93 protein-coding genes (1 of these 93 running past the window's edge) are annotated in these 115343 nt (G+C 59.7%); 54 read left to right on the top strand and 39 right to left on the bottom strand.

The window, feature by feature from the left end; translation table 11 throughout:
- The 3 genes from IB245_RS21445 to IB245_RS21435 all read left to right on the top strand — a co-directional run.
- Positions 1-220 carry the 3' portion of an Rnf-Nqr domain containing protein gene (locus tag IB245_RS21445; RefSeq protein ID WP_192228582.1) on the top strand. It extends 290 nt beyond the left edge of the window, so 220 of the gene's 510 nt are visible here — the last part of the coding sequence; its start codon lies beyond the left edge, outside the window; its stop codon occupies positions 218-220.
- Positions 221-245: 25 nt separating this feature from the next.
- Complete coding sequence (gene nth, locus IB245_RS21440; RefSeq protein WP_008032146.1) at positions 246-884, top strand: endonuclease III; 639 nt, start codon at positions 246-248, stop codon at positions 882-884.
- Positions 885-991: 107 nt separating this feature from the next.
- Entirely contained in the window at positions 992-1171 is a 180-nt protein-coding gene (locus tag IB245_RS21435) for a PA3496 family putative envelope integrity protein (RefSeq protein WP_007898493.1), read from the top strand.
- Between the two features lie 90 nt (positions 1172-1261).
- Here IB245_RS21435 and IB245_RS21430 read toward each other — a convergent pair whose 3' ends face one another.
- Positions 1262-1888, bottom strand: coding sequence for a response regulator transcription factor (locus tag IB245_RS21430; RefSeq protein WP_008032148.1), 627 nt, complete (start codon positions 1886-1888; stop codon positions 1262-1264).
- 487 nt (positions 1889-2375) lie between these two features.
- Here IB245_RS21430 and IB245_RS21425 point away from each other — a divergent pair, with 487 nt between their 5' ends.
- A complete protein-coding gene (locus tag IB245_RS21425; protein ID WP_192228581.1) occupies positions 2376-3011 on the top strand; it encodes a hypothetical protein in 636 nt (211 codons plus the stop codon).
- Between the two features lie 137 nt (positions 3012-3148).
- Here IB245_RS21425 and IB245_RS21420 read toward each other — a convergent pair whose 3' ends face one another.
- Positions 3149-4366: an argininosuccinate synthase gene (locus tag IB245_RS21420; protein ID WP_008032151.1), complete on the bottom strand. Its 1218-nt coding sequence runs from the start codon at positions 4364-4366 to the stop codon at positions 3149-3151.
- A 129-nt stretch (positions 4367-4495) separates the two neighbouring features.
- Positions 4496-5404, bottom strand: coding sequence for a flagellar protein MotY (locus IB245_RS21415; RefSeq protein ID WP_192228580.1), 909 nt, complete (start codon positions 5402-5404; stop codon positions 4496-4498).
- A 159-nt stretch (positions 5405-5563) separates the two neighbouring features.
- Between IB245_RS21415 and pyrC the strand changes: the two genes are divergently transcribed.
- Together pyrC and rnt are read left to right on the top strand one after the other, a co-directional pair.
- Positions 5564-6610, top strand: a complete 1047-nt coding sequence (gene pyrC, locus IB245_RS21410; protein ID WP_008036439.1) for a dihydroorotase — start codon at positions 5564-5566, stop codon at positions 6608-6610.
- A complete protein-coding gene (gene rnt, locus IB245_RS21405; RefSeq protein ID WP_008036438.1) occupies positions 6607-7284 on the top strand; it encodes a ribonuclease T in 678 nt (225 codons plus the stop codon). The genes pyrC and rnt overlap by 4 nt, the downstream gene beginning before the upstream one ends.
- Positions 7285-7449: 165 nt before the next feature.
- Here rnt and IB245_RS21400 read toward each other — a convergent pair whose 3' ends face one another.
- Complete coding sequence (locus tag IB245_RS21400) at positions 7450-8052, bottom strand: peroxiredoxin (protein ID WP_008032158.1); 603 nt, start codon at positions 8050-8052, stop codon at positions 7450-7452.
- A 312-nt stretch (positions 8053-8364) separates the two neighbouring features.
- Between IB245_RS21400 and IB245_RS21395 the strand changes: the two genes are divergently transcribed.
- From IB245_RS21395 to bfr, 5 genes are all read left to right on the top strand, one after another.
- Entirely contained in the window at positions 8365-8583 is a 219-nt protein-coding gene (locus IB245_RS21395; protein WP_008032160.1) for a bacterioferritin-associated ferredoxin, read from the top strand.
- A 527-nt stretch (positions 8584-9110) separates the two neighbouring features.
- Complete coding sequence (locus IB245_RS21390; RefSeq protein WP_223480958.1) at positions 9111-9506, top strand: EamA family transporter; 396 nt, start codon at positions 9111-9113, stop codon at positions 9504-9506.
- Positions 9507-9510: 4 nt separating this feature from the next.
- Entirely contained in the window at positions 9511-10968 is a 1458-nt protein-coding gene (locus tag IB245_RS21385; RefSeq protein WP_192228579.1) for a UbiA family prenyltransferase, read from the top strand.
- A complete protein-coding gene (locus IB245_RS21380) occupies positions 10962-12203 on the top strand; it encodes an ArnT family glycosyltransferase (RefSeq protein ID WP_192228578.1) in 1242 nt (413 codons plus the stop codon). Before IB245_RS21385 ends, IB245_RS21380 begins: the two co-directional genes overlap by 7 nt.
- 107 nt (positions 12204-12310) lie before the next feature.
- Positions 12311-12787, top strand: coding sequence for a bacterioferritin (bfr, locus tag IB245_RS21375; protein ID WP_008032161.1), 477 nt, complete (start codon positions 12311-12313; stop codon positions 12785-12787).
- A gap of 160 nt (positions 12788-12947) precedes the next feature.
- On the opposite strand, the gene grxD is transcribed toward bfr, so the two are convergent.
- From grxD to IB245_RS21360, 3 genes are all read right to left on the bottom strand, one after another.
- Positions 12948-13289, bottom strand: a complete 342-nt coding sequence (gene grxD, locus IB245_RS21370) for a Grx4 family monothiol glutaredoxin (RefSeq protein WP_008032163.1) — start codon at positions 13287-13289, stop codon at positions 12948-12950.
- Between the two features lie 97 nt (positions 13290-13386).
- Positions 13387-15492, bottom strand: coding sequence for a molybdopterin oxidoreductase family protein (locus IB245_RS21365; protein ID WP_192228577.1), 2106 nt, complete (start codon positions 15490-15492; stop codon positions 13387-13389).
- A 134-nt stretch (positions 15493-15626) separates the two neighbouring features.
- Entirely contained in the window at positions 15627-15917 is a 291-nt protein-coding gene (locus IB245_RS21360) for a hypothetical protein (protein WP_192228576.1), read from the bottom strand.
- A gap of 407 nt (positions 15918-16324) precedes the next feature.
- Here IB245_RS21360 and argF point away from each other — a divergent pair, with 407 nt between their 5' ends.
- Entirely contained in the window at positions 16325-17245 is a 921-nt protein-coding gene (gene argF, locus IB245_RS21355) for an ornithine carbamoyltransferase (RefSeq protein ID WP_192228575.1), read from the top strand.
- Positions 17242-18351, top strand: a complete 1110-nt coding sequence (locus IB245_RS21350) for an ABC transporter ATP-binding protein (protein WP_008040856.1) — start codon at positions 17242-17244, stop codon at positions 18349-18351. Before argF ends, IB245_RS21350 begins: the two co-directional genes overlap by 4 nt.
- 111 nt (positions 18352-18462) lie before the next feature.
- On the opposite strand, the gene IB245_RS21345 is transcribed toward IB245_RS21350, so the two are convergent.
- Positions 18463-19245, bottom strand: a complete 783-nt coding sequence (locus IB245_RS21345) for a PhzF family phenazine biosynthesis protein (protein WP_192228574.1) — start codon at positions 19243-19245, stop codon at positions 18463-18465.
- 15 nt (positions 19246-19260) lie between these two features.
- The gene (ybaK, locus tag IB245_RS21340; protein ID WP_007971306.1) at positions 19261-19731 is read right to left on the bottom strand and encodes a Cys-tRNA(Pro) deacylase; all 471 of its coding nucleotides are present in this window, start codon (positions 19729-19731) and stop codon (positions 19261-19263) included.
- A 368-nt stretch (positions 19732-20099) separates the two neighbouring features.
- Between ybaK and IB245_RS21335 the strand changes: the two genes are divergently transcribed.
- The 14 genes from IB245_RS21335 (at position 20100) to IB245_RS21270 (ending at position 34576) form a co-directional block, all read left to right on the top strand.
- The gene (locus IB245_RS21335; protein ID WP_008032171.1) at positions 20100-20951 is read left to right on the top strand and encodes an MIP/aquaporin family protein; all 852 of its coding nucleotides are present in this window, start codon (positions 20100-20102) and stop codon (positions 20949-20951) included.
- A 75-nt stretch (positions 20952-21026) separates the two neighbouring features.
- On the top strand, positions 21027-22532 hold the full coding sequence (glpK, locus tag IB245_RS21330; protein ID WP_008032172.1) for a glycerol kinase GlpK: 1506 nt from the start codon (positions 21027-21029) through the stop codon (positions 22530-22532).
- Between the two features lie 95 nt (positions 22533-22627).
- Positions 22628-23383, top strand: a complete 756-nt coding sequence (locus IB245_RS21325; RefSeq protein WP_008032173.1) for a DeoR/GlpR family transcriptional regulator — start codon at positions 22628-22630, stop codon at positions 23381-23383.
- Between the two features lie 277 nt (positions 23384-23660).
- Positions 23661-25199 (top strand): glycerol-3-phosphate dehydrogenase, encoded by a 1539-nt coding sequence (gene glpD / locus IB245_RS21320; protein WP_008032174.1) that lies wholly within the window; start codon positions 23661-23663, stop codon positions 25197-25199.
- Between the two features lie 474 nt (positions 25200-25673).
- Positions 25674-26588, top strand: coding sequence for a glutamate/aspartate ABC transporter substrate-binding protein (locus IB245_RS21315; protein ID WP_008032176.1), 915 nt, complete (start codon positions 25674-25676; stop codon positions 26586-26588).
- Positions 26589-26782: 194 nt separating this feature from the next.
- Entirely contained in the window at positions 26783-27529 is a 747-nt protein-coding gene (locus IB245_RS21310; protein ID WP_008032179.1) for an amino acid ABC transporter permease, read from the top strand.
- The gene (locus IB245_RS21305) at positions 27529-28200 is read left to right on the top strand and encodes an amino acid ABC transporter permease (RefSeq protein WP_192228573.1); all 672 of its coding nucleotides are present in this window, start codon (positions 27529-27531) and stop codon (positions 28198-28200) included. Before IB245_RS21310 ends, IB245_RS21305 begins: the two co-directional genes overlap by 1 nt.
- Positions 28197-28931 (top strand): amino acid ABC transporter ATP-binding protein, encoded by a 735-nt coding sequence (locus IB245_RS21300; protein WP_008032183.1) that lies wholly within the window; start codon positions 28197-28199, stop codon positions 28929-28931. The genes IB245_RS21305 and IB245_RS21300 overlap by 4 nt, the downstream gene beginning before the upstream one ends.
- A gap of 151 nt (positions 28932-29082) precedes the next feature.
- Entirely contained in the window at positions 29083-30984 is a 1902-nt protein-coding gene (locus tag IB245_RS21295) for a sensor histidine kinase (RefSeq protein ID WP_008040854.1), read from the top strand.
- Complete coding sequence (locus tag IB245_RS21290) at positions 30981-32309, top strand: sigma-54-dependent transcriptional regulator (protein ID WP_008040853.1); 1329 nt, start codon at positions 30981-30983, stop codon at positions 32307-32309. Before IB245_RS21295 ends, IB245_RS21290 begins: the two co-directional genes overlap by 4 nt.
- Before the next feature lie 8 nt (positions 32310-32317).
- Positions 32318-32647, top strand: coding sequence for a GlpM family protein (locus IB245_RS21285; protein WP_192228627.1), 330 nt, complete (start codon positions 32318-32320; stop codon positions 32645-32647).
- A gap of 228 nt (positions 32648-32875) precedes the next feature.
- Positions 32876-33796, top strand: a complete 921-nt coding sequence (locus IB245_RS21280; RefSeq protein WP_192228572.1) for an arginase — start codon at positions 32876-32878, stop codon at positions 33794-33796.
- Positions 33793-34167: an EamA family transporter gene (locus IB245_RS21275; protein ID WP_008032192.1), complete on the top strand. Its 375-nt coding sequence runs from the start codon at positions 33793-33795 to the stop codon at positions 34165-34167. The genes IB245_RS21280 and IB245_RS21275 overlap by 4 nt, the downstream gene beginning before the upstream one ends.
- A gap of 10 nt (positions 34168-34177) precedes the next feature.
- Positions 34178-34576: a transporter gene (locus tag IB245_RS21270; RefSeq protein WP_008040850.1), complete on the top strand. Its 399-nt coding sequence runs from the start codon at positions 34178-34180 to the stop codon at positions 34574-34576.
- A 115-nt stretch (positions 34577-34691) separates the two neighbouring features.
- On the opposite strand, the gene IB245_RS21265 is transcribed toward IB245_RS21270, so the two are convergent.
- Positions 34692-35453, bottom strand: a complete 762-nt coding sequence (locus tag IB245_RS21265) for a MipA/OmpV family protein (protein WP_192228571.1) — start codon at positions 35451-35453, stop codon at positions 34692-34694.
- Positions 35454-35684: 231 nt separating this feature from the next.
- Here IB245_RS21265 and IB245_RS21260 point away from each other — a divergent pair, with 231 nt between their 5' ends.
- The 6 genes from IB245_RS21260 to IB245_RS21235 are packed head-to-tail and all read left to right on the top strand — an operon-like array spanning position 35685 to position 42948.
- Positions 35685-36383, top strand: coding sequence for an MtnX-like HAD-IB family phosphatase (locus IB245_RS21260; protein ID WP_192228570.1), 699 nt, complete (start codon positions 35685-35687; stop codon positions 36381-36383).
- Positions 36376-37770 carry an aspartate aminotransferase family protein gene (locus IB245_RS21255; RefSeq protein WP_008032198.1) on the top strand — a complete coding sequence of 465 codons (1395 nt, stop codon included), beginning with the start codon at positions 36376-36378 and terminating at the stop codon, positions 37768-37770. Before IB245_RS21260 ends, IB245_RS21255 begins: the two co-directional genes overlap by 8 nt.
- Positions 37767-38645, top strand: coding sequence for an alpha/beta hydrolase (locus IB245_RS21250; RefSeq protein ID WP_192228569.1), 879 nt, complete (start codon positions 37767-37769; stop codon positions 38643-38645). Before IB245_RS21255 ends, IB245_RS21250 begins: the two co-directional genes overlap by 4 nt.
- Positions 38646-38659: 14 nt before the next feature.
- Positions 38660-39787: a GNAT family N-acetyltransferase gene (locus tag IB245_RS21245; RefSeq protein ID WP_192228568.1), complete on the top strand. Its 1128-nt coding sequence runs from the start codon at positions 38660-38662 to the stop codon at positions 39785-39787.
- A gap of 10 nt (positions 39788-39797) precedes the next feature.
- Positions 39798-41570, top strand: coding sequence for a sensor histidine kinase (locus IB245_RS21240; RefSeq protein ID WP_192228567.1), 1773 nt, complete (start codon positions 39798-39800; stop codon positions 41568-41570).
- Positions 41560-42948, top strand: coding sequence for a sigma-54-dependent transcriptional regulator (locus IB245_RS21235; protein WP_192228566.1), 1389 nt, complete (start codon positions 41560-41562; stop codon positions 42946-42948). The genes IB245_RS21240 and IB245_RS21235 overlap by 11 nt, the downstream gene beginning before the upstream one ends.
- Before the next feature lie 1021 nt (positions 42949-43969).
- Here IB245_RS21235 and IB245_RS21230 read toward each other — a convergent pair.
- The 3 genes from IB245_RS21230 to metE form a co-directional block, all read right to left on the bottom strand.
- The gene (locus IB245_RS21230) at positions 43970-44635 is read right to left on the bottom strand and encodes a DsbA family oxidoreductase (RefSeq protein ID WP_192228565.1); all 666 of its coding nucleotides are present in this window, start codon (positions 44633-44635) and stop codon (positions 43970-43972) included.
- Between the two features lie 208 nt (positions 44636-44843).
- The gene (locus IB245_RS21225) at positions 44844-45878 is read right to left on the bottom strand and encodes an alpha/beta fold hydrolase (RefSeq protein WP_008032212.1); all 1035 of its coding nucleotides are present in this window, start codon (positions 45876-45878) and stop codon (positions 44844-44846) included.
- A 252-nt stretch (positions 45879-46130) separates the two neighbouring features.
- Complete coding sequence (metE, locus tag IB245_RS21220; protein WP_192228564.1) at positions 46131-48443, bottom strand: 5-methyltetrahydropteroyltriglutamate--homocysteine S-methyltransferase; 2313 nt, start codon at positions 48441-48443, stop codon at positions 46131-46133.
- A gap of 108 nt (positions 48444-48551) precedes the next feature.
- Here metE and metR point away from each other — a divergent pair, with 108 nt between their 5' ends.
- Entirely contained in the window at positions 48552-49469 is a 918-nt protein-coding gene (gene metR / locus IB245_RS21215) for a transcriptional regulator MetR (protein WP_008032216.1), read from the top strand.
- A gap of 120 nt (positions 49470-49589) precedes the next feature.
- Here the strand turns inward: metR and IB245_RS21210 are convergent, their stop codons facing one another.
- The 4 genes from IB245_RS21210 to IB245_RS21195 all read right to left on the bottom strand — a co-directional run bounded on the left by IB245_RS21210 (position 49590) and on the right by IB245_RS21195 (position 52751).
- The gene (locus tag IB245_RS21210) at positions 49590-50087 is read right to left on the bottom strand and encodes a GNAT family N-acetyltransferase (RefSeq protein ID WP_192228626.1); all 498 of its coding nucleotides are present in this window, start codon (positions 50085-50087) and stop codon (positions 49590-49592) included.
- 2 nt (positions 50088-50089) lie between these two features.
- Entirely contained in the window at positions 50090-50728 is a 639-nt protein-coding gene (locus IB245_RS21205; RefSeq protein ID WP_008032220.1) for a LysE family translocator, read from the bottom strand.
- Positions 50729-50750: 22 nt separating this feature from the next.
- Positions 50751-51185 (bottom strand): NUDIX hydrolase, encoded by a 435-nt coding sequence (locus IB245_RS21200; RefSeq protein WP_192228563.1) that lies wholly within the window; start codon positions 51183-51185, stop codon positions 50751-50753.
- Positions 51186-51371: 186 nt separating this feature from the next.
- A complete protein-coding gene (locus IB245_RS21195) occupies positions 51372-52751 on the bottom strand; it encodes an HD domain-containing phosphohydrolase (RefSeq protein ID WP_192228562.1) in 1380 nt (459 codons plus the stop codon).
- A 258-nt stretch (positions 52752-53009) separates the two neighbouring features.
- Between IB245_RS21195 and IB245_RS21190 the strand changes: the two genes are divergently transcribed.
- Genes IB245_RS21190 through IB245_RS21170 form a run of 5 tightly spaced genes read left to right on the top strand, consistent with a single transcriptional unit; the run spans position 53010 to position 61381 of the window.
- Entirely contained in the window at positions 53010-55295 is a 2286-nt protein-coding gene (locus IB245_RS21190; RefSeq protein WP_192228561.1) for a putative bifunctional diguanylate cyclase/phosphodiesterase, read from the top strand.
- Positions 55292-57166, top strand: coding sequence for a putative bifunctional diguanylate cyclase/phosphodiesterase (locus IB245_RS21185; RefSeq protein WP_008032227.1), 1875 nt, complete (start codon positions 55292-55294; stop codon positions 57164-57166). Before IB245_RS21190 ends, IB245_RS21185 begins: the two co-directional genes overlap by 4 nt.
- Before the next feature lie 44 nt (positions 57167-57210).
- Positions 57211-58170 (top strand): cytochrome-c peroxidase, encoded by a 960-nt coding sequence (locus tag IB245_RS21180; RefSeq protein WP_192228560.1) that lies wholly within the window; start codon positions 57211-57213, stop codon positions 58168-58170.
- Entirely contained in the window at positions 58167-59978 is a 1812-nt protein-coding gene (locus IB245_RS21175) for a DAHL domain-containing protein (protein WP_192228559.1), read from the top strand. The genes IB245_RS21180 and IB245_RS21175 overlap by 4 nt, the downstream gene beginning before the upstream one ends.
- Positions 59975-61381, top strand: coding sequence for an ATP-binding protein (locus IB245_RS21170; protein WP_192228558.1), 1407 nt, complete (start codon positions 59975-59977; stop codon positions 61379-61381). The genes IB245_RS21175 and IB245_RS21170 overlap by 4 nt, the downstream gene beginning before the upstream one ends.
- 127 nt (positions 61382-61508) lie before the next feature.
- Here the strand turns inward: IB245_RS21170 and IB245_RS21165 are convergent, their stop codons facing one another.
- Positions 61509-62834, bottom strand: coding sequence for an APC family permease (locus tag IB245_RS21165; RefSeq protein WP_192228557.1), 1326 nt, complete (start codon positions 62832-62834; stop codon positions 61509-61511).
- A gap of 213 nt (positions 62835-63047) precedes the next feature.
- Positions 63048-63869: a carbon-nitrogen hydrolase family protein gene (locus tag IB245_RS21160; RefSeq protein WP_192228556.1), complete on the bottom strand. Its 822-nt coding sequence runs from the start codon at positions 63867-63869 to the stop codon at positions 63048-63050.
- 126 nt (positions 63870-63995) lie between these two features.
- On the opposite strand from IB245_RS21160, the gene IB245_RS21155 reads away from it, so the two are divergent.
- From IB245_RS21155 to IB245_RS21145, 3 genes are all read left to right on the top strand, one after another.
- Positions 63996-64796, top strand: a complete 801-nt coding sequence (locus IB245_RS21155; RefSeq protein ID WP_008032237.1) for a helix-turn-helix transcriptional regulator — start codon at positions 63996-63998, stop codon at positions 64794-64796.
- A gap of 152 nt (positions 64797-64948) precedes the next feature.
- Positions 64949-66568 (top strand): FMN-binding glutamate synthase family protein, encoded by a 1620-nt coding sequence (locus tag IB245_RS21150; RefSeq protein WP_192228555.1) that lies wholly within the window; start codon positions 64949-64951, stop codon positions 66566-66568.
- Positions 66569-66625: 57 nt separating this feature from the next.
- Positions 66626-66910: a putative quinol monooxygenase gene (locus tag IB245_RS21145; protein WP_192228554.1), complete on the top strand. Its 285-nt coding sequence runs from the start codon at positions 66626-66628 to the stop codon at positions 66908-66910.
- Between the two features lie 9 nt (positions 66911-66919).
- On the opposite strand, the gene IB245_RS21140 is transcribed toward IB245_RS21145, so the two are convergent.
- Both IB245_RS21140 and IB245_RS21135 read right to left on the bottom strand, forming a co-directional pair.
- Positions 66920-68428, bottom strand: a complete 1509-nt coding sequence (locus IB245_RS21140) for a glucosyltransferase domain-containing protein (protein WP_192228553.1) — start codon at positions 68426-68428, stop codon at positions 66920-66922.
- Position 68429: 1 nt separating this feature from the next.
- Positions 68430-69371 (bottom strand): glycosyltransferase family 2 protein, encoded by a 942-nt coding sequence (locus tag IB245_RS21135; RefSeq protein ID WP_008043559.1) that lies wholly within the window; start codon positions 69369-69371, stop codon positions 68430-68432.
- 248 nt (positions 69372-69619) lie between these two features.
- Between IB245_RS21135 and IB245_RS21130 the strand changes: the two genes are divergently transcribed.
- Positions 69620-70768: an OpgC family protein gene (locus tag IB245_RS21130; RefSeq protein ID WP_192228552.1), complete on the top strand. Its 1149-nt coding sequence runs from the start codon at positions 69620-69622 to the stop codon at positions 70766-70768.
- A 355-nt stretch (positions 70769-71123) separates the two neighbouring features.
- On the opposite strand, the gene IB245_RS21125 is transcribed toward IB245_RS21130, so the two are convergent.
- Complete coding sequence (locus IB245_RS21125) at positions 71124-72536, bottom strand: amino acid permease (protein ID WP_192228551.1); 1413 nt, start codon at positions 72534-72536, stop codon at positions 71124-71126.
- Between the two features lie 664 nt (positions 72537-73200).
- Between IB245_RS21125 and IB245_RS21120 the strand changes: the two genes are divergently transcribed.
- Positions 73201-76317 (top strand): transglycosylase domain-containing protein, encoded by a 3117-nt coding sequence (locus IB245_RS21120; protein WP_008043448.1) that lies wholly within the window; start codon positions 73201-73203, stop codon positions 76315-76317.
- 153 nt (positions 76318-76470) lie between these two features.
- Positions 76471-81552 carry an NEL-type E3 ubiquitin ligase domain-containing protein gene (locus IB245_RS21115; protein WP_192228550.1) on the top strand — a complete coding sequence of 1694 codons (5082 nt, stop codon included), beginning with the start codon at positions 76471-76473 and terminating at the stop codon, positions 81550-81552.
- 44 nt (positions 81553-81596) lie between these two features.
- On the opposite strand, the gene IB245_RS21110 is transcribed toward IB245_RS21115, so the two are convergent.
- From IB245_RS21110 to IB245_RS21090, 5 genes are all read right to left on the bottom strand, one after another.
- Positions 81597-82859, bottom strand: a complete 1263-nt coding sequence (locus tag IB245_RS21110; RefSeq protein WP_192228549.1) for a hypothetical protein — start codon at positions 82857-82859, stop codon at positions 81597-81599.
- A 52-nt stretch (positions 82860-82911) separates the two neighbouring features.
- Positions 82912-83403 carry a CS1 type fimbrial major subunit gene (locus IB245_RS21105; protein ID WP_192228548.1) on the bottom strand — a complete coding sequence of 164 codons (492 nt, stop codon included), beginning with the start codon at positions 83401-83403 and terminating at the stop codon, positions 82912-82914.
- Positions 83404-83408: 5 nt separating this feature from the next.
- Positions 83409-84149 carry a molecular chaperone gene (locus IB245_RS21100; protein WP_192228547.1) on the bottom strand — a complete coding sequence of 247 codons (741 nt, stop codon included), beginning with the start codon at positions 84147-84149 and terminating at the stop codon, positions 83409-83411.
- Positions 84150-84188: 39 nt separating this feature from the next.
- Positions 84189-86711: a CS1-pili formation C-terminal domain-containing protein gene (locus IB245_RS21095; protein ID WP_192228546.1), complete on the bottom strand. Its 2523-nt coding sequence runs from the start codon at positions 86709-86711 to the stop codon at positions 84189-84191.
- Between the two features lie 109 nt (positions 86712-86820).
- Positions 86821-87312 carry a CS1 type fimbrial major subunit gene (locus IB245_RS21090; protein WP_192228545.1) on the bottom strand — a complete coding sequence of 164 codons (492 nt, stop codon included), beginning with the start codon at positions 87310-87312 and terminating at the stop codon, positions 86821-86823.
- 506 nt (positions 87313-87818) lie between these two features.
- On the opposite strand from IB245_RS21090, the gene IB245_RS21085 reads away from it, so the two are divergent.
- Complete coding sequence (locus IB245_RS21085) at positions 87819-88394, top strand: PadR family transcriptional regulator (protein ID WP_008026701.1); 576 nt, start codon at positions 87819-87821, stop codon at positions 88392-88394.
- Positions 88391-89176, top strand: coding sequence for a siderophore-interacting protein (locus tag IB245_RS21080; RefSeq protein WP_192228544.1), 786 nt, complete (start codon positions 88391-88393; stop codon positions 89174-89176). The genes IB245_RS21085 and IB245_RS21080 overlap by 4 nt, the downstream gene beginning before the upstream one ends.
- Positions 89177-89267: 91 nt before the next feature.
- Here IB245_RS21080 and IB245_RS21075 read toward each other — a convergent pair whose 3' ends face one another.
- Both IB245_RS21075 and IB245_RS21070 read right to left on the bottom strand, forming a co-directional pair.
- Entirely contained in the window at positions 89268-89918 is a 651-nt protein-coding gene (locus tag IB245_RS21075; protein WP_192228543.1) for a Pr6Pr family membrane protein, read from the bottom strand.
- A gap of 2 nt (positions 89919-89920) precedes the next feature.
- Positions 89921-90151, bottom strand: coding sequence for a VF530 family DNA-binding protein (locus IB245_RS21070; RefSeq protein ID WP_007903672.1), 231 nt, complete (start codon positions 90149-90151; stop codon positions 89921-89923).
- A gap of 421 nt (positions 90152-90572) precedes the next feature.
- Here IB245_RS21070 and IB245_RS21065 point away from each other — a divergent pair, with 421 nt between their 5' ends.
- Complete coding sequence (locus IB245_RS21065) at positions 90573-91955, top strand: carbohydrate porin (protein ID WP_192228542.1); 1383 nt, start codon at positions 90573-90575, stop codon at positions 91953-91955.
- Between the two features lie 214 nt (positions 91956-92169).
- The gene (locus IB245_RS21060; protein WP_192228541.1) at positions 92170-94578 is read left to right on the top strand and encodes a glucose/quinate/shikimate family membrane-bound PQQ-dependent dehydrogenase; all 2409 of its coding nucleotides are present in this window, start codon (positions 92170-92172) and stop codon (positions 94576-94578) included.
- 239 nt (positions 94579-94817) lie between these two features.
- Here the strand turns inward: IB245_RS21060 and IB245_RS21055 are convergent, their stop codons facing one another.
- Together IB245_RS21055 and purL are read right to left on the bottom strand one after the other, a co-directional pair.
- Positions 94818-95129 carry a YqfO family protein gene (locus IB245_RS21055; protein ID WP_032828634.1) on the bottom strand — a complete coding sequence of 104 codons (312 nt, stop codon included), beginning with the start codon at positions 95127-95129 and terminating at the stop codon, positions 94818-94820.
- 5 nt (positions 95130-95134) lie between these two features.
- On the bottom strand, positions 95135-99031 hold the full coding sequence (purL, locus tag IB245_RS21050) for a phosphoribosylformylglycinamidine synthase (RefSeq protein WP_008042487.1): 3897 nt from the start codon (positions 99029-99031) through the stop codon (positions 95135-95137).
- Positions 99032-99305: 274 nt separating this feature from the next.
- Between purL and mltF the strand changes: the two genes are divergently transcribed.
- A complete protein-coding gene (mltF, locus tag IB245_RS21045) occupies positions 99306-100766 on the top strand; it encodes a membrane-bound lytic murein transglycosylase MltF (protein WP_192228540.1) in 1461 nt (486 codons plus the stop codon).
- A gap of 144 nt (positions 100767-100910) precedes the next feature.
- Here mltF and pdxJ read toward each other — a convergent pair whose 3' ends face one another.
- The 8 genes from pdxJ to lptF form a co-directional block, all read right to left on the bottom strand.
- Positions 100911-101657, bottom strand: coding sequence for a pyridoxine 5'-phosphate synthase (gene pdxJ / locus IB245_RS21040; protein ID WP_192228539.1), 747 nt, complete (start codon positions 101655-101657; stop codon positions 100911-100913).
- Between the two features lie 107 nt (positions 101658-101764).
- Positions 101765-102448: a DNA repair protein RecO gene (gene recO, locus IB245_RS21035; RefSeq protein ID WP_008026692.1), complete on the bottom strand. Its 684-nt coding sequence runs from the start codon at positions 102446-102448 to the stop codon at positions 101765-101767.
- Between the two features lie 159 nt (positions 102449-102607).
- The gene (gene era, locus IB245_RS21030; protein ID WP_008026691.1) at positions 102608-103510 is read right to left on the bottom strand and encodes a GTPase Era; all 903 of its coding nucleotides are present in this window, start codon (positions 103508-103510) and stop codon (positions 102608-102610) included.
- Positions 103503-104192, bottom strand: a complete 690-nt coding sequence (gene rnc, locus IB245_RS21025; protein WP_032828632.1) for a ribonuclease III — start codon at positions 104190-104192, stop codon at positions 103503-103505. Before rnc ends, era begins: the two co-directional genes overlap by 8 nt.
- A gap of 184 nt (positions 104193-104376) precedes the next feature.
- Positions 104377-105231: a signal peptidase I gene (gene lepB / locus IB245_RS21020; RefSeq protein WP_008026689.1), complete on the bottom strand. Its 855-nt coding sequence runs from the start codon at positions 105229-105231 to the stop codon at positions 104377-104379.
- 5 nt (positions 105232-105236) lie between these two features.
- A complete protein-coding gene (gene lepA / locus IB245_RS21015) occupies positions 105237-107036 on the bottom strand; it encodes a translation elongation factor 4 (RefSeq protein ID WP_008026688.1) in 1800 nt (599 codons plus the stop codon).
- 265 nt (positions 107037-107301) lie between these two features.
- Positions 107302-108363: an LPS export ABC transporter permease LptG gene (lptG, locus tag IB245_RS21010; protein ID WP_008042483.1), complete on the bottom strand. Its 1062-nt coding sequence runs from the start codon at positions 108361-108363 to the stop codon at positions 107302-107304.
- Entirely contained in the window at positions 108356-109474 is a 1119-nt protein-coding gene (lptF, locus tag IB245_RS21005; protein WP_008042482.1) for an LPS export ABC transporter permease LptF, read from the bottom strand. Before lptF ends, lptG begins: the two co-directional genes overlap by 8 nt.
- 311 nt (positions 109475-109785) lie before the next feature.
- Between lptF and IB245_RS21000 the strand changes: the two genes are divergently transcribed.
- The 4 genes from IB245_RS21000 (at position 109786) to IB245_RS20985 (ending at position 115230) form a co-directional block, all read left to right on the top strand.
- Positions 109786-111276 (top strand): leucyl aminopeptidase, encoded by a 1491-nt coding sequence (locus IB245_RS21000; protein WP_192228538.1) that lies wholly within the window; start codon positions 109786-109788, stop codon positions 111274-111276.
- 60 nt (positions 111277-111336) lie between these two features.
- Positions 111337-111765: a DNA polymerase III subunit chi gene (locus tag IB245_RS20995; protein ID WP_008026678.1), complete on the top strand. Its 429-nt coding sequence runs from the start codon at positions 111337-111339 to the stop codon at positions 111763-111765.
- An 8-nt stretch (positions 111766-111773) separates the two neighbouring features.
- Entirely contained in the window at positions 111774-112160 is a 387-nt protein-coding gene (locus tag IB245_RS20990; protein WP_008026675.1) for a hypothetical protein, read from the top strand.
- A 223-nt stretch (positions 112161-112383) separates the two neighbouring features.
- Positions 112384-115230: a valine--tRNA ligase gene (locus tag IB245_RS20985; RefSeq protein WP_008042478.1), complete on the top strand. Its 2847-nt coding sequence runs from the start codon at positions 112384-112386 to the stop codon at positions 115228-115230.
- Positions 115231-115343 lie beyond the last annotated feature (113 nt).

Raw genomic sequence — 115343 nt, 5'->3', positions numbered from 1 at the left:
CGTCGTGTTGGAACACACCGGTTTTTTCCAGAGTGCATGGCGTGAGCGCCTGCGCCTGTGTGTCCTGTTCGGCGCGCTGATGGTCGGCCTGGGCCTGCTGCGCGAACTCCTCGGCGACGCAGGCTTGCGCCTGGCCACGTTGGCACCTGGCGGATTCATTCTGCTGGGCCTGCTGATCGCCGCCTGGCAAGCCTGGCCCCGCCCGAATCCCTCACATTGATCGCTTTCGAGGAAACGCACTGCCCATGAATGCCGCAAAACGTCTGGAAATTTTCCGCAGGCTGCATGAAGACAACCCGGAGCCGAAGACCGAACTGGCCTACTCCTCGCCATTCGAATTGCTGATCTCGGTGATTCTCTCGGCACAATCGACCGATGTCGGCGTCAATAAAGCCACCGCCAAGCTCTACCCGGTGGCCAATACGCCGCAGGCGATTTACGCCCTGGGCGTGGAAGGTCTGTCCGAGTACATCAAGACCATCGGCCTGTTCAACAGCAAGGCAAAAAATGTAATCGAAACCTGCCGCTTGCTGGTGGAACGCCATGGCGGGGAAGTGCCGCAGACCCGTGAAGAGCTCGAAGCGTTGCCTGGTGTCGGCCGCAAGACTGCCAACGTGGTGCTCAATACTGCTTTCCGCCAACTGACCATGGCCGTGGACACGCATATTTTCCGGGTCAGCAATCGTACTGGCATCGCTCCCGGCAAGAATGTGGTCGAGGTCGAGAAAAAACTGATGAAGTTCGTGCCGAAGGAATATCTGCTCGATTCCCATCACTGGCTGATTCTTCATGGGCGTTACGTTTGCCTGGCTCGCAAGCCTCGCTGCGGCAGTTGCCGGATAGAAGACCTGTGCGAATACAAGCACAAGACTTCGGACGATTGAGGCGCTATTAGGTTTTTTGATTTATCGATTGAAAAAATCTTTTTTACCCGCGAGGCGATTATCGATATAAGGAGCGCCAAAGGCAGTCTTAGCCTGGAGTTAACCTTATGAGCACTGGCAAAGAGCAATTGGACGTAGAAGACGACTTCACACCCGTTGAGGCCGATGACGCGGAACCGGTGGTTGAAGTGGCAAAGACCAACCTGAGCAAACGCCGCACCATCGACAATCTGCTGGAGGAGCGCCGACTGCAAAAGCAATTGGCCGATTACGATTTTGACCTATGACACCTGAAAGCCTCCCGAAACGGAGGCTTTTTACTAGGTGCGAAACCTTGAAAACGCCCACTCTTTACGCCCCGTCAAGCACTGGCCCAGTCATACCAACCCATTGCGTTGAGCCAGTTCGATCAGGTCAACCAGGGACCGCGCATTGAGTTTCAACAACAGCCGCGTCTTGTAAGTACTGACGGTTTTATTGCTGAGGAACATTCCATCGGCAATTTCCTTGTTGGTCTTGCCACGGGCCAACTGTTGCAAGACCATCATCTCCCGCCCCGAAAGACGATCCACCATATCGGCTTCACTGGCATTCCCCAGACTGGAGCGCACGGTATGCAAGGCTTGATTGGGAAAGTAACTGTAGCCCGACAATACCGCCTTTATTGCACTGAGCAACTCAGTGAGGTCCTGTTGTTTGCAAACATATCCTGCAGCACCGGATTGCATGCAACGCATCGAAAAATGTCCAGGAGCCTGTGAAGTCAATATCAGTACTTTCATTGGCATCGCTGCCGATGCCAGACGTGCAATGACTTCCAGCCCATCCAGTTTGGGTATTCCAATATCCAGGATGACAATATCCGGCATATGTTCACGAGCTAGTTGCAATGCATCCACGCCATTATCTGTTTCTGCAATGACTTCGTAGCCATGACGCTCCATCAGCATACGTACCGCAAGACGAATGACGGGGTGATCATCCACGATCAGCACTTTATTCATGGGCAAGTCCAATTTTCGCTGTTCGAATTTTTAGAGCCCGCACAATAGCCTAGTCGTTTCACCCATGGCATGCCGCTCCCCCCGGCCACCCACACCGAGAGACATTCCCTACAAACATCGCGGAATAATCTTACAAAAAATCTTGAAACACAGCGCGCCAGAAACTTTATCTGTCTCATGATATTTCAGTATTCAACAGTTTTTTGTTTCGACTTACAACCAGCGCGCCACACAACAACAGTTGACCAAGATGATCCGACACACGCCAACGATTAGTCTACCCTTGTAGGGTAATTGATATTTCCCGGCCTGCCCACCACACCAGAAACATCAAACACAAAACCTTACATCAAAAGTCAATTAACAATAAATGAATAGCAAAACTGATATATCCGAACTATAAATCCACCGCTACCATATAAACTCGACACCCTAACAACCACCAACTAACACAATGAGAAAAGATGAACTAATATGAGTAAAAAATATGATAAAACTCAAACAACGAATCACCAACCCCATGACAGTCATCGCGATATTCGCAACACTGTCTGAAACATCGGCCGCCATCTCTCTACCCTTCCTCGATGACGAAGATAAAGAGATCTACATCTGGTTTTTGATCAGCTTTCCCTTTTATTTGCTTTTTCTTTTCTTCGCCACCCTTAACTTCAATTATCGATCGCTTTACGCGCCTTCCGACTTTGAAAAGGGAAAGCATTTCATAAAGGTGATGGACAACGCAGAGCGTTCAGGTAACGCGCAAGATCCGCCCGACGAGATCGGCTTACAGCCAAGTCTCTCGGTTCAGTACCCTATTCGGCTGCCTGAGTCACTCAAGGATCTGCACATCATTGATGCGCGGTGGATGAACAAAAAAAATGAGTTCCGCGCCCTTCTGGAAAAGCTTCGCCAGCCCAAGGGGAATCCGGCACACGTTGTCGTGTTTCTCGTTGTTGGCGAATCGGAGACGTTACTGAAAGAAAGCGCACTCAAGTTTTGCCGAAACGCAAAAAAACGCAGCAGCGCAACGTTCTGTATTGCTTACAATTTGAGTTCACGTGACGTGACGGTCATTGATCAATATTGCCGGGCTGACACACAGCAGGCAGTTGCTCTTTAGGATCAATGGGGGGCGGGCAGGAAGGAATTTAAAACAACAAGAATGTTGAATCGCAATGTCAGACAGAAAATCCCTGTTTTCAAATGTGTGGCCTTGTCCTGGACAAGGCCACACATTCCATCAGCGTGTCAAAGATCTCAGAACAGCTTGCGACCTTTGTTTGCCGCGATACGCATGCGCAGCGCGTTGAGCTTGATGAAGCCCGCCGCGTCGGCCTGGTTGTAGGCGCCGCCATCTTCCTCGAAGGTCGCGATGTTGGCATCGAACAACGATTCGTCGGACTTGCGGCCAGTGACGATCACGTTGCCCTTGTACAGCTTCAGGCGCACGACGCCGTTCACGTGAGCCTGGGACGCATCGATCATCTGTTGCAGCATCAGACGCTCAGGGCTCCACCAGTAACCGGTGTAGATCAGGCTGGCGTATTTAGGCATCAGCTCGTCTTTGAGGTGAGCCACTTCGCGGTCCAGCGTGATCGATTCGATCGCACGGTGGGCACGCAGCATGATGGTGCCGCCAGGGGTCTCGTAGCAGCCACGGGACTTCATGCCCACGTAACGGTTCTCGACGATGTCGAGACGGCCGATACCGTGTTCGCCACCGATACGGTTCAGAGTCGCCAGCACGGTGGCCGGAGTCATTTCGACGCCGTCCAGTGCAACGATGTCGCCGTTACGGTAAGTCAGTTCGAGGTACTGCGCCTTGTCTGGAGCCTTCTCCGGGGAGACGGTCCATTTCCACATGTCCTCTTCGTGCTCGGTCCAGGTGTCTTCCAGCACGCCGCCTTCATAGGAGATGTGCAGCAGGTTGGCATCCATCGAGTACGGGGATTTCTTCTTGCCATGACGCTCGATCGGGATCGCGTGCTTTTCAGCGTAATCCATCAGCTTTTCACGGGAGAGCAGGTCCCATTCGCGCCACGGAGCGATCACTTTCACACCTGGCTTCAAGGCATAAGCGCCCAGTTCGAAACGAACCTGGTCGTTACCCTTGCCGGTGGCACCGTGGGAAATGGCGTCAGCGCCGGTTTCGTTGGCGATTTCGATCAGGCGTTTGGCGATCAACGGACGAGCGATGGAAGTACCCAGCAGGTACTCGCCTTCGTAAACGGTGTTGGCGCGGAACATCGGGAATACGAAGTCACGCACGAATTCTTCGCGCAGATCGTCGATGTAGATTTCTTTTACGCCCATGGCCTGAGCCTTGGCGCGAGCCGGCTCGACCTCTTCGCCCTGACCCAGGTCAGCGGTAAAGGTCACCACTTCACAGTTATAAGTATCCTGCAGCCACTTGAGGATCACCGAAGTGTCCAGGCCGCCGGAATACGCCAGAACGACCTTGTTTACGTCCGCCATGCCATCACTCCACGGGGTTCTACGGAAAGCCGTCAAGTCTACCGGTCATGCAGGATAATTTACAGAGGCGCGACAGCTTATGACGACGAAGCGACAGATTATGTCGAGCGGGCGACGATGACAGCCGGTTCAGTATGTCTTCGCGGGGCTCGCCGATGCGGTTGTCTGAGGCGCCGGTTGCTCGGTGGGTGCGACCCGCGCCAAGTGCACATTGACCCGACGGTTCTTCGCCCGATTGGCGGCATTGGTGTTGGGTGCCAACGGATAACGCTCGCCGTGGAAGCGCACGGTGATCTGCGATTCCTGAAAACCGTTGGCCTTGAAGAACTCCATGACCGCCAGGGCCCGACGCCGCGACAGGTCACGATTGGCCAGGCGATTGCCGCTGTTGTCGGAGTGGCCGTCGAGTTCGATGTGATTGACCGTCGGATCGGCCTTCATGAACTCCAGCATGACCTGCAACTGAGCCTTGGCCTGTGCGTCGAGATCCAGGCCGTCGCCGGGAAATCCGATCTGCGTTTGTTTGACTTGCTCGAAATTCTTCGGCAGCAGCTTCGCCACACAGCTTTGATAATCGTTGAACGCCTTGCTGAACTTGACCGGCAACAACCGCACTTCCGACACCCGGCCATCGCCCGAAGAATGTCGAACGACCGGGCTGCGCCCGTCCATCAGGCCACTGATCAGGCGCCCGGCCTGAACTTGCGAACTGTTGAACAGCACATTGCCGCTGCCAATCTGCACGGAGCCCAGATTGATGTCGCCCCGCCCCGGCTGCCAGGGCGCTGCGGCTGCCAGCAGGGTCGCCGAGCCGCCGCCGACCATCGAGTTATAGGCTTTCAGACGAAACGTCGCCTGCTCGCCGGCGCGGCGCACGAACTCACCCGAACCGAAATCGGTGATCGGTTGAGTCAGGCGGCACTCGAACTTGTCCCCTTCGACCGTCCACTCGATGCTCTCCAGACGGGTCTGGAAAGTGAGCGCCATCGCGGGAAGGCTGGCAAACACGCTGAGCAAGGCTAAATAACGCTGGCGCACGGGAGGCTCCACTGGCTTCTACAACAAAAAGACCGACACACACATGTTTACGGCATACCTGTTGGATATCGGAAGCTTCCCGCAAAACTTGATAGCGAGTGCCTGAGAGAGTCTTTTCCGGTAGCATTCCCTTCAGTTTGACCCGCCTGGAATCCCCTCATGTCCGACCGCCTGACCCTGCTGCGTCCCGACGACTGGCATATTCATCTTCGCGATGGTGCCGTGTTGACCAATACCGTTGCGGATGTCGCGCGCACCTTTGGTCGCGCCATCATCATGCCCAACCTGGTACCTCCGGTGCGCAACGCCGCTGAAGCCGACGGCTATCGCCAGCGGATTCTCGCTGCACGTCCGGCTGGCAGCCGTTTCGAACCGTTGATGGTCCTTTACCTGACCGACCGCACCCAGCCCGAAGAAATTCGTGAGGCCAAGGCCAGCGGTTTCATTCATGCCGCCAAGTTGTATCCGGCCGGCGCGACCACCAACTCGGACTCTGGCGTCACCAGCATCGACAAGATCTTCCCTGCGCTTGAGGCCATGGCCGAAGTCGGGATGCCTTTGTTGGTTCACGGTGAAGTCACCCGTGGCGATGTCGACGTGTTCGACCGCGAAAAAATCTTCATCGATGAGCACATGCGTCGAGTGGTCGAGCGTTTCCCGACGCTCAAAGTGGTGTTCGAACACATCACCACCGCGGACGCCGTGCAGTTCGTCAACGAGGCTTCGGCCAACGTTGGCGCGACCATCACCGCGCATCACCTCTTGTACAACCGCAACCACATGCTGGTGGGCGGAATTCGGCCGCACTTCTATTGCCTGCCGATCCTCAAGCGCAATACGCACCAGGAAGCCCTGCTCGACGCCGCCACCAGCGGCAGCGAAAAGTTCTTCCTCGGCACCGACTCGGCGCCTCACGCCCAGCATGCCAAAGAAGCCGCGTGCGGCTGTGCCGGTTGCTACACCGCTTATGCGGCGATCGAGATGTACGCCGAAGCGTTCGAACAACGTAACGCACTGGACAAGCTCGAAGCCTTCGCCAGCCTCAACGGCCCGCGCTTCTATGGCCTGCCGGTGAACACCGATCGCATTACTCTGGTCCGCGACGAGTGGACCGCCCCAACCAGCCTGCCATTTGGCGAGCTGACCGTTATCCCGCTGCGCGCCGGTGAAAAACTGCGCTGGCGCCTGCTGGAGGAACACGCGTGAGTGAAGACCATTACGACGACGAACAGGACGGTCAAGGCGGCGGAGGTGGTCCACGCCACCCGATGGCAGCTCGATTCCGTGGATACCTGCCAGTCGTTGTCGACGTTGAAACCGGTGGTTTCAACTCTGCCACTGACGCTTTGCTGGAAATAGCCGCTACCACGATCGCCATGGACGAGAAGGGTTTTGTCTACCCTGACCACACCTACTTCTTCCGCGTCGAGCCTTTTGAAGGCGCCAACATCGAAGCGGCCGCGCTGGAGTTCACCGGGATCAAACTCGATCACCCGCTGCGCATGGCGGTGAGTGAAGAAGCGGCGCTGACCGATATCTTCCGCGGCATCCGCAAGGCGCTGAAAGCCAACGGCTGCAAGCGGGCGATTCTGGTCGGGCACAACAGCAGCTTCGATCTGGGCTTCCTGAACGCGGCGGTTGCGCGCCTGGACATGAAGCGCAATCCGTTTCATCCGTTCTCCAGCTTCGACACGGCCACCCTGGCCGGTTTGGCGTACGGTCAGACGGTGCTGGCGAAAGCCTGTCAGGCCGCCGATATCGACTTCGACGGTCGCGAGGCTCACTCGGCTCGCTACGACACCGAGAAGACGGCCGAGCTGTTCTGCGGCATCGTCAATCGCTGGAAACAGATGGGCGGCTGGGAAGACTACAACGACTGATCGGCTTTTCGTAGGAGCCGGCTTGCTGGCGATTCAGCCACTGCGGTTTGTCTGATTACCGAGGTGCCTGGATCGCCAGCAAACCGGCTCCTACAGGAATCACCGCTTCTCCGCCCATAAAAAAACCGGCCTCAACGGCCGGTTTTTTTGTGCCTCGAATGCGCCTTACAGGGCAGCAGCATTCTCGGTCAGGTAAGCCGCGACGCCTTCGGTCGAAGCGGTCATGCCTTTGTCGCCTTTTTTCCAGTTGGCTGGGCAAACTTCGCCGTGCTCTTCGTGGAATTGCAGAGCGTCGACCAGACGGACCAGCTCTTCGATGTTACGGCCCAGTGGCAGGTCGTTGATGATCTGCGAACGGACAACGCCTTTGTCGTCGATCAGGAACGCACCACGGAAAGCCACGCCGCCTTCGGATTCAACGTCGTAGGCCTTGGCGATTTCGTGCTTCAGGTCGGCTGCCATGGTGTAGCGAACTTCGCCGATGCCACCATTGTTGACCGGGGTGTTGCGCCACGCGTTGTGGGTGAAGTGCGAGTCGATCGAAACAGCGATCACTTCAACGTTGCGGGCCTTGAAGTCGGACATGCGGTTGTCCAGAGCGATCAGCTCGGATGGGCAAACGAAGGTGAAGTCCAACGGGTAGAAGAACACCAGGCCGTATTTGCCTTTGATGGCCGACGACAGGGTGAAGCTGTCGACGATTTCGCCATTGCCGAGTACGGCTGGTACGGTGAAGTCAGGGGCTTGCTTGCCTACGAGTACGCTCATTGAATATCTCCTGGTGTAAAAACGTGAAGTTCCGGGTTTGCGCCAGCCTGCCACCCTCAGGCGACAGCCCTGTGACACCCACCCGCTTCATAAGGACCGGCCATCATACACTGCGTTTTTGAGCTGTCCTCAACGGATTTTCACCGACAGGCCAAATTCCCGGCGACACGCTTACTGGCAGATTGCCCGAGGAAAACCGTTCGTCAGTCACCCTCGCTTATAACGCAAAGCTTTCAGAAACCACTTTGACAATCATTCTCGTTAACATTAAGATCCATCGCAATTGAGTCATAACCAGCGACGGTTTCAGTTATGTATGTCTGCCTCTGCACTGGCGTCACCGACGGACAAATCCGCGAAGCAATCTATGAAGGTTGCTGCAGCTACAAGGAAGTCCGCCAAGCTACCGGCGTAGCCAGCCAATGCGGCAAATGCGCCTGCCTTGCCAAGGAAGTGGTGCGTGAAACCCTGACCAAATTGCAAACAGCCCAGGCTGCGATTCCTTTCCCTGTAGAATTTACTGCCGCGTAAATACCCTATTCCAAAGAAACGGACTTCATGTCCGCCTATATTTAGCTTTATATTTTAAAGAATTCTATACAAAACAAGGGCTTGCAGCGATGCAGGCCCTTGTCGTTTCTGGTCGTGGTTACTCATGGCTTACGCTGGCACTTCATGCAAACGTACGATATTCGGTTGCCCCCGGTGTTCGGCCTGCCACAAGTCATAGGCTGCCTTCATGGCCAGCCACTGGCGGCCGGTGCTTATACCGGCGAGTTCCAAGCGCAGCGCTAGGTCAGCAGAAATCGCTGCATGACCGTTGAGCACGGTCGATAGGTGGCCACGCGAATAGCGTCCCCGCTTTCGACTTTGCTGACATTTCTCGTTCTCCTTCTCCTTGCTCAAGGGCCGACCAAAGTTGTTTGGCTACTGGGAGCTAAAATTTCCTGTTCCCTCCTGCTTTGATTTTCCGGCCGAGAGAGTTTCCTGCCGAATTGACGCAATCCAATGTCACTGCTACACAAATAGCATGCGACACAAACTCGGGGGAGGGCGCTTTGTTAAATCTCAGCCTGGTAAAAAACGTTTATGCGCTCATCCTGATTAGCGTCACGATATCCGCCTTTGCGCAGATCGCCCTCAAGGCCGGCATGGACTCCCCTTCCGTCCAGAGGGGGATCGCAGAAGGAGGGGCACGAGTATCAGCATTGCTCGATATTGCCCTCAACCCCCTAATATTGCTCGGCCTTTTCCTGTATTTCAGCAGTGCGGCGGTCTGGCTGATGGTGCTATCCAAGGTGCAGGTCAGTTTCGCCTATCCGTTCGTGGCACTGGGCTTTGTGCTAACGGCCGTGCTCGGCCGCCTCGTCTTCAATGACACCTTCTCCGCGGCCAAGGTCATCGGCACATTGCTGATCATGAGCGGGGTTGTCGTGATGGCGAGGGGGGCGTGACGTCATGACGAACATGAACGAAATCGATGACGCGCCGATTCCGCTTTGCGTGGATCTGGATGGCACACTGGTGCGCACCGACATGCTGCTCGAAACATTTCTGTTGCTTGCAAAGACCTCGCCTCTCTCGCTCGCCTCCCTGCCGGGCTGGCTCATGAAGGGCAAGGCGAGCCTCAAGCACCGCATCGCCGAGCGAGTAACGATCGATGCAGCTAGCCTCCCCTATCGCACCGATGTGCTAGTCCTGATCGAAACCGCCCGCGCAGCGCAGCGCCCTATCATTCTTGCCACGGCATCTTGCGCCGGCGTCGCCAATGGTATTACGGACCATCTGGGCCTCTTCGACGAGGTACTGTGCAGCGACGAAGGCACCAATCTTTCCTCCCACGCCAAGGCTAGTATGCTCGTCGAACGCTTTGGCGAACGAGGCTTCGACTATATCGGCAACGACAAAGCGGACTTGCCCGTATTCGCACGGGCGCGCCGGGCGTTTCTGGTTTCCTCACAGGACGGTCTGAGGCAAGCGGCGCGGGATAGCAATCACGACATTGATTTTATAGAGGATCCAAGCGGTGGTTTTCGTGTCTGGTGGAGAGCCCTGCGCATTCAGCAGTGGCTGAAGAATCTCCTTGTCTTCGTCCCCCTGCTAGCGGCGCATCAGGTGACGAATCCGCAACTATTGTTCTGGGCGATCCTTGCCTTCATCTCGTTCAGCCTGTGCGCCTCGTCCGTCTATCTGCTGAATGATCTGCTCGACCTGCCCGCAGATCGCAAGCATCACCGCAAGAAGAACCGGCCTTTTGCCGCTGGGACCTTGTCCGTGAAATCGGGCATCGCCGCCATCCCCTTGCTGCTTGGTTCATCCCTGATACTTGCGCTGCAATTGCCGCCACGCTTTCTCGTTGTGCTCGGTGTCTACTATTTTCTGACCGCTGCCTATTCCTTCCTGCTGAAGAAGCAGGTGATCGTCGATGTGATGATACTGGCCAGCCTTTATTCGATTCGTGTCATAGCGGGCGCCGCCGCGACGGATATCAAACCGTCCTTTTGGTTACTCGCTTTTTCCATGTTCATCTTCCTCAGTCTTGCCCTGGTGAAGCGTTACTCGGAGCTGCGGGATACTGCCTTTTCGGTCAAGTCGTTGCCTGGTCGCGGTTATCGTCCTGAAGATCTGCCGGTGGTGCTGGCGCTTGGCTCATCCAGCGGCATGATCAGCGTTCTGATCCTCGCCATGTACACGCAGGCCGAGATTGTGCCCGTCATGTATCCTTCGCACGAATGGTTGTGGTTTGCGCCTTCGCTCATGCTCTATTGGACTGCACGCCTGTGGATGAAGACTGTGCGAGGCGAGGTGGATGAAGACCCCGTGCTCTTCGCGGCGCGGGACTGGCAGAGCATCGTCGTGGTAGCACTGATGGGCTGCACCTTCTTCATGGCAATAAGTGGTCCTTCCTTATGGTGAACACAACATGGCTACTCGCACAGGCCAGCTTCAAGTCAGGTGTCTTGCCCATTCTGATGCTGACTTTTGCGATCCGGTTGATATGGGGACTATTGGTTCCAGTAAGCCCTGTATCGGACGCGAACATGTATCACAGCTTCGCGCAGGAAATCGCCGCAGGCCGAGGCTATGTCTATCCTGGTGGTGAAGCCACGGCTTACTGGCCTGTTGGCCCGTCCGCCCTTTACGGCGCCTTTTATGCGATGTTGGGCGTGCATGGCTGGGTAGTCATTCTTGTCAACCTGATTCTCAGCTCTATATCGGTAGCTGGAATCTATCAACTCGGCCTTTTGTATTTTGACAGGACGATCGCACGCATCGCGGCGCTGCTATTCGCCTTCTGGCCCGCATGGATCGCCTTCACCACCGTTCCAAACAGCGAATTGCCTCTCATGACGCTGGTGATCTGGGCTTTTGTGGCTCGTGGTACGGGGAAGTTGCCGCACTGGGCTCGCACCGTTCTGTCGACTGCTCTTCTGGTCGCCGCCGCATTCATGCGGCCGACGGCTCTACCGCTAATTGTTTTGCTACCGCTTCTGGATCAGCCCTTCCGTAAACCGGCGCAAACTGTTCTGCACGTCATTCTGGCGCTGGTCGTCGCAGCAATATTGCTGACTCCTTGGGCAGAGCGTAATCGCGCTTTATTTGGCGAGCCGGTACTTATTTCTGCGAATTTCGGTATCAATCTGTGGATGGGCAATAACCCCCAGGCAAATGGGGCCTATATGTCGGTGCCCGAAATAAATCTCAATACAAAAAACGAAGTAGTCCGCGATAACCATTACAAAGGTCTCGCGCTCGACTTCATTCGCGAAAATCCAGGTCTCTATCTTCGGTTATGCCTGAACCGGGTGGCCCACAGCTTTGATCGCGAAAGCATCGGCATAGCATGGAACCAGAACTCGCTAGCTCCTGCATTGCAACCGATACTCAAGGCTGGCTCTGCCGCCTATTGGTTAGCAATATTCTCCCTCTCTCTCATTGGCGTCGGAGTATTTCTCCGGGAAAATCCTTTGCGTTTTTTCGATCCGCTGGTGGTAACGCCCGCCTTGTTTGCAGCCGTGGCTCTGCTGATCGTCGGCCAGGATCGCTATCATATGCCGATGACGCCGTTCATCGCCTTGTTTGCTGCCTTTTTCATCAATCACATCCTGCACCGTCGATCATCTCGATCAGTGCCGGATACTGCTGCTTAGTTATGATTCGTATGTTCATTTAAGTTTCAATAAGTTAGGTTTGACACTCTTAGTTGTGCGGCTCAAACTCTGGTTTATAGACAGCTATTACAGGGCAGGACCCCATCATGAAAGGCGACATTACAGTCATCCAGCATCTCAACAAGATCCTTGCCAATGAGCTGGTCGCGATCAATCAGTATTTTCTGCATGCGCGCATGTATGAAGATTGGGGTCTGAACAAGCTCGGAAAGCACGAATACCACGAGTCCATCGACGAGATGAAACACGCGGACAAGCTGATCAAGCGCATCCTGTTCCTGGAAGGCCTGCCTAACGTGCAGGACCTGGGCAAGCTGCAGATCGGCGAGCACACCCAGGAAATGCTTGAGTGCGACCTGCGTATCGAACGTACCGGCCACGCCGACCTGAAAGTCGCGATCGCTCATTGCGAAACCGTTGGCGACTACGGTAGCCGTGAACTGCTCGAAGATATTCTTGAATCCGAAGAAGAACATATCGACTGGCTGGAAACCCAACTGGGCCTGATCGATAAAATCGGTCTTGAGAACTATCTGCAATCGCAGATGGGCGACGACGAGTAATTTAGCGTCCGTTAGATTCAAGACAATAAAAAGCCCCGCTCTCTTTTAAGAGGCGGGGCTTTTTTGTGCCTGTGCTGTTGTAGGAGCGAGGCTTGCCCGCGAAAGCGGTGTGTCAGGTACAACGCCTTCGCGGGCGAGCCTCGCTCCTACAGAAAGCAGGTCAGGCTTCGGTCTTGGCAGCAGCGGCGGCTTCAACAGCCGCTTTGATGGTGCTTTGCAGCGAACCGTCTGCAGCCATCTCGGTCATGATGTCGCTACCGCCGACCAGCTCACCACCGACCCACAGTTGCGGGAAAGTTGGCCAGTTGGCGTACTTTGGCAGGTTGGCGCGGATTTCCGGGTTCTGCAGGATGTCCACGTACGCAAACTTTTCGCCACATGCCATCACGGCCTGCGCAGCTTTCGCGGAAAAGCCACACTGCGGGGCATTCGGCGAACCTTTCATGTAAAGCAGAATGGTGTTGTTGGCAATCTGCTCTTTAATCGTTTCGATGATATCCATGAAGCACCTCGGCTGAACTTTCCGACTCGGGGGTCGGCACGGTGGCGCATTGTAACGGAAAGCCGAGCGCCATGCTCGGTCTCCCCGACAGACTCAATCAAGCCGCCGCTACGGTCACCGGCACACCGTTCAATGCCGCATTCCCCGACAACTCATCGAGCTGACACTCGTCGGTCAGGTCATTGGCACTGGAACCTGGCTGGCCGCTGGCAATCGTCATCTGCACGCCAGGCCGCGCATGGCCCCAACCGTGCGGCAGGCTGACCACACCTTTCATCATATCCTGACTGCCCAGCACTTCCACTTCGATCATGCCGACCCGGGAACTGACCCGCACCCGCTGCCCATCGCTGAGCCCGCGACTGGCCAGGTCGTCCGGATGCATCAGCAACTGATGACGCGGCTTGCCCTTCACCAGTCGGTGATAGTTGTGCATCCACGAGTTATTGCTGCGCACGTGACGACGGCCAATCATCAGCAGTTCATCAGCCGCCGGTGCTTGCAGCGCCGCAAATCGCGAGAGGTCGGCAAGGATCGCCGCCGGTGCTGCCTGAACGCGCTGGTTGGCGGTTTTCAGGCGTGGCGCCAGGTTGGATTTCAGCGCGCCAAGATCAACGCCATGCGGTTGATCAAACAGCGTCGCCAAAGACAGCTTGTGCGGCGAAGCGTCGCCATACAGCCCCATTCGCAAGCCACGATCGATCATCTGCGCAGGGGGAATCGTCGGTTTCAGTTCCTTGCCGGTCTTCGCGGCAAAGGCCTTGGCCAGCCCGACGAAAATCTCCCAGTCGTGCAACGCGCCTTCCGGCTTGGCCAGGATCGCGCGATTGAACCGGCTGACGTTACGCACCGCAAACATGTTGAACGTGGTGTCGTAGTGATCGTTTTCCAGGGCTGAAGTGGATGGCAGGATCAGGTCGGCATAGCGCGTGGTTTCGTTGATGTACAAATCAACACTGACCATGAACTCCAACCCGTCCAGCGCCTGCTCCAGTTGCCGGCCATTGGGCGTCGACAACACCGGATTGCCGGCCACGGTAATCAACGCGCGAACCTGCCCTTCCCCTTCGGTGAGCATCTCTTCGGCCAGCGCCGACACTGGCAGCTCGCCGCTGTATTCCGGACGCCCAGACACGCGGCTCTGCCACAGATTGAAATGCCCGCCCGAGGTAGACGCCACCAGGTCCACCGCCGGCTCGGTGCACACCGCACCACCGACGCGATCAAGGTTGCCGGTGACCAGGTTGATCAACTGCACCAGCCAATGACACAACGTGCCGAACGCCTGTGTTGAAACGCCCATGCGGCCATAACAAACCGCTGTCGGCGCCGCCGCGAAGTCCCGCGCCAATTGGCGGATCTGCTCGGCCGGCACGGCACACAACGGGCTCATGGCTTCGGCGGTGAAAGCCGCGACGGCCTCGCGCACGTCATCCAGGCCGTCGACCGGCAAATGGCTGTCGCGGGTCAGGCCTTCAGCAAACAACGTGCTGAGCAGCCCGAACAGCAATGCCGCGTCGCCACCCGGACGGACGAACAGATGCTGATCGGCAATCGCAGCCGTTTCGCTGCGACGCGGATCGACCACCACCACTTTGCCGCCCCGGGCCTGTATCGCTTTCAGGCGCTTTTCGACATCCGGCACAGTCATGATGCTGCCGTTGGAGGCCAGCGGATTACCACCAAGAATCAGCATGAAATCGGTGTGATCGATGTCCGGGATTGGCAACAGCAGACCGTGGCCGTACATCAAATGGCTGGTCAGGTGATGAGGCAACTGATCGACCGAGGTCGCGGAAAACCGGTTGCGGGTTTTCAGCAGGCCAAGAAAGTAATTACTGTGGGTCATCAGCCCGTAGTTGTGCACGCTGGGGTTGCCTTGATAAACCGCCACCGAGTTCTGCCCGTGGCGCTCCTGTATCCCCGCCAGGCGTTCGGCGACCAGATTGAAGGCATCTTCCCACTCGATGGGCTGCCATTCGCTGCCAACGCGCAGCATCGGCTGACGCAGGCGGTCAGGATCGTTCTGGATGTCTTGCAGGGCAACGGCCTTGGGGCAGATGTGCCCGCGGCTGAACGTATCGAGGGCATCGCCCTTGATCGAGGTGATCTGCACATCGCCATCGAGCTCGGTGGTCTCGATGGTCAGGCCGCAGATGGCTTCACACAGGTGGCACGCACGGTGATGGAGAGTCTTGGTCATGGCCAGTCTCTGTCTTGTTCTGGGCGGGCAATAACGGCCGCGGGAACAAAACTATGGCGCGTGCCCCGCCACTGCGCCAGCGACGTTCGTCTTGTGAATCGGCGGCCATCAGGCCAGCCGATGACCGCTCGGGATCAGTTCGACGGCAGCCTCGGTGGCGCCTGCAACTGAATCTCCTGGATGGTTTCAATCTGTTCGTGGGCGACATGCACGCCGGTGAGCTCGCCGATCAGCCGCCAGTGCTCGTCGAGCCCTGTGCTGATGGTGGCCATGCGGTCGATCATCCGCCGGCCAGCGGCCCTGGTCACCTCGTCGTTACTTCGCAAAAGCTCAAAGGACATTGAGGTCATGGAAGCAGTGAGATGCGTCAGTGAGCGGGCCGTGAGACCTAGTAATTCCATCAATTGCTGTTCTTTCGATTCCATTCCGAAGGCTTCCTGCGTCGCTCGTGACTTAGTTATAACCCAGCACATTGCATTAGCAAGTGTTACAAACGAGGCACATTGCCATCAGCTGACTGGAATGCCAGGTCAGAAACCGACCATCAGCGCACCATGCCCGCCCTGTTTGATTGCAAAGCCCCGCAGCCGCAGTGTACAAATGAGCAGCTGCTGTCAGGAAACAGGCTTCAAAAGCGCTACTGCGGTCACCCCATAGCCCCTCTGAAATCCCCTAAAAACCGTAGCCCTATTGGTAAGACGCGACATTTAATTATAAGATCGCGCCTTCCCCTATTTCGTCGCCCTGTGCGGCTTACGCCGCAGGTCTCGCCCGTTTTCCAGTTAAACAAGGCTTTGAGCATCTGCGGTTTGTAGCAAAAAGGTAGTCAATGATGAGCGCAAGGCACTTTCTCTCCCTGATGGATTGCACGCCCGAAGAGCTGGTCAGCGTGATCCGTCGAGGCGTTGAGCTCAAAGACCTGCGTAACCGCGGCGTACTGTTCGAGCCCCTGAAAAACCGCGTGCTCGGGATGATTTTCGAGAAGTCCTCGACCCGTACCCGGATCTCGTTCGAGGCCGGCATGATCCAGCTCGGTGGCCAGGCAATCTTCCTGTCGCCGCGCGACACGCAACTGGGCCGTGGCGAACCGATCGGCGACGCCGCCATTGTCATGTCGAGCATGCTCGATGCGGTGATGATCCGTACGTTTTCCCACAGCACCCTGACCGAATTCGCCGCCAATTCGCGCGTCCCGCTGATCAACGGCCTGTCCGATGACCTGCACCCGTGCCAGTTGCTGGCCGACATGCAAACCTTCCTCGAACATCGCGGCTCGATCCAGGGCAAGACCGTTGCCTGGATCGGCGACGGCAACAACATGTGCAACAGCTATATAGAAGCGGCGATCCAGTTCGACTTCCAGTTGCGCATTGCGTGCCCTGAAGGCTATGAACCCAATCCTGAGTTCGTGGCCAGCGCCGGTGACCGGGTGACCATCGTCCGGGATCCGAAGGACGCCGTGCGCGGCGCGCATCTGGTGAGCACCGACGTCTGGACCTCCATGGGCCAGGAAGAGGAAACCGCCAAGCGCCTGAAGCTGTTCGCACCGTTCCAGGTCAACCGCGCCCTGCTGGACCTGGCCGCCGAAGACGTGCTGTTCATGCATTGCCTGCCCGCCCACCGTGGCGAGGAAATCAGCCTCGACCTGCTCGATGACCCGCGCTCAGTCGCCTGGGATCAAGCGGAAAACCGTCTTCACGCACAAAAGGCCCTGCTCGAGTTTCTCGTTCCGCCTTCGTACCACCACGCATGAGCCAGCCATTACTGCTTAACCTGCGCAACCTCGCTTGCGGCTATCAAGACCAGCGCGTCGTGCAGAACCTCAACCTGCATTTGAATGCCGGTGATATCGGTTGCCTGCTCGGTTCTTCGGGTTGCGGCAAAACCACGACGCTGCGGGCGATTGCCGGTTTTGAACCAGTGCACGAAGGTGAAATCACCCTGGCGGGCGAGACGATCTCAAGCGCCGGCTTCACCCTCGCACCGGAGAAACGCCGGATCGGCATGGTGTTCCAGGATTACGCGCTGTTTCCGCATTTGAGCGTGGCGGAAAACATCGCGTTCGGGATTCGCAAGCATCCGCAAAAGGATCGCGTGACCGAAGAGCTGCTGGAACTGGTCAACCTGAAAAACCTCGGCAAACGCTTTCCGCACGAGCTTTCCGGCGGTCAGCAACAGCGTGTCGCCCTGGCTCGCGCCCTGGCACCGGAACCGCAACTGCTACTGCTCGACGAACCGTTTTCCAATCTCGACGGCGAACTGCGGCGCAAGCTCAGCCACGAAGTGCGCGACATCCTCAAGGCCCGTGGCACCAGCGCGATTCTGGTGACCCACGACCAGGAAGAAGCCTTCGCGGTAAGCGATCATGTCGGGGTTTTCAAGGAAGGTCGCCTGGAACAGTGGGACACGCCCTACAACCTGTATCACGAACCGCTGACGCCCTATGTGGCCAGTTTCATCGGTCAGGGATACTTCATTCGTGGTCAGCTGAGCAGCCCGGAATCGGTGCAGACCGAGCTGGGTGAGTTGCGCGGCAATCGGGCCTACACCTGGCCGATTGGTGGTGCCGTGGACGTATTGTTGCGCCCGGACGATATCGTTTATGCACCGGACAGTGGCTTGAAGGCGCGGATTGTCGGCAAGTCGTTCCAGGGTGCGTCGACGTTGTATCGGTTGCAGATGCCCACCGGCGCGCAGCTGGAATCGATTTTCCCGAGCCATGCCGATCATCTGGTCGGTGCAGAAGTTGGCATCCGGGTTGCCGCTGAACACCTGGTGTTGTTCCAGGCGTCCGGCAGCATCGCCGCGCAGATTCCGACGGTCGAATCCGGCGTTCGGCGTTACAGCACCGCCAGCTGATACCTGAATCTGTAGGAGCGAGGCTTGCCCGCGAAGGCGTAGTGTCAGTCGATATTTGCATTGCCTGACACTACGCCTTCGCGGGCAAGCCTCGCTCCTACGGGATTGGGGTTAACCCAGCATCAGCATTCCGCTCGCAACCAGCGTCGCATTCCCGCCGATCTTCACCCGATCGCCTTCCAGCCGACAGAACAACTCCCCGCCTCGCTTCGAACACTGATACGCCGTCAGGCTCGACTTGCCCAAACGCTTCGACCAATACGGGATCAAACTGCAATGGGTCGAACCGGTCACCGGATCCTCATTGATACCGATCGCCGGCGCGAAGTACCGCGACACAAAATCATGCTTGCTGCCCTTGGCGGTGACGATGGCTCCCGGCCACGGCAGTTTGGCCAACGCGACCATGTCGGGCTGACAGTCGAGCACGGCCTGCTCCGACTCCAGCACCACGAATAACTCATTCGAACCCAACACATCGACCACGTCGACGCCCAAAGCACGTTCGACATCCAGGGTCACGCCGACTGCAGACGGCACGATTGCAGGGAAATCCAGCCACAAGCGGCCACCCTCACGACTCACGCTCAGCGGGCCGGACTTACAAATGAAGTCCAGGCGTTCGACCGGCTCCTTATAGATCTCGAACAAGACATAAGCGCTGGCCAGGGTGGCATGCCCACACAAAGGCACCTCGGTGGTCGGAGTGAACCAGCGGATGTGCCAACCCTGCCCTTCACGCACCACAAAGGCCGTTTCGGCGAGGTTATGTTCAGCGGCGATTTTCTGCATCAACTCATCGGCGAGCCACGCATCGAGGCGATAGACCATCGCCGGGTTGCCACTGAACGGTCGATCACTGAACGCATCGACCTGATGGAACTCAAGCTGCATAACCTTCTCCCTGATTCAGGCGCGGCCGATATCGGCGAACTTGGCCTGGGTATGTTCGGCCAGTACCGCGGGGGCCAGTTCCACTTCCAGGCCACGTCGACCGGCACTGACAAAAATGCTGGCAAAGGGCTGGGCCGAATTATCGATAAACGTGCGCAGGCGCTTTTTCTGTCCCAGCGGGCTGATACCGCCCAACAGATAACCCGTCGAGCGCTGTGCAGCGGCAGGGTCGGCCATTTCGACTTTTTTCACCCCGGCCGCATGCGCCAGGCCCTTCAAGTCCAGACTTCCGACGACCGGCACCACCGCCACCAGCAATTCCCCTTTTTCACTGGCCGCCAGTAACGTCTTGAACACTTGCGCCGGGTCCAGCCCCAGTTTCTCCGCGGCCTCCAAGCCATAGGACGCCGCCTTCGGATCATGTTCGTAACTGTGCACGCGATGTTCGGCACGAACTTTTTTCAACAAATCCAATGCGGGGGTCATGACAGCTCCAGACTGGGCGGCAGAGAAAAATACTGCGCTGGATTCTAGGACATTGCTCCACAAAAGGCTCTATCACGGCAGCGTTTCCAGCGCTTGGCGCGATTCTTTACCGCTCGTCAGAGTTCGTCCGGTTCGCCAAACAAAACGATCATTCATGTGACTAATAGTTGCATTGTGACCGACAGTTCACTTTCGACCTTTGACAGCAGTGTTTCTTGTCTATATTTTTTCGAATCTGAATACAGTACAACGTGACAACGCAGTACCCAGCAGTAAGCCAGGAACAGGATGGGGATCCTGCCCTGGTGAAAATCGCGCTTTGGCCATGACGAAAAAAGCGCCAGACAACAAAAACAAAGAGGTTTTCAATGACAACTGCTTTACAACAACCGTCGCTTTCGAGCCAATGCATGGCCGAGTTTCTGGGCACTGCACTGCTGATCTTTTTTGGTACCGGTTGCGTTGCCGCGCTCAAGGTCGCGGGTGCCAGCTTTGGCTTGTGGGAAATCAGCATCATCTGGGGCGTCGGCGTCAGCATGGCGATCTACCTGACCGCCGGGGTTTCGGGTGCTCATCTCAATCCTGCCGTAAGCATCGCGCTGAGCATTTTCGCTGACTTCGAAAAACGCAAACTGCCGTTCTATATTCTTGCCCAGGTGGCCGGCGCCTTCTGCGGCGCGTTGTTGGTTTACACGCTGTACAGCAATCTATTCTTCGATTACGAACAAACTCACCATATGGTTCGTGGCACTCAAGCCAGCCTTGAACTGGCGTCGGTGTTCTCCACGTTCCCCAACCCGGTCTTGTCCACGGCCCAGGCCTTCCTGGTTGAAGTGATCATCACCGCCGTTCTGATGGGCGTGATCATGTCCCTGACCGATGACAACAACGGTCTGCCAAACGGGCCGATGGCGCCGCTGCTGATCGGCCTGCTGATCGCGGTGATCGGTAGTTCGATGGGCCCGCTGACCGGTTTTGCGATGAACCCGGCGCGTGACTTCGGTCCCAAACTGATGACTTTCTTCGCTGGCTGGGGTGAAATTTCCTTCACTGGTGGCCGCGATATCCCGTATTTCCTGATCCCGATTTTTGCACCGATTGTCGGTGCCTGCCTCGGTGCTGCAGCGTATCGCGGGCTGATTGCCCGTCATCTGCCCAGCGCCGAACCTGCTACAAAGGACGCAACACCGGCCATTGACGGCAAACCAAGAACTTCTTGATACCGTAGGCGCGTGATCCTGCCCATTTGGTCCCGCGCCTGACCTCACTCCCTTTTTTCGTCCAAGGCAATCGACATGACCGACATTCAGAATAAGAACTACATCATTGCCCTCGATCAGGGTACGACCAGCTCCCGCGCGATCATTTTCGACCGCGACGCGAACGTGGTTTGCACCGCCCAGCGCGAATTCGCCCAGCATTACCCGCAAGCCGGTTGGGTCGAACACGACCCGATGGAAATCTTCGCCACCCAAAGCGCCGTGATGGTCGAGGCCCTGGCGCAAGCCGGCCTGCATCACGACCAGGTCGCGGCCATCGGCATCACCAACCAGCGCGAAACCACTGTGGTCTGGGACAAGACCACCGGCCGCCCGATCTACAACGCGATCGTCTGGCAGTGCCGCCGCAGCACCGAGATCTGCCAACAGCTCAAACGTGACGGCCACGAGCAATACATCAGCGACACCACCGGCCTGGTCACCGACCCGTACTTCTCCGGCACCAAACTCAAGTGGATCCTCGACAACGTCGAAGGCAGCCGCGAGCGTGCGCGCAAAGGCGAACTGCTGTTCGGCACCGTGGACAGCTGGCTGATCTGGAAATTTACCGGCGGCAAAGTCCACGTCACCGACTACACCAACGCCTCGCGCACCATGCTCTTCAACATCCACACCCTGGAGTGGGATGCGAAGATGCTGGAGGTGCTGGATATTCCGCGCGAGATGCTGCCGGAAGTTAAATCCTCGTCAGAAATCTACGGCCACACCAAAAGCGGCATCGCCATCGGCGGTATCGCCGGTGATCAGCAGGCTGCCCTGTTCGGCCAGATGTGCGTCGAGCCAGGTCAGGCAAAAAACACCTATGGCACCGGTTGCTTCCTGCTGATGAACACCGGCGACAAAGCGGTGAAGTCCAAGCACGGCATGCTGACCACCATCGCCTGCGGTCCGCGTGGCGAAGTGGCCTACGCGCTGGAAGGCGCGGTGTTCAACGGCGGCTCCACTGTTCAGTGGCTGCGTGACGAACTGAAAATCATCAACGACGCGCACGACACCGAATACTTCGCCAACAAGGTCAAGGACAGCAACGGCGTGTACCTGGTGCCAGCCTTCACCGGCCTGGGCGCTCCGTACTGGGACCCGTATGCCCGTGGCGCACTGTTCGGCCTGACTCGCGGCGTACGCGTGGATCACATCATTCGTGCAGCGCTGGAGTCGATTGCCTACCAGACCCGCGACGTGCTCGACGCCATGCAACAGGATTCCGGCGAACGCCTGAAAGCATTGCGTGTGGATGGCGGCGCGGTGGCAAACAACTTCCTGATGCAATTCCAGGCCGACATCCTCGGCACTCAGGTCGAGCGCCCGCAAATGCGCGAAACCACCGCACTCGGTGCGGCGTACCTGGCCGGTCTGGCGTGTGGCTTCTGGGGCAGCCTGGAAGAACTGCGCGGCAAGGCAGTGATCGAGCGCGAATTCGAGCCGACACTGGACGAAACCGCCAAGGAAAAACTCTACGCCGGCTGGAAAAAAGCGGTCAGCCGCACGCGTGACTGGGAACCGCACGAAGGCGCTGAATAAGCCACGGACCGGACTCGTATCCGGTTGTAACTGGTCGGGAGCGGATTCCTGCGGCATCATGGGCAAATTTTGCACGGCAGCCCAAAGGAAGCCCCATGAATCTGCCTCCCCGTCAGCAGCAAATCCTCGAACTGGTCCGCGAACGCGGCTATGTCAGCATCGAGGAAATGGCCACACTGTTCGTCGTTACACCGCAGACCATCCGCCGCGACATCAATCAGCTCGCGGAATCCAATTTATTGCGTCGCTACCACGGTGGCGCAGCCTACGATTCCAGTGTCGAAAACACCGCCTACGCGATGCGCGCCGATCAGATGCGCGATGAAAAGCAGCGTATCGGCGAAGCCATTGCCGCACAGATCCCCGATCACGCCTCGCTGTTCATCAACATCGGCACCACGACCGAATCGATCGCACGGGCGCTGCTCAACCACAACCATCTGAAGATCATCACCAACAACCTGCATGTGGCTTCGATGCTCAGCGCCAAGGACGACTTCGACGTTCTGCTGACCGGTGGCAATGTGCGGCGCGACGGTGGCGTGGTCGGCCAGGCGAGTGTCGACTTCATCAACCAGTTCAAGGTCGACTTCGCGCTGGTCGGCATCAGCGGTATTGATGAAGACGGCAGCCTGCTGGACTTCGATTATCAGGAAGTGCGGGTGTCGCAGGCGATCATCGCCAATGCACGGCAGGTGATTCTGGCAGCGGACTCCAGCAAATTCGGGCGCAATGCCATGATTCGCCTGGGGCCGATCAGCTTGATCGATTGCCTGGTGACGGATCAGCAGCCAGTGCCGGCGCTGGCGCAGTTGTTGAGTCAGCACAAGATTCGGTTGGAGGTTGTTTAACCCCTCTGACTGCTAAACAACCTCCTTGTAGGAGCCGGCTTGCTGGCGATGGCGTCTTCAAGGCCGCCATCGCCAGCAAGCCGGCTCCTACAAAATGCGTGCCCCCGCAATCCCCCCTCGGCTACTAATGTTCGTAAATTTTCCTTTAACGGCCCTTCGATCAGTATTTTCAATCGAAGTTAACTGGCTGTGGGCGGCTTTATGGGCTACCATTTTCGCAAATGAACATTAATGTTCGAAATCCAATATCGACAATCAAAAAAACCGAGGCCAGCCGATGCCCACTTCTACCTTGCCTACGCCCCCACTCGCCGAGGTCTACGATATCGCCGTCATCGGTGGCGGGATCAATGGCGTGGGGATCGCAGCGGATGCCGCCGGTCGCGGTCTTTCGGTGTTCCTTTGCGAAAAGGATGATCTGGCCAGCCACACCTCGTCGGCCAGCAGCAAACTGATCCACGGTGGCCTGCGCTACCTCGAACATTACGAATTCCGCCTGGTCCGCGAAGCCCTCGCCGAGCGCGAAGTGTTGCTGGCCAAGGCGCCGCACATCGTCAAGCAAATGCGCTTCGTCCTGCCGCACCGTCCGCACCTGCGTCCGGCCTGGATGATCCGTGCCGGCCTGTTCCTGTATGACAACCTGGGCAAACGGGAAAAACTGGAAGGTTCGAAAAGCCTGAAGTTCGGCCCGGACAGCCCGTTGAAAAGCGAAATCACCAAAGGCTTCGAATACTCCGATTGCTGGGTCGACGACGCGCGCCTGGTGGTCCTGAACGCCATGGCGGCCCGCGAGAACGGCGCCCATGTGCACACCCAGACCCGCTGCGTCAGCGCCCGTCGAACCAAAGGCCTATGGCATCTGCACCTGGAACGCGCCGACGGCAGCCTGCTTTCGATCCGCGCCAAGGCGCTGGTGAATGCGGCCGGCCCATGGGTTGCCAAGTTCATTCGTGATGATTTGAAGATGGAATCGCCGTACGGCATCCGCCTGATCCAGGGCAGTCACCTGATCGTGCCGAAACTGTACGAAGGTGATCACGCGCACATTCTGCAAAACGAAGATCAGCGCATCGTCTTCACCATTCCGTACCTGAACCATTTCACCCTGATCGGCACCACCGACCGTGAGTACACCGGCGATCCGGCAAAAGTGGCGATCACCGAAGGCGAAACCGATTACCTGTTGAAAGTGGTCAACGCCCACTTCAAGAAGCAGATCAGCCGCGACGACATCCTGCACAGCTATTCCGGTGTTCGTCCGCTGTGCAACGACGAATCCGACAATCCGTCGGCCGTCACCCGCGACTACACCCTCGCGCTTTCGGGCACGGGCGAAGAAGCGCCGTTGCTGTCGGTGTTCGGCGGCAAGCTGACCACCTACCGCAAACTGGCCGAGTCGGCGCTGGCACAACTGGCGCCTTACTTCACGCACATCAAGCCGAGCTGGACCGCCAGCGCCACCCTGCCGGGCGGCGAAGACATGACCACTCCGCAGGCGCTGAGCTCGCGCATCCGTGACCAGTTCGACTGGGTGCCGACCGAAATCGCTCGTCGCTGGGCCACCACTTACGGCAGCCGCACCTGGCGCATGCTTGAAGGCGTGCAAAGCCTCAGCGACCTGGGCGAGCACATCGGCGGCGGTCTCTACACCCGCGAAGTCGATTACCTGTGCAGCGAAGAGTGGGCAACCACGGCGCACGACATTCTGTGGCGTCGCAGCAAGCTGGGCTTGTTCACCACCCCGGCCGAGCAGCAAGCGCTGGCGGAGTATCTGAGCAAGGTCGAGCAGAACCGCAGCAAGATTGAAGCGGCCTGATCGGTAATCCGCTTGAACGAAAGCCCCTGAGTCTCACGATTCAGGGGCTTTTTGCTATTCGGGAAACACCATCAATCCCCTGTAGGAGCTGACTTGCTGCGGGCGGCGTTCCGACGATAGCGGTGTGCCAGTCAATAAAGAAGTTAACTGGCACACCGCTATCGTCGGAACGCCGCCCGCAGCAAGCCGGCTCCTACAGGGGAAAGTGTTTACAACATGGAGCATTCGGTTTTCCGAACGCGACCCGTCGGTCTATTCGGTTAACCGGACTATCTCATTCCAAAAAACGCGCAATAAATATTTAATATCCTTATAAATCAATGTTTTAACCTGTATCGACTGGTCTGGCACGAGTCATGCTCTACACTCTTGGACGAATGCTTGTTGCGCGGACCTTGAGAAGCCGACAGACATTCGAAGCACAAAAGGGCCGATGAACTGGCTCCATATAAAAACAATGTCGAGGAAAATTTGATGCGCATCGTTCCCCATATCCTGGGCGCAGCCATTGCTGCAGCTCTGATTACCACTCCAGTTTTCGCTGCCGAACTCACCGGCACACTGAAGAAGATCAAAGAGTCCGGCACCATCACCCTCGGGCATCGTGACGCTTCCATTCCGTTTTCCTATATCGCGGACGCTTCCGGCAAGCCGGTTGGCTACTCCCACGATATTCAGCTGAAAGTCGTTGAAGCCCTGAAAAAAGACCTCGACATGCCGAATCTCCAGGTCAAATACAACCTGGTGACCTCGCAAACCCGCATCCCGCTGGTGCAGAACGGCACCGTGGACCTCGAGTGCGGTTCCACCACCAACAACGTCGAGCGTCAGCAGCAAGTTGACTTCTCCGTCGGCATTTTCGAAATCGGTACTCGCCTGCTGTCCAAGGCAGACTCCAAGTACAAGGATTTCGCTGACCTGGCCGGCAAGAACGTCGTGACCACCGCCGGCACCACGTCCGAACGCATCCTCAAGGCGATGAACGCCGACAAGCAGATGGGTATGAACGTCATCTCCGCCAAAGACCACGGCGAATCCTTCCAGATGCTGGAAACCGGCCGTGCCGTGGCTTTCATGATGGACGACGCCCTGCTGGCAGGTGAAGCAGCCAAAGCCAAGAAGGCAACTGACTGGGCCGTGACCGGCACTCCACAGTCCTACGAAATCTACGGCTGCATGGTCCGCAAGGGCGACGAGCCGTTCAAGAAGGCTGTAGACGACGCCATCGTGGCAACCTACAAGTCGGGCGAGATCAACAAGATCTACGACAAATGGTTCATGCAGCCAATCCCGCCAAAAGGTCTGAACCTGAACTTCCCGATGAGCGACGAGCTCAAGGCCCTGATCGCCAATCCGACCGATAAAGCGGCTGACGACAAGAAATCCTGATTTCTGACTAACCTTACCTCCTGAGAGGGCCAACGCCCTTTCAGGAGGTGGTCACTTCCTGCTGGTATTTTTTGGAAACACTCGAACCGGTGGCTGTCGAGCCGGGAGCGTGTGCCTGATCGAAAAGGTCAGGCGGGAACGGAGCTTCCCCCAAGCGGGCACTTGCACATCGATTGAACTGAGGGGAGACCCTAATGAATTACAACTGGGACTGGGGCGTGTTCTTCAAGTCCACCGGCGTGGGCAGCGAGACCTATTTCGACTGGTACGTGTCCGGTCTGGGCTGGACCATCGGCATCGCCATCGCGGCCTGGATCATCGCCCTGACACTGGGCTCGATCCTGGGCGTCATGCGCACCGTGCCGAACCGCATCGTATCGGGCATCGCCACCTGCTACGTCGAACTTTTCCGTAACGTACCGCTGCTGGTGCAGTTGTTCATCTGGTACTTCCTGGTGCCCGACCTGCTGCCGCAAGACCTGCAGGAATGGTACAAACAGGACCTGAACCCGACCACCTCCGCGTTCCTCAGCGTGGTTGTCTGCCTGGGCCTGTTCACCACGGCTCGCGTTTGCGAACAGGTGCGCACCGGTATTCAGGCGTTGCCAAAAGGCCAGGAATCCGCTGCTCGCGCCATGGGCTTCAAGCTGCCGCAGATCTACTGGAACGTGCTGCTGCCCCAGGCCTACCGGATCATCATTCCGCCGCTTACCTCGGAATTCCTGAACGTATTCAAGAACACCTCCGTCGCCTCGCTGATCGGCCTGATGGAGCTGCTTGCACAAACCAAACAGACCGCCGAGTTCTCCGCGAACCTGTTCGAAGCGTTCACCCTGGCGACCCTGATCTACTTCACCTTGAACATGAGCCTGATGCTGCTGATGCGCCTGGTCGAGAAGAAAGTGGCCGTACCGGGCCTGATCTCCGTAGGGGGTAAATGATGGAATTCGACTTCTCGGGCATCATCCCGTCCCTGCCGGGCCTGTGGAACGGCATGATCATGACCCTGCAACTGATGGCGCTGGGCGTCGTCGGCGGGATCATCCTTGGCACGATCCTCGCGCTGATGCGCCTGTCCCACAGCAAAGTGCTGTCGAACATCGCCGGCGCCTACGTTAACTACTTCCGTTCGATTCCACTGCTGCTGGTCATCACCTGGTTCTACCTGGCGGTGCCGTTCGTGCTGCGCTGGATCACCGGCGAAGACACACCAATCGGCGCATTCGCCTCGTGCATCGTGGCGTTCATGATGTTCGAAGCGGCGTACTTCTGCGAAATCGTCCGCGCTGGCGTGCAGTCGATTCCCAAAGGCCAGATGGGCGCTGCCCAGGCCCTGGGCATGTCGTATGGCCAGATGATGCGCCTGATCATCCTGCCGCAAGCGTTCCGCAAGATGACCCCGCTGCTGCTGCAACAGAGCATCATCCTGTTTCAGGACACCTCGCTGGTCTATGCCGTCGGCCTGGTGGACTTCCTCAATGCCTCGCGTGCCAGTGGCGACATCATCGGCCGCTCGAATGAGTTCCTGATCTTCGCAGGTCTCGTGTACTTCACAATCAGCTTTGCCGCCTCGCTGCTGGTCAAGCGTCTGCAAAAAAGGTTTGCCGTATGATCTCTATCAAGAATGTCAACAAGTGGTATGGCGACTTCCAGGTACTGACTGACTGCAGCACCGAGGTCAAAAAAGGCGAAGTGATCGTGGTGTGCGGGCCGTCCGGCTCCGGCAAATCCACCCTGATCAAATGCGTCAACGCCCTGGAACCGTTCCAGAAAGGCGACATCGTGGTCGACGGCACGTCCATTGCGGACCCGAAGACCAACCTGCCGAAGCTGCGTTCACGCGTGGGCATGGTGTTCCAGCATTTCGAGCTGTTCCCGCACCTGACCATCACCGAAAACCTGACCATCGCGCAGATCAAGGTGTTGGGCCGCAGCAAGGAAGAAGCCACCAAGAAAGGCCTGCAACTGCTGGAGCGCGTCGGTCTCTCGGCGCACGCTCACAAGCACCCGGGCCAGCTCTCCGGTGGTCAGCAACAGCGTGTGGCGATTGCCCGTGCGCTGGCGATGGACCCGATCGTCATGCTGTTCGACGAACCGACCTCCGCGCTCGACCCTGAAATGGTCAACGAAGTGCTCGACGTGATGGTGCAACTGGCCCACGAAGGCATGACCATGATGTGCGTGACCCACGAAATGGGCTTCGCCCGTAAAGTGGCGGACCGGGTGATTTTCATGGACGCCGGCAAAATCATCGAAGACTGCAAGAAAGAGGAGTTCTTCGGCGACATCAGCCACCGCGCCGAGCGTACCCAGCACTTCCTCAACAAGATTCTGCAGCACTAAAAAACACCGCTCCCCTGTAGGAGCCGGCTTGCTGGCGATGGAGTGTCAGTCGACATCAATGTGGCTGACCCACCATCGCCAGCAAGCCGGCTCCTACAGGGGTCGGTGATGGTTTTGAGATTTGTGTTGTGGTTGACCCAAGGCATCTGTGATGAAATGCGACCCCACTCTCTATCGCGCAGCGCCGCCATCACTCGTCGTGAAACCCCGTCTGATCCGCCACTTGTTCCTGCCGCCACTGGTCATCGCCCTGATGATCGGATTGGGTTACCTCGGCTTCTGGGTCAGCGAGCACTACGGGATCCGCAGCCTCAGCGAGAACGGCCAGCGTCAGCTCGAACTGCACGCCCGCGCCGTCGAGAGCGAGATCAGCAAGTACACCTACCTGCCCAGCCTGCTGGAACTCGAAACCAGCGTTTCGAAGCTGCTGGCCGACCCGTCGCCGGAACACCGGCAAACGGTCAATGAATACCTCGAAGGCCTGAACCGGCGCAGCCGCAGTCGGGCCATCTACGTGATGGACACCACCGGTCGTGTCATGGCCACCAGCAACTGGCGCGATGTCGACAGTTACCTCGGTGAAGACCTGTCCTTTCGCGCTTACTTCCAGAACGCCGTGCGCGGTCAGCCGGGCCGCTTCTATGGCATCGGCAGCACCAACGGTGAACCCGGTTATTACCTGGCCCATGGCCTGGAAGAACACGGCAAGATCATCGGTGTCGCGGTGGTCAAAGTCCGCCTCGAAGCAATGGAAGAACGCTGGCAGCGGGCGCGCCTGGAAGCCTTCGTCAGCGACGAAAACGGCATCATCATTCTCTCCAGCGATCCGGCGCGACGGCTGAAATCAGTCGTTCCATTGAGCGACGAGACCAAGGAAAAACTCGCCCGCAGCCTTCAGTACTACTGGTTTCCACTGAACGAGTTGCAACCGCTGGCCCGTGAAAGACTGGCCGAAGGCGAGGAAAAACTGACCTTCCCGGCCAACAGTGAAGTGGAGTCCGACGAAGAGGACATCAGTTACCTCTCGCAAACCCGTCCCTTGAGCGACACTCCATGGAATTTCACGCTGCTCACGCCGCTGCAGGATTTGCGTCGCGAAGCGATCAATCAGGGGATTCTGGTGGCCGTGGCGTTTGCCCTGGTGGCGTTCCTGCTGATCGCCTGGAACGAGCGCCGCAAAGTGATCGCCACCCGTCTCGCCGCCCGGGAAGCCTTGCAGGAAGCCAACAATCAACTGGAGCGTCGGATTACCGAACGCACCACCGACCTGCGCGCCAGCAACGAACGGCTCAAGGGCCAGATTCGCGAACGCCGTCAGGCCGAAGAGACCTTGCGCCGCGCCCAGGATGAACTGGTTCAGGCCGGAAAACTCGCAGCCATCGGCCAGATGTCCACCAGCATCGCCCACGAATTGAACCAGCCGCTGGCGGCGCTGCGCACCTTGTCCGGCAACACCGTGCGCTTTCTCGAGCGCGGGCAACTGGATGTGGCCAGCACCAACCTCAAGACCATCAACGAACTGATCGACCGCATGGGCCGGATCACCGCAAGCCTGCGCTCCTTCGCCCGTCGCGGCGACGACAAGGGCCAGGCCTGCCTCGGCAAAGCGGTGGACGCCGCGCTGCAACTGCTCGGCGGACGTGTGGAAAGTGTCCCTCTGCACTTGCATCGCGAGTTCGCCGACGTGCAGGTGCAGATTGACCAGACCCGCCTGGAGCAGATTCTGGTCAACCTGATCGGCAACGCCCTCGACGCCATGCAGTCGCAGCCCCAACCGGAATTGTGGCTCGAAGGCGAAGCGTTCGACGGCAAGTATCGCCTGCGAGTACGCGACAACGGCCACGGCATCGATGCCGAAGCGCGCAAGCATCTGTTCGAACCGTTCTTCACCACCAAACCCGGCGAGCAAGGCCTGGGCCTCGGCCTGACCCTGTCCGCCAGCCTGGCCGCCGCCACCGGCGGACACCTGGGTGTCGAGCACCCGGCCAGCGGTGGTACCACCTTCGTCCTCAGTTTACCGTTGGTAAGCCCCCTTCAAGCCGAGCCAATATGAACAACGACCTTAGTGTGCTGATCGTCGAAGACGACCCTCATGTGCTGCTCGGCTGCCAACAGGCGCTGACCCTGGAAGACATTCCCTGCGTCGGCGTGGGCAGCGCCGAAGAAGCGCTGGAGCGGGTCGGCGACAACTTTGCCGGCATCGTCATCAGCGACATTCGCCTGCCGGGCATCGATGGCCTGGAATTGCTGACCCGGCTCAAGGCCCGTGATCGCAGCCTGCCGGTGGTGCTGATCACCGGCCATGGCGACATTTCCATGGCCGTCGGCGCGATGCAGAAAGGCGCTTACGACTTCATGGAGAAACCTTTCTCCCCTGAACGCCTGGTGGATGTCGCCCGTCGTGCGCTGGAGCAACGCAGCCTCGCCCGGGAAGTCTCTTCGCTGCGCCGGCAATTGGCAGAACGGGATTCCCTGGAAGGCCGGATCATCGGTCGTTCGCCAGCCATGCAGAACCTGCGGGAATTGATTGCCAACGTCGCCGATACCTCGGCCAACGTGCTGATCGAAGGCGAAACCGGCACCGGTAAGGAACTGGTTGCGCGCTGCCTGCACGACTTCAGTCGGCGTCACACCAAACAGTTCGTCGCCCTGAACTGCGGTGGCCTGCCGGAGAACCTGTTCGAAAGTGAAATCTTCGGCCACGAAGCCAACGCCTTCACCGGCGCCGGCAAGCGGCGGATCGGCAAGATCGAACACGCCGACGGCGGCACGCTGTTCCTCGACGAGGTGGAAAGCATGCCGCTGCCGTTGCAGATCAAACTGCTGCGGGTGTTGCAGGAACGCACCCTCGAACGCCTCGGCTCGAACCAGAGCGTGGCGGTGGATTGCCGGGTGATCGCGGCGACCAAGTCCGATCTCGACGAGTCGAGCAAGGCCGGCGAATTCCGCAGCGACTTGTATTACCGGTTGAACGTGGTGACCCTGGAACTGCCGCCGCTGCGCGAGCGCCGCGAAGACATCCTGCAACTGTTCGAGCACTTCCTGCAGCAATCGTCCTTGCGTTTTGACCGTGCCGTGCCGGAGCTGGACAACCAGACCGTGTCGAACCTGATGAGCCACGACTGGCCGGGCAACGTCCGTGAGCTGCGCAACGTTGCCGAGCGGTATGCCCTCGGTCTGCCGGCCTTCAAGAAGTCCGGCGCCAGCGGCAGCAATCAGGGCCTGGCCTTCGCCGAAGCGGTGGAAGCCTTCGAGCGCAACCTGCTCGGCGACGCCTTGCAACGCAGCGGCGGCAACCTGACCCAAGCCAGCCTGGAACTGGGCATGGCCAAAACCACGCTGTTCGACAAAGTGAAGAAGTACGGGTTGAGCCACTGATGGACCTGATGCTCAAGGCAACCCTGGGCGCAGCGGTGGTGCTGATCCTCGCTGCGCTGGCCAAGACCAAAAACTATTACATCGCCGGCCTGGTGCCGCTGTTTCCGACCTTTGCGCTGATTGCGCACTACATCGTCGGCAAGGGCCGCTCGCTGGACGACTTGAAGACCACGATTGTGTTTGGCATGTGGTCGATCATTCCGTACTTCATCTATCTGGCGACGTTGTACGTGATGGTCGACCGTATGCGGCTGGAGGCTTCGCTCGCCGTGGCTGCGGTGGCGTGGTTGATCGCGGCTACGATCCTCGTCAGCGTCTGGGTACGCTTCCAGACCTGACCACACCCCCTGTAGGAGCGAGGCTTGCCCGCGAATGGTCCGCAACGGAACAACTGATGCACCGCGTTATCGTTCTTCGCGGGCAAGCCTCGCTCCTACAGGATCTGCGTTGTTTCGAGACTGAAGGCTGGCCCGCCCCTTGCATTTACCCCCCAAAGCCCCCTCGGCCGGCCTTCATGATGGATGGAGCCGGTGTCTGGGAGGGTCTGCCAAGGGTGAATTGCGACCTTGAACATTTTAGATCTCGACCACAGCCTGACTGCCCAGGCCCCCATCGCACGGTTGCTCGACAGCGGCCGCGCGAAACGCCTGGACCTGCTCGACCTCGGTCCGAAATTGCGGCTCTGGTCCAGCGAACGCACCTGGCGCCGCTTCGCCGAACGCCTGCAACAACGTCCGCGCCACAGCGGCCCGCAACCGGAAATCTTCTTCGTCGGCTCCGGCGATTACCACCACTTGACCCCGGCCTTTCTCACTGACTTGCCGGCACCGGTGAGCCTGATCCACTTCGACAATCACCCCGACTGGGTCCACTTCGCCCCGCGTCGGCATTGCGGTTCGTGGGTCAACCAGGCGCTGAAACTGCCGAACGTCCAGCGCATCGTCACCCTCGGCCCGTGCAGCGATGACCTGCAAAATCCACAGCTCAAGGGCGGCAACCTCAGCGCCCTGAAACGCGGGGTCTTGCAGCTGTTTCCGTGGCAGCATCCGCCCTCGAAAGTCTGGGGCCGGGTCGGCGATGGCGCCGGGCATCAGCAACTGGAAAACCAGCTGCACTGGCGCAACCTCGCCGAACTGGATTGGCCGGTGTTTCTCGATCAGTTGATCACCAGCCTGCCCACCGAGGCGGTGTGGATCACCATCGACAAAGACGTCCTGGCCAGCGAAGACGCGGCGACCAACTGGGATCAGGGCGGCATGCGCCTGAGCCATCTGCTGCAAGCGATACGCGTGCTGGCCGCGAACAAGCGGATCCTCGGCATCGACATCTGCGGCGAATACGCCCGCCCCGCCTTCAGCAACGCCTTCAAACGCTGGGAAGCCAAGGCCGACCAGCCGCCGGCGGAACGCTGGAGCGCAGACGATCTGCTGCGAAACTCGGCCACCAATCAGGCACTGATCGAGCTGTTCGAGGAGCTGTTCCCATGACCATTACCGTGATTGTGCTGGTGGCGTTTTCCATCGTGCTGGACGTCATTGGCCAGCTCTGTTTCAAGCTCGGACTCGACCGTTTGCCGGAACTTGAAGGCGGTTTTCGCCTGAATGCGTTCTGGGGCCAGGTGTTCAACGCGCCGCTGCTGTGGTGCGGGATCGGCGCCTACGTGATCGAGTTTTTTGTCTGGCTCGAAGCCCTCTCCCGCGCGCCGCTGAGCCTGCTGTTTCCGGCTGCGGCGCTGGCGTATTGCGGGGTGGTGCTGGCCGGCAAACTGATCCTCGGCGAAACCGTGAGTCGTCGGCGCTGGCTCGGCACCTTAGTGATTACGGCGGGCGTGATGCTCGTGTGTGTCGCCCATGCATGAGGCTCAATCGATGATCAGAGGCAAGACCGACTGGCTGCATGAGCGCTTGGGCACCATCGTGCTGTGGGCGCTGTTGATCGCTTTTGAAAGTGCCGGGCAGATCGCCACGAAGGTGGGCGGTGATCAACTGGGGCAGATGGATTTCAACCTGAAGTGGCTGATGGCGGTGGCGGTCAATCCGGGGGTGTGGCTGGCGATTGCCTGTTACATCGGGGCGTTTTTCGTGTGGATGCTGATTCTGCGGCGCAGCAGTCTGTCGCTGGCGTTTCCGTTGAGTTCGCTGGTGTTCGTCGGGGTTTTGCTTGGGTCTTGGCTGGGGTTGGGCGAGCAGATCAGCGTGCTGCATTGGGTAGGGGTGGCGGTGATCATGGGGGGGATTGCGTTGCTCGCCGAGGGTGAAGAGACCTAGTTTTCTGTGATCTCAAGGGCCCCATCGCGAGCAGGCTCGCTCCCACATTGGACTGCATTCCACCCTGTGGGAGCGAGCCTGCTCGCGATGGCGTCAGCCCAGCCAACAAACATCTCTAGTCAAACTTGTAGGCCACCGCCGCCTGCACCTCCCCTTGGTTGGTATCCCCGACCGCTTTGACAATGCTGCTATCCGCCGCCGCCCCTGTCAGGTGAATCCAGCTCGCGCTCGTCAGCAGTGACCATTGCGGCGCAAGGGGAAATTCGAAGCTCTGGGTCAGCGCCACGTTCTGTAAGCCACCACCGGCGTTGTACGGGCGGATCCCCGAGGCTTGAGACTCGTCGGCACTGACGCCGAAGAACGTCTGGTTCTGCCGCGCATCGGCAAAATGCGCGGTCAGGTTTGAGCTGCCGATCACCCCGCCACCCAGTGGATAACCCACCTCCCCACCCAGCCGCCCCAACACCCCGCCCTGCCCGCCTCGCCCGCCCACCGCCTGGCCAACCGAGGCAAATACCCGCCAGAAGTCGGCCGGCGCGTACTGCACAAACCCGCCCACTTCGCCCATGTCCGGCACATCGCGCAAGCCTTGCAGCTCACCGTTGGAGGTCCGTCCCGGCAGGTAATTCAGAAACGGCCCGGCGCTGAAGCCACTTGCGTTGAACGCGTCCCAGGTCAGCCCGTCATCGGTGCTCAGGCTGACATCGCCCCAGTCCAGATCGAGGTACGGCACGGGCCGGGTTTCGTAACGGCTGCCGGTTGGGTCGTGCGGCTGATAGCTGAGGCCAACCCCTGCTTCGCCGGTGATGCCGTCTGCTGAAACGTTGGCCGAAAGGCACGTCAGCGCGGCGAATAGAGCAACAGTAATCCTCGACATGAGGCAATTCCTTGAACGGGACATGCGCGCATCAATCCCCGGATCGCGCTCCCGGCGCAAGCACTCATGTTGTTTGTAGCGACCTACAAAAATTGTAGCTTCGAAGACACGAACACACGCCAGAACCCCGCCCCCGCTGGGCCAAACCCGGTTGGCACAGTCCCTGCTCTATCCCTTGTGCAGCGCAGACAGCACACCCGGCGCACACTTTTTACAAGATAGGTAACGCAGATGATTGACTGGCATATCGTGTGTGATTTCGACGGGACCATCACCCGCACCGACGTGATCGACAGCATCCTCCAACGGTTCGCCGACCCGAGCTGGGAAGCGATCGAAAACGAGTGGCTGGCGGGCGACATCGGTTCCCGTGAATGCCTCAGCCGCCAGCTCTCGCTGGTCAAGGCCACACCCTCCGAGCTGCTCGGGTTCTTCGACACGGTCGAGATCGACCCGGACTTCCCCGACTTCGTCGACCATGTGATCGGCCTCGGCGCTTCCCTCGAAGTGGTCAGCGACGGCATCGAGCAAGGCATCGCACGGATCCTGGCGCGCAACTACGTCAGCCTCTTGCCGATCCTCGCCAATCGCCTGCGCCAACTCGATCACGACAGTTGGCGCATCGACTTCCCCCATGCCAGCGACGCCTGCCGCGCCGCCTCCGGCAACTGCAAATGCAAATCCACCCCCAGCACCAAACGGGTACTGGTAATCGGCGACGGCCAGTCCGACATGTGCGTGGCCGCCACCGCCGATTTCGTGTTCGCCAAGGATCGCCTGGCCGAGCACTGCGAGCGCAACGGCATCGCCTATGCGCGCTTCGACAGCTTCGCCGAACTGCCTGCGTTGCTGGCCTTGCTGCCAAGCGCCAACGCCGCCAACGCCACCTCTTTCAACGTTGAAACACAGGAACTCCTCCACCATGTCTGATATTCGAATCGCTACCGCAGAAGACCAGATCCTCCTGGATAAAGAAGCCAAATACTGCTCCTACGGCGACACCGTTCACTACATCGACCCGCCGCGTATCTTCAGCCGATGCGAAGGCTCCTACGTCTGGGACACCGAAGACCAGGCCTACCTCGATTTGCAAATGTGGTACTCGGCGGTCAATTTCGGCTACGCCAACCCGCGCCTGAACAATGCGCTGAAACAGCAGATCGATACGCTGCCGCAGATCGCCAGCCAGTACCTGCACAAAGGCAAGATCGAGCTCTCGGAAATGATCGCGGTCGACGCGAAGAAAAAATTCGGCCTCGACGGTCGCGTGCACTTCAACGTCGGCGGGTCGCAGTCCATCGAGGACTCGCTGAAAGTCGTGCGTAACGCCACCAACGGCAAGAGCCTGATGTTCGCGTTCGAGGGCGGTTACCACGGACGTACACTCGGCGCCTCGTCGATCACCTCCAGCTACCGCTATCGCCGCCGCTACGGCCACTTCGGCGAGCGCGCCAATTTCATCCCGTTCCCGTACCACTTCCGTGGCCCGAAAGGCATGACCAAGGAAGAATACGGCAGCCATTGCGTGCAGCAATTCGCCCGCCTGTTCGAGACCGAATACAACGGCGTCTGGGACCCGAAAGTCGGCCAGAGCGAATACGCCGCGTTCTACGTCGAGCCGATCCAGGGCACCGGCGGCTACGTGATTCCGCCGATGAACTTCTACAGCGAACTCAAGCATGTGCTCGACCAGCACGGCATTCTGATGGTGGTCGACGAAATCCAGATGGGCTTCTATCGCACCGGCAAGCTGTGGTCGATCGAGCACTTCGACGTCAAACCCGACGTCATCGTCTTCGGCAAAGCGCTGACCAACGGCCTCAATCCGCTGGGCGGCATCTGGGCGAAAGAAGAGCTGATCAACCCGAAAATCTTCCCGCCAGGCTCGACCCACTCGACGTTCGCCTCCAACCCGTTGGGCACGGCGGTGGGCCTGGAAATGTTCAAGATGACCAGCGAAGTCGACTACGGCGCGATGGTCATGAACAAGGGCAAGTACTTCCTCGAAGGCTTGAAGGACTTGCAGAAACGTTACCCGATCATCGGCGACGTCGACGGCCTGGGCCTGGCGCTGCGCTGCGAAATCTGCGGCCCGGACGGTTTCACGCCGGACAAGGCCACGCTCGATTTCATGGTCGAAGAAGGCATGAAGGGCGATATCGAAATCGACGGCAAACGCCTGGGCCTGATTCTCGATGTGGGCGGTTACTACAAGAACGTCATCACCCTCGCGCCGTCGCTGGAAATCAGCTATCCGGAAATCGATTTGGGCATCGCCCTGCTCGACCGCTTGCTGCATCGGGCGATGACACGATGAACGAGCAAGAGATCGACATGGGCGAAGGCAGCGCCGGTTTCGTTCTCGGCAGCGGGGAGGTCGCGGTGTTGTTGATCCACGGCCTCACCGGCACCCCGACCGAGTTGCGTCGGGTCGCCATGGGCCTGGCCAAGGCGGGCTGCACGGTGTACGTGCCGACGCTGGCCGGGCACTGCGGAGACAACGCCGACCTGCAAGCCACCGGTTGGCGTGACTGGTACGAGAGCGCACGCAATACCTTCATCGGTGTGCGGCGCAAACACGAGCACGTGTTCGTCGGCGGTTTGTCGATGGGCGCGGTGCTGTCGATGTACCTCGCCGCCGAGCATCCGGGGCAGATCGAAGGCTTGTTGCTGTATTCGACGACCCTGCGCTACGACGGCTGGAACATGCCCAAGGTCGCCGTGCTCACGCCGTTGCTGATGGCGATTCCGTTTGGCGTGCACCTGTGCCGCTTCAACGAAAAATCACCCTTTGGCATCAAGGACGAACGCTTGCGAGCGATCGTCGAGCGGCAGATGAAGGCCGGTGAAAGCAGCAACGCCGGGCTGCTGACCATGTCCGGGGTGAGTGTCCGGGAACTGCATCGACTGGTGGCGGCGGTGAAAAAACGCATGCCGCAGATCACCACGCAAACGCTGGTGCTGCACTCGCGCGAAGACGACATCACCAGCCGCTGGAACGCCGATTATGTGGAACGCAAACTCGGCGGTCCGGTGGTGAAGGTTCTGCTCGACGACTGCTACCACATGATCACCGTCGACCTGCAATACCGCCGCGTGGTGGAACTGAGCGCGGACTTCATCCGGCAACGTTTCATTCAACAGCGCTGCGCCCCCAAACCCATGCGCCAGGACTATCGGCAACTGGCCTGACTCAAGGAAACGATGTGATCACAGCCCTTGCCTTTTCGACGATCGAGGCCATCGACCGCGATGCCTGGAATGTCTGTTTCCCTGCCGAGCTGGAGGATTGGAATTACTACCGGGCGGTTGAACGGGCCGGCATCGCAGACTTTCAATGGCGCTATCTGGCGTTGTACGAAGACGAGGTATTGATCGCGGCGGCCGTGGCGTTCACCACCGCTTACTCGCTGGACACCACGGTTCAGGGGCTGGGCAAACGCATCAGTGAACGGCTGCGTCGCGTGTGGCCGGGGCTGTTCGACGTGCACCTGTATGCCCTCGGTTCGCCGGTGGCCGAGCAGTGCCACGTCGGGACCGCGCCGCACATCGACGCGGCCCGGCGCGAGGATCTACTCCAGCAATTGTTACGGCTGGCGCGCCACGATGCGGCTCAGGCCGGGATCGGTTTGCTGGCCGTCAAGGATGCCTCTCACCGCGACCCGCAATGGTTGCAGGTATGTCAGGACGCGGATCTGCAAAGCATGCCCGGGCTGCCCAGCGCCGAGCTGCCGATCCGTTTTGGCTCGGTGGACGCCTACCTTGGCACGCTCGGCAAATCCACCCGCAAAGACCTGCGCCGCACCCTGCGTGGCCAAGGTCCGCGCATCGAATGGCGGCGCTCGGTCGATGACCTTCTACCGAGGATGATGGCGCTTTACGAGGCCACGCTGAGCCGCAGCGACCTGACCTTCGAACGCCTGCCGCCCGGCTACTTCCGCCAGGTCCTGGAACACCTCGATGAACGTGCCGCGTGCGTGTTGTATTGGGTCGGCGAAGAGCTGGTGGCGTTCAACCTTGTGCTGTTGGACGAACAGCGACTGGTCGACAAGTTCTTCGCCCACGACCTGGCCCGGACCCGCGAACACAATCTCTACGTGCGCAGCTGGCTGGCCAATGTCGACTACTGTATTGAGCACGGCATCCCGATCTACGCGTGCGGCCAGGCCGGTTATGCCAGTAAGCTGCGCCTGGGTTGCTCGTTTACCGGCAACACCGTGTTTTTCCGCCATCGCAACCGCTTGCTCGACAGCCTGTTGCGTGTGGTGAAACTGTTTATCCGACCGGACCGTTCCGACCCTGCCATGGCAGCCGCGATCAGCGAGCAGCAATAAGCGAAGCACAATGACCAAAGACTCACGCACCAACGCTCGACCTTTCGCCCTCTCCGGCTGGAGCCTGCAGCGCAAACTGGTGCTGGCGTTCTGGCTGGTCAGCGTCATTCCGACGATGATCGCCGCCGAACTGGCGGCCACCACGCTGTCGCAGATTTTCGACAGCAACGTACGCATCTGGCTGCAGGAATCGACCAAGATCGTCGAGGACGAGATCAGCGAAATCCTGCGCGACAACGCCCGGGTCGCGCAGCTGTTCCTGCGTTACACGCGCCCGCCCACCGATCGGCAGGCGAACAAACACGACAAGCTGACCACCGACATCGCCGACTCCATGGGCATCGACGTCGTGGCGCTGGTGCGCACCAGCGATCACAAAGTGGTGTTCAGCACCGCCGCCGACGACATCGTCCGCCAGATCAGCACTGCGCCCAAGGCGGTGCTGCAAACCCTGCAAGTCGGTGGCGTGGCGACCGGCACGGTGGTCTCGACCTTCGAAACGGATCAGGACGGCGTCGAGTACAAACTGGTGATTGCCACCTACCTCGACAACAGTTTCCTCACCAGCGTGGCCGACGTGCACTCGCTGGACCTGCGCCTGTATCTGGCCAAGGCCAATGACTTCTCGGAGATTTTTTCCACCCAGCGCTTCGAGGATCATCCGGCGGCCGTGCCGGAAAAAATCGAGCAGATCCTGCGCAGCACCAAACAGCCGATCGAACAGTTCACCAACCGCTACAGCGGCATCTACCGGCCGATCCTCAACGAAAACGGCGAGCTGCAAGGGGTGATTTTCAGCGGCCTGCTGCGCCACACCAGCCTGGTCGGGCTGGTCAATCAGAGCAACCTGTTCATCCTGATTTTCCTGCTCAGCTCGGCGGCGTCCCTGGCGGTCGGCTGGCTGGTGTCGCAGCGCCTGACCAAGCCGTTGCGCGGGTTGTCCAAAGGCGTACAAGCGGTGATCGCCGGGGATTATCGCCAACGCCTGCCGGTCACCGGCGGCGACGAACTGGCGGAACTGAGCAGCACCTTCAACCACATGAGCGAACGCCTCGGCGAGTTGCAGCATCTGGAATCGCAACTGCGTCGGCGTGACCGTCTGCACGCTCTGGGCGAAGTGGCGATGGGCCTGGCCCATGAAATCCGCAACCCGCTGGGCATCATCAAAACCGCCACGCAACTGCTGCACCGACGCGCCGATTTGCCCGAGACCGACAAGCGTCATCTGGAATACGTGGTCAGCGAAGTCAGCCGGATCAACGATTTGATCACCGACTTCCTCGACTTCGCCAAACCCAGCGCTCCGATGCGCTCGACCCAACTGGCGCGCCCGCTGGTGGATGAACTGGTCGGCTTCTGCGCGCCGGAGCTGGCCAGCCACAACATCGATGTGCAAATCGATGATCAATCGCCCACCGCGACGCTTTACGCCGACGCGCGGCAAATCAAGCAGGCCGGCCTGAACCTGATCGTCAACGCCATCGACGCCATGCCCGACGGCGGGCGGCTGACCCTGGGCATCAGCAGCGACCGGCACTACACGGTGATCAGCATCAGCGACACCGGCCAAGGCATCGAACCGGACATGCTCGAACGGATCTTCACACCGTTCGTCACTACCAAGGCCTCGGGCACCGGGCTGGGTCTGGCCAAGGTGTTCTCGATCATGGAGAGTCATGACGGACGCATTGAATGCGTCAGCGAAAAAGATGCCGGGGCCACATTCACCCTGTACATTCCGGCCAACGGTGAAGACTTCGACGAGGGCAGCGATGACACATAACGTACTGGTGGTCGACGACGAGCCCAAGCTCTGCGACCTGCTGGCCTCGGCGCTCAGTCAGAACGACATTGTGGTGTTCACCGCCGGCAACGGCCTGCACGCGCTCAAGGTGCTGGAGTGCGAAGACATCGACCTGGTGATCAGCGACTGGCGCATGCCCGGCATGGACGGCCCGCAACTGCTGGCAGAAATCAAAAGCCGTTTTCCGCAGTTACCGGTGATCGTCATGACCGCCTACAGCACCGTGAAAAACGCCGTGCAGTCGATGCGCAACGGCGCCTTCGACTACATCGCCAAACCGTTCGACATTGATGAGCTGGACATCACCGTCAACAAGGCCCTGCAATTTCGCGACATTCTCAAAGACAACCAGCGCATGCGCGCCGAGCTCGACGAGCACCGGCAGATCGACAGCCTGATCGGCGACAGCCCAAGCTTTCGGCGGGTGCTGCACGCCATCGACTCGGTGCGCGAAAGCAACGCGACCATTCTGCTGACCGGCGAAAGCGGCACCGGCAAGGAAATGGTCGCCCGGGCGATCCACACCCACGGCAATCGCGCCGACAAACCTTTTGTCGCGGTGAACTGCGCGGCAATCCCCGAAGGGCTGCTGGAAAGCGAAATGTTCGGCCACCGCAAAGGCGCGTTTACCGGCGCGGTGGCGGATCGCGTCGGACGTTTCCAGCAGGCCGACAAGGGCACGCTGTTTCTCGATGAAATCGGCGAAATGCCGCTGGCGTTGCAGGCAAAAATCCTCCGGGCCTTACAGGAGCGAGTGATCGAACCGGTGGGCGATCCGCGCGAGCGCAAGGTCGATGTACGGGTGATCGCGGCGACCAACAAAAACCTGCTGGACGCGGTGGCCAACAAGGAGTTTCGCGAAGACCTCTACTACCGCCTCAACGTCTTCCCGATTCCGCTGCCGGCCCTGCGCGAACGGGTTGAAGACATTGCGCCGCTGGCCCGGCATTTCGCCCACACGCTAGGGGCTGCGGCCGGCAAACGTTTCAGCGGTTTCAGCGCGCAAGCGTTGCAGGCCATGGCCCGGTATTCATGGCCAGGGAATATTCGCGAACTGCAGAACTGCGTGGAACGGGCGACCATTGTCGCCTCGGGCGCGGTGATTGAAGAGGAAGACCTGCCGGCGTATCTGTTTGCTTCAAGCTCCGCCGACGGCGGCACGTTGATCGCTGAGGGCAGCGTACCGGCAGACCTGGAAGCGGCGCTGGCCGAGGTGGAAAAAACCTACATTCTGGCGGCGCTGGCACAGAGCAACGGCGTGCAGGCAGCGGCGGCGCAGTTGATCGGGATTTCCGAGCGCAGCTTCTGGTATCGGTTGAAGAAGCTGGGGATTCATGTGGACAAAATTGTCCGCTGATCCCTGCCTGTGGGGGCGCAATGCTGTTCACTTGGGCGCTAACCGTGGGCTTTGAATGGGGCATATCCGTTGCTGCGGTAACGGCGGGTATTGGTTTCGCCCTTACGGCGAGTCACTTTGGAAAAGCCCCAAAGTAACCAAAGGGCTCTTGCCCCTTTCGTTCGGTGGCTCGCTAAGGCTCGCCATGCCCTCGCTCCGGTCCTGCTCCGTGGGCCCGCCGCCATCGGCCATCCATGGCCGGGGGCGGCTAACCCGGCATCCATGCCGGGTTGCCCACTGCGCAGAACCTCCACTCGGCCTCTCGAGGGGGCGACTACCGCCACAGCCGCCGAGGCGGCCTGAAAGCCGACCTGGCTCTTTGGGGGTACGCGTTGTCCTTCTCTGCTGCGTTCACTCATTCCCGACATGTACACCAACCCCTGTAGGAGCCGGCTTGCTGGCGATAGCGTCCTTTCAAGCGATAGATGTGTCGACTGACCCACCGCTATCGCCAGCAAGCCGGCTCCTACAGGGGGTCGTATTTATCCAAATGCATATGCGTTTCCCTTGTAGGAGCCAGCTTGCTGGCGATGGCGTCCTTTCAGGCGACAAATGCGTCGACTGACCCACCGCCATCGCCGGCAAGCCGGCTCCTACAGGGAATCGCGTTTGCTTTTGATTTTCACCACTCATCAGGCCGAGCGTTAGCTCGCCTTCCGCTTTTGATCTGAGCGCCCCCTCGCGAGGCCGAGCGCAGGTTCTGCGCAGTGGGCAACCCGGCAAGGATGCCGGGTTAGCCGCCCCCGGCCATGGATGGCCGATGGCGGCGGGCCCACGGAGCAGGACCGGAGCGAGGGCATGCCGAGCCTTAGCGAGGCACCGAACGAAAGGGGCAAGAGCCCTTGGTTACTTGGGGCTCTTCCAAGTGACTCGCCGTAAGGGCGAAACCAATAGCCGCCATTACCTCAGCAACGGATATGCCCCCCATCCAAACCGTGGGAGCAAGCCCGCCCCCCAGTAATCAATCCAGTCAACCAAGCGATCAGCTTACAGTCCCGCCTTTTGATTCACTCATGATCTGCCGAATCGCCCCCACAAACGTCTCCACCGGTTGCCCGCCACTGACGGCATATTGCCCGTTGAACACCACCGTCGGCACCGAACTCACCCCCCGCGACAACCACAACTGCTCTTCCTCTCGCACCTCTTTAGCGAACGCGTCCGAGGCCAGAATCGCCTCAGCCCGCTCCCGGTCCAGACCAACACTTTGCGCAATCTGAGCCAACTGCGCGTGGTCGGACGGATTGCCGCCCTCCGTGAAATACGCCTTGAACAACGCCTCTTTCAGATTGAACTGCAACCCTTCCAGCCCCGCCCAGTACAGCAAGCGATGCGCATCGAACGTGTTGTAGATGCGGCTGTTGCCGTCGGTGCGAAAGGCGAACCCGACTTCGGCGCCACGCGCACGGATCATTTCGCGGTTCTTCTGCGACTGCTCCGGGGTCGAGCCGTATTTCTCGGTGATGTGTTCGGTGATGTTCTGCCCTTCCGGGCCCATCTTCGGGTTCAGCTCGAACGGCTGGAAACGGATCTCGGCCTGGACCTCGTCCCCCAGCAGATCCAGGGCACGGGTCAGGCCGTACAGCCCGACAACGCACCAGGGGCAGGACACGTCGCTGACGAAATCGATTTTCAGGGGGGTACTCATCACTCACCTCGCGGGCTGGATACGGGCCGGAAAAGTTGAACGATACACCTGTGGGTCTGAGTACATCTGCTAGAAATTGGTTGGCTGTCAGGCCGTCATCGCTGGCAAGCCAGCTCCTACAAGGTAAGGTGTGTCAACCCGGTCTGTAGGAGCCGGCTTGCTGGCGATGGGGCCTTCAAACCTTGCATCGTTGTCGAGGCCGCCATCGTTACAGGAGGTTGTGTTCGGCCACCGGATCAATCTGCGCCCAGTGCGAAGTGTCCTCACGATGAGCCTGCAAATAGGGCAGCACGGCCGCAAGCAATGGCGCTTTGAAGGCTTCCTGAAAACGATGGGCCAGCCCCGGAATCAGCTTCAACTGGCTGCCACGAATATGCGCCGCCAGGTGCACGCCATGCATTACCGGCAACAGCGGATCGGCAGTGCCATGAACCACCAGCGTCGGCACCCGCAGTTGATTGAGCAGTGCCACCCGGCTCGGCTCCGCGAGGATCGCCATGATCTGGCGCTTCACGCCCTCGGGGTTGAACGCACGGTCATAGGACAGCGCCGCCTGATGCAACAGCGCCTGCCGATCATCACTCACCGACGGGCTACCCAGCGCCGCCAACAAATCAGCCTGCTGCTCCAGCGCCACCTCACGATTCGGCGCGCCACGCCGCGAAAGCAGTTGTACCAGCGCCGCGTTCGGCGCCGGCAAGCCTTCGGCACCGGAACTGGTCATGATCAGCGTCAGGCTCTCGACCCGCTGCGGCGCCATGGCCGCCATGTGCTGGGCGATCATCCCGCCCATGCTCGCGCCCAGTACGTGGAATTGCTCGACGTGCAAGGCATCCATCAAACCCAGCGCATCGTCGGCCATGTCGGTCAGGGAATACGGCGCCGATACCGGCAAGCCGAGTTTGTAGCGCAGCACTTCGAAGGTCAGGTTGGCGTCGGCAGGCGATTGCCGCCAGGTGGACAGGCCGACATCGCGATTGTCATATCGAATCACCCGAAAACCCTGCTGACACAGCGCAACCACTACCTCGTCCGGCCAGTGAATCAACTGCCCGCCCAGGCCCATCACCAGCAGCAACGCCGGATCGGAGGCACGGCCGATGCTCTGGTACGCCAGGCTCACCTGCGCCAGATCGACCCGTTCGGTCGGAACATTGACATCGCATCGAGACGCCGCAAAGGACGGAAGGCCAAAGAACAACGCGGCCAGGAAGGCCGCCGTTGATAAAAATCGTGCACGCATGAAAAACACCGAAACGCAGAACCCCAGTAGAGCGCGAGTCTGATGAAGTTTGTTGAAGCGCGCTGCCACAGTTACGTGACAGTTTGATGAAGAGTGCTGAACGGTCGTTTCCGAGACCGCGTCGCCTGCTTCGCGAGCAAGCCCGCTCCCACATTCGATCGCATTCCAATTGTAAGAACGCGGTCAACTGTGGGAGCGGGCTTGCTCCGGGCGGCGTTCCGACGAAGGCGCCAGAACAGGCGCCTCAGGACTTTAGGCCAGCTGACTGCGCAGTTGCCGCGCCGCCGCCACCATGTTCACCAATGCCGCTTCTGTTTCCGGCCATGCCCGGGTCTTCAAACCGCAATCCGGGTTCACCCACAACCGCTCTGCCGGAATGCGCTTCACGGCCTTGCTCATCAACTTGACCATCTCGGCCGTGTCCGGCACCCGTGGCGAGTGAATGTCGTAGACGCCCGGACCGATGTCATTCGGGTAGTCGAACGCTTCGAAGGCTTCCAGCAATTCCATGTCCGAACGCGAGGTTTCGATGGTGATCACGTCGGCATCCATGTCGGCAATCGCCTTGATCACATCATTGAATTCGCTGTAGCACATGTGCGTATGGATCTGGGTTTCATCGCGCACGCCGGAGGCGCTCAAGCGGAACGCTTCCACCGCCCAGTCGAGGTATTCCTGCCATTGCGCCCGACGCAGTGGCAAGCCTTCGCGGAACGCGGCTTCGTCGATCTGCACGATCTTGATGCCGGCGTTTTCCAGGTCGACCACTTCGTCACGCAGGGCCAACGCCAACTGCTGCGCCTGGACTTTGCGCGAAACGTCTTCACGCGGGAACGACCACATCAGCATGGTCACGGGACCGGTGAGCATGCCTTTCATGACCTTGTCGGTCTGGCTCTGCGCGTAGCTGATCCAGTCGACCGTCATGGCTTTCGGACGGCTCAGGTCGCCATAGATGACTGCCGGTTTGACGCAGCGCGAGCCATAGCTCTGCACCCAGCCAAAGCGGGTGAACAGGTAGCCGTCCAACTGCTCGGCGAAGTACTCGACCATGTCGTTGCGTTCGGCTTCACCGTGTACCAGCACATCCAGCCCCAGACGTTCCTGGACCTGCACGGCATGGCGGATTTCATGGTGCATGGCGTCGGTGTAGTCGTTGGCTGACAACTTGCCTTGCTTGTAGGCCTGTCGCGCCAGACGGATCGAACCGGTCTGCGGGAACGAGCCGATGGTGGTGGTCGGGAACGCCGGCAGTTTCAAGCGCGCACGTTGTTGCTCGATGCGTTTGGCGAACGGCGATTGGCGTTGGCTGTCCGCTGCACTGATGGCATTGATGCGGGCTTGCACTTCGGTTTTGTGAATACGCGGCGACTCGGCACGGCTGGCCTGAATCGCCCGGCTTTGTGCCAGCGCGGTTTGCACTTTGGGCGATTGCGGATCGTTGAGCGCGTCGCGCAGCACGGCGATTTCGCCACACTTCTGCACCGCAAACGCCAGCCAGCTTTTCAGTTCCGGATCGAGTTTGTCTTCGCGTTCCAGGTCTACCGGGCTGTGCAGCAGCGAGCAGGAACTGCTGACCCACAGGTTGTCGCCGAAACGTTCCTGGGCCAATTGCAGTTGTGCGAGCACCGGTTCCAGTTCGCAGCGCCAGACGTTGCGGCCGTTGACCAGGCCTACCGAGAGAATCTTGTAGGTCGGCAGACGATCGAGCACGTGCAGCAGTTGGTCGGGCGCGCGCACCGCATCGATGTGCAAGCCTTGTACAGGCAAGCCGACGGCCAGGCCGAGGTTGTCTTGCAGGCCGCTGAAGTAGGTCGCCACCAGCTTTTTCAGCGGCGAATACTGGAGGATGTGGTAGGCGCGTTCGAAGGCGTTTTTCCATTCTTGCGGCAGGTCGAGGGTCAGGATCGGTTCGTCGATCTGCACCCACTCCACACCTTGTGCGGCGAGGCGGCCGAGGATTTCACCGTAGATCGGCAGCAGGCGCTCCAGCAGGTCGAGCTTGTCGAAGTCATTGCCTTTGGCCTTGCCCAGCCACAGGTAAGTCAGCGGGCCGATGATCACCGGTTTGACGTTGTGGCCGAGGGCCTTGGCTTCGTCGACTTCGTCGAACAGCTGTTCCCAGCTCAGCTTGAACTGCTGGTCAGCGCTGAATTCCGGGACAAGGTAGTGGTAGTTGGTGTCGAACCACTTGGTCAGTTCCTGGGCGTATTGCGCTTTGCTGTGTTCGCCACCGCAGCAAGTGGTGGTGGCACCACGCGCCATGGCGAACAGCGTGTCGAGCGTCGGCAGGCCCCTGGCATTCTTGGCGCTGTCGAAACGCTCCGGGATCACACCGAAGGTCAGGGAATGCGTCAGGACCTGGTCGTACCAGGCGAAGTCGCCGACCGGCAGCAGGTCGATGCCGGCATCTTTCTGTAATTGCCAGTGGGTGGCGCGCAGTTGGCGACCGACGCTCTTCAGCGCGTCCTGATCGAGATCGCCCTTCCAGTAGGATTCGAGGGCTTTTTTCAGTTCGCGGTCAGCGCCGATGCGTGGAAAACCAAGTGTGTGGGCCAGAGCCATGGTGAGTTCCTCCTTGTAAAAGATGGCGCTATTGTCGACAGCCAACCCAACATGAGACAAACTCAACCTTTTCGTGTTGATCACAAGTTTTCCTCATGGAGCCCTCCGGTGCTTGAAATCCGTCACTTGAAGACCCTGCACGCCTTGCGCGAAGCCGATAGCCTGGTCGATGCCGCCGACCGCCTGCACCTGACGCAGTCGGCGCTGTCCCACCAGTTCAAGGAACTGGAAGAGCGCATGGGCATGCCGCTGTTCGTGCGCAAGACCAAACCGGTGCGCTTCACCAGTGCCGGTTTGCGCCTGCTGCAACTGGCCGACGCCACCCTGCCACTGCTGCGCGGCGCCGAGCGCGATATCGCGCGGCTGGCCGGTGGCACCGCCGGGCGCTTGCACATGGCGATCGAGTGCCACAGTTGCTTTCAGTGGCTGATGCCGACCATCGACCAGTTCCGCGATGCCTGGCCGGAAGTCGAGCTGGACCTGGCCTCGGGCTTCTCTTTCGCACCGCTGCCGGCGTTGGCCCGTGGTGATCTGGATCTGGTAGTGACCTCCGATCCGCTGGAACTGGCCGGGATCACGTATGTGCCGTTGTTCACTTATGAAGCCATGCTCGCGGTTGCCAATCAGCACCGCTTGGCGAACAAGGCGTACATCGTTCCGGAGGATTTGCTCACGGAAACCCTGATCACTTACCCGGTGGAACGTGACCGGCTGGACATCTTCACCCGCTTCCTGGAGCCGGCCGACATCGAACCGGCCCAGGTCCGCACCTCGGAACTGACGGTGATGATGATGCAGTTGGTCGCCAGCGGTCGTGGCGTCTGTGGCATGCCGCACTGGGCGCTGCATGAATACAGTTCACGGGGCTACGTGAAGGCCAAGCGACTGGGCGAGAAGGGATTGTTTGCGACGTTGTACGCGGCGGTTCGTGCGGACATGCTGGATGCGCCGTATATGCGCGACTTCCTGCTGACGGCAAAAGATACGTCGTTCTCGACACTCGATGGTGTCAGCGCCGTCCGATAACACAACACGGACTTGTAGGAGCGAGGCTTGCCCGCGAAGAACGATAACGCGGTCTGTCCAAATAACCGCGTCGTTCCTTTCGCGGGCAAGCCTCGCTCCTACAGGGGATTGCGGTGATCTTTAGATCTCGCGCCACATATGAATCTTGTCGAAGTAGTCCTCGCCCACCCGCACCGCCAGCGGTTCAAGGCCGAACTGGATGAAGCCGCAACGCTGGTACAGATTGAACGCCGCGTCATTGCCGGCGGTAACGGTCAGTTGAATCAGCCTCAACCCCGGGTGGGTTTGCGCTTCGGCCAACGCCGCCTGCACCAGTTGATAACCGAGCCCGCGCTGGCGGACCTGACTGGACACGTACATGCCAAACAGCGTCGCCTTGTGCCGGGCCTTTTCCCGAGGATCGAAGGCGAGGCCGACGATGCCTGCCAACTTCCCTTCCTCAAACGCCCCGAACACCACATCGAGCTTGCTGGTCAGGCGCGATTCCCACCAGCTCAGCGGCATCGTGGCGCGCTCGCGCACGGTGGAGGTAAACGCCTGGGGATGCAGGTCGTAGGCTTCGAGCATCAACGCCCGATAGTCCAGGGCATGGCTGGCATCAAGCCGTTCAATCCACATGTTCACGCTGTCCGTCGTTGCTCAAGCATCAGCCGCACGGCCAGCGCCGCCAACACAAACCCCATGAAGTAACGCTGCACCGCCAGCCAGGTCGGGTTGTTGACGAACCACGACGCGATGCCGGCGGCGAACACCGCGATCAGCAGGTTGACGCTGAAACTGACGCTGATCTGCGTCAGGCCGAGGATGATGCTTTGGTTGAACACCGAACCGTGCTCAGGGGTGATGAATTGCGGAAACACCGAGAGGTAAAACACCGCGATTTTCGGGTTCAGGGCGCTGGTCAAAAAGCCCATGGTGATCAGTTTGCGCGAGGAATCCGGCGGCAACTGCTGTGCCTCGAACGGCGAACGCGCGCCCGGTTTGACCGCCTGCCAGGCCAGCCACACCAGGTACAGCGCGCCGGCCCACTTCAACACTTCATAAGCCATCGGCACCGCGAGGAACACCGCAGTCAATCCCGCTGCCGCAGCGAACAGGTGCACAAAAAAGCCCGCCACCACACCGAGCAACGAAGTGACTCCGGCCTTGCGCCCCTGGCAGATCGAACGAGAGATCAGGTAGATCATGTTCGGTCCCGGCGTCAGTACCATCAGCAACGCGGCAGCGGCGAAGATCAGCAAGTCTTGAAGCGGGATCATGGCGGTTCCTTGGCGTGAATGATCAGGCGATTGCGCTCAGCGAGGCTCGATAAAACGGCAGGATCAGGTCTCGTGTCAATGGCGCCAGCGTCACATCGCCGTCGGTGGCGGGGTCGATCCAGCGCACCTCTTCGATTTCCGCCGCAGGCGATACGTCTGAATCGATGGTCAGCAGAAAGAGTTCGGCCTGTACGACAAAACCTGGCTCGTTGGCGGCCGGTGCCGAGAACTGCCCCAGATAAGTGGCGTGCGCCGGATCGATGGCCAATCCCAACTCTTCTTCCAGCTCACGCACCAGGGCGTGAACCGGTTGTTCATGGGCCTCGATCTTGCCGCCCGGCTGCATGAAAGCTTCAGTGCCACGTTTGCGCACCAGCAGCGTGCGACCGTCGGGACCGATCAACAGGGCGGCGGCGATGTGGATGATGCGGGGGGTAGTGGCGGATGCAAGCGTCATGGGTGAGGCGTGGCCTTGGCTGAAAGGTGCAAGCATCACATGAGTGGCGGGACATCGTCACGCCGAAAAAACCTCCGCGAAACACCGCCCCCTGTGGGAGCGGGCTTGCTCGCGAAGCTGTGTGTCAGTCGCCTCTATGTCGGATGTGACGCCGCCTTCGCGAGCAAGCCCGCTCCCACAGGGGGATCAGTGCTGAGCCTGGGGAACCTGTTCCATCTCGAGAATCGCGCTGTTCACTTCTTCCGGCACCTTCACGAAAATGCTGTATTTCGCGCCCTCCATGGCCTCGAAGGCGATCAGCTTTTCCACCAGCGGTCCGTTCAGCACCTTGCCGGCGTTGAGCAACAACATGCCGTTGTCGGCGTTGAGGTTGCGCGCCAGGACCATCCCTGCCGCCAATTCCCGGGTGGTCATGACCTTGACCATCGGATCGGCCAGGGACACATCGCTCAGGTACGCGGCACACACCTTGATGAAATCCTCCACCATCTCGGGGTCGTAGAGTTTTCCGGCGTAGCTGCGGATATACACCAGCGCCTCATCGCTGTTCATCTGCCGCTCCAGGATCAACCCGCGTTGCAACTCGATGAAATCCACTGCCAGTTTCAACAGCCGGGAACCGACCGGTATCGCTTCGCCCTTGAGCCGGTCGGGAAAACCGCTGCCGTCCCAACGCTCCTGATGGTGAAGAATCAGACGGGCAGCGTCCTTCATCGGATCGAGCGTCATCAACAGGGATTCGCTCTGCTTCGGATAATTGCGATAACGCTCGCGATCATTGTGATGCAACAGGTCCGCGGGGGCGGTCATCATGTTGTCGGTCCAGCTCAGCTTGCCGATGTTGTAGAGCGCCGCCGCCATGGTCAGGTCGCGGCTGGTGCCTTCGTCCAGGTCATGAAGTTTGCAGTACACCCGCACCAGCTCGATGATCTGCCGGTTGGTCTGTTTGGCCGGCGGCATGCGCAGGTTGGCCAGCAGCGAGAACATTTCGGTGCCGGTAACGTAGCTGTGCTTGAGCTCTTCGTAGGCCAGGTCGAGCATGTCGGCGGTCTGCTGCAGCTCAGCGGTGCGGGAGGCGACGCGTTTGTCCAGGGTGATGTTGAGCAGCTTCAATTCCTGGTTCTGATCCCACGTTTCCTGGACCAGACGCAACCGTTCACGCTCGGAATGCTGATACGCGAGTGATTGTCGCAGTACCAGCAGCATTTCCTCATCGTGCCAGGGCTTGCTGATGTAACGGTGAATCTGCCCGTCATTGATGGCTTTGATAATGGCTGACGGATCGGCATAACCGGTCAACATGATACGCACGGTATCGGGGTAATGCTGGTGGATGAGGGCCAGCAGCGTGGCGCCGTCCATGTTGGGCATGCGCGCGTCACTCATCACCAGGTCGATGGGCTGCTGCGCCATGATTTCCAGGGCCTGGGCGCCGCTGGTGGCCAACAACACGTCGTAGGGCTGGCCGCGCAACAGTCGACGCAAGCTGTTGAGGATGGACTCCTCATCGTCGACCAGCAGCACTTTGGGTTTATAGGTGGACCTCGTGGGGAGTTGCTCTTCCATGGCATTACCTCGGGCGAAAACGGTTACAGCGATATGTCGGGAACCGGGCAAACATCCCCTATTGCCGGATCCTGACCTACAGGCTAGATGATTTTCGACCCACCACCGCAATGATTCGTTTCAGTCGGTTGCGCGAACTCTGATCCGGGCGACTATGCTCACGTCACTCGGATCCATTATCTGTACGTTCGGCCAAGCGGTCAGGGAAAGGATGCCCCTTATGAACACGGTGTATCAAAACGCTGTCGGTCCCGGCATATGGCGATGAATACGCTGTTGTCGCGGACCAATCGTCGGATTCTTATCGTCGACGACACCGCTTCAATCCACGAGGACTTCATCAAGATCCTCAGCCCGCCTTCGTTTGACGACGACAGCCTGATCAGCGCTGAAAATGCCCTGTTCGGCACCACGGCGGCCGTCACGTTGCAGAGCTTCATCCTAGATTCGGCGTTTCAGGGCCTTGAAGCACTGGACAAGGTCGAGACGGCCCTGGCCAACGACCTGCCTTATGCAATGGCCTTCATCGACATGCGCATGCCGCCGGGCTGGGACGGCCTGGAAACCATCGAACGGCTGTGGCAGGTCGATCCGAAGCTGCAAGTGGCGCTTTGCACGGCCTACTCCGACTATTCCTGGGAAGACATCGACGAGCGCCTGGAACTCGGCGACCGCCTGCTGATTCTCAAGAAACCGTTCGATGCCATCGAAATCCGCCAGATGGCCAGCGCGCTGACCGCCAAGTGGCAAATGACCGAAGACGCGGCGCTGAAGATGTCGCTGCTCGAACAAGCGGTCGAGGAGCGTACCCGGGAACTGTCCGATGCCAACATCATCGTGCAGAACAGCCCGACCATTCTCTATCGGCTGCGGGGCGAACCGTCGTTTCCACTGATGTACATCTCGCACAACATCACCAAATACGGGCATGTCGCGGCGAAACTGGTGGCCTCGGCCAACTGGGCCCGAGAGCTGATTCATCCTGACGATCAAGCGAAGGTCGACACGGCGATGGCGCGGGTGCTGGACCGCCATGCCGCCGGAGCGTCCATCGAGTTTCGGATGCGCACTGGCGAAGGGGCCTGGCGCTGGGTGGAAAACCGCTACATCCCGGTGCGCGACGATGAAGGCCGGCTGCTGGAAGTCGAAGGCATCATCATCGACATCACCGAGCGCAAGCTGGCCGAGGAGAAAATCTTCCTGCTGGCGCGCACCGACGGGCTGACCGGGCTGGTCAACCGCGCGACGCTGATCGAACGGCTGCACCAGGCCTTCGCCGCTGCGCGTCGTGGCGCGACCCCGTTTGCCATCTTTTATCTGGACCTGGATCACTTCAAACGCATCAACGATACCCTCGGGCACCCGGTGGGCGATCTGTTGCTGCAAGAAGTCGCCCGTCGGATCAAGGCGTGCGTACGTGAGAACGATATCGTCGCCCGCCTTGGCGGCGACGAGTTCGCGATCCTGCAACTGGACGTCAGCGACCCGACCCACTCCGCGTCCCTGGCCACCAAGGTCCGCGACGCGCTGGTGCTCCCCTACTCCCTGGCCGGCAACGATGTCCGGGTGTCGGTCAGCATCGGCATCAGCAGCTACAGCCCGGCCTGCACCAGCGCCGACGGCCTGCTGACCCAGGCCGACATGGCGCTCTATCGCTCCAAGGAAAAGGGCCGAAACCAGTACCACTTCCACTCCGAAGAGATCAATCAGGAGATGGTCGAGCGCATGACCATCGCCAGCGAATTGAGAGAGGCCATCGAGCACGATGAACTCGAACTGCGTTACTGGCCGGAAGTGGACCTGAGCAGCGGCAAGATCCTCGGGATGGAAGCGCAGGTCACCTGGAATCACCCCGGGCGCGGCTTGCTGGAAGCCTCCGCGTTCCTGCCCGCCGCCGAAAAGACCGGCACCATCATCGCCCTCGGTCACTGGGTGCTCGATCGCGCCTGCCGGCAAATGCGCCAGTGGCGGGATGAAGGTGTCGCGCCACCGGTGATTGCGATCAAGCTGTCCCTGGCCCAGCTCAAGAGCGGCCCGGAACTGATTTATGACGTGCTGCGCACCACCGCGCGCTGGGAGCTCTGCGCCTGGGACCTGCGCTTCGACGTCACCGAGGCGACGCTGGCCCAGACCAAATGGACCCACAACGATGTGCTGCCGCGCCTGCGGGAGCTGGGGGTGAAGATTGCCATCGACGACTTCGGCACCGAATATTCGTCGTTCGATTACCTCAAGACCTATCAGGTCAATCACCTGAAGCTCGCTCAACCGTTCATCGATACCGCCGCCCGCGACCCGGCCAGTGCCAACACCTTGCGCGCCATTATCAATTTCGCCCGGGAGGTAGGGATCGGAATCATCGCCGAAGGTGTCGAAACCCAGGAACAGCGCAGTTCATTGATGGCCACCGGGTCGCCGATGAACGCCCAGGGTTACTTCTTCAGCAAAGCGGTCAGCAGCCAGCAGGCCGCCGAGCTGCTGAAAGCCGGAAGCATCGTGCCGATCCGGGACAACCCGCACCGGTCCACGGAGGACAAAGGATGAAAGTGCCTTGCGTGCGGACCAACCGGCGCATCCTGATCGTCGACGACACGCCTTCGATTCATGATGACTTCCGCAAGATCCTCGGTCCCGAAACCGACGATGAACAGACCCTCGCTGGCACAGAAGCCGCACTGTTCGGCACACCGCACACGGATCGCCTGACGTTTCAGCTCGACTCGGCGTACCAGGGGCAGGAAGCCCTCGAACTGGTCAAACACGCATTGGCTGAAGGCCGCCCCTATGCGCTGGTGTTCACCGACATGCGCATGCCGCCAGGCTGGGACGGCCTGGAAACCATCAAGCAAATGTGGCAAGCCGACCCGCACCTGGAAATCGCGCTGTGCACCGCTTTTTCGGATTACACCTGGGAAGCCATGACCGAACGACTGGAGTTCGGCGACCAGATGCTGGTGCTGAAAAAGCCCTTCGACAGCCTGGAAATCCGCCAGATGGCCAGTGCCCTGACCTGGAAATGGCAGATGGCGCAGGACGCGGCGATGAAAGTGCTGAGCCTGGAGCAAACCATCGAGGCGCGGGTTCACGAGCTGCTCAAGGTGTCGCACTTGCTGCAGTACGACGTGTTGACCGAGTTGCCCAACAGCACGTTGCTGGGTGACCGGTTGAACCAGTCGCTGGCCCTTTCACGACGCAATGACAAACAACTGGCAGTGATGTTTCTGGGGCTCGACCGCTTCAAGCGCATCAACAATGCGCTCGGCCATCCGGCCGGAGACGAGATGTTGAAACAGGTCAGCCGCAATCTGGTGGCCACCGTGCGCGAGTCGGATTCGGTGTTTCGCTATGGCTCCGACGAGTTCGTGGTCATCCTCGCCGACATTCGCCACCCTCAACAGACCAGGGGCATCGCCGAAAAACTCTTGAACGCCATTCGCATCCCCCTGCATATCGCTGGCCACGACTTGAGCGTGACCGCGAGCCTGGGCATCAGCATTTATCCCGATGATGGCCTCGAAGCGATCGAGCTGATCAAAAAAGCCGAGACCGCGATGCGCAACATCAAGGAAATCGGCCCGAATGATTTCAGCTTTTTCATCGATGAAATGAACCAGCGCGCCAGGGATCAGCAAAGTATCGAAACCGGTATTCGCCTGGCGCTGGAGCGCAACGAGTTTATCCTGCACTACCAACCCAAACTGGACCTGAGCAGTGGTCAGGTGGTTGGCGCCGAAGCGTTGATCCGCTGGCAGAAACCGGGGCACGGGTTGATCTACCCTTCGGAGTTCATCGGTGTGGCCGAAGACAGCGGTCTGATCGTGCCGCTGAGCAAATGGGTGCTGGCCGAGGCCTGCCGGCAGGCCTGCGCCTGGCAAGCCGAAGGGCTGCCAAAAATATGCATGTCGGTGAATATGTCGGCCATCGATTTCCGCCAGCGCGACTTTGTCGACGGCATCGGACTGACCCTCGAACAAACCGGCCTGGAACCGGCGTTGCTGGAACTGGAAATCACCGAAGGCGTGTTGATGCAAAACATCGACACCACCGTCACCGCCCTGACCCGACTCAAGGTCATGGGTATCCGGCTGGCCATCGATGACTTCGGCACCGGCTACTCCAGCCTCAGCTACTTGCGGCGCTTTCCCATCGACGTGCTGAAAATCGACCAGTCGTTCATTCGCGGTTTAAGCACCGACAGCAACGACGCTGCACTGGTCAGCGCCATCATCAGTCTGGGCCGCAGCCTCAAGCTGACCATCATCGCCGAAGGGGTGGAAACCCTCGAACAGCTGGATTTCCTCAAGGCCCATCGATGTGAAGAAGGCCAGGGTTACTACTTCAGCAAAGCCGTCGAACCGGACGCCTTCGCCCGATACCTTGAGTCGGTGAAACCTGCTCCATTTACCGCCACGTGAACGATGCGCAACGACACACGGGCTATCAGCCAAGGAATTATCAGATGTCGCCGTCCATTCACTACCTGCTCCTGGTGCCGCTGCTCGGTTTCTGTCTGAGCACCGTCGCCGCGCCGCTGGACGAACCCCTCAAGCCACTGCCGGCGGCGCCTGCACAGAATCCTCTGCGCGTCGAACTCGGTCGCCAGTTGTTCAATGAAACACGGTTGTCGGTCAACAACACGCTGTCCTGTGCCAGTTGCCATCGACTGGAAAACGGTGGGGCCGATACCCAGGCGTTTTCCATCGGCTTCGCCGGTCAGCCAGTGACGATCAACACCCCCAGCGTGTTCAACGCCACCCTGAATTTCCGGCAGTTCTGGAACGGGCGCGCCGACACCCTGGAATCCCAGGTCCATGAAGTGGTGAAAAGCCCCAGCGAAATGGGCAGCAACTGGGAGCACGTAGTGGAAGTGCTGTCCGCAGACACGGGTTACCGCGGCGCATTTACCAACGCCTACCCGGATGGCGTGACCATGAACAATGTGCAAAACGCCCTGGCCACCTACGAACGAACGCTGCTCAGCAGCAACTCGCGGTTTGATCAGTATCTGCTGGGTAACACCGACATCCTCACGACCGAGGAAAAGTACGGCTACCAACGCTTCAAGGATTATGGCTGCATCGCCTGCCATCAAGGCGTGAACATCGGCGGCAACATGTTCCAGAAGTTCGGCGTCATGGGCGATTACTTCAAGGTTCGCGGTAACCCGACCGACTCCGACCTGGGTCGCTATCTGGTGACCAAGGATGAAGAGGACCGCAACGTGTTCAAGGTACCGAGCCTGCGCAATGTCGCGGTGACCGCACCGTATTTTCACGACGGCTCGGCCAACACGCTGGAAGAGGCGGTGGACGTGATGTTCAAGTTCCAGCTCGGTCGCATTCCTTCCGCCGAGGACAAAACCCTGATCATCAAATTCCTCAAGACCCTGACCGGTGAATGGGGAGGCAAACCCTTATGAAAATGTCCCGCCGTCGCAGCCTCGCACTGCTGGGCGCCGTCGCTTTGTTACTGGCCTCGACGCTGCTGTTCCTGTACCTCAAGTCGAATTCGAACGAGACGTCGGCCTACGCCGAATCCCGGGACCTGATCGGCCGGATAAAGCAGCTCAATGCGCAATGGGAAACCGAGATTCTCAAGGCCAGGATCGCCACCAACCACAACTACGATCCGTTGGTCGCACCGCTGACCGAGATGACAAAGCTGTGGGAGCGGTTCGACACCATGGAGTCGAACCACGGCCGCAACGACTCGCCGATCTGGCGCGCCAGCCATGATGCGTACCTGGCCGCCATCGAGGAAAAGACCCGGCTGGTGGAGCAGTTCAAGTCCCACAACGCGCTGCTGCGCAATTCACTGGCGTTCCTGCCCACCGCCGAGGACGACATTCAGGAACCACTGGCCCGGTTGGTCGATGGCGACAAACTACAACTGCAGAACATCGCCACCGACACTTACGATTTGCTGCTCAGCAGCCTGGAGTTCGCCCAGGTCACTTCCGACGACAAGGCCGCTGACATTCTGGTCGGGCTGAACAAGCTAGGGGTGAACAAGCTGCGCCTGCCCGAGCAGTTTCACAGCCCGATCGATATTCTGAGCACCCACATTTCACTGATTCTGCGCGAACAACCGGTGGTCAACCGCTTGCTGGGAAATATCGAAGCGATTCCCGTCGCCGAGCGCCTGGACGACATCACCAGCCTGTTGAACAAGGACCAGCAACAGGCCGATGTGGTCGAGCAGCGTTATCACTTTTACATGCTGGTGTTCTCGGTGTTGCTGGTCCTGTTGCTGGTGTACCTGGCTATTCACTTGATGCGCAGTTTCAGCATCATCAATCGCGTCAACAGAGCCCTGAAAACCGCCAATGACGAACTGGAATTGCGGGTAGAAGAACGCACCCGTGAACTCAAGGATACCCAGAGCGAGCTGCTCGACACCGCGCGGCAGGCCGGCATGGCCGAGATCGCCACCAACGTGCTGCACAACGTCGGCAACGTGCTCAACAGCGTCAACATCTCGGCCGACCTGGTCTCGCGCAAACTGCGCGCCAGCAAGGCCCAGGGGCTGGGCAAAGCCATGCAATTGATCAACGAACACCCCGGCGACCTCGGCACCTTCCTGACCCAGGACGAGAAAGGCAAGTTGCTGCCCGGCTACCTCAACCAACTGGTCGAGGCCATCGCCCTCGAACAGCAAGGCATGAGCGACGAACTGGCCCAACTGAGCAAAAGTGTCGACCACATCAAGGACATCGTCGCCACCCAGCAATCCTACGCGGGCGCCAACAGCCTGGTGGAGCCGCTGCACATCAGCGAATTGCTGGAGGATGCCCTGCGCATGAATTCCGGCGCGCTGACCCGGCATCACGTCACGGTGGTCAAGGAGTACGGCGAGGTGCCGCAGGTCATGGGCGACAAGCACCGGTTGCTGCTGATCCTGATCAACCTGATCAGCAACGCCAAGTACGCGATGTCCGACCTCAGCAACCGCCCGCGACAGATGACCCTCGGGGTCAAAGTGGTCGACGACGCCACGCTGCAAGTCAGCGTCAAGGATGACGGCGAAGGCATCGCCCCGGAAAACATGACGCGCATCTTTGCCCACGGCTTTACCACCCGCAAGGAAGGTCACGGCTTTGGTCTGCACAGTTGCGCATTGGCGGCCATCGAGATGAACGGCCACCTCACCGCCCACAGCGACGGGCCGGGCAAGGGCGCGCTGTTCACCCTGCAGATCCCGCTGAAAACCGTCATGGAGGAGGCATGAGCGAACTGTCGAACCGCCGCATTTTGCTGATCGATGACACGCCGTCCATTCATGTGGATTTTCGCAAGATCCTCACGCCGACGCCCGTGCAGACCGTCGAGCTGGACGAGATGGAGGCCGCGCTGTTCGGCAGTGAAGTGAAATCCACCCGCGCACTGTTCGAGCTGGATTCGGCGTATGGCGGCCAAGAGGGTCTGGGCAAACTCCAAGAAGCCTTGCAGCAAAACCAGCCCTACGCGCTGGCCTTCGTCGACATGCGCATGCCCGAAGGCTGGGACGGCGCACAAACCATCGAGCATCTGTGGCAGGAAGACCCGCGCCTGCAAGTGGTGGTGTGTACCGCCTACTCCGACTATTCCTGGGATGAACTGCTGGACCGTTTGCAGGCGCACGACCGTCTGCTGATTCTGAAAAAGCCGTTCGACAACATTGAAGTCCAGCAGATGGCCAACACCCTGCTGACCAAATGGGACATGACCGAACGGGCCTTTGTGCAGATGAGCCACCTGGAGCATCTGGTGGACCAGAGAACGACACAGTTCAAACAGGCCAGTGAGGCATTGCAACGGGAAATCGACGAACGCAAACAGCTTGAATCGCAATTGGTGCAGTCGGAAAAACTCGCCTCACTGGGGCAACTGGCGGCCGGCGTCGCCCATGAAATCAACAACCCCATCGGTTTCATTTCCTCCAACCTCGGCACCCTCGATGGCTATTTCAAACAGCTGCAGGAAATGCTCGACGCTTATCGGGATGCGGAAGAGGCAATAGATTCCAGCGAGCTGGTCGAGCGTTTGCAACAGCTGCGTGAGCGGATCGAACTGGAATTCCTGCGCGACGACATCCCGTTGCTGATCAAGGAATCCAAGGACGGCATCAGCCGCGTCGGGCAGATCGTCAAAGACCTGAAGGAATTCTCGCGGGCGGACTCCAACCAGGAATGGCAGTGGGCGAATCTGCAGCAAGGCATCGAATCGACGCTGAACATCGTGGCCAATGAACTGAAGTACAAGGCCGATGTGGTGAAGGACTATCAGCACCTCCCCGACATCGAATGCCTGCCCTCGCAGATCAACCAGGTGATCATGAACCTCATCGTCAACGCCTCGCAGGCCATCGGCCCGGAACGCGGCACCCTCACCCTGCGCACGGGAATCGACGGTGAAAAGGTGTGGATCGAAGTCGCCGACACCGGCACCGGCATCCCGCCGGCCAGCCTGCAGAAAATCTTCGACCCGTTTTTCACCACCAAACCGGTGGGCCAGGGGACCGGGCTGGGGTTGTCCCTGTCCTATGGCATCGTGAAGAAACACCGGGGGGATATTTCGGTGGTGAGTGAAGTCGGCGTTGGCAGCACTTTCCGCGTCGAACTGCCGATCCACCAATCAAAACCCACTGCCTGAACACAGCCCCCACTGTAGGAGCCGGCTTGCTGGCGATAGCAATCTCATGAGCGATGTAAATCTCCAGACCGCTATCGTCGGAACGCCGCCCGCAGCAAGCCAGGCTCCTACAGGAATTCGGCGTACCTCAGGTGGCTTCCTGAAAATCCATCTCCGGCGGCTGGCGACGGAATCCGCCGGTCAGCACCGCCAGGTACACCACGCCAATCGCCAGCCAGCACAGGCCCAGGTAAATCGCCAGGTGATCGAGGCTGACCATCAGCCACAAATCCGCCGCCAGGCCAATGAACGGGAAGATCAGGAACAGCACCAACTCACGCAGCCCCTTTTTCTCGCCGCCAATCCAGTAGTGAAAAATCACCGACAGGTTCACCAGGCTGAACGCCAGGAACGCGCCGAAGTTGATGAACGAGGTCGAGGTGGTGACGTCCAGCTTCAGCGCCAGCAACGCCACCACTGCGCACAGCAGGATGCTGTTGATCGGCGTCCCGAAACGCTCATGCAACGTACCGAAGAAAGATTTCGGCAACACGCCGTCGCGGCCCATGGCGTAGAGCAGGCGCGAACCGCTGGCCTGAGCCGACAGCCCCGAGGCGAATTGACCGACGATCAGACCGATCAGGAAGATCGACACGAACAGGTCGCCACCGATGTTGCGGGCAATTTCATAGGCCGCCGAATCGACGCTGTCGAACTGGAACGACGGGTGCGCGATCTGCACGAAGTACGACACGCCAACGAAGATCAGCCCGCCGATCAGGGTGATCAGCATGATCGCCCGCGGGATGGTGCGGCGCGGGTCGCGGGTTTCTTCGGTCAGGGTACTGACCGCGTCGAAACCGAGGAACGAGTAACAGGCGATGGCGGCACCGCTCATGATCAGTGGCATCTGCATGTCGCCGTTGAAGAACGGTTTCACCGACCACAACGGCGTGCTCGCATCGCCGCCAACGTAGTGGACGCACAACGCGACGAAGGCGATCAGCACCAGAAACTGCACCAGCATCAGCAAGGCGTTGATGCCGTTGGCCAGTTTCAGGCCAACGATATTGATTGCGCTGGTGATGCCGATGAACGCCAGCACCCAGATCCATTGCGGCACGGCCGGGAATGCGGAGTTGAGGTAAGCCGCGCCGATCAGCCAGATTGCCATCGGCAGGAACAGGTAATCGAGCAGCACCGCCCAACCGGCGATGAAACCGAGTTTCGGGCTGATCGCCTTGCGCACGTAGCTATAGGCCGAGCCAGCGACAGGGAATGCCGAGGCCATCCGGCCGTAACTCATGGCGGTAAAGAACATCGCCACCAGCGCCGCGAGGTACGCGGCCGGCACCATGCCAGCGGTGGATTGAGCGAGGATGCCGAAAGTGCCGAGCACAATGATCGGCGTCATGTAGGCGATGCCAAACAGCACCACCGACCCCAATGACAGGGTGCGTTGCAAACGAGCCATGAGCGACTACTCCGAATTTTATTGGATTTATGGCAGAGCCGAGTTCGGCGCAAATTACGGGTGTTGCGTTTGTTGTTCTGGGTGAAGCGTCAAACAGATGTCTTGCCTGGGAGGGCCCCTTCGCGAGCAAGCCCGCTCCCACATGGACCGCGAACAACCTGTGGGAGCGGGCTTGCTCGCGATGGCGTCAGCCCGAGCGACACAGAATCCGGATCAATTCTTGGGAATCAGCAGCTCCCGCAATCCAGAAGCATGCTCAACCATCTCCCCCGGCAACTTCAGCCGCTGATCATCCAGGTACCGATAATCCTGCCGCGCGGAGGTCAGCTGATTCAGATCCAGCTCCACCGCAAACTGCCCTTCCTCGCGCCCGGCCTCGAACAACAGCGTGCCCAGCGGATTCACCAGCGCACTGCCGCCGGCGAACAACAACCCGCCATCGCCCTCTTCCACCCGGTTGACCATCAGCGCAAACGCCTGGTTTTCCTGGGCGCGGGCCATGATCGCGGTGCGGTGCGTCGGGCCGTACGGGTCCATGTTGCCGTTGGTGACGATCAGCAATTCAGCGCCCAGTTGCGCCAGGGCGCGGGCGGTTTCCGGGAATTCGATGTCGTAGCAGATCAGCAGGCCGACCCGCACGCCGTTCCACAGGCACGTGGCGTAGCGGTCGCCCGGCTCGTACACGCCGCGATCCGACGCCCACAGGTGCGTCTTGCGGTATTTCAGTGCGATGCCTTGCGGGGTAATCAGCAGCGTGGTGTTGAAAAAACGACCGTTGTCGTTTTCCGCCGTACCGATCACCACGGCGATGTTGTGCTCGCGGGCCGCGGCGACGATTGCGCTGACGGTCGGACCGTTCAGCGGTTCGGCAACGGCTGCCACGGTCTCGGCCGACGGGAAGCCCATCAAGTGGCTTTCGGGAAACATGATCAACTGCGTGTCGGCGGCGCAGGCCGCAATCGCCGCCAGCGCGCGTTCGAGGTTGTAAGCCGTGTCGTTGTCACGGCCCGCCAGTTGGGCGAGTTCGACCTTCATGGGTAGTCCTTGTTCTAGTGGCCGGGCGGCAGAAAGATTGCCCGGTCGTTGTCTGTGCGCCAGTATGCGCAGCAAGCAACCGGCCAGGGAATCACGCGGCTGGGGTAACCCGATAGGGGTAGATGCATGACACTTTCGTTAGACGACATCGCCTGGCACCGTTCGGTCGGGCAACTGATCGACGCCCTCGACAAGCCGAATTTCTGGACGCAGCTTGTCCGGTTACTGGATCAATACGTGACCTTCGACAGTTGGGTGGCGCTGCTTTTCAGCGCGGATCAGCACCCGCAAGTGTTCGCCGAATGTCCCGGTGAAGACGGCAGCCCGGATCAGTTGTTCCAGGATTACCTGCGCGGTTTGTACCTGCTCGACCCGTTCTACATCGCCTGCCGCGAGCAATCGCGCACCGGGCTGTATCGCCTGTCGGAAGTGGCGCCGGAGCACTTTGAGCTGACCGAGTATTACCAGCGCTACTTTCGTCTGAATGTGGTGGCCGATGAAATCCAGTTCAATTGTCAGCTCGAAGGCGACCGCACGTTGTGCCTGTCACTGGGCAGCAAACAGCGTTTCAGCGGCCAGCAGATCGCGTTGCTGTCGTTGATCCAGCCGTGGGTGCTGGGTTTGTTGCGTCAGCGCCTGCCCTACGAAATCAACGAAGTCGTGGCTCTCGCGCCGGCACCGGTCCAAGGTGACTGGCGGGTGCAGCTGGAAGCCTCGGTGCAACAACTCAAAGGCGCGCAACTGACCGCCCGGGAGCTGGATGTCGGGCGTTTGATGCTCAGCGGTTGCTCCAGTAAAGAAATCGCCCGTAAGCTGGAAATCTCTGTCGAAACCGTGAAAGTCCATAAGAAACACATGTACAGCAAGCTGGGGATCAAGTCCCAGTCCGAGCTGTTTTCGATTTTCCTCCAGGCGCAGAATGCCTGACACAGCACGGTCCCGTAGGAGCGAAGCTTGCTCGCGAAGAGGCCATCACATTCAACATTGATGTTGGCTGAAATGTTGCTTTCGCGAACAAGCTTCGCTCCTACAGGGATAGGTGTGCCGAACACAACCGAGTCCGAACCCAAGGAAACCGTATGAGCCTGTCACTCCTGAGCCGCTACGCCTTCTTTGCCGTCTGTGTGATTTTCACCCTCGCCAGTCTGCCGTTCCTGGAACACGACTGGCTCTGGCCGATCACCGCTGTCACCGGTGTCCTGAGCCTCGTGGGCCTGTTTGATCTGCTGCAAAGCCCTCACGCCGTACGCCGCAACTACCCGATCCTCGGCAACATCCGCTATCTGGTGGAGGGCATCCGTCCGGAAATCCGCCAGTACCTGCTCGAATCCGACAGCGACGCCCTGCCCTTCTCCCGGGCCCAGCGCTCGCTGGTCTATTCCCGCGCCAAGAACGAAAGCGCCGACAAACCCTTCGGCACGTTGATCGATGTGTATCAGTCGGGTTTCGAATTCATCGGCCACTCGATGCGCCCGGCGCCGTTGAGTGACCCAAGCAGTTTCCGAACCCTGGTCGGCGGCCCGCAGTGCACACAGCCGTATTCGGCATCGGTGTTCAACATCTCGGCCATGAGTTTCGGTTCGCTCAGCGCCAACGCCATTCGCGCCTTGAACCAGGGCGCCAAGCTCGGCAACTTCGCCCACGATACGGGTGAAGGCAGCATCAGCGCGTATCACCGGGAAAACGGCGGCGACCTGACCTGGGAACTCGGCAGCGGCTACTTCGGTTGCCGCACCGCAGACGGTCGCTTCGACCCGGAACGCTTCGCCGCCCAAGCGCAAACGCCGCAAGTACGGATGATCGAAATCAAGATGAGCCAGGGCGCCAAACCCGGCCACGGCGGGATTCTGCCCAAGCACAAGGTCACCAAGGAAATCGCTGAAACCCGTGGCATCCTGATGGGCGAAGACTGCATCTCGCCATCGCGGCACAGTGCGTTTTCCACGCCGATCGAACTGATGCACTTCATCCAGCAATTGCGTGAACTGTCCGGCGGCAAACCGGTGGGCTTCAAGTTCTGCCTCGGCCATCCGTGGGAATTCATGGGCATCGCCAAGGCTATGCTGGAAACCGGCATCCTCCCGGACTTCATCGTCGTCGATGGCAAGGAAGGCGGCACGGGGGCAGCGCCTGTGGAGTTCACCGACCACATCGGCGTACCGATGCGCGAAGGTCTGCTGTTCGTGCACAACACGCTGGTGGGCCTGAACCTGCGGGACAAAATCAAACTCGGCGCCAGCGGCAAGATTGTCAGCGCCTTCGACATCGCCAGCGTGCTGGCCATCGGCGCCGACTGGGCCAACTCGGCGCGCGGCTTCATGTTCGCCATCGGCTGCATCCAGTCGCAGTCGTGCCACACCAACAAATGCCCGACCGGCGTCGCCACGCAGGACACCCTGCGCCAGCGTGCCCTCGTCGTCCCGGACAAGGCCCAGCGGGTGTTCAACTTCCACCGCAACACCCTCAAGGCACTAGCGGAAATGCTCGCCGCCGCCGGCCTCGATCATCCGTCGCAGTTGTCGGCCAAGCACCTGGTGCGGCGCATGTCGGCGACCGAGATCAAGCTGTTCTCGCAGCTGCATGTGTTTTTGAAACCGGGGGAGTTGCTCACAGGAGAAGTGAACGGCGAGTTCTACTCACGCATGTGGCAGATGGCGCGGGCGGACAGTTTTGAGCCCAATGAGTTGGCTGCGGCGTAAACACTGTTTGAACGCCAGTCTCGTAGGGAGGCTGGCTTTACACCAAGGAAGAACATTTTGCTGAAAGTAATCGCTCAGGATTTCATCAAACCCGAATACATTGAAACGGTTCGCCCGTGGTACACCGAACTGGTCGAGAAGACTCGACTGGAGCCCGATTGCATCGCTTACGACCTGTTCATCGATCAAAAAGACCCCGGCCACTTTATCTTCGTCGAACAATGGCCGAATCAGGCGGCGCTGGATGCTCATTGCCAGTCTGAGCACTTTCGGCGGTTGGTGCCGCAGATCAACCGTTTCCAGGCCCGGGATTGCATTATCGTGCTGATGGATGCGTTCTGAGGCCCGTCGTCACCAGCGAAGCGCCTTGATCGGGGCCGGTTCTTTCATGACGATAAAACCGTAGTCCCCCAGCAGGTAAATCCGGTAGTACGGGCGCTCCAGCAACGGCGGATACCCCAGATAACCCACCCGTGTCGCATTGCGGCGCTCCTTCTCCGCGACCACGTTGGTGATGCCGAGCTTCGGCAGATTCTCGGCCAGCATGAAAAAGTCGATGTTCAGCAGATAGTGCAACACCGGCATCTGCTTGAACGAACCTGCGGCCCCCGACAGCCAGTGATCGGAATACGTCACCGACATGTAAATCCGCTTGGCCTCGCGCAATTCCCGATGCGTCGAAATGTCGTGCTCAAGGCTGAACAGCGCGCTGGTGCTGAAGGCTTTCTGTACCGTCAGCACCCGACCGTAGGCAAACGACAACGACAGCATCGCCAGCAGTGGCACCGCCAGCAACAGCGTCAGTCGTTCATGGAGTTGCGCCAGCGCCAGATGGCTCAAGTAGAACAACAGCATCAATAAAACCGCGAAGCCCATCAGGGTTCGAGCGCCCTCGTTGAAGTCGCGAAAAAACAGCGCGACGCCGGACACCAGCAGCGTCACGACCGGCAAGGTCAGCAGACACAACAGGCCGATCAACGCTTTCTTCGGCCCGTTGTCCTGACGCTTCCACACCTTCAGCCCCAATTGCACAGCGCCGGCGATGGCGCACAGCAACAGCGCGGTGAACACCCAGACCAATCCGCCATGAAACAGCAGCACGACTTTTTCCAGCACTCTGCCGATGTTGATCTGCAGTTGCAGCAGCGGCGCGGCGGTCCAGTTCAACAGCAGCGCGCGATCCTGCGCCATGAACGCCACGGCGCTGACGCAATACATCAGCCAACCCATGGTGACCTGCGCCAGTTTCCAGCCGATCAGCCTGCACAACTGCGGCCAGGCCAAACGGTCATTTACGCCGCGCAGCAGTTCCAGGCAACACAATCCCACAAACACATTGAGGCTGATCTGATAAAGCCCCAGCGCCAGTGCAATCAGGAACGAAGGCACCAGCCATTGCAGGCTGCGCGAAGGATGACGAAAGGTGATCGCGTAGATCACCGCCACCAGGCTCAGGGCCATGGCGGGACCGTCATATTGATAAGACAGGTTTTGCAGAAAAAACGGGTTGTACCAGAGTGGCAAGGGCACCAGGCAACAGGCGAGCGTCGGTTGCGCAAAGTAATGAAACGTCAGCCGGGTCAGTGCCGAGGCCATGGCCAGCGTGGCGATCAATAGCGGCAAGGGAAAGATGTTAGGCGCCGCGCTGCCGAAAGTGAGCAGGTTGTAGAACAGCTGGGTAAACAGGCGCCCCTGCTCCGCCCAGGCCATGCCCGCCGACAGGGATCGCCAGTTGTCATCGATGTACGGGTAGTCCGCGAGGATCAGCGGCAGTACATACAGCAACGTCGCGAGCAGAAAAAACAGCCAGACCTGTCGGCCGCCGAGTTCCTTGCCGAGCACATCGCGAAATCGGCCCATGCTAAAGCCCGAGCCGGTCTTTGCCGCCGACGATGTCTTTGACCACGTAGCGCGGCCGGTGCTTGGCCTCGATGTAGATCCGGCCGACGTACTCACCGAGGATGCCGATACCAATCAACTGCACACCGCCAAGAAACAGAATGGCGGTCATCAACGATGGGTAACCGGGTACGCTGTTGCCGAAGAAAATCTTGTCCAGCACCATGTACACCGCGTAAAGCACCGCGAAAATCGAAATGCCGCCGCCGACATACGTCCACAAACGCAGCGGCACGGTGCTGAACGACGTCACGCCTTCGAGTGCCAGGTTCCACAGTTTCCAGCCATTGAACTTGCTGCTGCCGGCCACGCGCCCGGCGCGTTCGTACTCCACCACCGCGGTGGTGAACCCGGCCCACGACAACACGCCTTTCATGAACAATTGATGCTCGGGCAGTGCGCGGATCACGTTGACTACCTTGCGATCCATCAACCGGAAATCACCGACGTTCTCTTCGATCCGGGTGTACGCGATACGGTTCAGCACGTGGTAGAACAGCGCCGCGCTGTGGCGTTTGAGGTAACCGTCGGTGGCCCGGTTGCGGCGTTTGGCGAGCACCACGTCCGCGCCCTTTTGCCACTCGTCAATCAACAGTGGAATGACGCTGATCGGGTCCTGCAAGTCGACGTCCATGGGGATCACCGCATCGCCAGAAGCGTATTCCAGGCCGGCGAACAACGCCGGTTCCTTGCCGAAGTTGCGCGAAAAGTTGATCAACAACACACGCTCGTCGACCTGCGCCAGTGCCTTGACCTGTTCGGCCGTCCGGTCGGAGCTGCCATCGTTGATGAATACGATCTCGATCTCGTCGCCGCCCAGCCTCAACTCGCGCTGCACGGCCTGATAAAACAGGCTGATCGCTTGCTCTTCGTTGAAGACCGGAACGATCAGCGAAACCTTCACGTTTCACGCTCCTGAACCATGCTCGGTAAAGATTCGACAGCTGCCATGCACCATTATTCGGGCGCGCCATCGCGCGGGCAGACCAGTGGATGGTTTCTTTCAGCCAGTCACATCTGAGACATTCAGTAATAGCGTGTTTTTTGCAATTGTCGTCGAATCGCGCCACCCTGCGCGCCGCCGATGCGCGGCGCGCACCTTTTGCCGCGCTGACCACTCCTTATTCAACACCCGTTCACGAGCCCGCTGTCATGACGTTTGAACGCGATCACCGAATCGACTTTTTTCGAGGCCTGGCGCTGATCTTCATCTTCTGGGATCACGTGCCTCACAACCCCCTCGGTCAAATCACCCCGCGTAACTTCGGTTTCAGCGATGCCGCGGAAATTTTCGTGTTTCTCGCCGGTTACGCAGCGGTCCTGGCCTACGGGAAAATCTTCCGACGGGACGGTTATCTGATTGCCTGCGTGAAGATTCTGCGCCGCGCCTGGGTGCTCTACGTGGTGCATATTTTCTTGCTGGCGATGCTGATGGGCATCGTGTTCTTCGCCAACAGCCACGTGGAAACGAGGGATCTGGTGGAGGAAATGGGCATGCACCACTTCATCACCAACCCGCAGCAAGCCCTGGTCGATGAACTGCTGCTGCGCTTCAAGCCGAACCTCATGGACCCGCTGCCGCTGTACATCGTGCTGCTGGCCGGCTTGCCGCTGGCGCTGCCGATGCTGGTGCGCAAACCATGGGCGGTGGTGGCCGTGTCGTTGACCGTGTACCTGCTGGCGCCGTGGTTCGGCTGGAACCTGGCGGCCATCAAGGATGGCGTGTGGTACTTCAACCCCGTGGTCTGGCAACTGCTGTTTGTGCTGGGCGGCGCGGCGGCGACTTACGGGCAGCGCCCCCGGTTACCTGACACGCGCCCGTTGCTGCGCCGGCCGTTGTTTGTCAGTGCCGTGGTGTATGTGGTGGTTACCGGCGTGCTGACCGTTTCCTGGCGGTGGCCGGAAATTCATGATGCGCTGATGCCTGCGTGGCTGAGCAACCTGTTGTACCCGATCAGCAAGACTGACTTGTCGCCGGTGCGGTTGCTGCACTTTCTGGCGCTGGCGTATGTCACGGCGAAGCTGTTGCCCGATACTGGTTGGACGCAAAACTGGCTGGCGCAGCAAAGTTGTCGCATGGGGCGTTATTCGCTGGAAATCTTTTGCCTCGGCGTGTTGCTGGCGCCGTTGGCGGACATGGTCAATGCCATGACCGACGATGCGTTTGCCATGCAGATATTCACAGCCTTGGTGGGTGCGGGGTTGATGGCGTTGTTGGGGGCCTGGTTGGAGTTTAATAAACGGTTGAACCAGCCGGTCAACAGGTCGCAGCGTTCGGCAGCTGAACGGATCTCTCTGTAGGGGCTGGTTTGTCGGCGATAGCGGTCTATCCGGCGACCATTCTCTTTCAGGCGTACATATCCATTCCTGCGGTAACGGCCGCTAATGGTTTCGCCCTTACGGCGAGTCACTTGCAAAAGCGGCAAGTAACCAAGCGCCCGCGCCCCTTTCGTTCGGTGCCTCGCCTAGGCTCGGCATGCCCTCGCTCCGGGCCCACGGAGCAGGACCGGAGCGAGGGCATGGCGAGCATTAGCGAGCCACCGTACGTCAGGGGCGCGGGCGCTTGGTTACTTGGCGCTTTTCCAAGTAACCCGCCGTAAGGGCGGAACCGATAGTCGCCGTGACCACAGCAACGGATATGCCCCCCATCCAATCCCTAGGCCGCCGAGCGCACCGCAACACCAGTCGGCTGCAGCTTGAACACATAAAACAAAACCGTCAGCAGCACCAAAAACGCCGGCCCCACATACAGCGCCACCCGAGTGTCCGGGAAGTACGCCATCAACCCAACCACCAACACCAAAAACGCCAGTGCCAGATACGAACTGACCGGGTACAACCACATCTTGTATTTCAACCCAGCCCGTTCGCTGGCGCTCAGGCCACTACGAAACTTGAGCTGAGCCAGCAGGATCATCACCCAGGTCCAGATCGCGCCGAAAGTAGCAATGGCCGTCACCCAGACAAAGACCTTTTCCGGTACCAGGTAATTAAGCAACACCCCCAACAGCAAGGCAAAAATCGACAGCAACAGCGCACGACGCGGCACCCCGTTGTTCGACGTCTTGGCAAAACCGGCCGGGGCCTGACCATTCTGCGCCAGGCTGTAGAGCATGCGCCCCGTACTGAAAATGCCGCCGTTGCAGGACGACAGTGCAGCAGTGATCACCACAAAATTGATGATGCCAGCCGCGGTCTTGATGCCCAGACGCTCAAAGGTCATCACAAACGGACTGCCCTGGGTGCCGATTTCATTCCACGGGTAGATCGACAGAATCACAAACAGCGCGCCGACGTAGAACAGCAGAATCCGCCAGAACACCGAGCCGATCGCGTTTGGAATGGTCTTCTGCGGGTTCTTCGCTTCACCGGCGGTCAGGCCGATCATCTCGACGCCGAGGTAGGCGAACATCACCATTTGCAGGGACATCAACACGCCTTGCACGCCGTTCGGCATGAAGCCGCCGTGAGCCCAGAGATTGGAAATCCCCAACGCCACGCCGTCGTTGCCGAAACCGAATGCGATCACGCCGACGCCGCCGATCACCATCGCAATGATGGTGACGATCTTGATCAGGGCGAACCAGAATTCGAATTCACCGAAGGCTTTTACGGCGATCAGGTTGATCGAGCCCATGCTGACCAACGCGGCGAGTGCCCAGATCCAGCGCGGGACCTCGGGAAACCAGACGCCCATGTACACCGCCACTGCGGTAATTTCCGCGACACAGGTCACCAGCCACAGGAACCAATAGTTCCAGCCAGTCAGGAAGCCCGCCAACGGGCCAAGGTAGTCTTGGGCATAACGGCTGAAGGAGCCGGCGACCGGGTTGTGCACAGCCATTTCGCCGAGGGCGCGCATGATCACCAGGATCGCCAGACCGCCGATGATGTAGGACAGCATGATGGCCGGGCCAGCCATTTCAATGGCCTTGGCCGAACCGAGAAACAGACCGACACCGATACAGGCACCGAGTGCCATCAAGCGAATATGCCGTTCGCCGAGTTCGCGTTTAAGCGGGCCGCCCTGAGCGGTCTCGCCGTGGGGCAGGTGATTGCCGACTGGCATAGGGGTACAACCTCGTCTTGTTATTGGATATGACCACCGAGTGTCGAAGCGCTGACCGATAAGCCATTGCTTGCCTGAAACCGGACCTGCTTCGTGGGCAGAACCGTCCTGCAGGGCAAAACCCTTCAAGATCAGCGGGGCGTGCAGTCTAAAAAGCTTCCTGCAGGATATTTCACTCTACAACCCACAATATTCAGCGAGAAATCTCGGCAAAAGCGTGGCTTCTGTAGGTGCATTACCTGACTTTTTGTAGGAATTTTTACCGCTAAAGCGGCGCGGAGTATTGCACAGCATTGGTGCATCGTCATGCCCCTACCTAGGCAGCATTTACGTGGCGATGGCTCTAGTACGGCACTCCTGTAGGAGCCAGCTTGCCGGCGATGGCGTCCGTGAAATCGCCATCGCCAGCAAGCTGGCTCCTACGGATCGGGGACACAGTCCAAAACATCGGGCTCACCTCCCCCCTGTAGGAGCCGGCTTGCTGGCGATGGCGCCCGTGAAATCGCCACCCCCAACAAGCCAGCCCCCCGCAAAGAGAACATTCGCTCACTCCCCGTCAGGGTGAATATTCGATATCCGGGTGTTCACAATTTTTTCACCGGCAGCATCCACCGTCTAAGCTTCAAACAAGTCCGATCAATCTGCGTGAATGGATCAGTCGACTATGGGCGCGTTATGGCAAACCGATACGAGTAAAACTGTGGTCCCGACTGAACGTGTGGATGAAGCGCCTATCCCCGAAAAACCCCGTCGTAGTCGTACCAAACACGGGTGGAAGGCGTTTTGGTTGCTGGTGTTGATTATCCTGATTGCTCTGGGGTTGGCCGCTGCCAGGGAAATGCGTACCTCGAAGTTTCAATCCCGGGAAGCCAGCAAATATGCCGCTACCCTGAGTTACGAACTGAAGCCAGGCCCAAGCGACTCCATTCGCTATCCAGGGGCCGGCCCTTTTGACTTGCGTCTGGGCTACAGCTCTCTGGGTGAATTCCTGCCGCGCCTGATCAAGCGCGACTACGTCGTTGCGGCACAGACCCGCTTTTCCCAACCGTTGATGGACTACACCGACAAAGGCTTTTTCGTGCCCTATGCGGAAAAGATCCAGGCAGGATTGTCGATCACCGATTGCCATGCGGCGCCGCTTTATCAGTACAAATACCCGCAGCAGCTCTATTCAAGCTTTGACGCGATTCCGCCGGTGGTGGTCAGCAGTTTGCTGTTCATCGAAAACCGCTTCCTGCTCGACCCTCGTCAGCCCCGGGCCAACCCCGCCGTGGATTGGCCACGCTTCGGCATGGCGGCGTGGTCGCAGGTCGCCAAAATGCTGCACATGCCTGGCCAATCGGCGGGCGGCAGTACCCTCGCGACGCAACTCGAGAAGTATCGACACTCGCCCGACGGCTTGACCGTGTCCGGCGGGGAAAAAATCCGCCAGATGATTTCCGCCAGCGTGCGCGCCTATCAGGCCGGGCCGGAAACGCTTGCGGCGCGCCAGAACGTGGTGCGTGATTACCTCAACAGCGTGCCCCTGTCCGCCGTGCCCGGCCACGGGGAAGTGCACGGCATGGCCGAAGGTTTGCGTGTCTGGTACGGCGCCGACTTCAACAAGGCCAACGAACGGCTGGCCAGTACCGACACGGATCCAAAGGCCATGGCGGAAAAAGGCCTGGCCCTGCGTGAAATGCTGTCGTTGATGATTGCCCAGCGCCGCCCTTCCCACTACCTGACCAAGGGCCGCGATGAGCTGGCCGACCTCACCGACAGCCACATTCGCCTGTTGGCGCAAAACTTTGTGATCGACGCGCCGTTCGCCGCCGCCGCATTGGCCAGCAAAGTGACCTATCGCGACTGGCAGACCCAGCCGACCATTCAACCGATCGAAACCAACAAAGGCATCAGCGTGGCGCGCAGTCGCCTGGGCGGGTTGCTCAATCGTCCGCTGTACGACCTCGATCGCCTCGATCTCTCCGCCACCAGCACCCTGCAAGGCGAACTGCAAACCCAGGTCACCGAGTACCTCAAGCACTTGGCCGACCCGGCGTTTGCAACGCAGATCGGTTTGATGGGCGAACGCCTGCTCACCCCCACCAGCACCACGCAAGTGCGCTACAGCTTCACGCTGTTCGAACTGACCCCGGACGGTTCGCGGGTGCGCGTGCAAACCGACAGCACCGATCAGCCATTTGATATCAATGAAGGCAGCAAACTGGAACTGGGCTCCACCGCGAAAATGCGGGTACTGACGACTTATCTGCAAATCATTGCCGAACTGCACGACAAGTACGCCGAAATGACCGTCCCGGAACTGAAGAAAGTCGACGTCCCGGATCAGGATCGCCTGAGCCGCTGGGCCGTCGATTACCTGATCGAGAACAAGGACCACAACCTGTCGGCCATGCTCAGCGCCGCGCTGGACCGCAAATACTCGGCCAGCCCCGGCGAAGCCTTTTTTACCGGCGGCGGGCTGCATACCTTCGTCAACTTCCGCAAGGAAGACAACGGTCGCATACCGACCTTGCGCGATGCCCTGCGCGAATCGATCAACCTGCCGTTCATTCGACTGATGCGCGATCTGGTGCGCTACACCACCTACTCCGGCCCGAACAACAGCGCTGCTCTGCTCGGGGACGACCGCGATCCTCGGCGTCAGGAATACCTGGCCGAGTTCGCCGACCGCGAGGGCACTTCGTTCCTGCTGAAATTCTGGAAGCGCTACAAAAACAAGGACACCCAGGCACGGCTCGAAACCTTCCTCGACAGCATGCGCCCGACGCCGATTCGCATGGCTGCGGTGCATCGCTACCTGTTGCCGCAAGCCAGTCAGGAAAGCTTCAACACCTTCGTGCGCTCGCACCTCTCAGGCGCCAAGCTCACCGAGAAACTCACGGACGAACGCCTGCAACGGCTTTACGAAAATTACAGCCCAGGCATCTACGATTTGCCGGACCAGGGCTTCATCGCCAAGGTCCACCCGCTGGAGTTGTGGCTGATCGGTTATTTGTTGAATCATCCTGACGCCAAGTGGAGCGAAATCGTCAAGGCCAGTCAGTTTGAACGCCAGGAAGTCTATAGCTGGCTATTCAAAAGCAAGCATAAGGGTGCCCGTGATGGCCGCATCCGCACCATGCTGGAGATCGAGGCGTTTCTCGACATTCACGCGCGCTGGCAGAAAGTCGGCTATCCGTTCGATCACCTGGTGCCCTCGCTGGCCACCGCCATCGGCAGTTCCGGCGACCGACCTGCCGCGTTGGCGGAGTTGATCGGCACCATCCTCAACGACGGCGTGCGCATGCCGACACTGCGCATCGACAGCCTGCATTTCGCGGCGAATACGCCCTATGAAACCAAGCTGATCAACGACCCGGATGTGGGTAAACGGGTGATGCCGTCCGAAGTGGCCACGGCCATGCGCGAGGCCTTGTCGCACGTGGTGGACGCGGGTACGGCCAAACGTGTTTCCGGCAGTTTCATCACCCCCGACGGCAAGCCGCTGGCCATGGGCGGCAAGACCGGGACCGGTGACAACCGCATCGAAGCCATTGGTTCCGGTGGGCGAATCTTGAGTTCGAAGTCGATCAACCGCACGGCCACCTTTGTGTTTTATATCGGTGATAGCCACTTCGGTACGTTGACCGCATTCGTACCCGGTCGCACGGCCGAAGCCTTCAAGTTCACCTCGGCCTTACCGGTGCAAGTGCTCAAGGGCATGGCACCGATTCTCACGCCGTATCTGCAACCGGGCACACATACGCAATGCCTGCCCGTGGAGGTCGCACGACGCTGAAAAACGATGGCGGTAAATAATTATTTTCGGCATTGAAAATTCCAATGCTTTGCCGGGAAAAACGCTTTTCAAGCAGCGGGAATTCAGACTTTTACTTTGAACCTCGGGCGTTAGGCTGGTCACTCCACTTAATGCTCAAGGTTTATTGAAAGCATGACTGACTTACACGGACGTATATCAGCGCTACCGACACCCGTGGCCGATGACAATAAAGGCCACCATTACGCGTTCATCAAGAACCGTATCCACCCCGTTTTCAAAGGCGCTTCAGTGCGACGGGCTCAGGAACTGAGCCTCACACAAACGGCTTCAGGACATTGGGTCCGAAGCGTCACAGACTTCGACCATGCGCCGTTACAAGAAGCCAATCTTGAACTCTGGTCCACGCAGAATGCAGTCGACCGGTTCATGGATGAGGTGCAGGACGTTTACACGTTCGCCGAACCGTTACTCACCGACGCACTGCAAAAAAAATTCAATGTCGATGTCGATGTCACCCGCACGTTCCTGCATCTGTACTTACCCAAAGCACGCCCGTGGTATGTCTTCGACGTCTCCGGCGGTGTTGTTACCCGAACCGTCTCATTGCTGGACGCCGCCCTGCACAACTTCGCACGTCACGAAACCTGCGAACCGGACTCGGTCTTCATCAGCCAGCCCGACGCACGCGGGCACTTCGACGTCCTGCCGATCAAACGCAAAATGTCCATTGCCCAGTTCCAGAACCTCTGCCGCGAACTGGACATCGGCGCGCGCTACACGAAATACCTCGAAGAACAGTTGCTGCCCACTGACGGCCTCGCCCAAGGTTTTTTGAAACTCAAAATCGTCGAGAGCGAGAAAGCCGCGTTCAAAGCCGCCGTCCAATTGGCGGCTCTGAAGGGCGACATCGACGCCGAGGCCAGTGACCTGATCCTGAAAATGCTCGATGGCCAGCGCAACCTCACCCGTAAAGGCCGGGTGATGCAATTTGCCGAACTGTCGATTCTCGACAGCCCGCTGAGCGCAATCGTGTTGATCACACCCTGGCCGGAACAACACATCCGTGAGGTGACGCCGGTGATTGTTTACGTCCCGCAGGACCCTGAGCACCCACTGAAAGAGTACCCCTCGACCGTCGCGTTCATGAATGAACTGACGCGCCAGCTGCGCGACAACAACGTCGTTTCATCCACCGGCATGACCTACCAGCAGTACTTCAGTCGGTTCGTCGATCAATCGGAGCGCGGGCATTTTTTCGGCGGGCTGCAGCAGCGTCTGTTCGAGGTGAAATGGCATCAGAAAGCGCCGCTGGAGCAGGGACCGAGCTGGCGGGAGGTGCCGGTCGACAACCCCAATCTGCATTTCAAGGCGGCACCGATCCAAGGTGAACTCTGGGAATACCTCTTCCAGCTGAAGCTCAACAAGGTGCTGAACGACGCTCGACACATTGCCGTGTCCACCGCCGATAGCGATAGCAATGCCCGATGGGCCTGGTGGGAAAATTTCAAGAAAATAGTCTCGGACATCTTCAACGTCGCGCTGATGGTCGTCACGCCGTTCGTTCCGGGGCTGGGTGAATTGATGATGGTCTACACGGCGTATCAGATGGCCAGTGACGTCATCGAAGGCATCGTCGATATGACCCTGGGGCTGTGGACTGAAGCTGCCGAACACATCACCGGCGTGGTGACTGACGTCATTCAGTTGGTGGCATTCGCCGCCGGGGTGAAGATCGGCAACGTTGCGCGCCTGAAGCTTTCGCCGCTGATCGAAGGCATGAAACCGGTGAGTCTGCCCAATGGCGAACCTCGACTGTGGCATCCCGATCTCAAGCCTTATGAGAGGCCGGATGTAAAACTACCCGCTGAAGCCAAACCTGACGCATTGGGACTTCATGCCCACGAAGGCCAGGACATTTTGCCGCTGGATGACAAACACTTCGCCGTGCAAAAAGACCCACAAACCGGCAACTACCGCGTCAAGCACCCGCATCGCGACAACGCCTATTTACCCGGGTTGAAACATAACGGCCAGGGCGCCTGGACCCACGAAGCCGAGAACCCGCGAGCGTGGCAGCGCCCGACGTTGATGCGTCGCCTCGGCCATTCCGTGGACGGCTTCAGCGACGCAGAACTGGACAATGTGCGCATCGCCAGCGGCACCGACGACGCGGCGCTGCGCCGCATGTACGTCGACAACACGGCCCCGCCACCGCTGCTGGACGACAGCCTCACACGCTTGAAAATCCAGCGCCAGACCCGCGAGGCCATTGAACGGATTCGAACCGGTCAACCTCTGGACCCTGCCTCCTGGTGGTTTGAATCCCTGGCGACTTACCTTGACGGCTGGCCTGTGGATAAAGCCCTGAAGGTTTACGAAGACGCCGACATGACCGGGCGTTTCCGCCTGTACGGCAATGCCGAGGCGAGCGAGGCGCAGACACTGTCCACCAGCCAGTCGCAGCTCATGAGCGAACAGTTTGCGCCAAGGCTTGTCGAGTTTCTCAGTGAAGAAGAGCGACAAGCGATGCTCGGTCGGTCAACCGCCAAAAGTGAACAGGTGCAAGCCCTGCGCAATCGACTGGCGGACGAAGCCAATCGATTGAACGCAGACATCGTCAATCAGCTTTACCAAGGTGCAGACGCGTCCGACGACCCGCAGGTCCGACTCATTCGCCAGACATTCCCCGAGCTGCCGACCCGCGCGGCACAGACGCTGCTGAACAGTTCCGACGCGGCCGACCTCACGCGCATGACCCAGGAGCAACGCCTGCCGTTGAGCCTAAAGAGCCGCGCCCGTGAAGCCGCCTTCGAAGCCCGGACCAACCATGCGTACGAGGGCTTTCATGACGGCGCGCAGTGGGTGGCGCAAACCGAAAGCCTGGTGCTGAATGCGCTCAGGATTCATACCGACACCTTCGCGCAATTGCGTATCGAGGTGCGTGAAGGCAACGATGGCGGACCACTGCGCGGCAGCGTGGGGGCACACGATGCGACGACGGTGCGGGTGCTGGTCAAGGATGAGGCCAACCGGTTCGAAGTCTGGGACGCCGACAACCACAAACTGCACGACGCCGCTGATTTTTTCGAAGCCGTGCTCACGGCATTGCCGAAAAACAAACAGGTGCAGTTGGGCTATCGGCCAGGCCAGGGGGCGTTTTTCAAGCAATGGGTCATGGCCAAGACCGATACTCCGGCTGAACGCCGCACCGCACTCGCCGCCCCGCCGATCCGCCCGATGGCGAACCACGAAGACATGATGCTGTTGCGCGGCCCCGGCTTCTCCATCACTGCCGCCACGCTCACCGAACGGGTGCAGGATGTGTACCCGCACTTCAACGAACGAGAGGTCGCTACCTTCGTTCGATCCCTGGGTTCGCCAGAGCAAGGACGTCAGACGCTGACGAGGCTTGACCGAGAGCAATATGACCTGCGCAAGCTGCTTAACCGGTGGCAAAACCAGCGACCCGATACGTGGGGGCCTGACCGACAAGGGTTCGTGCGCGGTGGCGGGCTGCACATTGCCGAGCGGCTCATCGATTGTTTCTCAAGAAAACCCACCGTGTTCGGTGAGCGCAGTACCACGGCCGACGGCGGTTATGCATTGGACCTGTCCGTAGAGTTCGATGTGCCCGACCTTGAACGCTGGTGGAAGGAACTGCCGCCGGAGATCAAACATTACGTCGATCAGATCAGCACCCTGAATCTGGATCGTACAAATTTTTCCGAAAGCTCCTCCGGCCTGTTGAACGACTTCCCGCATCTTCGGCAACTGAGTGCCCGCAACTGCGAGTTGACGCGACTTCCCGAGACAATCGGCAAGATGCACCACCTGCGGACGTTGCGGCTGATGAACAACGACATCACGTTGACCCCGTCGGCCGTCGAGCAACTGCGAAACCTGACTCACCTGGAAACCATCAGGCTCGATGACAACACGCGGCTGGGCATGCTTCCGAATGTCGGGCGCATGCCCAAACTGAGAATCCTGAGTTTGAGCAACACAGGGGCAACCACCTGGCCCGATGGCCTGCTTGGGCCGTTCAGCAAACGTCGACCGCGTGGCTTTTTCCTGGATTTGCAGGAGAACCCGCTCAGCGTCATTCCGACGGTCGTGCCTGGCTCGGAAGACGCCTTCATCGTGGCGCGGACCCGATTGTTTCCAAAGAAACTTTCGGAGGCCAACCTGATCACGTTCAAAGCCTATCGACGTTCGGTAGGCCTCGCGCCCGATCAGATCTATGCCGAAGCTGCCGCCGACACGATGCGTCAATGGCCGACAAAGGACGACTCTGTCTGGTGGAGTCCCGAGGTCGGAGGGCTGGGTACTTTCCGCGAGGACGCCTGGCACGATCTGATGACCGAGCCTGGCTCCGAAGATTTCTTTGCCTTGATCCAGAAACAGACACTCTCCGCCGATTACCGGGCCGGCGGAGAACTGCGCCAACAGCTCAGCAGCCGGGTCTGGCGCATGGTCGAGGCCATCGACCTGGATACCCCGTTGCGCAATGAACTGTTCGAAATGGCCAGGGCGCCCACCACCTGCGCCGATGCCGGGGCCCAAGTGTTCAACCACATGGGCATCAAGGTGCTGGCCTCCGAAGCCTATGCCTTGTCGACGTCCAACGCCGTCCTCGAAAACAAACTGGTGAACCTGGCAAAAGGCGCCGCTCGCCTCGCGCGCGTGGATGACATCGCCCGTGCCGATTTCGGCGGCCGTGAAGGCACTCCCGATGAGGTGGAGGTTTACCTTGCCTACGAAACCGGCCTGGCTCAACGCCTCGGTTTGCCGTGGCAATCGGAGTCGATGCTGTATCGCCCCTTGGCCGGCGTGAGCGCCAAAACCCTCGACACCGCCTTCGATACGGTGATGTCGATGGAGGCTGGCGACGGTTTGATCAACGACATGCTCGAACAGCCGTTCTGGGAGAAATACTTGCGTGACACTTACCCGAACGAGTTCAGGCGCAATACCCGGCTGTACGAAACCAAGAGTGATTTGCTGGACGAGTTGCGCGACGCTCAGCACGCCTGGGCAAGCTCCAGAAACCAACAGATTGCGCAACGACGCGCACTCAAACAACGTCTGCAAGACCTCGCCCGCCGCCTGAATGTCGATGACAGGGTGGTGCTTACCGATGAAGACATGAGTGATGAGGTCTACTTCCGACTGCTACAAGACATGGGCTACGAAGAAAAAGAGCTGAGCAGAAAGCTGACCCGCACAGCACTGCAAAAAGCCGCAGAGCAATAATCGGGAAACCCTGATGCATCGGGTGATGCATCAGGGTTCACGCCTTAACCCACTTCCGAATCCCAGATCACCGTGACAAGGCCGGAGTAGGATCGGGCGACGCCGGGCTTGAGCATTTCGCCGACCTGATCCTGCGCAATTTCGAAGTGCAACGTTCCAGGCTTGCGATCGACATAAAAGCGTGGCTGGAACTGCTCGGTGCCACTGCCGTCGCGTCGCAACGGCCGACGATTGACCGGTTGCGAGGCGGCATCCACCAGACCATTGGGCAGGGTTACGCTGACATTTATCGGAACGTAATGGTTGGAGACACGATCCTTCAAAGCGCAAGTTTCAGCATTAACGACGTACTGACACCCCAGATTCATTTTGAAACGACTCGATGAAGAGAGATTAAACGTCTGATCACGAAACAGCCGTGTCGGCTTGCGCCCCTGCGTCAGCCAGGCCTGCCAGCCGCCCTGCGGGACCAGTTCGATGCGATTGCCGCCCGGGGGAATCTCGACCTTGAGCGTGTGTTGCACTTCCAGGGTGAAATTCAAGGTCAGCGCCGAATCGGTCGGCTGCATGACATCGCCCATGTCGAAATCGCCGTTGGGCCCAACGCTATAGGTCAGGTTTCCCGTATAGCGACCCGCAGACATGCCCAACGGATTGGGCGTAACCAGTTCATAGGCAAAATCCAGATAGTCGTATCGCAACCAGGGCACATCGAACCGAGCCTGCTTCGAACAAGTCCCCTCTGTCGGTGTTTTCCAGAAAAAACGGTAATATTCACTGCCGAAATAACCGACACCGCTATACAGGCAGGGAGCAGGCGCATACACCCAACTGGCGCCCCACAGTTGATTGTGGGCGATACGGTAGTCACTCCCTCCGCCCACAAGGCTGATGACATCTTCGGTAACATAAGTAGAGCCCAAACCTGCAATTCGGACCCTGACCGTCTCCGGCTCTCCCGTCGCCTCATGGACCACGGACAATTCGCTCCACTGGGCAGGCACCTTGAATGTCGCACCCTGGCGAGGTGATGCATGATTGGCCTCGATCGGCGCATTGGAGTGGAACTGAATCGGCACGCGCAAGCTGAACATCTCGTTATCGCTGCACTGAACCGGATAGTCTGCGCAATATCCACTGGGTGGCGTGTCATTTTTGAATCTATTCTGCTGAGGGTTCGCAGAGTCTGGTCTGAACGATGCTTGAATCGAGACATCTATCGCCCACGCCGAAGACCCGCACACGGTAAGCAATAGCCCCAATCCGACGCCGCGTACATTTCGATTGGCTTCCTTTAGACGGTTCATTTTTTTACCCCAGTGGTACCCGCACGACTCCGATGACTGTTTCACCCTGACATCACGCATCAGGCAGCACCGCATTGAAAAGCAAATTGACGCTGCCGAAATAGCTGCCGGGCTTATAAACTCCATCGATCGGCGGCACCGGCGAGATCTCCAGCAACACACGTTTACCTGGCGCCGCCTCGCTCATCGACACCACCTCGCTACTCTCCAGTTCGCTCAGCAACTTGCCGTTGAACAGCACACGCAAACCAATGTCATGGGCCGGCGTCCCGTTGGACAGGTAAGGCCTTCCCTCAAGCCGGGCTTCGATGGAGCCGCCTTCATTCTTCACGTCGAAATACTTGCGCAAGCCGCCCAAGGTCGAGGTCGCCAGATTCCACGGCAACTGCTGTTCGCGGTGAATCCAGCCTGAGTCTGCGGGAATGACATAGAACGCCTGGCTCGGAATCGTCACGAACACGTCGAAGTGGTGCACTTCGCGGGCGGCAAACGCTGAATGGCAGGCCATTGCCGATACCATCAGAACCGTCAGTTTTCTGAACATGGTCATCAGCCCTTCACATCGAGTTTCTTGCTGCTCTCGCCTTCAACCAGAGTGAAGCGATACTCGCGACCGGCCTGTTTCTCGAACTGAAAACTGCGGCCCGCGAGGATGTGATGCTTGGTGGTCGGCATACAGTCCTGATCGTTCTTGACCGCGCAATCCTTGAACTCGTCGATCACTACCACGGTGTTGCCGTCGTTGCGGATGCGGTAATCCGTCGCGCCGTTCTCGATCACGCTGGCGTAACGCGTGTCCTTGGGCCGGACGAAAAACACCGCGCCATACCCGGCCAGCACCGTGACCCCAGCGGACAGGGTCTTCTTGTATTCCTCACGCTCTTCGCCAGAGACCGCGAACTCGTCTTCTTTCTCCGGCACCACCGGCACGAAACGCACGCGGAAATAACGCTCGCGGTCACGCTCGCCCATGTACAGCAGTCGCGTGCCCTGCATGCCACTGGCGGGCACGATCAGCCGAGCCGGGCTGGCCATCAAGCCGTCCCGGGCGCTGCCGTCGGCACTGGATTTGAGCGGCACTTCCTCCGATTTGCCGTCGGCGTCGTAAAGGATTTCCAGGATGTTGACCTTGACGAACGCAGTGCTGTCGCCGCCATTGAAGACGCGCTTCAAATAGGTACTTTTATCGCCATCCAGGTAGTCGTAAACCGTGCCGATATTGATGCTCGGCCCGGCGTGTGCCGTCTGCGTGAACAAACAAAAACCAATCAGTGCCAACCGACGTTTCATCGTCATTTACCTCGTAGATAAGGTGCGTATTGCCGGGCTTCAGCCTGCCGTCGGCGTCTCTGTCGTTGCGTCCGCCAACGTATCCGGCGTGCAACGCAGGTCGCCGATCATCAGCACATTGTTTTCCGTGCGGCCACGGCTCGGGTCGAGCCGGAACTGGCACAGCAACTGGTTGCCGTGACGCACTTCCAGGGTCGGTGAACCGGCGTTCATTTCCATGGAGAAGAAGCCGTCCACTTCACTGACCCCACGACTGGCGTGGTTGATGATGTGGTGGCCCTTGAGCGGGCTGCCCTGGTAGTCCACCAGGCGACCGAGCACGGTGAGGGTTCTCATCACGCGAACCTGGCGATACTCGACGCCGCCCTTGTTCAGGTGATAGCTGGAACGGGCCGGCTGGATGGTCGCGGCCGGCACGTGATTGCCCTCGAAATCGAAACTGACCGAGCTGCTTTTGTAGGCGGTGATCGGCACGAAATTGCGCCCCGGCCTGAGCACCGCGCTGCCACCGCTCAAATCGTCGGCGCGCAGGGCGATGTCATCGATGTCCGATTCGACATCGATGATCATGCCGGCACCGTTGCGGTGGTACTGGCTGGTCACGACCATTTTTTGCCCGCCGACGGCGACGGTGCTGTCGAGGTTCAGGCCACCGGTGAAGTCATTGTTGAATGAGGAGCGCTGGATAAAACCGTCAGCGTTGACCCGCTCCGATTGCATCGTCGCCATCGCGTTCATACCGATGCCATAGGTGTCGGTGATGGCTGTGGCGGAAACGCTTTGCAGCAGGTGATCCTGCAAGTCTTTGCGGTAGGTGACCGAGGCATTGTTATCGCGTCCGCCGTCGCGATCGGTGCGGGTGCCGATGCTGCCGGAGATCTGTTCGCCCGGCCCGCCCAAGGCGATGTTGACGCTCAGGTCGACGCCGCGGTTGCGGTCATTGCCCGAGCTGAAACTGCCCGGCCTGTCGAACAGCGACAAGCGCCAGTTGGCGTCACTGCCGAACAACCGGCCGCGCTGGCTCCAGCCCAGATCCACGCCGACGCCTTCGGTGTTGCCCTCGCTGTGGGACACCCTGGCATTGACCGAAGTTTTGCTGGTGAGCCGATGGTTCAGCGACAACGACGAGTTGCTGGTCTGGCCGATAAACACGTTGCGCTGTCGTACTCGCGTGCCGTCCGGCAGCGTGTCGTAGAGCCGGGTCGTGTCGAGCCAGCTGCGGTTGTGGCTGGCGACGATGCTGCCGCTGCCATAGGAATAAAGCCCCTGCACGTCGAAACCGGTGCCGTGGTCCTCGGTCTTGTAGACGTTGGCATAGACGCTGGCATTGTTGACGACGGCCCAATCGACCGAGGTGCCATATTGCAGGCTGTCACGTACCTGTCGACCCGACAGGCCGAGGATGACTCGCGGGTGCAGCAGAAAGTTGAAGGCGGCACCGGCCGTCATGTCGCCGTCGTTCTGATCGTCCCAGTTGCTGAGAAATTTGGATTCACGCCCGGCGAACAGGTTGTAGCGCCATTGCTCGTCGTGGTTGCGCCAGTTATTCGGCTTGTAGACCAGTTCCTGGGTGCTGGAGGTGATCTGGCCGTCTTCGATCAGGCGCACTTCCACTTCATAGATGCCGCCGGGCAACGGCCGCGTGTCGAGGGTTTGCAGGCCTGCGGGCATCGCCTGCGTATTGATCAGCAAACCGTCGCGGTAGATCTCCACCGAGCCCTGGCGATTGGCGGTGACGTAGATCGGGTAGACCGCCGGTGTCGGCTGGTTGATGGCCAGGCTGTCGGAGCTGCCGTACATCACACCCAGCGCTGTGTCAGGACTCGCGCCGAAGGTTCGCGGTTGGCGAGTCAGCCCTTCGGAGGTAGGGGTGAAATAGCCCAGGCGCACAAAGTTGCCTTCCAGTTCACGCTGGGTATAGAGCTCATGCACGGCGTGATAGGTCTGGTTATCCACACCGCCCAGTCGCGACAGTTGCAGGTTCACCGCTTGAGTCCAGTTACCCAGGCTGCTGCTGGCTTCAAGACCATAGCGCCCGCCGAGGTCCTGGTTTTGCCCGCCGTTGAGGTTCAACTGGTTGCGCACGATCAAGCCGGTGCTGCCGCCTTCGGGCTGGTTGTAATAACGCTGGACCTGATCGTCGCGCTCGGCGTTTTCCGTGAGGATCGACACCAGCGAGTTTTCCAGGCTGTAGTGCACGGCCAATAGCGACTCGGGGCATTTCGCCTCGCAGTTGCCCAGCGCCACGCCTTGCTTCAAATAGTCAGACCAGGTGTCGCGTTCACTGGCTTTGATCGTGCTGTCGCTGACATCGGTGAAGTCAACGAGGGTGATGCGGTCGTCGCGGGTCAACACGACCATCGCCTCCCCCAGAAATTGTTGATCAAGTTCCACGCGCACCGCCAACGGTACATCGAAGAAGTGCTCTTCGAATTCGCTCGGTAAACCCTTGGCCTGCGCCAGCAAACTTCGAGGTGTATGGCCGTTATCCGCTGGCGCGGCCAGGGCAGTTGCGCAAAAACACAAGGCAAGCGCCGTCGCGATGGGAGTCATCGGGAACATGAAAGAAATACTCTGTGGATAAAGACGGTGAAACCCGATCGACAGGAATTACAACCCTATCGATCGGTGCGCGTTATCAAGCAAGAACTTGCTGACAGAACGCTGTCATTCAGATGCGCGGAATGGCATCAAACATGACGACGGGGTTGGCGGTGTAAATACCCACCTGATTGTTGCCCGGCTTGTCGGCCGTAATCACCAGGTCGGCGCGCATGCCACCGTTGGACTCGACGTCGCCGACCACTTCCTTCGAATCGGCAGTCAGTACGGTGCCGTTGAAGGTGTAGGTCAGCGGAATGTTCAAGGTCGCATTACCGTTGAACAGCGGCGTCGGGCCGCCGACGACGTAAGCGCCCACTGCGCCATTGGTGTGCTGGATATCATAGGTGCCACGGACCTCCGACAGGGTGCCGGCGCCAATTTGGTATTGCATTCTTTCGTCTTTACCGAAGTCCAGGTCCACGGGTTGAGCGTGAAACACCTTGCTCGGGATTTCTGCAGTGATGTTGATGGAGGTGCGCGACTCATTCGCAGCGAACGCCATCGAAGCACTCAGGGCCAGGAGGGTCATCGGAACGGCGATTGCAAACTTCTTGAACATTGTTTAGTACCTGTCTTTTTCAATTGATTGGTCCGTGGAAAGCGTGAATCGTCCCTATCGCCGGTTTAAATAGTGGCAATTTGGCTAAACTTTCGACGAGGAGAATGATCGGCCAATTACTTGAGAAAGTAAGTACGCAACTTCCGAAGAACATGTAGTAACAACCGCCCACGACCCAGTAGAAAAAACCCGAAAAATCAATAATTAAACCGTTCACCCGACAGAAACATACTACAAACAGTTTTAACGAAAAAAGCACACAGTCAAACTAAATACAGTCTCTGTAAGACAAAGACTACTTAGGTCTAATTATCAATAATCACTCTCTATTAGTTACGCATAATTAGATCAATCACTCTAAAACAGCAAGCTGCAAAACAGCTTTTTCCCGCCCCGCACTGAAATCCGCCACCACGTCCTTCGGCGACGACCGTTGGTCCTTTTCGCTTGCTCTCTCGATAAGATATATCTTAAGTTGTATCTAAACACGACAGAGAGAAGGAAAAATGAGAGACCATCATTCCCCCCACCGCGAACACGGTGACGGCCGCGACGGCTTCGAGAAACGCCCCGGTCGCGAACGCGGCGGTCGCGGCCCACGGGTGTTTGCCCCCGGCGATCTGAAATTGCTGCTGCTGGCGCTCATTGCCGAACAGCCCTGCCACGGCTACGACTTGATCCGCCAGATCGAAGGCATGTTCGACGGCGCCTACAGCCCCAGCCCCGGCGTGATCTACCCGACCCTGACCTTTCTGGAAGAAAGCGAAATGATCCAGGGCGATGCCGAAGGCGGAAAAAAACGCTACAGCGTGACCGACGCCGGTCGTCTGTCTTTAAGTGAGCAAGCGGTTGCACTGGACGGCGTGCGGATGCGCATCGATGTCAGCAAGCGCTCATTGCGCGGCCATGACCGTCCGCCCGAGATCCACGAAGCGGTGCATAACCTGCGTCATGCGTTGCAACTGCACCACGGTCGCTGGAGCGCGGAAGAAATCATTCGGGTCGCCGCCCTGCTCAACAACACCGCCAAAGCCATCGTCGACGGCCCCTTGGTTCAACCTGCTCAGGAGAAAGCTGAATGACTGAAGTGATCGAGCACACCATTCACCGCGTCATGCATGAAATCAAACGCCGTCGCCTGCAAGTGTTGCGCGTGGTTGACCTGACCCCGCGCATGCGCCGGATTACCCTGGGTGGGCCAGAGCTGGCAGGTTTCATCAGCCTCGGCACCGATGACCACGTCAAACTGCTGTTCCCGCAGAACGCGGCAGAACAAGCGGCGCTGGAGACCCTGGTGCTCGGTGCCGGCAAGGACAACGGCCCGATGCCGGCGATGCGCGACTACACGCCGCGTCGCTACGACCTCGACACGCGGGAACTGGACATCGACTTCGTGTTGCACGGCGACGGCCCTGCTTCGACCTGGGCGGAACAGGCCAAACCGGGACAGTTCCTGCACATTGGCGGGCCACGGGGATCAATGATCGTGCCGGACATGTTCGACAGCTATTTGCTGATCGGTGACGAGACGGCGATCCCCGCGATTGCGCGGCGTCTGGAGGGTTTGGCGGCCAATCGCCAGGCGCTGGTGATCATTGAAGTGGAGAACGGCGCGGAACAGCAAAAGCTCGAAAGCCCGGCGCAGGTCAATGTGATCTGGGTGTTGCGCGAAGGTGGCAAGAACAACTTGCTGACCACCGTGAAACAGTTGCAAGTGCCCAGCGGCAATCTATACGCGTGGGTGGCGACCGAGACCAAAGTGTCGCGGCAGATTCGGCGGGTGCTGCTGGACGAGCACGGGCTGAACGAGCAGTTCGTCAAAGCCGTCGGCTATTGGCGCCTGGACGACACCGACGAGGAATAACACCACATGAACTGTAGGAGCCGGCTTGCTGGCGATAGGTCCCTTGAACCCTGCATCGTTGCCAAGGACGCCATCGCCAGCAAGCCGGCTCCTACAGTTCCGTGTGACTCAGCCGCCACCGATCCAGCGCGATCAGCACCAAGGCAATCACCACAAACCCCGCCAACAATCCGCCCGCATTCACAAACACCTGTGGATAACCCAGCTTGTCGACATCTATGAACGGATAGGGATAAACCGCCAGCAGATGCCCGCGCAGCAGCGCATACGCGAAGTACAGCAACGGGTAAATCACCCACAGCGCAATGTGCCTCAGACGCAGGGTGCCTTTGGGCACACACAACCACCACCAGACCAGAAACAGCAACGGCATGACGTCGTGCATCAGTTCATCGGCCAGCCATTGCCAGCCTTCGGGATGCCACAGATGGCGCAACAGAATGTTGTAGGCAAGGCCGACCACGGCGATGCTCACGGCAACCCCGCTGCTCACCCACGGCTGCAAAAACCAGCGTCGCGCAGCCGACTCGCGGGACGTCAGTGCGCAGGTCAGCACGGTCGCCACCAGCGTGTTGCTGAGCACGGTGAAGTAGCTGAAAAAACTCACCAGCCCGCCCAGCAGACTGGCGCCCAGCGTCCAGCGCGAATAGAAAATCAGGTACAGCTGAATGCTCAATCCCGCCCAGCCGAGGACAGCAGCCACGGCCACAAAACGACGGCGCACGGCAGGTTGCATGATCATGTTCAGAGCGGTCGCTTGGTACGCATCAACTTGACGTACAAGCGTTCGACCTTCTCCCGCGCCCACGGGGTCTTGCGCAGGAAGGTCAGGCTCGACTTGATGCTCGGATCACTCTTGAAGCAGCGGATATCGATGCGCTCGGCCAGCCCCGACCATTCGTAATGTTCAACCAGCGCGTTGAGGATCTGCTCCAGTGTCACGCCGTGCAGCGGGTTGTTGTTCTGTTCGGTCATGCCGGGCCTTCGAGCGATAGATGAATTGGAAGCCGCGCACCTTAGCCGAGGGCCGCCTTGGGGGAAAGGCGTCTGTGCGCTATCTGTTGAATGTAGGCGAAACGGGACAAAACATTTGAATGCCGCGACATGACTCACGTGATTTTCCTGACCACACGATCGACTGTAGGAGCCGGCTTGCTGGCGATGGCGGCGTATCAGTCAACATTGATATCGCCTGACACACCGCCATCGCCAGCAAGCCGGCTCCTACAGGTTGCGGTGGTGTGCTGACTGTTACCGAATCAACAAAAATTCATCTCGGCAAAAGGCCTTTCTCTATTTGTAACAGAACATTATCCTTACGCCCGAACCTGCTGAAACGCTTCCGCTATCCGCTTCACCCCTCACTCCCCAGAAAAAGATCAAGAATTTCTCCTCTATGCCTTATGTTCAATTTTTGCGAGACAGCGCTGTCTGCACGCCTGTTTCCCAGCGAAAAGTCCTCAACCTGATCGGCGGATTCACCGCGCTGAGCCTCGCCACCTGCGTTCAGGCCGCCCCGGCCTTCGATAGCGAATCGCCGTGGATGCTCGGCGACTGGAACGGTACGCGCACCGAACTTTCGGAAAAAGGCTACGACTTCAAAGTCGATTACACCGGTGAAATGGGCAGCAATCTGCACGGCGGCTACGACCACGATCGCACCGCGCGCTACAGCGATCAGTTCGGCCTCGGCACGCATCTCGATCTGCAGAAGATCCTCGGTTGGGACGACGCGGAATTTCAGCTGACCATCACCGAGCGTAACGGCAACAACATCAGCAACGACCGGATCAATGATCCACGGGTCGGCGGTTTCACTTCGGCCCAGGAAGTCTGGGGTCGCGGGCAAACCTGGCGCCTGACGCAGATGTGGTATCAGCAGAAATTCTTCGACCAGAAACTCGACATCAAGGTCGGCCGTTTCGGCGAAGGCGAAGATTTCAACAGTTTCCCCTGCGACTTCCAGAACCTGGCGTTCTGCGGCTCCCAGGTCGGTAACTGGGTCGGGGGCATCTGGTACAACTGGCCGGTCAGCCAGTGGGCGATGCGGGTCAAGTATCACCTGACGCCAGAGCTGTACGCGCAGGTCGGCGCGTATGAGCAGAACCCGTCGAACCTCGATCGTGGCAATGGTTTCAAGCTCAGCGGCAGCGGAACCCAAGGCGCAATTTTGCCGGTGGAGCTGGTGTGGACGCCGAAGCTCAACGGCCTGCCGGGCGAATACCGCGCCGGTTATTACTACAGCAACGCCAACGCCACCGATGCCTACAAGGACAGCAATGGCCAGCCCGCCGCCCTGAGTGGCGAGGCCTACCGCAGCGCGTCGAGTAAGCACGGCGTCTGGCTGGGTGTGCAGCAGCAGATCACCAGCCGCGCCAGCGACAATTCCCGTGGCCTGAACGTGTTCGCCAACGGCACGATGCACGACAAGAAGACCAACGCCATCGACAACTATGTCCAGGCGGGCGTCGTCTACAAAGGCTTGTTCGATGCGCGCGCCAAGGACGACATCGGTTTCGCCCTCGCCCGTGTTCACGTCAACCCGGCCTACCGCAAGAACGCCGAGGCGAGCAATCAGGCCCACGCGGTCTCCGACTTCAACGATCCGTCCTTCCTGCCGCCGCAGGACACCGAATACAGCGCCGAACTCTATTACGGCGTGCACGTCACGAACTGGCTGACCGTGCGCCCGAACCTGCAATACATCCGCCACCCCGGTGGCGTGGACAAGGTCGATGACGCCCTGATCGGCGGGATCAAGATCCAGTCGCAGTTCTAACAAACACCGCAAAACCCTGTAGGAGCCGGCTTGCTGGCGATGGCGGTGGGTCAGCCAAAAAATTTATCACCTGACACACCGCTATCGCCAGCAAGCCGGCTCCTACAAGGACCGCATTAACAGTTCCAGTTTTTACATGAACCCTGCCCGCGCCAGATCGTCATCTACAGTGAACTTGCGCGGGACTACTTGAAACGTCACGGAGAACCACACTATGAGCACTGATGGTGCTTTGAGTCGAAGCCGTCTATTGCCGACCCTGCTCGGCATTCTGCTTCTGCTAATGGGCCTGGCCATGCTGGCCGGGGGGATCAAGCTGAGCATGCTCGGCGGCTCGCTGTATTACCTGCTGGCCGGTATCGGCCTGGCGCTGACCGGCGTGTTGCTGATCCTTGCCCGCCGCGCAGCCTTGGGCCTGTACGCACTGGTGCTGTTCGCCAGCACCGTTTGGGCCTTGTGGGAAGTCGGCCTCGACTGGTGGCAACTGGTGCCGCGTCTGGCAATGTTGTTCGCGCTGGGCATCGTCATGTTGCTGCCGTGGTTCCGTCGTCCGCTGCTGCGCGAAGGCGCTGCACCGAAAGGCACTGGCGCACTGAGCGTGGCCGTGGTGCTCGCGGGCGTGGCCGCACTGGCCAGCCAATTCACCAACCCCGGTGAAATCAAAGGCCAACTGGACCGCGACAGCGTGCCGGGCATGACCAACACCGCCCCGGCCATGCCCGACGGTGACTGGAACTCCTACGGCCGCAGCGCTCACGGTGATCGTTACTCGCCGTTGGCGCAGATCACCCCGCAGAACGTCAACAAGCTCGTTCCGGCCTGGACCTACCGCACCGGCGACCTGCCGGGGCCGAACGATCCGGGTGAAACCACCGCTGAAAACACCCCGCTGAAAGCCAACGGCATGCTCTATGTGTGCACGCCGCACAGCCAGGTGATCGCGCTGGACCCGGACACCGGCAAGGAAATCTGGCGTTTCGATCCGAAGCTCTCCACGCAAAACGCGGCGAACTTCAAGGGTTGGGCGCACATGACCTGCCGCGGCGTGACGTATCACGATGACGCGGCTTACGCCTCCGAGCAGAGCCCGACCGGCAGCGCCAGCGCGTCTGTCGCCAGCGTCTGCCCACGCCGTATCTTCCTGCCGACCGCCGACACCCGCCTGATCGCCCTGAACGCCGACACCGGCAAGATGTGCGAAGACTTCGGCGACAAAGGTCAGGTCGACCTGCGCGCCAACATCGGTGGTTTCACCGCCGGCGGCTACTACTCCACCTCGCCTCCAGCGGTCACCAAGGACCTGGTGGTGATTGGCGGCCACGTCACCGACAACGTCTCCACCGACGAGCCGAGCGGCGTGATCCGCGCGTTCGACGTGCACACCGGCAAACTGGTGTGGAACTGGGACAGCGGCAATCCGGACGACACCACGCCGATTGCCGAAGGCAAGGTCTACACCCGCAACTCGCCGAACATGTGGTCCATGTTCGCCGTCGACGAAAAACTCGGCATGCTCTACCTGCCGATGGGCAACCAGACGCCGGACCAGTTCGGTGGCGCTCGCACCCCGGAATCGGAACTGCACGCCGCCGGCCTGACCGCCCTCGACATCGGCACCGGCAAAGTGCGCTGGCACTTCCAGTTCACCCACCATGACCTGTGGGACATGGACGTCGGTGGCCAGCCAACCCTGATGGACCTGAAAACCGCAGACGGCGTGAAGCCGGCGGTACTCGCGTCCACCAAGCAAGGCAGCATCTACGTACTGGACCGCAGCACCGGCCAGGCAATTGTGCCGATCAACGAAGTGCCGGTTCCGCAAGGCGCTGTCGAAGGTGATCACACCTCGCCGACCCAACCGAAATCCGACCTCAACCTCATGCCGTCGCCGCTGCAAGAGCGCGACATGTGGGGCGTGACGCCATTCGACCAACTGATCTGCCGGATCGACTTCAAGTCCATGCGCTACGACGGCCCGTTCACCCCGCCGTCGCTGCAGGGTTCGATCGTGTATCCAGGCAACTTCGGCGTGTTCGACTGGGGCGGCATCTCGGTTGACCCGGTGCGTCAGATCGCTTTCGTGAACCCGAGCTACATGGCGTTCAAATCGAAACTGATCCCGGCCGCCGAAATCGCTGCCCAAGGCCCGCGTAAAAGCGAAACCGAAGGCGTGCAGCCCAACAAAGGCGCGCCGTACGGCGTAGTCCTCGAAGCATTGCTGTCGCCAATGGGCCTGCCGTGCCAGGCGCCGGCATGGGGTTATGTGGCGGCGGTTGACCTGACCACCGCCAAAGTCCTGTGGAAACACAAGAACGGCACCGTGCGCGACAGCTCGCCGGTTCCGATCCCGCTGAGCATGGGCGTGCCTAGCCTGGGCGGCACCTTCACCACCGCCGGTGGCGTTGGCTTCCTGAGCGGTACCCTCGACCAGTACCTGCGTGCCTACGACGTGAAAAACGGCAAGCAACTGTGGGAAGGTCGCCTGCCTGCGGGCGCGCAAACCACACCGATGACCTACACCGGCAAGGACGGCAAGCAATACGTGCTCGTCGTGGCGGGCGGTCATGGATCGCTGGGCACCAAGCAAGGTGACTATGTGATTGCGTACAAACTGTCCGAGTAAGTTTTAGCGGCGGTTAAAGCAAAGGCGACTCCCGTGAGGGGGTCGCCTTTTTTTGTGATCGACACACAACCCTGTAGGAGCCGGCTTGCTGGCGATGGCGGTTTAACATTCAACGTTGATGTTGGCTGATAGAACGCTATCGCCAGCAAGCCGGCTCCTACAAGGGCGGTGCAGGTCCGTTGAATTATGGGCAACAAAAAACCCGCCGTAGCGGGTTTTTCATTACAGCGGCCAGCGGATCAGAAATCCTCCAGCCGCCACACTTCATAAGCCGGTGTCTCGTAGGGATGGCTCTGTTTCAAAGCCGCCACCACCGACCGGATCAACTCATCCGCCACCACCAGCTCAACTTTCCATTCCTCGACCTGTTCGACCTGCCCTGCTTCGCCAATGAACGGCTGACTGCCCTCCATTGGACGAAACTGACCCAGGCCCAACACCTGCCATGCGCAGTGTTCGTAAGCACCGATTCGCCCGCCACCGGCAGCGAACACAGCGCTTTTGACCACTTCGACATGACTGGTCGGAACAAAGAAGCTCAGCTTGTACACGGCGCTTAGTTCACCCACACGCGAGCGTTACGGAACATGCGCATCCATGGCGCGTCTTCGTTCCAGTCTTCCGAGCGCCACGAGTTCTGCACGGCGCGGAACACACGTTCCGGGTGCGGCATCATGATCGTCACGCGACCGTCGCGGCTGGTCAAACCGGTGATCCCGCGCGGCGAGCCGTTCGGGTTGGCCGGGTACTTCTCGGTGACCTTGCCATGGTTGTCGACGAAACGCATCGCCACGCAACCCGACAGATCGGCTTCCAGCAACGCTTCTTCACTGGAGAACTCGGCATGACCTTCACCGTGTGCGATGGCGATCGGCATGCGCGAACCGGCCATGCCTTGCAGGAAGATCGAGTTCGACTCCTGGACCTGAACCATCGCCACACGGGCTTCGAACTGCTCGGAACGGTTACGCACGAAGTGCGGCCAGAACTCGCTGCCCGGGATCAGCTCGTGCAGGTTGGACATCATCTGGCAACCGTTGCACACGCCAAGGGTGAAGCTGTCGCTACGTTCGAAGAAACCCTGGAACGCATCGCGGGCGCGGCTGTTGAACAGCGCGGACTTGGCCCAGCCTTCACCGGCGCCCAGTACGTCGCCGTAGGAGAAGCCGCCGCAAGCGACCATGCCCTTGAAGTCGTTCAGGTCGACACGGCCGGCCAGAATGTCGCTCATGTGCACGTCGATTGCGTTGAAACCGGCGCGGTCGAACGCGGCCGCCATTTCCACCTGACCGTTGACGCCCTGCTCACGCAGAACGGCAACCTGTGGGCGGATGTTTTTCTTGATGTAAGGCGCGGCGACGTCCTGGTTGACGTCGTAGCTCAGCTTGACGCTCAGGCCCGGGTTGTCTTCTTCCAGCAGCACGTCGAACTCTTGCTCGGCGCAGTCGGCGTTGTCACGCAGACGCTGGATCTGGTAGCTGGTTTCAGCCCATGTACGCTGCAGCAGACGACGCTGACCTTCGAACACGGTTTCGCCGTTGAAGGTGATGCTGATCTCGCCATTGTTCATCGGCTGACCGATCACCGACACGCACTCGCCCAGACCGGCAGCGCTGAACTGCGCGAGGATGTCCGGGGTGGCGTCCTGGCGAACCTGGATCACGGCGCCCAGTTCTTCGTTGAACAGGATCGCTGCGATGTCGGCGGAGGTTTCCGCCAGACCGTCGAGGTTCAGGCTCAGGCCGCAGTGACCGGCAAAGGCCATTTCCACGGCGCTGGTCAGCAGACCACCGTCGGAACGGTCGTGGTAGGCCAGCAGGTGACCGTCGGCGTTCAGGCCCTGGATCACCGCGAAGAAGGCTTTCAGGTCTTCGGCATCATCGACGTCCGGCGCTTGCGAGCCGAGCTTGCCGTGAACCTGGGCCAGGATCGAGGCGCCCATGCGGTTCTGGCCACGGCCCAGATCGATCAGGATCAGGTCGGTGGTGCCCTTGTCCATGCGCAGTTCCGGGGTCAGGGTCTGACGGATGTCAGCCACTGGCGCGAAACCGGTCACGATCAGGGACATTGGCGAGGTGACGGTCTTGTCTTCGCCGTTGTCGCTCCAGCGCGTGGCCATGGACATGGAGTCCTTGCCCACCGGAATGGTGATGCCCAGCTCAGGGCACAGTTCCATGCCGACCGCTTTCACGGTGTCGTACAGACGCGCGTCTTCACCCGGGTGACCGGCTGCGGACATCCAGTTCGCCGACAGTTTGATGTCGGAGATCTTGTTGATGCGCGAAGCGGCGATGTTGGTCAGGGTTTCGCCGATGGCCATGCGGCCCGACGCCGGAGCGTCCAGCAGCGCCAGCGGAGTGCGCTCGCCCATGGCCATGGCTTCACCGGTGTAGACGTCGAAGCTGGTGGCGGTGACGGCAACGTCGGCCACCGGAACCTGCCACGGGCCGACCATCTGGTCACGGGCCACGAGGCCGGTGATGGTGCGGTCGCCGATGGTGATCAGGAAGCTTTTGCTCGCCACGGCCGGGTGATGCAGAACGCGTTCGACGCAGTCTGCAATCTCAAGGGTCGACGGATCGAAGTCGTCGCCCAGCTCGTTTTCACGAACGGCCGAACGGTGCATGCGCGGGGCTTTGCCCAGCAGCACTTCCAGTGGCATGTCCACCGGGCTGTTGCCGAAGTGGCTGTCGGTGACCGTCAGTTGCGGCTCGGCAGTGGCTTCGCCGACCACGGCGAACGGGCAACGCTCGCGCTCGCAGATCGCCTGGAAGCGTTCGAAGTCAGCAGGGCCGACGGCCAGAACGTAGCGTTCCTGGGATTCGTTACTCCAGATTTCGTGCGGGGCCATGCCCGGCTCGTCGTTTGGAATATTGCGCAGTTCGAAGCGGCCACCACGGTTGCCGTCGTTGACCAGTTCCGGGAAGGCGTTGGACAGACCGCCCGCACCCACGTCGTGGATGAAGCTGATCGGGTTCTTGTCACCCAGTTGCCAGCAACGGTCGATGACTTCCTGGCAGCGGCGTTCCATCTCAGGGTTTTCGCGCTGTACGGAAGCGAAGTCCAGGTCAGCCGAGCTGGTGCCGGTGGCCATGGAGGAAGCAGCGCCGCCGCCCAGACCGATCAGCATCGCCGGGCCGCCGAGCACGATCAGCTTGGAGCCGACGGTGATCTCGCCTTTCTGTACGTGTTCGGCACGAATGTTACCCATGCCGCCGGCCAGCATGATCGGCTTGTGGTAACCGCGAACTTCGTCGCCACGCGGGGTGGTGATCGACTGTTCGAAGGTACGGAAGTAACCGGTCAGGGCCGGACGACCGAATTCGTTGTTGAACGCGGCGCCACCCAGTGGGCCTTCGATCATGATGTCCAGCGCGGTGACGATGCGCTCAGGCTTGCCGTACGGCACTTCCCACGGCTGTTCGAAGCCAGGGATCTGCAGGTTCGACACGGTGAAACCGGTCAGGCCGGCCTTTGGCTTGGCGCCACGACCGGTAGCGCCTTCGTCGCGGATCTCGCCACCGGAACCGGTGGACGCACCCGGGAACGGGGCAATCGCGGTCGGGTGGTTGTGCGTTTCGACTTTCATCAAAATGTGCACCGGCTCCTGTACCGCGCCGTACTGGCGGGTTTCAGGGTCCGGGAAGAAACGGCCGGCGACATTACCGACGATCACCGAAGCGTTGTCCTTATAAGCGGACAGAACGCCTTCGCTGTGCATCTGGTAAGTGTTCTTGATCATGCCGAACAGGCTTTTTTCCTGGCTCTGACCGTCGATGTCCCAACTGGCGTTGAAGATCTTGTGACGGCAGTGCTCGGAGTTCGCCTGGGCGAACATCATCAGTTCGATGTCGTGCGGGTTGCGCTTCAAACCAACGAAGGCGTTGACCAGGTAATCGATCTCGTCTTCGGCCAGGGCCAGGCCCAGCTCGGTGTTGGCTTTTTCCAGCGCGGCGCGGCCGCCACCCAACACGTCGATCGCGGTCAGCGGCTTCGGTTCGGCGTGGCTGAACAGGCCGGCGGCCTGTTCAAGGTTGGCGAGGACGATCTGGGTCATGCGGTCATGCAGAACATCGGAGATCAGCTGCGCTTCGGCGTCGCTGAACTGGCCAGCGACATAGAACGCGATACCGCGCTCCAGGCGCTGGATCTTGCTCAGGCCGCAATTGCGAGCGATGTCGCTGGCCTTGCTGGACCACGGCGAGATGGTGCCGAAACGCGGCAACACCAGGAACAGGCGACCGGTCGGTTCTTGAACCGGTACGCTTGGACCGTACTTCAGAAGGCGCGCGAGCACCTGCTGTTCGTCGCCGGTCAGGACGCCGGTAACTTCGGCGAAGTGAGCGAATTCAGCATACAAGCCGCTGACAGCCGAAACCTTCTGGCTCAGTTGCTCAAGGAGTTTGCTGTGGCGAAAGGCAGAAAGGGCAGGAGCGCCGCGCAGGATCAACATCTTCGGGACAGCCTCGGGAAGGGGTGTGCTTTGAGGCCGTGCATTCTAGCCTAAACCGCCCGCGACATCACCCGAAACGGTACGGGCGGCGTCACCCGGACGTCGGGCCGGGTATCCGGGGCTGAAACAGCGGCCGGCCAGGTGTTATTTTTTGTGTCACAAAAAGCCATTCGAGCCCATTCCTGCGGGCTCCAGAGCGGTTTTTCGCTCCCTAGCAGACAAGGCCTTCGCTGTCGAGATATGGCGCTCGTGGTCCTTTGCGTATACTGCGCAGATGTTTTCCCCAACGGCTTTGCGTCCGCGGTACGCCAAATGGCTGATCGCAACCGGACTCTTCCTGATGCTCAGTGGCTGTGTTGATAAACCCAACACGCTGGAGCGCGTAAAGGAGGATGGCGTGCTGCGGGTGGTTACCCGAAACAGCCCCGCTACCTACTTTCAGGATCGCAACGGTGAAACCGGCTTCGAATACGAGCTGGTGAAGCGCTTCGCCGACGATCTGGGGGTCGAACTCAAGATCGAAACCGCCGACAACCTTGACGACCTGTACAGCCAGGTGGGCAAGCCCAACGGTCCGGTGATCGCTGCGGCCGGCCTGGTCAGCAGCGAAGAGCGCAAGCAGCAGGTGCGGTTTTCCCACTCCTATCTGGAAGTCACCCCGCAGATCATCTATCGCAACGGCCAGTCGCGGCCGACCGATGCAAAGGATCTGGTGGGCAAGAAGATCATGGTGCTCAAGGGCAGCACCCACGCCGGGCAACTGGCGGAGTTGAAACAGAAGTTTCCCGGCATTGAATACGAAGAGTCCGACGCGGTTGAAGTTGTCGACCTGCTGCGCATGGTCGATGAAGGCCAGATTGACCTGACCCTGGTCGACTCCAACGAAGTGGCGATGAACCAGGTCTACTTCACCAATATCCGGGTCGCCTTCGACCTCGGTGACGCCAGCGACCAGAGCTGGGCCGTGGCCGCCGGCGACGACAACAGCCTGCTCAACGAGATCAACGCCTACCTCGACAAGGTGAAGAAGAACGGCACGCTGCAACGCCTGAAGGACCGTTATTACGGGCACGTCGACGTCCTCGGTTACATGGGCGCCACCACCTTCGCCCAGCATTTGCAGCAACGACTGCCCAAGTACGAGCAACACTTCAAGACCTACGCCAAGAAAGAGAAGGTCGACTGGCGCCTGCTGGCGGCGGTCGGTTATCAGGAATCCCTGTGGCAAGCGGCCGTCACGTCGAAGACTGGCGTGCGTGGCCTGATGATGCTGACCCAGAACACCGCGCAAGCCATGGGCGTGTCCAATCGACTCGATCCGAAGCAAAGCATCATGGGCGGCGCCAAGTACCTGGCCTACATGAAGGAACAGCTGGATGAGTCGATCCAGGAACCGGACCGCACCTGGTTTGCGCTGGCGGCCTACAACGTCGGCAGCGGTCACCTGGATGACGCGCGCAAACTGGCGGCCAAGGAAGGGCTGAACCCGGACAAGTGGCTGGATGTGAAGAAAATCCTGCCGCGCCTGTCCGAGAAGAAGTGGTACAGCAAAACCCGTTACGGCTACGCCCGCGGTGGCGAGCCGGTGCATTTCGTGGCGAACATCCGTCGCTACTACGACATCCTGACCTGGGTGACGCAGCCTCAGCTGGAAGGCAATCAGGTGGCCGAAGGCAATCTGCATGTGCCGGGGGTCGACAAGTCCAAGCCGAGCCAGGAAACCCCGCAGCTTTAGATTTGTGTTGCTTTTGAGGACGCCTTCGCGGGCAAGTCGGATCGCCGCACCGCTCGCTCCTACAGGTCCGTGTTGTGCCGCAATTTTGCGTATGGCACCGACCCTGTAGGAGCGAGGCTTGCCCGCGAAGGCAGCACCTCGGTCTTAGCCCTTCAACGCTGCGGCCAGAATCAATGCCTTCATCTCGGACACCGCCGACTTGAACCCGACAAACAACGCATGCGCCACCAGCGCATGGCCGATGTTCAGTTCGTTGATGCCCTTGATCGCCGCGACCGCTTCGACGTTGTGATAGTGCAAACCGTGACCGGCGTTGACGATCAAACCCTGCGCCAGACCAAATGCCACGCCATCGGCCACGCGCTTGAGCTCTTCAGCCACGTCCGTCGGTGTCTCGGCATCGGCATAACGACCGGTGTGCAATTCAATCGCCGGAGCACCGACACGACGGGACGCTTCGATCTGCCGCTCGTCCGCATCGATGAACAGTGACACTTCGCAACCGATCTTCGCCAGGCGATCCACTGCTGCCTTGATCCGCGCTTCCTGCCCCGCTACGTCCAGACCGCCTTCGGTGGTCAGTTCCTGGCGGGTTTCCGGCACCAGGCAAATGTGCGCCGGGCGGATGCGCTCGGCGAACGCCATCATTTCTTCGGTGACGCCCATTTCGAAGTTCATGCGGGTTTGCAGCACATCCTTGAGCACCAGCACGTCACGTTCCTGAATGTGCCGACGGTCTTCGCGAAGGTGCACGGTGATGCCGTCAGCGCCCGCCTCTTCGGCGTCCAGTGCGGCCTTGACCGGATCGGGATAGCGAGTGCCCCGGGCCTGGCGCAGGGTGGCAACGTGGTCGATGTTCACGCCAAGAAGAATGCGATTGCTGGTGGTCACGGAAGCGCTCCTGAATTTAAAGATTCGGCGCACAGCATACACGGGGAGATAGGGTCTGTTGACGTTTGGTGGTGGTCGTGACGACCACCACCAAACGTCAACAGACCCTACGGCTTGCGAAACAGCTCGCGACTGACCAGGGGACGACCGCCCAGGTGAACGGCCAATGCCTGGCGCATCAAACGCTTGGCGGCGGACAACGCGCCGGGGGCCGACCAGTCGGCGTCGGCCATGGCCAGCAGTTCGGTGCCGTTGAACAGACCGGGTTGCAGCAGGTAGACCCGCTCCAGGCCGGCATCCACCTGTAGACGGTACAGACCGTCCGGCGCGACGGGTTCGCCGTGGATGTCGGTGTTCAGCGCGAAGCCGTAACCGAGATCGTCGAGCAAGCGCCATTCGAAGGAACGCAGCAGCGGCTCCAGCGGACGGCCTTCGGCCAGCGCAAGCAAAGTCGCGGCGTAGTGATCGAAGACAGCGGGATGGGGATCTTCTGATGGCAACAGGCGAATCAACAGCTCATTGAGGTAAAGACCGCTGAACAGCGCTTCGCCGATGAGCCATGTCGACGTACCGGCACTTTCCATGCGCCCGACATTCTTCAACTCGCCCCGCCCCCGGAACTCGACCTCCAGCGGCACGAACGGCCGCGCCAACGTCCCGGCCTTGCCCCGCGCACTGCGCAACACCGCCCGCAGCCGACCTTGCGGCGTGAGGAAATCCACCAGTGCGCTGTTTTCGCGGTAGGCGCGGGAGTGGAGGACGTAGGCGGGTTGGCCGATGGGCTGGGACATGGAGCTCTCAATGACGGATCGCGATTTTACTAACACCCCAAAACCACTGTGGGAGCGAGCCTGCTCGCGATGAGGGACTGACATTCAACAAAATTGTTGACTGACAGACCGCTATCGCGAGCAGGCTCGCTCCCACAGTTTTATCACCTGGGCTCAGGTTTACAGGTCGCCGTAACCCAGCGAACGCAATGCGCGCTCATCGTCGGACCAGCCGCCTTTCACTTTGACCCAAAGGTTGAGCATGATCTTGGAGTCGAACAGCAGCTCCATGTCCTTGCGCGCCTCGGTGCCGATGCGCTTGATGCGCTCGCCCTTGTCGCCAATGATGATTTTCTTCTGGCCGTCACGTTCGACGAGAATCAACGCATGAATGTGCAGGGTTTTCCCCTGCTGCTTGAACTCTTCGATTTCCACGGTGATCTGGTATGGCAGCTCGGCGCCCAGCTGACGCATGATTTTCTCACGCACCAGTTCAGCGGCGAGGAAGCGGCTGCTGCGGTCGGTGATCTGGTCTTCTGGGAAGAAGTGATCGTTTTCCGGCAGGTGCTCGGCGATCACTCGCTCCAGCGTGTCGAGGTTATGCCCGTGCTGGGCCGAGATCGGCATGATCTGCGCGTTCGGCAGCTGTTCCTGCAACCAGGTCAGGTGCGGCATCAGCTCGGCTTTGTCTTCGATGCGGTCGGTCTTGTTCAGCGCCACGATCAGCGGGCCGGTCACGTACTGGACGCGCTCGAGCACCATCTGGTCTTCGTCGGTCCACTTGGTGCGATCCACCACGAAGATCACCACGTCGACGTCTTTCAACGCCGCCGAAGCGGTCTTGTTCATGTAGCGGTTCAAGGCCTTTTCGCCGCCCTTGTGCATGCCCGGGGTGTCGACGTAGATCGCCTGGACGGCGCCTTCGGTCTTGATGCCCAGCATGTTGTGGCGGGTGGTCTGAGGCTTGCGCGAAGTGATCGCCAGCTTCTGGCCGAGGATGTGGTTCAGCAGCGTGGACTTGCCCACGTTCGGACGGCCGACGATGGCAACATAGCCACAGCGTGTTGCGGTTGAATCAGTCATTGCCATTCTCCACACCCAGGGCTATCAGTGCTGCGGCGGCCGCTACCTGTTCGGCAATACGACGACTCACACCCTGACCTCGGCTTTTTTCATTCAGTAAGGTGATTTCGCATTCGACGAAGAACGTCCGGCAATGCGGCTCACCCTGGATATCCACCACTTCGTAACGCGGCAGCTCACAACCACGGGACTGCAGGAATTCCTGCAGGCGGGTTTTTGGATCTTTGTTGGTGTCGACCAGTGTCAGGCCTTCGAACTCGCCGGCCAGCCAGGCCAACACGCGCTCGCGCGCCACGTCCATGCCGGCGTCCAGGTAGATCGCACCGATCAGCGCTTCCAGGGCATCGGCCAGAATCGACTCGCGACGGAAACCGCCGCTTTTCAACTCGCCGGAACCCAGACGCAAGTAATCACCCAGATCGAAACCGCGGGCCAGTACAGCCAGAGTCTCACCTTTCACCAGACGTGCGCGCAAACGCGACAACTGGCCTTCGCGGGCCAGCGGGAAGCGATCGAACAGCGCCTCGCCAGCGACGAAGTTGAGGATGGCATCACCGAGGAATTCCAGGCGTTCGTTGTTGCGCCCGGCAAAGCTGCGGTGAGTCAGGGCCAGGACCATCAGTTCCTGATCCTTGAAGGTGTAGCCGAGCTGACGCTCTAGACGGCTTAAGGAGACGCTCACGGTTTACCCACGCTGAGTTCGTGGCTGGATTCCACCGCCATCGCCGTGGTGCGGCGCAGGCTTGGGACAATTAACGCTGTGTTCAAAAATTACGTCCTGAATATCATTGTTTTCATGCGTCTGGCGCCGATTGTGGCAGTTCCAGAAATGCATTCGGCGCTGTGTTCAACAGCGCCGTGTGTGATTACTTGATCAGGCCAACCCGCGAGAAATTCGGCAGGTGACTGAGTTTGGGTTCCGGCCAGCTCATCCAGACTGCGAAGGCCTTGCCGACGATATTCTTGTCGGGAACCATGCCCAGCAGATCCTTGGGAATAGTCGGATCATCCCAGTAACGACTGTCGTTCGAGTTGTCGCGATTATCGCCCATCATGAAGTAGTGCCCGGCAGGCACGGTCCACGTATGGTCAGGCGATGCGCGATAACGGCTCATTTCCTTGCGGATCAAGTGCTCGGCGGCGCCGAGTTTTTCCTTGTAGAGCTCGGCGCTGCCCAGCGTGCCCGGCTCGGAGCCGACCAGTTGCTCGGCAATCGACTCGCCGTTGACGAACAGGCGCTTGTCGGCGGTGTAGCGAACCTGGTCACCCGGCAGGCCGACCACACGCTTGATGTAGTTGACGTTCGGATCACTCGGATAACGGAACACCATCACATCGCCGCGCTGCGGATCACCGACATCGATGACTTTCTTGTCGATCACCGGCAGGCGGATCCCGTAAGAAAACTTGCTCACCAGAATGAAGTCGCCGACATCCAGCGTCGGTTTCATCGAGCCGGAAGGAATCTGGAACGGCTCCACCAGGAACGAACGCAGGACCAGCACGATGAACAACACCGGGAAGAACGACTTGCCGTATTCGACCAGCAGCGGCTCTTTGTTCAGCTTCTCGACCACCACCACATCCGGCTGGCTGACGCTGCCCTGATAGGAGGCGATGGCGGCACGCCGACGCGGCGCCAGGAAAACCAGATCAAGCAACGCCAACAGGCCGCAGACGAACACGGCGATGACCAGCAACAGCGGGAAATTTAGTGACATAGGACCTAACTATCCAACCTGAGCACTGCAAGGAAGGCTTCTTGTGGAATTTCCACGTTGCCGACTTGCTTCATGCGTTTCTTACCGGCCTTTTGCTTTTCCAGCAGCTTTTTCTTACGGCTGACGTCACCACCGTAGCATTTGGCCAATACGTTCTTTCTGAGTGCCTTGACGGTTGTCCGCGCCACAATCTGACCGCCAATGGCGGCCTGGATTGCCACGTCGAACATCTGCCGTGGAATCAGTTCTTTCATCTTCTCGGTCAACTGACGACCTTTGTAGTTCGCATTGTCACGGTGCACGATCAGCGCCAGGGCGTCGACCTTGTCACCGTTGATCAACACATCCAGTTTCACCAGATTAGCCGATTGATAACGATCGAAATGGTAATCCAGCGAAGCATAGCCACGGCTGGTGGATTTCAGACGGTCGAAGAAGTCCAGGACCACTTCGTTCATCGGCAAATCGTAGGTCACCTGAACCTGAGTACCGAGGAACAGCATGTCGTGCTGCACGCCACGCTTCTCGATGCACAGGGTAATAACGTTGCCCAGGTGTTCTTGCGGCACAAGAATGTTGGCCCGCACGATCGGCTCGCGCATGTCTTCGATCGTGGACAGGTCCGGCAGCTTCGACGGGTTATCGACGTAGATCGTCTCACCGGTTTTCAGCAACAGCTCGAAAATTACCGTCGGCGCCGTGGTGATCAGGTCCAGGTCGTACTCGCGCTCCAGGCGCTCCTGGATGATTTCCATGTGCAGCATGCCGAGGAACCCGCAACGGAAGCCGAAGCCCAGGGCGTCGGAGCTTTCCGGGGTGTACTGCAGCGACGAGTCGTTGAGCGTGAGCTTTTGCAGGGCTTCACGGAAATCTTCGAAGTCGTCGGAGCTGACCGGGAACAGGCCAGCGTACACCTGCGGTTGAATGCGTTTGAAACCTGGCAGCACGTCTACGTCGGGGGTGGAGCTCAAGGTCAGGGTGTCGCCCACTGGCGCACCGTGAATGTCCTTGATGCTCGCGATAATGAAGCCCACTTCACCGGCCTTCAGGTCAGCGGTAGGGGTGTGTTTCGGGTTGAATACACCGACGCTGTCCACCAGGTGGATCTTGCCGGTGGACTTGACCAGGATCTTGTCGCCCTTCTTCACGCGACCGTGGCGCACGCGCACCAGGGACACAACGCCCAGGTAGTTGTCGAACCAGGAGTCGATGATCAACGCTTGCAGCGGATCGTCGTAGTTGCCGGTAGGCGCCGGAATGGTGGTGACCAGGCGCTCCAGCACTTCATCGACGCCCAGACCGGTCTTGGCACTGCAAGTGACCGCGTCGGTGGCATCGATGCCGATGATTTTTTCGATTTCTTCTTTGACGCGGTCCGGATCGGCCTGTGGCAGGTCGATCTTGTTCAGGACCGGCATGACCTCCAGGCCCTGCTCGATCGCCGTGTAGCAGTTGGCAACCGACTGCGCTTCCACGCCCTGACCGGCATCGACCACCAGCAAGGCACCTTCACAGGCCGCCAGCGACCGGCTGACTTCGTAGGTGAAGTCAACGTGGCCCGGGGTGTCAATGAAGTTCAGCTGGTACTTGATGCCATCGCGAGCGGTGTAATAGAGGGTGACGCTGTGGGCCTTGATGGTGATCCCGCGTTCACGTTCCAGGTCCATGGAGTCCAGCACCTGGGCTTCCATTTCGCGCTCGGCAAGGCCGCCGCACATCTGGATGAAGCGATCGGCCAGCGTCGACTTGCCATGGTCAATGTGGGCGATGATGGAGAAATTGCGGATATGACTCAAATCACTCACGGATCAACACTCAAAAAGGCTGCAGGCATGGCCCGCCGAAAAATAGCCGGGAATTGTACCTGATCCACGGCGCAAGCGTCACGTTCGCAGGTCAGACGGCACCTACAAAAAACGCCCCGGTCTTGCGACAGGGGCGTTTTTGAAGGCTTTTGCAGGAGCCGGCTTGCTGGCGATGGGGGCGTCGCGGTGGGTCTGGGTGACCGCAGCGATGCGCTATCGTCGGAACGCCGCCCGCACCAAGCCGGCTCCTACAGGTTCGTGTGTTTCAACCGGCTCGGCGCAGGAGGTAGACACCTGCCAGGGCACACACACCCGCCGGCACCAGCACCGCAAACAGCGGCGAGAACCCGAACACCAGGCTCGAAGGCCCCAGCAGGTCCTGGACGATGCGGAAGGTGAAGCCCACCAGCACGCCGGTGAATACCCGCTGACCGAGGGTAACCGAGCGCAGCGGACCGAAGATGAAGGAGATCGCCATCAGTACCAGGGCGGCAGTGACCAGCGGCTGCAACACCTTGACCCAAAATGCCAGCCAGTAACGGCCATTGTTCAACCCCTGATCCGCCAGGTAGTGGATGTAACTCCACAGGCCGGTGATCGACAGCGAATCCGGCGACATCACCACGGTGCTCAGCAGTTGCGGGCTCAGCGCCACGTTCCAGCGCTCGACCGGGGCCGTGACCACTTCAGTGCTCTTGTCATGGAACAGCGTGGTCGTGACATCGCTCAACTGCCAGTGATCCTGATCGAATTTCGCGCGTTTGGCGAAGCTCGAGGACAGCATGTGCCGCTGATCGTCGAAGCGATAACGGGTCACGCCGTACAACACGCCGTTGGGTTGTACCGAGTTGACGTGGATGAACTCCTCGCCCTGACGGTGCCACAGGCCATGCTTGGCGCTTTGCGCATCACCACTGCCTTGAGCCAGCGAGCGGTTGGCCTGCGCGGTGCTTTCGGTCGCCGGCGCGATGTACTCGCCAATCAACACGCCCACCACCATCAGGATCAGCATCGGCTTCATGACGGCCCAGACGATCCGGCCGATCGACACGCCCGCAGCGCGCATGATGGTCAGCTCGCTGTGGCTGGCCAGACTGCCGAGGCCGATCAGGCAGCCGATCAGTGCTGCCATCGGCAACATGTCGTAAAGACGGCGCGGCGCGGTCAGCAGGACGTAACTCAGGACATCGACCAGGGTGTAGGTATCGCTGACCTCACCCATCTCGTCGATGAAAGCAAACAGCGTGGCCAGACCGAGAATAATCCCCAGTACCGCCAGGATCGCGATAAAGACGCTGCTACCGATGTAGCGATCGAGCTTAACCACGGGCCACCTCCAGCGCGCTGCGGCGACTCGCCCGCTTCAACTGCCAGGGTTCCCAATAGAGCAAGCCAAGGCCGATGGCCAGGAAGATTGCGTGAACCCACCACAAGCCCAGCGCGGGCGGGATCTTGCCCTTTTCGAGGGCGCCGCGAGCGGCAATCAGGATGCTCAGGTAAGCCATATAAAGAAGAATCGCCGGCAGCAGCTTGAGGAAACGGCCCTGGCGCGGATTGACCCGCGACAGCGGCACCGCCATCAGGGTCACGATGAAGACCAGCAAGGGCAAGGACAGGCGCCATTGCAGCTCGGTGCGCGAACGCAGGTCATCACTGCCGAGCAACGAACTGGTGGGCATTGCATCGCGGTCGGTGACTTCGTCGCTGACGTCCGGTTTAGGCAGCAACACGCCGTACTCTTCGTACTTGATCGCACGATAGTCGGCCTGTCCCGGGTTACCGTCGTAGCGATAACCGTTGTCGAGAATCAGGTAACGGTTACCGTCGGGGCGGATTTCCTGACGGCCCTTCTCGGCCACCAGCACGGAAATCCCGCGATCTTTCTTGTCCGACGAGACGTTCTTTTGCGAAATGAACACGCCGCCGAGATGGATGCGGTCATCCGACAGGGTTTCGGTGTAGGTCACCCGGGTGCCGTCACGCAGGGCCTGGAAGCGACCCGGCTCGAGGGTATCGAACTCGGTCAGCGCGTCTTGTTTGTTCAGCAGCAACTGAAACTGATTGGCCCCTTGTGGCGCCAGGCTCAGGCTCAACCATGCCACCACCAGTGCCACCAGGGTGGCCGGAAACAGGGTCATGGTGAACAGGCGCTGCTGGCTCATGCCCGTGGCAGAGAGCACGGTCATTTCACTTTCAAGGTACAGGCGCCCGTAGGCCAGCAGGATCCCGAGGAACAGGCCCAGCGGCAGGATCAGTTGCAGAAAGCCTGGCAGGCGAAAGCCCATGATCAGGAACAGCGAGCCCGGATCCAGAAGGCCAGCCGCCGCCTGGGCGAGGTATTTGATGAAGCGTCCGCTCATGATGATGACCAGCAGCACGGCACTGACGGCGCTCAAGGTCAACAGGACTTCGCGGGATAGGTAACGGAAGACGATCAAACCAGACACTCCAGGGTTGTCAGGCTAAGGCGGCCAAACAAGCAAACGTATCAGGCAGCCCGCAAGACAGAGCCGCCGAAAAAAGTTGGCGCATTATCCTGTGATTGGGCGCGCCTGTCACTGCGCATGGTTACGCAGGCGGCCAAAGCGCAGAAGATCGTACAACCGAGGGTTGTCAGGCGCCGGTAGCGAGGTTCAAACTGCGGCCTTTGTCGCAAGCCGTGACTTGCGTCTTTCACTCTATAAATAAGCAGGCTCGAACGTCTGTCGTCGAGCACTTGCGTGTTGACCCATCATTCAGGGACCCGGACATGGAACTGGTTGTAAAAAGCGTTAACCCAGAAACGTTGAAAACCTCCACCCTGGTGGTCGCCGTCGGCGAAGGCCGCAAGCTCGGCGCCGTTGCCAAACAACTCGACGAACTGAGCGGCGGTGCTATCAGCGCAGTGCTCAAGCGTGGCGACCTGGCCGGCAAGGTTGGCCAGAGCCTGTTGCTGCACAGCCTGCCGAACCTGAAAGCCGAGCGCGTGTTGCTGGTCGGCGTGGGCAAAGACGAAGAACTGGGTGACCGCCCGTTCCGTAAAATCATCGCCGGCGTCCTCAACACCCTGAAAGGCCTGGGCGGCAGCGATGCCGTACTGGCGCTGGACGAAGTGATCGTCAAGGGTCGCGACAGCTACGGCAAAACCCGCCTGCTGGCCGAAACCCTGGTGGACGGCGAATACACCTTCGATCAGTTCAAGAGCCAGAAAGCCGAACCTCGCGCCCTGAAGAAAGTCACCCTGGTGACCATCAAGGCGGCCCAGGCTGAAGTCGAGCGCGCCGTGGCCCACGCCACCGCGATCGCCAACGGTATGGCGTTCACCCGCAACCTGGGCAACCTGCCGCCGAACATCTGCCACCCGACGTTCCTCGGCGAACAAGCGAAAAACCTCGGTAAAGAATTCAAAAGCCTGAAAGTCGAAGTCCTTGATGAGAAGAAAATCAAGGAACTGGGCATGGGCTCGTTCTACGCCGTCGGCCAGGGCAGCGCCCAGCCGCCGCGCCTGATCGTCATGCAATACAACGGCGGCAAGAAATCCGAGAAGCCGTACGCCCTGGTCGGCAAAGGCATCACCTTCGACACCGGCGGCATCAGCCTGAAGCCGGGCGCCGGCATGGATGAAATGAAGTACGACATGGGCGGCGCCGCCAGTGTCTTCGGCACCCTGCGCGCCGTGCTCGAGCTGAAACTGCCGATCAACCTGGTGTGCATCCTCGCCTGCGCCGAGAACATGCCGAGCGGCAACGCTTCGCGTCCGGGCGACATCGTCACCACCATGAGCGGCCAGACCGTGGAAATCCTCAACACCGACGCCGAAGGCCGTCTGGTGCTGTGCGATGCCCTGACCTACTCCGAGCGCTTCAAGCCACAAGCCGTGATCGACATCGCAACCCTGACCGGCGCTTGCGTCGTTGCATTGGGTGCGCACACCTCCGGCCTGCTGGGCAACAACGACGAACTGATCGGTCAACTGCTGAGCGCCGGCCAATCGGCTGACGACCGCGCCTGGCAACTGCCGTTGTTCGACGAGTATCAAGAGCAGCTGGACAGCCCGTTCGCCGACATCGCCAACATTGGCGGCCCGAAAGCCGGCACCATCACCGCTGCCTGCTTCCTGTCGCGCTTCACCAAGAACCTGAACTGGGCGCACCTGGACATCGCCGGCACTGCCTGGACCAGCGGCGGCAAGGACAAGGGCGCCACTGGCCGTCCGGTTCCATTGCTGACCCAGTACCTGCTGGACCGCGCCAAAGCCTGAAACCGATGACCTCGGGCGGCGTTGCTTTCGGGCGACGCCGCCTGGGGCTCAGGAACCGCAATGACCAAAGTCGACTTCTATATCCTGCCCAGCGCCGACCCTTCGGCACGGCTGGATTTCGCCTGCAAGCTCACCGATAAAGCCTGGCGCATGGGCCATCGCATCTACCTGCATTGCAGCGATGCCGCCCAGCGTGACGATCTCGATGCGCGCCTGTGGGCCTTCAAGGGCGAAAGCTTCGTGCCCCACGGCCCTGCCGAAAGCGAGCCGGACGGTTTGATTGTGCTGGGTCTTGGCGATGACTGCGGTCAACATCAGGATTTGCTGGTCAACCTCGACCTGAAAGTCCCGGCCTTTGCCAACAAATTCGCCCGGGTGGCGGAAGTGGTGGTGGAGGATCCGGCGATACGCACGGCTGCGCGGGAGAGTTTCCGTTTCTACCGCGAACAGGGCTATCCTCTGCAAGATCACCGTTTACAGCGACTCTGAGCATTCCGATGGACACTCCAAAACCGCTGCAAAAGTCCGCGCACCTGCTGGACGACCTTGAGTCGATCCGCCAACTGCTCGGCGATGACAACCTGCAACCACCGCTGCTGACCGACACGGTCGACGATGGAGAGCAGGAACAAATTCCGATGTTGTTCGACACGGTCAGCGCCAGTCAGCCCACCGTCGCACCGACGCCAGTCGCCGCTGCCGCGCAACCGGCACCCGCTGCCAAAGGTCCAGACGACCTGCTGCACCTGGACAGCGAACTGCGCGCCGCCGCGCAACTGATCATGCAAGACGTGATCGACGACTTCGCCCCGCACATCGAAACCGAAATCAAACGCCGCCTCAGCGCGCGCCTTGAGCGGTTGTTGAGCCAGTACAACGACTGAACCCAACACAAATCCCCTGTGGGAGCGGGCTTGCTCGCGAAGGCGTCGTATCAGTCAGCACAAATGTTGAATGTCAGACCGCTTTCGCGAGCAAGCCCGCTCCCACATTGGTTTCGTGCCGTTTTTGGTACTGCGCCCTGTCCGCCCCCGCTCGCCCTGCGCCCCATGCCCCGCTATACTCGTCGGCTTTTCCTGAATTAATGCCAATAGGGTCCCGCCGCGCATGGATAAGACCTACCAGCCGCACGCCATTGAAACTTCCTGGTACAACACCTGGGAGTCTGAGAATTACTTCGCCCCGCAAGGCGCGGGCGAGTCCTACACCATCATGATCCCGCCGCCGAACGTCACCGGCAGCCTGCACATGGGTCACGGCTTCAACAACGCGATCATGGACGCCCTGATCCGTTTCCGCCGCATGCAGGGTCGCAACACCCTGTGGCAGCCGGGCACCGACCACGCCGGTATCGCCACGCAAATGCTGGTGGAACGCCAACTCGAAGCCCAAGGCCAGAATCGCCACGACCTGGGTCGTGAGAAATTCCTCGAGAAAGTCTGGGAATGGAAGGATCAGTCCGGCGGCAACATCAGCCGTCAGATCCGCCGTCTCGGCTCGTCCGTGGACTGGGGCCGCGAGCGCTTCACCATGGACGACGGTCTCTCGGAAGCGGTGAAAGAAGCGTTCGTGCGCCTGCACGAAGACGGCCTGATCTATCGCGGCAAGCGTCTGGTCAACTGGGACACCAAGTTGCACACGGCGATTTCCGACCTCGAAGTGGAAAACCACGACGAGAAAGGTTTCCTGTGGAACCTGAAGTACCCGCTGGCCGACGGCGCCAAGACCGCTGAAGGCAATGATTACCTGATCGTCGCGACCACTCGCCCGGAAACCATGCTCGGCGACGCCGCCGTCGCGGTTAACCCGAACGATGAACGCTACAAAGCCCTGATCGGCAAATTTGTCGAGCTGCCGCTGGTCGGCCGCCGCATCCCGATCATCGCCGACGATTACTGCGACCCTGAATTCGGCACCGGTTGCGTGAAAATCACCCCGGCCCACGATTTCAACGACTACGAAGTTGGCAAGCGCCACAACCTGCCGCTGCTGAACATCTTCGACAAGAACGCCGCCGTACTGCCGGCCTGCCAGGTGTTCAACCTCGACGGCACGCTGAACGAAAGCATCGACGGCAAGATCCCGGCTGAATACGTCGGCCTCGACCGCTTCGAAGCGCGCAAACAAATCGTTGCTGCGTTCGACGCCGCCGACCTGTTGGTCAGCGTCAACGATCACGCACTGAAAGTTCCGAAAGGCGACCGTTCCGGCACCATCATCGAGCCGTGGCTGACCGACCAGTGGTACGTGTCCACCAAGCCTTTGGCTGAACCCGCGATTGCCGCTGTTGAAGACGGCCGTATCCAGTTCGTGCCTAAACAGTACGAAAACATGTACTTCTCGTGGATGCGCGACATCCAGGATTGGTGCATCAGCCGTCAACTGTGGTGGGGCCACCGGATTCCGGCCTGGTACGACGAGTCGGGCAAAGTCTACGTCGGTCGCGACGAAGCCGAAGTGCGTGCCAAGCACAACCTCGGTCCGGACGTTGCGCTGCAACAGGACAACGACGTTCTCGACACCTGGTTCAGTTCGGGCCTGTGGACATTCTCGACGCTCGGCTGGCCTGAGCAGACCGAATTCCTGAAGAAATTCCACTCCACCGACGTGTTGGTGACTGGCTTCGACATCATTTTCTTCTGGGTTGCCCGGATGATCATGCTCACCATGCACCTGGTGAAAAACGAAGACGGCACGCCGCAGGTTCCGTTCAAGACCGTTTACGTTCACGGTCTGGTGCGAGATGGCCAGGGCCAGAAGATGTCCAAGTCCAAGGGCAACGTCCTGGACCCGCTGGACATCATCGACGGTATCGAGCTGGAAGACCTGGTGCAGAAACGCACCTCCGGCATGATGCAGCCGAAACTGGCGAAGAAGATCGAGAAGCAGACCCGCGACGAGTTCGCCGACGGCATCGCCAGCTACGGCACCGACGCCCTGCGCTTCACCTTCTGCTCGCTGGCGTCCACCGGTCGCGACATCAAGTTCGACATGGGCCGCGTCGAAGGCTATCGCAACTTCTGCAACAAGATCTGGAACGCCGCGCGCTACGTGCTGGACAAGGGCGAAGACTGCGGCCAGAACGGCGAAGCCTACGAACTGTCGCTGGCGGATCGCTGGATCATCTCGCAGCTGCAACGCACCGAAGCCGAAGTGACCCGTCAACTCGACCAGTTCCGCTTCGACCTCGCGGCACAAGCCTTGTACGAGTTCATCTGGAACCAGTATTGCGACTGGTACCTGGAATTGTCCAAGCCTGTGCTGTGGGACGAAAACGCACCGGTCGAGCGTCAGCGCGGCACCCGTCGCACGCTGGTGCGCGTACTGGAAGTCGCGTTGCGCCTGGCGCACCCATTCATGCCGTTCATCACCGAAGAAATCTGGCAGCGCATCGCGCCGCTGGCCGGTATCGAAGGCAAGACGATCATGCTGCAACCTTGGCCAGTGGCCAATGAAGAGCGCATCGATCCGGCGGCCGAGAACGACATCGAGTGGCTCAAGGAACTGATGCTCGGCACGCGCAACATCCGTGGCGAGATGAACATCGGCCCGGGCAAGCCGCTGAACATTTTCCTGAAAAACGTCAGCGCCGAAGATCAGCGTCGTCTCACCGAGAACGAAGCCCTGTTGAAGAAACTGGCGCGTCTCGAATCGATCACCGTGCTGGCTGCCGGCGAAGAAGCACCGCTGTCCGCCACCGCGCTGGTGGGTGAGATGGAAGTGTTGGTGCCAATGGCCGGCCTGATCGACAAGGACGCCGAACTGGCGCGTCTGGACAAGGAAATCCTGCGTCTGCAGGGCGAAGTCCAGCGCGTGGGCGGCAAGCTGTCCAACGCCGGTTTCGTCGACAAGGCTCCGGCCGAAGTCATCGAGAAGGAACGCGCCAAACTGGCTGAAGCCGAACAGGCTTTGGGCAAGCTGGCCGAGCAGCATGCGCGGATTGCCAGCCTGTAACGGCAAATCGCAATGAAAAAGGGAGGCCCAAGTGGCCTCCCTTTTTCATTCCCCCGCAGTCCTGTAGGAGCCGGCTTGCTGGCGATCCAGGCGGCGCGGTGCATCTGATCCAC

Source organism: Pseudomonas sp. PDM02 (assembly GCF_014852285.1).
GTDB lineage: Bacteria > Pseudomonadota > Gammaproteobacteria > Pseudomonadales > Pseudomonadaceae > Aquipseudomonas > Aquipseudomonas migulae.
Note: the sequence above shows the minus strand (reverse complement) of the source record. Positions and strands in the feature narration are given on the sequence as shown.

Bases quoted from the DNA above. Each gene is read 5' to 3' on its own strand.
- IB245_RS21335 (WP_008032171.1), top strand. From the start codon at position 20,100: ATGACAACTGCTTTACAACAACCGTCGCTTTCGAGCCAATGCATGGCC.
- IB245_RS21175 (WP_192228559.1), top strand. From the start codon at position 58,167: ATGAAAATGTCCCGCCGTCGCAGCCTCGCACTGCTGGGCGCCGTCGCT.
- IB245_RS21130 (WP_192228552.1), top strand. From the start codon at position 69,620: ATGACGTTTGAACGCGATCACCGAATCGACTTTTTTCGAGGCCTGGCG.
- IB245_RS21105 (WP_192228548.1), bottom strand. From the start codon at position 83,403: ATGTTCAGAAAACTGACGGTTCTGATGGTATCGGCAATGGCCTGCCAT.
- argF (WP_192228575.1), top strand. From the start codon at position 16,325: ATGAGCGCAAGGCACTTTCTCTCCCTGATGGATTGCACGCCCGAAGAG.
- purL (WP_008042487.1), bottom strand. From the start codon at position 99,031: ATGTTGATCCTGCGCGGCGCTCCTGCCCTTTCTGCCTTTCGCCACAGC.
- IB245_RS21095 (WP_192228546.1), bottom strand. From the start codon at position 86,711: ATGTTCCCGATGACTCCCATCGCGACGGCGCTTGCCTTGTGTTTTTGC.
- glpK (WP_008032172.1), top strand. From the start codon at position 21,027: ATGACCGACATTCAGAATAAGAACTACATCATTGCCCTCGATCAGGGT.
- grxD (WP_008032163.1), bottom strand. From the start codon at position 13,289: ATGGATATCATCGAAACGATTAAAGAGCAGATTGCCAACAACACCATT.
- IB245_RS21235 (WP_192228566.1), top strand. From the start codon at position 41,560: ATGACACATAACGTACTGGTGGTCGACGACGAGCCCAAGCTCTGCGAC.
- IB245_RS21285 (WP_192228627.1), top strand. From the start codon at position 32,318: ATGCTCAAGGCAACCCTGGGCGCAGCGGTGGTGCTGATCCTCGCTGCG.
- IB245_RS21060 (WP_192228541.1), top strand. From the start codon at position 92,170: ATGAGCACTGATGGTGCTTTGAGTCGAAGCCGTCTATTGCCGACCCTG.
- IB245_RS21165 (WP_192228557.1), bottom strand. From the start codon at position 62,834: ATGGCTCGTTTGCAACGCACCCTGTCATTGGGGTCGGTGGTGCTGTTT.
- IB245_RS21265 (WP_192228571.1), bottom strand. From the start codon at position 35,453: ATGTCGAGGATTACTGTTGCTCTATTCGCCGCGCTGACGTGCCTTTCG.
- IB245_RS21290 (WP_008040853.1), top strand. From the start codon at position 30,981: ATGAACAACGACCTTAGTGTGCTGATCGTCGAAGACGACCCTCATGTG.
- IB245_RS21075 (WP_192228543.1), bottom strand. From the start codon at position 89,918: ATGATCATGCAACCTGCCGTGCGCCGTCGTTTTGTGGCCGTGGCTGCT.
- IB245_RS21225 (WP_008032212.1), bottom strand. From the start codon at position 45,878: ATGCGTGCACGATTTTTATCAACGGCGGCCTTCCTGGCCGCGTTGTTC.
- IB245_RS21270 (WP_008040850.1), top strand. From the start codon at position 34,178: ATGATCAGAGGCAAGACCGACTGGCTGCATGAGCGCTTGGGCACCATC.
- IB245_RS21260 (WP_192228570.1), top strand. From the start codon at position 35,685: ATGATTGACTGGCATATCGTGTGTGATTTCGACGGGACCATCACCCGC.
- IB245_RS21425 (WP_192228581.1), top strand. From the start codon at position 2,376: ATGATAAAACTCAAACAACGAATCACCAACCCCATGACAGTCATCGCG.
- IB245_RS21185 (WP_008032227.1), top strand. From the start codon at position 55,292: ATGAAAGTGCCTTGCGTGCGGACCAACCGGCGCATCCTGATCGTCGAC.
- IB245_RS21110 (WP_192228549.1), bottom strand. From the start codon at position 82,859: ATGAACCGTCTAAAGGAAGCCAATCGAAATGTACGCGGCGTCGGATTG.
- IB245_RS21205 (WP_008032220.1), bottom strand. From the start codon at position 50,728: ATGATCCCGCTTCAAGACTTGCTGATCTTCGCCGCTGCCGCGTTGCTG.
- IB245_RS21385 (WP_192228579.1), top strand. From the start codon at position 9,511: ATGACGAACATGAACGAAATCGATGACGCGCCGATTCCGCTTTGCGTG.
- IB245_RS21435 (WP_007898493.1), top strand. From the start codon at position 992: ATGAGCACTGGCAAAGAGCAATTGGACGTAGAAGACGACTTCACACCC.
- IB245_RS21275 (WP_008032192.1), top strand. From the start codon at position 33,793: ATGACCATTACCGTGATTGTGCTGGTGGCGTTTTCCATCGTGCTGGAC.
- IB245_RS21085 (WP_008026701.1), top strand. From the start codon at position 87,819: ATGAGAGACCATCATTCCCCCCACCGCGAACACGGTGACGGCCGCGAC.
- IB245_RS21395 (WP_008032160.1), top strand. From the start codon at position 8,365: ATGTATGTCTGCCTCTGCACTGGCGTCACCGACGGACAAATCCGCGAA.
- IB245_RS21190 (WP_192228561.1), top strand. From the start codon at position 53,010: ATGGCGATGAATACGCTGTTGTCGCGGACCAATCGTCGGATTCTTATC.
- IB245_RS21125 (WP_192228551.1), bottom strand. From the start codon at position 72,536: ATGCCAGTCGGCAATCACCTGCCCCACGGCGAGACCGCTCAGGGCGGC.
- IB245_RS21120 (WP_008043448.1), top strand. From the start codon at position 73,201: ATGGGCGCGTTATGGCAAACCGATACGAGTAAAACTGTGGTCCCGACT.
- IB245_RS21430 (WP_008032148.1), bottom strand. From the start codon at position 1,888: ATGAATAAAGTGCTGATCGTGGATGATCACCCCGTCATTCGTCTTGCG.
- metE (WP_192228564.1), bottom strand. From the start codon at position 48,443: ATGGCTCTGGCCCACACACTTGGTTTTCCACGCATCGGCGCTGACCGC.
- IB245_RS21380 (WP_192228578.1), top strand. From the start codon at position 10,962: ATGGTGAACACAACATGGCTACTCGCACAGGCCAGCTTCAAGTCAGGT.
- IB245_RS21310 (WP_008032179.1), top strand. From the start codon at position 26,783: ATGAATTACAACTGGGACTGGGGCGTGTTCTTCAAGTCCACCGGCGTG.
- pyrC (WP_008036439.1), top strand. From the start codon at position 5,564: ATGTCCGACCGCCTGACCCTGCTGCGTCCCGACGACTGGCATATTCAT.
- lepB (WP_008026689.1), bottom strand. From the start codon at position 105,231: ATGTCACTAAATTTCCCGCTGTTGCTGGTCATCGCCGTGTTCGTCTGC.
- IB245_RS21400 (WP_008032158.1), bottom strand. From the start codon at position 8,052: ATGAGCGTACTCGTAGGCAAGCAAGCCCCTGACTTCACCGTACCAGCC.
- IB245_RS21195 (WP_192228562.1), bottom strand. From the start codon at position 52,751: ATGGAAGAGCAACTCCCCACGAGGTCCACCTATAAACCCAAAGTGCTG.
- IB245_RS21295 (WP_008040854.1), top strand. From the start codon at position 29,083: ATGAAATGCGACCCCACTCTCTATCGCGCAGCGCCGCCATCACTCGTC.
- IB245_RS21065 (WP_192228542.1), top strand. From the start codon at position 90,573: ATGCCTTATGTTCAATTTTTGCGAGACAGCGCTGTCTGCACGCCTGTT.
- IB245_RS21255 (WP_008032198.1), top strand. From the start codon at position 36,376: ATGTCTGATATTCGAATCGCTACCGCAGAAGACCAGATCCTCCTGGAT.
- mltF (WP_192228540.1), top strand. From the start codon at position 99,306: ATGTTTTCCCCAACGGCTTTGCGTCCGCGGTACGCCAAATGGCTGATC.
- recO (WP_008026692.1), bottom strand. From the start codon at position 102,448: ATGTCCCAGCCCATCGGCCAACCCGCCTACGTCCTCCACTCCCGCGCC.
- IB245_RS21115 (WP_192228550.1), top strand. From the start codon at position 76,471: ATGACTGACTTACACGGACGTATATCAGCGCTACCGACACCCGTGGCC.
- IB245_RS21315 (WP_008032176.1), top strand. From the start codon at position 25,674: ATGCGCATCGTTCCCCATATCCTGGGCGCAGCCATTGCTGCAGCTCTG.
- IB245_RS21300 (WP_008032183.1), top strand. From the start codon at position 28,197: ATGATCTCTATCAAGAATGTCAACAAGTGGTATGGCGACTTCCAGGTA.
- IB245_RS21200 (WP_192228563.1), bottom strand. From the start codon at position 51,185: ATGACGCTTGCATCCGCCACTACCCCCCGCATCATCCACATCGCCGCC.
- IB245_RS21100 (WP_192228547.1), bottom strand. From the start codon at position 84,149: ATGAAACGTCGGTTGGCACTGATTGGTTTTTGTTTGTTCACGCAGACG.
- IB245_RS21180 (WP_192228560.1), top strand. From the start codon at position 57,211: ATGTCGCCGTCCATTCACTACCTGCTCCTGGTGCCGCTGCTCGGTTTC.
- IB245_RS21090 (WP_192228545.1), bottom strand. From the start codon at position 87,312: ATGTTCAAGAAGTTTGCAATCGCCGTTCCGATGACCCTCCTGGCCCTG.
- era (WP_008026691.1), bottom strand. From the start codon at position 103,510: ATGACTGATTCAACCGCAACACGCTGTGGCTATGTTGCCATCGTCGGC.
- IB245_RS21170 (WP_192228558.1), top strand. From the start codon at position 59,975: ATGAGCGAACTGTCGAACCGCCGCATTTTGCTGATCGATGACACGCCG.
- IB245_RS21250 (WP_192228569.1), top strand. From the start codon at position 37,767: ATGAACGAGCAAGAGATCGACATGGGCGAAGGCAGCGCCGGTTTCGTT.
- IB245_RS21360 (WP_192228576.1), bottom strand. From the start codon at position 15,917: ATGGAATCGAAAGAACAGCAATTGATGGAATTACTAGGTCTCACGGCC.
- IB245_RS20985 (WP_008042478.1), top strand. From the start codon at position 112,384: ATGGATAAGACCTACCAGCCGCACGCCATTGAAACTTCCTGGTACAAC.
- IB245_RS21150 (WP_192228555.1), top strand. From the start codon at position 64,949: ATGAGCCTGTCACTCCTGAGCCGCTACGCCTTCTTTGCCGTCTGTGTG.
- glpD (WP_008032174.1), top strand. From the start codon at position 23,661: ATGCCCACTTCTACCTTGCCTACGCCCCCACTCGCCGAGGTCTACGAT.
- IB245_RS21230 (WP_192228565.1), bottom strand. From the start codon at position 44,635: ATGAGTACCCCCCTGAAAATCGATTTCGTCAGCGACGTGTCCTGCCCC.
- IB245_RS21345 (WP_192228574.1), bottom strand. From the start codon at position 19,245: ATGCAGCTTGAGTTCCATCAGGTCGATGCGTTCAGTGATCGACCGTTC.
- IB245_RS21160 (WP_192228556.1), bottom strand. From the start codon at position 63,869: ATGAAGGTCGAACTCGCCCAACTGGCGGGCCGTGACAACGACACGGCT.
- IB245_RS21210 (WP_192228626.1), bottom strand. From the start codon at position 50,087: ATGTGGATTGAACGGCTTGATGCCAGCCATGCCCTGGACTATCGGGCG.
- IB245_RS21420 (WP_008032151.1), bottom strand. From the start codon at position 4,366: ATGGCGGACGTAAACAAGGTCGTTCTGGCGTATTCCGGCGGCCTGGAC.
- IB245_RS21140 (WP_192228553.1), bottom strand. From the start codon at position 68,428: ATGGGCCGATTTCGCGATGTGCTCGGCAAGGAACTCGGCGGCCGACAG.
- IB245_RS21155 (WP_008032237.1), top strand. From the start codon at position 63,996: ATGACACTTTCGTTAGACGACATCGCCTGGCACCGTTCGGTCGGGCAA.
- IB245_RS21000 (WP_192228538.1), top strand. From the start codon at position 109,786: ATGGAACTGGTTGTAAAAAGCGTTAACCCAGAAACGTTGAAAACCTCC.
- IB245_RS21070 (WP_007903672.1), bottom strand. From the start codon at position 90,151: ATGACCGAACAGAACAACAACCCGCTGCACGGCGTGACACTGGAGCAG.
- IB245_RS21080 (WP_192228544.1), top strand. From the start codon at position 88,391: ATGACTGAAGTGATCGAGCACACCATTCACCGCGTCATGCATGAAATC.
- ybaK (WP_007971306.1), bottom strand. From the start codon at position 19,731: ATGACCCCCGCATTGGATTTGTTGAAAAAAGTTCGTGCCGAACATCGC.
- IB245_RS21350 (WP_008040856.1), top strand. From the start codon at position 17,242: ATGAGCCAGCCATTACTGCTTAACCTGCGCAACCTCGCTTGCGGCTAT.
- nth (WP_008032146.1), top strand. From the start codon at position 246: ATGAATGCCGCAAAACGTCTGGAAATTTTCCGCAGGCTGCATGAAGAC.
- IB245_RS20990 (WP_008026675.1), top strand. From the start codon at position 111,774: ATGGACACTCCAAAACCGCTGCAAAAGTCCGCGCACCTGCTGGACGAC.
- bfr (WP_008032161.1), top strand. From the start codon at position 12,311: ATGAAAGGCGACATTACAGTCATCCAGCATCTCAACAAGATCCTTGCC.
- IB245_RS21240 (WP_192228567.1), top strand. From the start codon at position 39,798: ATGACCAAAGACTCACGCACCAACGCTCGACCTTTCGCCCTCTCCGGC.
- IB245_RS21365 (WP_192228577.1), bottom strand. From the start codon at position 15,492: ATGACCAAGACTCTCCATCACCGTGCGTGCCACCTGTGTGAAGCCATC.
- IB245_RS20995 (WP_008026678.1), top strand. From the start codon at position 111,337: ATGACCAAAGTCGACTTCTATATCCTGCCCAGCGCCGACCCTTCGGCA.
- IB245_RS21305 (WP_192228573.1), top strand. From the start codon at position 27,529: ATGGAATTCGACTTCTCGGGCATCATCCCGTCCCTGCCGGGCCTGTGG.
- IB245_RS21325 (WP_008032173.1), top strand. From the start codon at position 22,628: ATGAATCTGCCTCCCCGTCAGCAGCAAATCCTCGAACTGGTCCGCGAA.